86 protein-coding genes, 2 pseudogenes and 1 riboswitch (1 of these 89 only partly in view) are annotated in these 115,343 nt (G+C 45.7%); of the genes and pseudogenes, 44 read left to right on the plus strand and 44 right to left on the minus strand.

Annotation, left to right across the window (positions count from 1 at the left end; translation table 11 throughout):
* Positions 1–847: 847 nt before the first annotated feature.
* Positions 848–1,066 (minus strand): VF530 family DNA-binding protein, encoded by a 219-nt coding sequence (locus R7Q48_RS05120; protein WP_005396617.1) that lies wholly within the window; start codon positions 1,064–1,066, stop codon positions 848–850.
* Between the two features lie 150 nt (positions 1,067–1,216).
* On the opposite strand from R7Q48_RS05120, the gene R7Q48_RS05125 reads away from it, so the two are divergent.
* Positions 1,217–2,140 carry a LysR family transcriptional regulator gene (locus R7Q48_RS05125; protein ID WP_020838235.1) on the plus strand — a complete coding sequence of 308 codons (924 nt, stop codon included), beginning with the start codon at positions 1,217–1,219 and terminating at the stop codon, positions 2,138–2,140.
* On the opposite strand, the gene R7Q48_RS05130 is transcribed toward R7Q48_RS05125, so the two are convergent.
* Together R7Q48_RS05130 and nfsB are read right to left on the minus strand one after the other, a co-directional pair.
* Positions 2,137–2,427: a putative quinol monooxygenase gene (locus R7Q48_RS05130; RefSeq protein ID WP_025504417.1), complete on the minus strand. Its 291-nt coding sequence runs from the start codon at positions 2,425–2,427 to the stop codon at positions 2,137–2,139. The two genes, R7Q48_RS05125 and R7Q48_RS05130, sit on opposite strands and share 4 nt — an antisense overlap.
* Before the next feature lie 69 nt (positions 2,428–2,496).
* Positions 2,497–3,140: pseudogene (gene nfsB, locus R7Q48_RS05135) on the minus strand (oxygen-insensitive NAD(P)H nitroreductase).
* 167 nt (positions 3,141–3,307) lie between these two features.
* On the opposite strand from nfsB, the gene R7Q48_RS05140 reads away from it, so the two are divergent.
* Both R7Q48_RS05140 and R7Q48_RS05145 read left to right on the plus strand, forming a co-directional pair.
* Positions 3,308–4,771: a helix-turn-helix domain-containing protein gene (locus R7Q48_RS05140; protein WP_213873763.1), complete on the plus strand. Its 1,464-nt coding sequence runs from the start codon at positions 3,308–3,310 to the stop codon at positions 4,769–4,771.
* A 129-nt stretch (positions 4,772–4,900) separates the two neighbouring features.
* Positions 4,901–7,558, plus strand: a complete 2,658-nt coding sequence (locus R7Q48_RS05145; protein WP_318132185.1) for an alpha-amylase family glycosyl hydrolase — start codon at positions 4,901–4,903, stop codon at positions 7,556–7,558.
* A gap of 84 nt (positions 7,559–7,642) precedes the next feature.
* Here the strand turns inward: R7Q48_RS05145 and R7Q48_RS05150 are convergent, their stop codons facing one another.
* A complete protein-coding gene (locus R7Q48_RS05150; RefSeq protein ID WP_318132186.1) occupies positions 7,643–8,800 on the minus strand; it encodes a D-alanyl-D-alanine carboxypeptidase family protein in 1,158 nt (385 codons plus the stop codon).
* Between the two features lie 210 nt (positions 8,801–9,010).
* Here R7Q48_RS05150 and R7Q48_RS05155 point away from each other — a divergent pair, with 210 nt between their 5' ends.
* Together R7Q48_RS05155 and R7Q48_RS05160 are read left to right on the plus strand one after the other, a co-directional pair.
* Positions 9,011–10,306 carry an alpha/beta fold hydrolase gene (locus tag R7Q48_RS05155; RefSeq protein WP_318132187.1) on the plus strand — a complete coding sequence of 432 codons (1,296 nt, stop codon included), beginning with the start codon at positions 9,011–9,013 and terminating at the stop codon, positions 10,304–10,306.
* Positions 10,307–10,769: 463 nt separating this feature from the next.
* The gene (locus tag R7Q48_RS05160; protein WP_017634441.1) at positions 10,770–11,750 is read left to right on the plus strand and encodes a rhodanese-related sulfurtransferase; all 981 of its coding nucleotides are present in this window, start codon (positions 10,770–10,772) and stop codon (positions 11,748–11,750) included.
* Between the two features lie 68 nt (positions 11,751–11,818).
* Here the strand turns inward: R7Q48_RS05160 and R7Q48_RS05165 are convergent, their stop codons facing one another.
* Positions 11,819–12,124, minus strand: coding sequence for a DUF6482 family protein (locus R7Q48_RS05165; RefSeq protein WP_005374898.1), 306 nt, complete (start codon positions 12,122–12,124; stop codon positions 11,819–11,821).
* 108 nt (positions 12,125–12,232) lie between these two features.
* On the opposite strand from R7Q48_RS05165, the pseudogene R7Q48_RS05170 reads away from it, so the two are divergent.
* From R7Q48_RS05170 to gbpA, 3 genes and pseudogenes are all read left to right on the plus strand, one after another.
* Positions 12,233–13,713: pseudogene (locus tag R7Q48_RS05170) on the plus strand (deoxyribodipyrimidine photo-lyase/cryptochrome family protein).
* Between the two features lie 80 nt (positions 13,714–13,793).
* Positions 13,794–14,294, plus strand: a complete 501-nt coding sequence (locus R7Q48_RS05175) for a fasciclin domain-containing protein (RefSeq protein WP_318132188.1) — start codon at positions 13,794–13,796, stop codon at positions 14,292–14,294.
* A 272-nt stretch (positions 14,295–14,566) separates the two neighbouring features.
* Positions 14,567–14,667, plus strand: a riboswitch (cyclic di-GMP riboswitch).
* A gap of 98 nt (positions 14,668–14,765) precedes the next feature.
* Positions 14,766–16,229, plus strand: coding sequence for an N-acetylglucosamine-binding protein GbpA (gene gbpA / locus R7Q48_RS05180; protein WP_318132189.1), 1,464 nt, complete (start codon positions 14,766–14,768; stop codon positions 16,227–16,229).
* Between the two features lie 52 nt (positions 16,230–16,281).
* Here gbpA and R7Q48_RS05185 read toward each other — a convergent pair whose 3' ends face one another.
* Entirely contained in the window at positions 16,282–17,154 is an 873-nt protein-coding gene (locus R7Q48_RS05185; RefSeq protein ID WP_017634445.1) for a patatin family protein, read from the minus strand.
* 190 nt (positions 17,155–17,344) lie between these two features.
* The gene (locus tag R7Q48_RS05190; RefSeq protein ID WP_005374889.1) at positions 17,345–17,986 is read right to left on the minus strand and encodes a MarC family protein; all 642 of its coding nucleotides are present in this window, start codon (positions 17,984–17,986) and stop codon (positions 17,345–17,347) included.
* Positions 17,987–18,181: 195 nt separating this feature from the next.
* Here R7Q48_RS05190 and nfsA point away from each other — a divergent pair, with 195 nt between their 5' ends.
* A complete protein-coding gene (gene nfsA, locus R7Q48_RS05195; RefSeq protein WP_005384597.1) occupies positions 18,182–18,904 on the plus strand; it encodes an oxygen-insensitive NADPH nitroreductase in 723 nt (240 codons plus the stop codon).
* Between the two features lie 69 nt (positions 18,905–18,973).
* Here the strand turns inward: nfsA and R7Q48_RS05200 are convergent, their stop codons facing one another.
* Positions 18,974–19,867: a hypothetical protein gene (locus R7Q48_RS05200; RefSeq protein WP_031780904.1), complete on the minus strand. Its 894-nt coding sequence runs from the start codon at positions 19,865–19,867 to the stop codon at positions 18,974–18,976.
* A 458-nt stretch (positions 19,868–20,325) separates the two neighbouring features.
* On the opposite strand from R7Q48_RS05200, the gene R7Q48_RS05205 reads away from it, so the two are divergent.
* From R7Q48_RS05205 to R7Q48_RS05215, 3 genes are all read left to right on the plus strand, one after another.
* On the plus strand, positions 20,326–21,444 hold the full coding sequence (locus tag R7Q48_RS05205; protein ID WP_017820139.1) for a polysaccharide export protein: 1,119 nt from the start codon (positions 20,326–20,328) through the stop codon (positions 21,442–21,444).
* 129 nt (positions 21,445–21,573) lie between these two features.
* Positions 21,574–22,014 carry a phosphotyrosine protein phosphatase gene (locus tag R7Q48_RS05210; RefSeq protein ID WP_017820138.1) on the plus strand — a complete coding sequence of 147 codons (441 nt, stop codon included), beginning with the start codon at positions 21,574–21,576 and terminating at the stop codon, positions 22,012–22,014.
* 51 nt (positions 22,015–22,065) lie between these two features.
* Positions 22,066–24,234: a polysaccharide biosynthesis tyrosine autokinase gene (locus R7Q48_RS05215; RefSeq protein ID WP_005374875.1), complete on the plus strand. Its 2,169-nt coding sequence runs from the start codon at positions 22,066–22,068 to the stop codon at positions 24,232–24,234.
* Between the two features lie 65 nt (positions 24,235–24,299).
* Here the strand turns inward: R7Q48_RS05215 and R7Q48_RS05220 are convergent, their stop codons facing one another.
* Positions 24,300–24,671 carry a hypothetical protein gene (locus R7Q48_RS05220; protein ID WP_017634450.1) on the minus strand — a complete coding sequence of 124 codons (372 nt, stop codon included), beginning with the start codon at positions 24,669–24,671 and terminating at the stop codon, positions 24,300–24,302.
* A 7-nt stretch (positions 24,672–24,678) separates the two neighbouring features.
* The gene (locus R7Q48_RS05225; protein WP_005384613.1) at positions 24,679–24,987 is read right to left on the minus strand and encodes a monooxygenase; all 309 of its coding nucleotides are present in this window, start codon (positions 24,985–24,987) and stop codon (positions 24,679–24,681) included.
* 109 nt (positions 24,988–25,096) lie between these two features.
* On the opposite strand from R7Q48_RS05225, the gene R7Q48_RS05230 reads away from it, so the two are divergent.
* The 3 genes from R7Q48_RS05230 (at position 25,097) to R7Q48_RS05240 (ending at position 29,227) form a co-directional block, all read left to right on the plus strand.
* Positions 25,097–25,987, plus strand: coding sequence for a LysR family transcriptional regulator (locus R7Q48_RS05230; protein ID WP_225495682.1), 891 nt, complete (start codon positions 25,097–25,099; stop codon positions 25,985–25,987).
* A 280-nt stretch (positions 25,988–26,267) separates the two neighbouring features.
* Complete coding sequence (locus R7Q48_RS05235; RefSeq protein ID WP_238843728.1) at positions 26,268–27,533, plus strand: DUF1835 domain-containing protein; 1,266 nt, start codon at positions 26,268–26,270, stop codon at positions 27,531–27,533.
* Between the two features lie 389 nt (positions 27,534–27,922).
* Positions 27,923–29,227: a dicarboxylate/amino acid:cation symporter gene (locus R7Q48_RS05240; RefSeq protein WP_017820133.1), complete on the plus strand. Its 1,305-nt coding sequence runs from the start codon at positions 27,923–27,925 to the stop codon at positions 29,225–29,227.
* Positions 29,228–29,331: 104 nt separating this feature from the next.
* Here R7Q48_RS05240 and R7Q48_RS05245 read toward each other — a convergent pair whose 3' ends face one another.
* The 4 genes from R7Q48_RS05245 to R7Q48_RS05260 all read right to left on the minus strand — a co-directional run bounded on the left by R7Q48_RS05245 (position 29,332) and on the right by R7Q48_RS05260 (position 32,256).
* The gene (locus tag R7Q48_RS05245; protein WP_213912045.1) at positions 29,332–29,706 is read right to left on the minus strand and encodes a YkvA family protein; all 375 of its coding nucleotides are present in this window, start codon (positions 29,704–29,706) and stop codon (positions 29,332–29,334) included.
* A 211-nt stretch (positions 29,707–29,917) separates the two neighbouring features.
* Positions 29,918–31,042 (minus strand): M20 family metallopeptidase, encoded by a 1,125-nt coding sequence (locus tag R7Q48_RS05250; protein ID WP_225495686.1) that lies wholly within the window; start codon positions 31,040–31,042, stop codon positions 29,918–29,920.
* Positions 31,043–31,051: 9 nt separating this feature from the next.
* A complete protein-coding gene (locus R7Q48_RS05255; protein ID WP_053303905.1) occupies positions 31,052–31,519 on the minus strand; it encodes a YjiG family protein in 468 nt (155 codons plus the stop codon).
* Positions 31,519–32,256, minus strand: a complete 738-nt coding sequence (locus R7Q48_RS05260) for a nucleoside recognition domain-containing protein (protein ID WP_005374846.1) — start codon at positions 32,254–32,256, stop codon at positions 31,519–31,521. The genes R7Q48_RS05255 and R7Q48_RS05260 overlap by 1 nt, the downstream gene beginning before the upstream one ends.
* A gap of 448 nt (positions 32,257–32,704) precedes the next feature.
* Between R7Q48_RS05260 and R7Q48_RS05265 the strand changes: the two genes are divergently transcribed.
* A complete protein-coding gene (locus R7Q48_RS05265; RefSeq protein ID WP_081107505.1) occupies positions 32,705–32,992 on the plus strand; it encodes a hypothetical protein in 288 nt (95 codons plus the stop codon).
* Positions 32,993–33,088: 96 nt separating this feature from the next.
* Positions 33,089–33,805, plus strand: a complete 717-nt coding sequence (locus R7Q48_RS05270) for a DsbA family protein (protein WP_318132190.1) — start codon at positions 33,089–33,091, stop codon at positions 33,803–33,805.
* 67 nt (positions 33,806–33,872) lie between these two features.
* Here R7Q48_RS05270 and R7Q48_RS05275 read toward each other — a convergent pair whose 3' ends face one another.
* The 5 genes from R7Q48_RS05275 to R7Q48_RS05295 form a co-directional block, all read right to left on the minus strand.
* Positions 33,873–35,933: an alpha-amylase gene (locus R7Q48_RS05275; RefSeq protein ID WP_318132192.1), complete on the minus strand. Its 2,061-nt coding sequence runs from the start codon at positions 35,931–35,933 to the stop codon at positions 33,873–33,875.
* A gap of 180 nt (positions 35,934–36,113) precedes the next feature.
* Entirely contained in the window at positions 36,114–36,791 is a 678-nt protein-coding gene (gene mtgA, locus R7Q48_RS05280) for a monofunctional biosynthetic peptidoglycan transglycosylase (protein WP_151515271.1), read from the minus strand.
* 151 nt (positions 36,792–36,942) lie between these two features.
* Positions 36,943–39,135 carry a 1,4-alpha-glucan branching protein GlgB gene (gene glgB / locus R7Q48_RS05285; protein WP_411979273.1) on the minus strand — a complete coding sequence of 731 codons (2,193 nt, stop codon included), beginning with the start codon at positions 39,133–39,135 and terminating at the stop codon, positions 36,943–36,945.
* Between the two features lie 283 nt (positions 39,136–39,418).
* Positions 39,419–41,599, minus strand: a complete 2,181-nt coding sequence (malQ, locus tag R7Q48_RS05290; RefSeq protein ID WP_238764896.1) for a 4-alpha-glucanotransferase — start codon at positions 41,597–41,599, stop codon at positions 39,419–39,421.
* Between the two features lie 117 nt (positions 41,600–41,716).
* Positions 41,717–44,170, minus strand: a complete 2,454-nt coding sequence (locus R7Q48_RS05295; RefSeq protein ID WP_005374836.1) for a glycogen/starch/alpha-glucan phosphorylase — start codon at positions 44,168–44,170, stop codon at positions 41,717–41,719.
* A 734-nt stretch (positions 44,171–44,904) separates the two neighbouring features.
* Here R7Q48_RS05295 and malT point away from each other — a divergent pair.
* From malT to sstT, 7 genes are all read left to right on the plus strand, one after another.
* Positions 44,905–47,613: an HTH-type transcriptional regulator MalT gene (gene malT / locus R7Q48_RS05300; protein ID WP_005374834.1), complete on the plus strand. Its 2,709-nt coding sequence runs from the start codon at positions 44,905–44,907 to the stop codon at positions 47,611–47,613.
* Between the two features lie 578 nt (positions 47,614–48,191).
* On the plus strand, positions 48,192–49,109 hold the full coding sequence (locus tag R7Q48_RS05305) for a DUF368 domain-containing protein (protein ID WP_031778872.1): 918 nt from the start codon (positions 48,192–48,194) through the stop codon (positions 49,107–49,109).
* A 243-nt stretch (positions 49,110–49,352) separates the two neighbouring features.
* Positions 49,353–49,778: a hypothetical protein gene (locus R7Q48_RS05310; protein WP_017820123.1), complete on the plus strand. Its 426-nt coding sequence runs from the start codon at positions 49,353–49,355 to the stop codon at positions 49,776–49,778.
* A 9-nt stretch (positions 49,779–49,787) separates the two neighbouring features.
* Positions 49,788–50,402: an SCO family protein gene (locus tag R7Q48_RS05315; RefSeq protein WP_151515269.1), complete on the plus strand. Its 615-nt coding sequence runs from the start codon at positions 49,788–49,790 to the stop codon at positions 50,400–50,402.
* Entirely contained in the window at positions 50,392–50,700 is a 309-nt protein-coding gene (locus tag R7Q48_RS05320) for a PTS transporter subunit EIIB (RefSeq protein WP_017634466.1), read from the plus strand. Before R7Q48_RS05315 ends, R7Q48_RS05320 begins: the two co-directional genes overlap by 11 nt.
* Before the next feature lie 276 nt (positions 50,701–50,976).
* Complete coding sequence (gene rsgA / locus R7Q48_RS05325) at positions 50,977–52,053, plus strand: ribosome small subunit-dependent GTPase A (RefSeq protein WP_017634467.1); 1,077 nt, start codon at positions 50,977–50,979, stop codon at positions 52,051–52,053.
* Positions 52,054–52,409: 356 nt separating this feature from the next.
* Entirely contained in the window at positions 52,410–53,627 is a 1,218-nt protein-coding gene (gene sstT, locus R7Q48_RS05330; RefSeq protein WP_005374821.1) for a serine/threonine transporter SstT, read from the plus strand.
* Positions 53,628–53,692: 65 nt separating this feature from the next.
* On the opposite strand, the gene pdxY is transcribed toward sstT, so the two are convergent.
* From pdxY to R7Q48_RS05360, 6 genes are all read right to left on the minus strand, one after another.
* Positions 53,693–54,562: a pyridoxal kinase PdxY gene (gene pdxY, locus R7Q48_RS05335; RefSeq protein WP_151515267.1), complete on the minus strand. Its 870-nt coding sequence runs from the start codon at positions 54,560–54,562 to the stop codon at positions 53,693–53,695.
* A 101-nt stretch (positions 54,563–54,663) separates the two neighbouring features.
* Positions 54,664–54,852, minus strand: coding sequence for an AbrB/MazE/SpoVT family DNA-binding domain-containing protein (locus tag R7Q48_RS05340; RefSeq protein WP_017634469.1), 189 nt, complete (start codon positions 54,850–54,852; stop codon positions 54,664–54,666).
* Between the two features lie 147 nt (positions 54,853–54,999).
* The gene (potE, locus tag R7Q48_RS05345) at positions 55,000–56,310 is read right to left on the minus strand and encodes a putrescine-ornithine antiporter (protein ID WP_005384657.1); all 1,311 of its coding nucleotides are present in this window, start codon (positions 56,308–56,310) and stop codon (positions 55,000–55,002) included.
* Between the two features lie 61 nt (positions 56,311–56,371).
* Positions 56,372–58,552, minus strand: coding sequence for an ornithine decarboxylase SpeF (speF, locus tag R7Q48_RS05350; protein WP_258458091.1), 2,181 nt, complete (start codon positions 58,550–58,552; stop codon positions 56,372–56,374).
* Between the two features lie 410 nt (positions 58,553–58,962).
* A complete protein-coding gene (locus R7Q48_RS05355) occupies positions 58,963–59,409 on the minus strand; it encodes a helix-turn-helix transcriptional regulator (protein ID WP_025768646.1) in 447 nt (148 codons plus the stop codon).
* 536 nt (positions 59,410–59,945) lie between these two features.
* Positions 59,946–61,142 (minus strand): tetratricopeptide repeat protein, encoded by a 1,197-nt coding sequence (locus R7Q48_RS05360; RefSeq protein ID WP_213873745.1) that lies wholly within the window; start codon positions 61,140–61,142, stop codon positions 59,946–59,948.
* 546 nt (positions 61,143–61,688) lie between these two features.
* On the opposite strand from R7Q48_RS05360, the gene pulA reads away from it, so the two are divergent.
* Positions 61,689–65,678 (plus strand): pullulanase-type alpha-1,6-glucosidase, encoded by a 3,990-nt coding sequence (gene pulA, locus R7Q48_RS05365; protein ID WP_256903062.1) that lies wholly within the window; start codon positions 61,689–61,691, stop codon positions 65,676–65,678.
* A 99-nt stretch (positions 65,679–65,777) separates the two neighbouring features.
* Here the strand turns inward: pulA and R7Q48_RS05370 are convergent, their stop codons facing one another.
* From R7Q48_RS05370 to R7Q48_RS05390, 5 genes are all read right to left on the minus strand, one after another.
* Complete coding sequence (locus R7Q48_RS05370; protein ID WP_256903063.1) at positions 65,778–67,394, minus strand: endonuclease; 1,617 nt, start codon at positions 67,392–67,394, stop codon at positions 65,778–65,780.
* A 331-nt stretch (positions 67,395–67,725) separates the two neighbouring features.
* Positions 67,726–69,339 carry an alpha-amylase family glycosyl hydrolase gene (locus R7Q48_RS05375; RefSeq protein WP_256903064.1) on the minus strand — a complete coding sequence of 538 codons (1,614 nt, stop codon included), beginning with the start codon at positions 69,337–69,339 and terminating at the stop codon, positions 67,726–67,728.
* A 120-nt stretch (positions 69,340–69,459) separates the two neighbouring features.
* Positions 69,460–69,966 carry a hypothetical protein gene (locus R7Q48_RS05380; RefSeq protein ID WP_017634473.1) on the minus strand — a complete coding sequence of 169 codons (507 nt, stop codon included), beginning with the start codon at positions 69,964–69,966 and terminating at the stop codon, positions 69,460–69,462.
* 316 nt (positions 69,967–70,282) lie between these two features.
* Complete coding sequence (locus R7Q48_RS05385; protein ID WP_005374786.1) at positions 70,283–71,092, minus strand: MalM family protein; 810 nt, start codon at positions 71,090–71,092, stop codon at positions 70,283–70,285.
* A gap of 100 nt (positions 71,093–71,192) precedes the next feature.
* Entirely contained in the window at positions 71,193–72,464 is a 1,272-nt protein-coding gene (locus R7Q48_RS05390) for a maltoporin (RefSeq protein WP_005374784.1), read from the minus strand.
* A 446-nt stretch (positions 72,465–72,910) separates the two neighbouring features.
* On the opposite strand from R7Q48_RS05390, the gene glgX reads away from it, so the two are divergent.
* On the plus strand, positions 72,911–74,902 hold the full coding sequence (gene glgX / locus R7Q48_RS05395) for a glycogen debranching protein GlgX (RefSeq protein WP_033906651.1): 1,992 nt from the start codon (positions 72,911–72,913) through the stop codon (positions 74,900–74,902).
* 78 nt (positions 74,903–74,980) lie between these two features.
* Here the strand turns inward: glgX and R7Q48_RS05400 are convergent, their stop codons facing one another.
* Together R7Q48_RS05400 and R7Q48_RS05405 are read right to left on the minus strand one after the other, a co-directional pair.
* On the minus strand, positions 74,981–76,351 hold the full coding sequence (locus R7Q48_RS05400) for an L-serine ammonia-lyase (RefSeq protein ID WP_256903065.1): 1,371 nt from the start codon (positions 76,349–76,351) through the stop codon (positions 74,981–74,983).
* A gap of 11 nt (positions 76,352–76,362) precedes the next feature.
* On the minus strand, positions 76,363–77,904 hold the full coding sequence (locus tag R7Q48_RS05405; protein WP_256903066.1) for a sodium:solute symporter: 1,542 nt from the start codon (positions 77,902–77,904) through the stop codon (positions 76,363–76,365).
* Between the two features lie 338 nt (positions 77,905–78,242).
* Here R7Q48_RS05405 and R7Q48_RS05410 point away from each other — a divergent pair, with 338 nt between their 5' ends.
* From R7Q48_RS05410 to R7Q48_RS05420, 3 genes are all read left to right on the plus strand, one after another.
* Positions 78,243–79,538, plus strand: a complete 1,296-nt coding sequence (locus tag R7Q48_RS05410; RefSeq protein ID WP_256903067.1) for an MFS transporter — start codon at positions 78,243–78,245, stop codon at positions 79,536–79,538.
* 101 nt (positions 79,539–79,639) lie between these two features.
* A complete protein-coding gene (locus R7Q48_RS05415; RefSeq protein WP_005374772.1) occupies positions 79,640–80,656 on the plus strand; it encodes a nuclear transport factor 2 family protein in 1,017 nt (338 codons plus the stop codon).
* Positions 80,657–80,833: 177 nt separating this feature from the next.
* Positions 80,834–81,919, plus strand: coding sequence for a porin (locus R7Q48_RS05420; RefSeq protein ID WP_256903121.1), 1,086 nt, complete (start codon positions 80,834–80,836; stop codon positions 81,917–81,919).
* 63 nt (positions 81,920–81,982) lie between these two features.
* Here R7Q48_RS05420 and R7Q48_RS05425 read toward each other — a convergent pair whose 3' ends face one another.
* The 4 genes from R7Q48_RS05425 to hisD all read right to left on the minus strand — a co-directional run bounded on the left by R7Q48_RS05425 (position 81,983) and on the right by hisD (position 85,820).
* On the minus strand, positions 81,983–82,702 hold the full coding sequence (locus R7Q48_RS05425; RefSeq protein ID WP_256903068.1) for an alpha/beta fold hydrolase: 720 nt from the start codon (positions 82,700–82,702) through the stop codon (positions 81,983–81,985).
* Position 82,703: 1 nt separating this feature from the next.
* Entirely contained in the window at positions 82,704–83,708 is a 1,005-nt protein-coding gene (locus R7Q48_RS05430) for a cupin (protein ID WP_005374765.1), read from the minus strand.
* Between the two features lie 83 nt (positions 83,709–83,791).
* Entirely contained in the window at positions 83,792–84,526 is a 735-nt protein-coding gene (locus R7Q48_RS05435) for an SDR family NAD(P)-dependent oxidoreductase (RefSeq protein WP_025768659.1), read from the minus strand.
* A 1-nt stretch (position 84,527) separates the two neighbouring features.
* Entirely contained in the window at positions 84,528–85,820 is a 1,293-nt protein-coding gene (hisD, locus tag R7Q48_RS05440) for a histidinol dehydrogenase (RefSeq protein WP_256903069.1), read from the minus strand.
* A 289-nt stretch (positions 85,821–86,109) separates the two neighbouring features.
* Between hisD and R7Q48_RS05445 the strand changes: the two genes are divergently transcribed.
* The 12 genes from R7Q48_RS05445 (at position 86,110) to R7Q48_RS05500 (ending at position 99,316) form a co-directional block, all read left to right on the plus strand.
* Positions 86,110–86,859 carry an HpcH/HpaI aldolase family protein gene (locus R7Q48_RS05445; protein WP_005374748.1) on the plus strand — a complete coding sequence of 250 codons (750 nt, stop codon included), beginning with the start codon at positions 86,110–86,112 and terminating at the stop codon, positions 86,857–86,859.
* A gap of 150 nt (positions 86,860–87,009) precedes the next feature.
* Entirely contained in the window at positions 87,010–87,966 is a 957-nt protein-coding gene (locus R7Q48_RS05450; protein ID WP_025768661.1) for a LacI family DNA-binding transcriptional regulator, read from the plus strand.
* Between the two features lie 267 nt (positions 87,967–88,233).
* Complete coding sequence (locus R7Q48_RS05455) at positions 88,234–89,229, plus strand: TRAP transporter substrate-binding protein (RefSeq protein ID WP_256903070.1); 996 nt, start codon at positions 88,234–88,236, stop codon at positions 89,227–89,229.
* Between the two features lie 58 nt (positions 89,230–89,287).
* Positions 89,288–89,851, plus strand: a complete 564-nt coding sequence (locus tag R7Q48_RS05460; RefSeq protein WP_025768663.1) for a TRAP transporter small permease — start codon at positions 89,288–89,290, stop codon at positions 89,849–89,851.
* Complete coding sequence (locus tag R7Q48_RS05465) at positions 89,848–91,128, plus strand: TRAP transporter large permease (RefSeq protein ID WP_256903071.1); 1,281 nt, start codon at positions 89,848–89,850, stop codon at positions 91,126–91,128. The genes R7Q48_RS05460 and R7Q48_RS05465 overlap by 4 nt, the downstream gene beginning before the upstream one ends.
* Positions 91,129–91,652: 524 nt before the next feature.
* A complete protein-coding gene (locus R7Q48_RS05470; protein ID WP_256903072.1) occupies positions 91,653–92,627 on the plus strand; it encodes an ester cyclase in 975 nt (324 codons plus the stop codon).
* A gap of 49 nt (positions 92,628–92,676) precedes the next feature.
* Positions 92,677–93,672, plus strand: a complete 996-nt coding sequence (locus R7Q48_RS05475) for an ester cyclase (RefSeq protein ID WP_256903073.1) — start codon at positions 92,677–92,679, stop codon at positions 93,670–93,672.
* On the plus strand, positions 93,665–95,398 hold the full coding sequence (locus tag R7Q48_RS05480) for a sodium:solute symporter family transporter (RefSeq protein WP_005374733.1): 1,734 nt from the start codon (positions 93,665–93,667) through the stop codon (positions 95,396–95,398). The genes R7Q48_RS05475 and R7Q48_RS05480 overlap by 8 nt, the downstream gene beginning before the upstream one ends.
* A gap of 216 nt (positions 95,399–95,614) precedes the next feature.
* A complete protein-coding gene (locus R7Q48_RS05485) occupies positions 95,615–96,622 on the plus strand; it encodes a LacI family DNA-binding transcriptional regulator (RefSeq protein ID WP_017820101.1) in 1,008 nt (335 codons plus the stop codon).
* Positions 96,623–96,768: 146 nt separating this feature from the next.
* Complete coding sequence (locus tag R7Q48_RS05490) at positions 96,769–97,413, plus strand: recombinase family protein (RefSeq protein ID WP_005374729.1); 645 nt, start codon at positions 96,769–96,771, stop codon at positions 97,411–97,413.
* Positions 97,410–98,594, plus strand: a complete 1,185-nt coding sequence (locus R7Q48_RS05495; RefSeq protein WP_158173280.1) for a multidrug effflux MFS transporter — start codon at positions 97,410–97,412, stop codon at positions 98,592–98,594. The genes R7Q48_RS05490 and R7Q48_RS05495 overlap by 4 nt, the downstream gene beginning before the upstream one ends.
* Positions 98,595–98,671: 77 nt before the next feature.
* Positions 98,672–99,316, plus strand: a complete 645-nt coding sequence (locus R7Q48_RS05500; RefSeq protein ID WP_102970221.1) for an START domain-containing protein — start codon at positions 98,672–98,674, stop codon at positions 99,314–99,316.
* An 80-nt stretch (positions 99,317–99,396) separates the two neighbouring features.
* Here R7Q48_RS05500 and R7Q48_RS05505 read toward each other — a convergent pair whose 3' ends face one another.
* Positions 99,397–101,151 carry a hypothetical protein gene (locus tag R7Q48_RS05505; RefSeq protein ID WP_256903074.1) on the minus strand — a complete coding sequence of 585 codons (1,755 nt, stop codon included), beginning with the start codon at positions 101,149–101,151 and terminating at the stop codon, positions 99,397–99,399.
* Between the two features lie 427 nt (positions 101,152–101,578).
* Here R7Q48_RS05505 and R7Q48_RS05510 point away from each other — a divergent pair, with 427 nt between their 5' ends.
* Both R7Q48_RS05510 and R7Q48_RS05515 read left to right on the plus strand, forming a co-directional pair.
* Entirely contained in the window at positions 101,579–102,532 is a 954-nt protein-coding gene (locus R7Q48_RS05510) for a M23 family metallopeptidase (protein ID WP_005374721.1), read from the plus strand.
* Positions 102,436–102,888 (plus strand): bactofilin family protein, encoded by a 453-nt coding sequence (locus R7Q48_RS05515; RefSeq protein ID WP_080276973.1) that lies wholly within the window; start codon positions 102,436–102,438, stop codon positions 102,886–102,888. The genes R7Q48_RS05510 and R7Q48_RS05515 overlap by 97 nt, the downstream gene beginning before the upstream one ends.
* 87 nt (positions 102,889–102,975) lie before the next feature.
* Here the strand turns inward: R7Q48_RS05515 and R7Q48_RS05520 are convergent, their stop codons facing one another.
* Entirely contained in the window at positions 102,976–105,726 is a 2,751-nt protein-coding gene (locus R7Q48_RS05520) for a M16 family metallopeptidase (RefSeq protein WP_005374719.1), read from the minus strand.
* Between the two features lie 364 nt (positions 105,727–106,090).
* On the opposite strand from R7Q48_RS05520, the gene R7Q48_RS05525 reads away from it, so the two are divergent.
* Complete coding sequence (locus R7Q48_RS05525) at positions 106,091–107,977, plus strand: methyl-accepting chemotaxis protein (protein WP_005383451.1); 1,887 nt, start codon at positions 106,091–106,093, stop codon at positions 107,975–107,977.
* Positions 107,978–108,094: 117 nt separating this feature from the next.
* Here the strand turns inward: R7Q48_RS05525 and fecE are convergent, their stop codons facing one another.
* From fecE to R7Q48_RS05555, 6 genes are all read right to left on the minus strand, one after another.
* Positions 108,095–108,859, minus strand: a complete 765-nt coding sequence (gene fecE / locus R7Q48_RS05530; protein WP_064354988.1) for a Fe(3+) dicitrate ABC transporter ATP-binding protein FecE — start codon at positions 108,857–108,859, stop codon at positions 108,095–108,097.
* A gap of 2 nt (positions 108,860–108,861) precedes the next feature.
* Positions 108,862–109,833, minus strand: a complete 972-nt coding sequence (locus R7Q48_RS05535; RefSeq protein ID WP_213867930.1) for a FecCD family ABC transporter permease — start codon at positions 109,831–109,833, stop codon at positions 108,862–108,864.
* On the minus strand, positions 109,830–110,789 hold the full coding sequence (locus tag R7Q48_RS05540; RefSeq protein ID WP_411979274.1) for a FecCD family ABC transporter permease: 960 nt from the start codon (positions 110,787–110,789) through the stop codon (positions 109,830–109,832). Before R7Q48_RS05540 ends, R7Q48_RS05535 begins: the two co-directional genes overlap by 4 nt.
* 74 nt (positions 110,790–110,863) lie before the next feature.
* Positions 110,864–111,787, minus strand: coding sequence for a Fe(3+) dicitrate ABC transporter substrate-binding protein FecB (locus R7Q48_RS05545; RefSeq protein ID WP_169628466.1), 924 nt, complete (start codon positions 111,785–111,787; stop codon positions 110,864–110,866).
* 101 nt (positions 111,788–111,888) lie between these two features.
* On the minus strand, positions 111,889–114,027 hold the full coding sequence (pvuA, locus tag R7Q48_RS05550) for a TonB-dependent receptor family protein (protein ID WP_206953106.1): 2,139 nt from the start codon (positions 114,025–114,027) through the stop codon (positions 111,889–111,891).
* 120 nt (positions 114,028–114,147) lie between these two features.
* On the minus strand, positions 114,148–115,343 hold the 3' portion of the coding sequence (locus R7Q48_RS05555) for a TonB-dependent receptor (RefSeq protein ID WP_025768678.1). Its footprint extends 841 nt past the window's final position; 1,196 of the gene's 2,037 nt are visible here — the last part of the coding sequence; its start codon lies off the right edge, out of view; the stop codon is at positions 114,148–114,150.

A 115,343-nucleotide genomic window follows, 5' to 3' on the forward strand; every position in this document is an offset into this window, starting at 1 on the left:
GAGCCATAGCGAGACTAAGAATCTACTTACCGCTTGCTGCAGACCATAAAGCCATGAATAAACTCAATACAATCTGAAGGAAGATTCTGATTCACGCTCGTTCCTCGCAGCTCAGAATGACGGTTCGAGTTTGGCTCTGACCTCTACAAAACCATCTAAAAAAGCGATTCCAGATAAACCTATGTGACCATCCGGAATCTCGCTTTAGACGCATCAGCAGCGCGACTCTTCCAGCCTACGCGATAAGAAAAGCTGCGTCATTCTAGCGAGACTAAGAATCTACTTGCCGCTTGCTGCAGACCATAAAGCCATGAATAAACTCACTACAATCTGAGAGTAGATTCTGAATCACGCTCGTTCCTCGCGGTTCAGAATGACGGTTCGAGTTTGACTCTGATCTCTACAAAACCATCCAAAAAAGCGATTCCAGAAGAACCTAAGTGAGTCACTCGGAATCTCGCTTTAGACGTATCAGCAGAGCGACTCTTCCAGCCGACGCGATAAGAAAAGCTGCGTCATTCTAGCGAGCCATAGCGAGACTAAGAATCTACTTACCGCTTGCAGCAGACCATAAAGCCATGAATAAACTCAATACAATCTGAGGGTAGATTCTGAATCACGCTCGTTCCTCGCGGTTCAGAATGACGGTTCGAGTTTGGCTCTGACCTCTACAAAACCATCTAAAAAAGCAATTCCAGAAGAACCTAAGTGAGTCACTCGGAATCTCGCTTTAAACGTATCAGTAGAGCGACTCTTCTAGCCTACGCGATAAGAAAAGCTACGTCATTCTAGCGAGCCATAGCGAGACTAAGAATCTGCTTGCCGCTTGCTGCAGACCATAGAGCGGTTAGCAGAATGTCTCGATGTACAGCGCTTCCACCTTATCTCTGGCCCATTGCGTTTTACGCAAAAACTTCAGAGAAGATTTGATCGACGGATCTTTCTTAAAACAGTTCACTCGAACGCGCTCATACAGGCCATTCCAACCAAAGTGTTCAACTAGTCGGGTGACGATTTTTTCTAAACTCAACCCATGCAGAGGGTTATTCGGCTGTTCGTTGCTCATGTTGTTGATCCAGTAACGATGTAAGTGGCGGGCTAATCTAACTCAAAGTGACCACTTAACCTAATGTTTTCACCTTCAAAGGCGTTTAGCTTGAATTACTTTGCTCATCTCCCCTATAGTAGCTCAAACTTCACAAACATCCTTTTCACGATGAAAGCCCTCAACGACCTCAATATTTTTGTCGAAACCGCGCGCCAAGGCAGCTTTTCAAAAGCCGCTAACAGCATGGACATGACACCTGCCGCCATTAGCGCTTCGATTAAGCGTCTTGAAGGGCAAATCGGTTTCCCGCTGTTTGTGCGTTCCACCCGAAGCCTGCGTTTAACCTCAGAGGGCGAACTGTTTTTAGACAAAACCACGCAAGCATTGGCTACATTGCAAGAGGGGTTGGATCAGATCTCAAGTGCGCGTGGTGAGTTATCTGGTCAACTGCACATTACTGCGCCCTCCGATTTTGGTCGCAATATGTTGCTCGATTGGGTGGATGAGTTCATCGATCTCTACCCAAATGTTTCCATCAAACTAGAGCTGTCCGATAGCTTGACGGATATGTACACCAAGCCTGTCGATATTGCGATTCGCTACGGCGAGCCGGCCGACTCTAATCTGGTCGTGTTGGCATTGTGTGGGGCAAACGAACGGATCTTATGTGCATCGCCAGAGTACGTAGCTACACATCCAGAACTCACCTCTCCTGCCGATTTAACGCAACACAACTGTTTGTGCTATATGGTCGCGGATTCGGTCTACAACAAATGGACGCTCACGCGTGACGGCGAGAAAGAACAAGTCGTGGTCAGCGGTAACTTGATGAGCAACGATAGTGACTTGCCACATCGGTTAGCGATCAAAGGCAAAGGCATTGCGAATAAATCGTTGATGGACATCAGCCGAGACTTAATCGAGGGAAGATTGGTGCGAGTGTTACCAGAGTGGGATTGCGGCCCAGTACCGCTCTACATGGTGTGCGCCGATCGTCGCTTACTGACGCCAACGATTCGGACTTTCCGCGACTTTATCCAACAAAAATGCTGCCAACAACGCGCCAACGTGCTGGCAACCTTCTGTCATTAGGCGATAAATCGAAGAGGACGAATCTGGGTATACTCAACCCAATCGTTCTCTTCCAATGTTTCAAGAAACGCCGCCATGTGCGGGCTTTGCAAATGCTTATCCAAGGCCTCTTGCGATGCCCAAATCTCTTGGAACATAAATAGGCCTTCAACTTTCTCGTCAAGATACAACTCGTATTGGCAACAGCCTTCTTCTTGACGAGTTGGCTCTAGTAAACCAGCAAGCAAATTCACCACCTGATCCTTGCTGTCTGGGTAGGCTTTCACTTCTGCAACTAAGTGGATCATCGTTTTATCACTCTTTTGCGATTTATATATTGATTACAGGGTTCTACGTCACCTGTAAGTAAGCTCGAATTAGATCTCGGTGAATACGGTTTCTGTGTCCCAGCGAGACTTTGGCGTTTTCGCGTTGAAGTCATCTTCCGCGTGGTAGCCCAGCGGCACGATCACAACGCTGGTGTAACCTTTTTCACGCAAGCCAAATTCTTCATCCAGCACTTTGGGATCAAACCCTTCAATTGGCACTGCATCAATTTCTAGCGTCGAAGCTCCCAGCAGCAACGTACCCACGTTGAGGTAAACTTGTTTCTCCATCCAATGGTTCGCATCTTTCAGATCAAAACGGTGCATGTTTACAAAGTAGCTACGACCACCGCGCACAGCCGCTTTCGCTTCTTCAGTTGGGAATCGACCATCTTTTTCTTCTTGCACCATTAGCGCTTCAATGTAGTCGTTATCGATGCCTGTTTTTGCACAAAACACCAATACGTGAGAAGCATCGAGAATCTTCGCCGCGTTAAACGCGTAGTTCTCTTGCGCCGCTTTAGCGATGCGCTGTTTGCCTTCTTCTGTGCTTGCCAGAATGAAATGCCAAGGTTGAGAGTTCACACTCGATGGACTAGCTCTTTAACTGCGTCGATTTTTTCTTGAGGTAGCTTGCGCGTTGGGTCAAACACTTTCGTTGAGTAACGAGATTTTGCAGCTTGTACGATATCCATGAGGTTCTCCAATTAATGAACTTAAGCTGTGTAACAGCATAACCTCATGAGATAAAGGGAAAAACCGATTTCGATTAAAAACATTTTCAAAATAAATTTGAAAATAAAACGATAAGAAAGGCTTTGAGCGTTCTCACTGAACTTCTTCATCTTTTTAGCAATAATGCATGTTTGCTCGCAACCAAACTCAACTCATGCTGCCTCAAGATAACGTTATTACATCCTTTCTGTGCAAAAAGCTCGGTCACAATCACCTTCGAATTGCCGGCGAATATTGGCACATTGAGAAGTTGGTTGCCTTGCAATGCATGATGTTGAAAGAAGCGCCTAACCTCCAAGAAGGGCTGCTTTGGTGGAGTAAAAGTGTTTCATTATTCGACCGCCGTTTGTACGTCACATTGCAACATGGTGATGCCCAAATCCATCTGCAAGTCGAATGCAGAACGGCCGATATGCCAAATTGGGCGGAGTCGGTGTTTGGCTTGCTCAAAATGCAATTGGAAATGCTTGAGCTAAGCGAATCAATACAGGTACAAATTCAAGCCAGCAATCCACTCGCGGCCGATATTTTTCTGGGGGAAACGCGAGATTCTAAAACGAGTTCAAGCGTGTTTGACCTGGTGAAACATGTTTATTTGCTGCTTTCTCACCAGCCAATTGAGCAACCAGAATTACTGAGTGTTTTGAACGCCTTGTTCATCAAAAACAGCAATTACGCGCTCAAGTTAGAGCAAGCGGCAAGGCAACTGGGCGTCTCCAAACGCACCTTGCAACGTCGACTGCAAGAGAAGCAAATGAGCTACTCTCAATGCGTTGATTTCGCGAAAAGAAAGCAAGCACTCACTTTGCTTGCCGACACCCAACTCACAACGCAGCAAATCGCCTATCAACTTGGTTACGAAGAACCATCGAACTTTCACCGCACTTTTCGTCGTTGGTATCCGTTTTCACCCATGCAGTATCGCCAACAATGTTTGGATAACCGAACTCAGCTAAATCAGCAACCGATCCGCTTGTACTACGCCAAAGCCAATACCTTCGACGATAACCACATCGACCAACCTGTCGGCAAAATCTGGATGGAAGTGGACAATATTGCGTTTGAAAAAGTGGTCTCGGTAGAATGCCGTGACCGTGATGGCGCATGGCGGCGCTACCCCGCCTTCTTCGAGCGTTTTTTAAGTCATGGCACCGAACTCTGGGCAACGACCGAACTTCCGGTGGCGCATCCCCTTACCTTTCGCCTGTGTTACGAAGTCGATGGGGAGCGTTACATTGAGAATAACCACCAGCGTGATTATGTAGTTTCTAAGGGGCTTTTAATTGGCGCAACGGAATATATTGTCCCGACTCGGCAACTTATTAACATTGGGGCGCAATATACGCTCTTTATCGAACTGGCATGCCGACTTGAAAACGTTGCGAGGATTGACTGTTACGCCGATGATGACCCCACACCTCACGCAATGCGCTTAACCAAACACTCGCTACATTATGCTTGTTGGGTGCTGCAATTATCGCTCACTCAAACTACAAAGCAGTGCCGTTTCCGCCTTTATGATGAATCCGGCAACGAGCTCGCGAAAGAGCATTACCCGATACAATATCCTATTGTGCAACCGCTCAATTAAAACTGTCGGTCAGATCAAAATCGTCTCTTCGTGACATCATTTCACGTCTTTTTTGGCGTGAAATGACACTCTCAATTTCAAACCTTTGATTTATCGTTTCCGCATTGCTGCACAACGGAGACAAAAACCGTGTTTGAAACCTTACCTAACCCTATGAATAAAATAAAAATACTCCCTATAGCGATCGCCCTAGCTCTTTCTGGCTGTGGTAGCGATGAAACTACGCCAACCGATACAGGAAGCCACGTGGCATCTCCTGATTGGCAAGACCAGATCATTTACTTCTTGATGATCGACCGTTTTAACGACGGCGACAACACGCTTAACGATCAAGGTCAGAATGAATACGATCCTACCTCAGACAAGAAATTCAGTGGTGGAGACCTGGTTGGTGTCAGTGACAAACTGGGCTACATCGAAGACCTAGGCGCTACCTCTATCTGGATTACACCGCCAGTGGCAAACCAATGGTGGGATGCCGAGCAAAACTACGGCGGCTACCATGGCTACTGGGCGCGTGATTTCCAAAAAGTGGATGAGCACTTTGGTGACATGGAAAGCTACCAAGCGTTAGCGCGAGAAGTGCACGCTCGTAATATGTTCTTGATTCAAGACATCGTGACCAACCACGTAGGTAACTTCTTCACTTACGATGACCCATACTATTACGACCCTAGCCTACCTTGCCAAGGTTTCCGTTTGATTGAAAATGCGCTGCCAGCAGGGCAAGAACTGCCTTATCCGCTCAACATGAATGAGTGTAAAGAAGACGGTACTGGCATTTACCACTGGACGCCAAGCATCACCGACCACAACGATCCCGTCCAAGAAAAAACCTGGCAACTGTCGGATCTGGATGATCTAAATACGTCCGATCCTGAAGTACGCGCTTATCTAAAAGAGAGCTACCGAAAATGGATTCGCGAAGTCGGCGTCGACGGATTCCGTATCGATACGGTGAAGTTTGTTGAACACGATTTCTGGAACGATTTCCTACACGCCGACGATGGTGTGATGACGCAAGCGGTTGATACTGGTCGTGACAACTTCCTCACTTTTGGTGAAGTATTCGAAACATCTACGCCCTACCACACCGAAGGCGAAGAGAAGATGCTGACTTACATCGGTGAAAGTGGCTCGCCGAAACAGCTAACCTCGGTACTGAACTTCCCATTGCAAGCGACCATGACGCGCGTATTTGCATCAGGGCAACCGACCGACTATTTACGTTTCCGTCTTGAGAAAATGATGGACATGTTCCCGAATCCATACATCATGCCGAACTTCATTGATAACCACGATATGCCACGTTTTCTATCGCAAGGCAGTGTCAACGATATGAAGCAAGCTCTGATCACAATGATGGCAGTGCCGGGCATCCCTGTGATTTACCAAGGTACAGAGCAAGCGATGTCAGCGGCGCGTGATGCGATGTTCGCCGGAGGGTATCGTGAAGATGGCAACTACGTAGACTCATTCGACCAAAACAGTGAGATGTACTTGTTTATTCAAGAACTTGCCAAGCTACGCACTGAAAACAAAGTCATGACACGCGGCGAAATGAAAGTGATTGGCAGCGATAAAGCGGGCGCGGGCGTGTTCGCCTTTACTCGAACGTTGGATAACGACGAAGTCTTGGTTGTGATGAATACATCCAACTCGCCGATGTTGATGAACCAACTCGATGTAGAACAAGTTGGCGGCACCGTCTTCCAACAACAAATCATGTCGAACTGGGCAGAAGCTCCAGAGCAGTTAGTCGCAGATGAAAATGGTCACGTAACCCTTGAATTGCCAGCCAAGTCAGCAGTGATTTACTCAAAAACAAGCAGCAATCAATCTGTAGATACCCCAGACCTCAATATCCGACTTGCTCAAGATTGGGAAGGACAAACCATCACTGGTGATATTGTTATCGCGGGTAGTGCGAACGCCAACGAGAAGTTGAGCCTCGTCGTCGATGGTAACTTGGAAACGGCGCAAGCCATTACTGTAGGCGATGATGGTCAGTTTAGCGTCACGCTGTCGACTCGTCACTTTGCTATTGGCGAACAACAGCACCGCTTCGCGATTTATTCCACCGAGAAAAAAGCAGGCATCGAGGACGTGAATTTTGTCTCCAACCTAAGCTGGTCAAACACGCCGGACGACACCATTGATGATGCGGGCGATGCACAAGACGGCATGGGCGGTCCTAACGGTAACTACTCGCTACCAACCGATCCAACATTCGACAAAGACAGCAGCCAACTCGCAATCAACAAAGCAGAAGTGTTTACCGTTGGCAGTAACGTACGCTTGACCTTCACTATGGACAAAATCACCGACACTTGGTTGCCACCAAACGGCTTCGACCACGTAGGTTTCACCATCTTTATTGATTTACCGGAAGAAGCCGCAACCAACTTGTCTGAGCTACCGAAGATCAACGCTTCTATGCCAAACGGAACCTGGAATCGCAATGCGGTTGTTTTTGGCTGGCAAAGCTCGATTTACAACACCAAAGGAGCAAATGCGACGACATGGGGAGAAGCCGTAACGCCAGCACCAACAGTGACAGTAGACAAAGCCAACAACACCATTTCAATGGACTTTGCTAGCGATGCACTAGGCCGCCCAGATTCGCTCGATGGTATCCGCTTCTATGTCACGACTTGGGACTTAGACGGCCTTTCGGCAACTTACCGTCCGCTAGAACAAGACAAAGGCCCTTGGAACTTCTCCGGTGGCGCATCGGATGAAAGTAAGATTTGGGACGATTTACCAATCATCACCTTGTCGGAATAAACCGTTAAATAAAACACCGCCCAGCGTTTAGCTGGGCGGCCATCAACAAAAAAATGCAGAAAGACACTTCTGCTCGTTTTTATTCTAGTTAAAGAACGATTTCACCCACAGCACCAGACTGTCCCAAAGCTGAGCGAACCACGAGCCCTCTTCTACCGCTTGGCTGCTGACCAAGGGATAACTCGCCACGGTACTGTCATCGCTTTTCCAAACGACCTTACCAATCTCATCTCCTTGCGCGATCGGCGCAATCAACGGTTCATTTAACACCACACTCTTATCAAGCCCAGTCGTCATTGAACGAGGCAGAGTGAGATAGGCATCTTTAGCGAAGATCGCTTCAACTTGATTGGCATTTCCCTTCCAAACGCGAACTTTAGACTCAACTTCCCCCTGTTTAGCAACTTGCTTGGTGTCATAAAAGCGAAAACCATAGCTGAGTAGATTCTTCGATTGGCTGATCCTAGCCTGTTTACTTGGCGTACCCATCACCACCGAGATAAGGCGCATTCTTCCTTCTTTGGCCGAGCTCACCAAGCTGTATCCGGCATTGCTGGTGTAGCCGGTTTTGCCCCCATCGACATCAATGGAATTGTCCCATAACAACTTATTGCGGTTGTACTGCGTAATGTCGTTCCACTTGAAGACTTTCTCACTGTATAGCGCGTACACATCAGGAACATCGCTGATGATCGACTGCATGAGTTTTGCCATATCGGTTGGTGAGGTTTGGATGCCATCACTATCAAGACCATGGGAGTTCACAAAATAGGTGTCTTGCAGTCCTAATTTCTCCGCCCAACCATTCATCAAGGCGACAAAGCCGCGTTCACTGCCTGCAACATGCTCAGCCAGTGCAACGCACGCGTCATTTCCTGATTGGATGATCACGCCGCGCATTAAGTTCGCAACACTAATTTCATCTTTCGGTTTGATGAACATTTTAGAAGAACCGGGAAACTTGGCCGACCACGCGTTTTCACTCACGGTGACAACATCATCCCATTTCAAACGCCCCGCTTTGATTTCTTGTCCAACTACATAAGCGGTCATCAACTTGGTTAAACTCGCCGGAGCAAGGCCTGCTCGTCCGTTATGCTCGGCAATAATGGCACCGGATTGAAAGTCCATTAATACGTAGCCTTTTGCCTGTAACTGAGGTGGGTTGGGCGTAACAACGGCAAAAGTAGGTACGCTTATTAAACAAGTCACAATTGTCCATCGAGCCAGTGACACTTTCATCCGACTTCCTCCATGCTCTTACTTTGTCGCAACTCTATTGAGCATAGCTCACTCAACCAGTTGCACCAGTCGCTAATCGTTTCATTTTCTTGAACTTACATTGATTTGACCAAGGTATGGAACTGAAGAGGCAATTGGGAAATAGCATTGGTTCTTCGCGCCATTCGCAGTAAAGTAGAGCTACCCCTCAATAAGGAAATAAAGATAACAATGAACGCTCAATCATTTATCGACGCAGGATTGCATTACACTCCCCACAGTTTTACCGTTCCTCTGGATTACCAAGACGCGAGCAAAGGCACCATTGAAGTCTTCGCCCGTGCGGTTTGCCTAGTTGGCGATGAAGAATCGACCAAACCTTGGTTGGTTTACTTTCAGGGCGGACCTGGCTTTCCCTCTCCGCGTCAAAACGGCAATAACGGCTGGGTAAAACGCGCCCTGCAAGAGTACCGAGTTTTGCTTCTCGACCAGCGCGGTACGGGCAACAGCAGCGTAATTAATCACCAGACGCTTGCTCACCTCACGCCAGAGCAACAAGCAGACTACTTGAGCCACTTCCGAGCGGATAACATCGTGCGCGACGCGGAATACATTCGTGAGCAATTTGGCGTCGAAAAATGGGCGATCTTAGGTCAAAGCTTTGGTGGTTTTTGCTCCCTCACCTATTTGTCTTTGTTCCCAGACAGCTTGCTACAAAGCTACATCACAGGTGGCGTGCCATCAGTCTCACGTCATGCCGACGATGTGTATGAAGCCACTTTCAAACGCACCATGGAGAAAAACCAAGCGTTCTTCCAACAATTTCCCAATGCACAGCAACTTTGCCAAAACATTGCGAATCACTTGCTGGAAAACGAAGAGTACCTACCAAATGGTCAACGCTTCACGGTGGAGCAATTTCAACAAATCGGCATCAACTTTGGTGTGAGTGATACTTTCTTGCCAACTTACTATTGGCTAGAAAGCGCGTTGATTGAAGTGAACGGCAAACCACAACTTCGCTATGAGTTCTTGAACGATATGTTGGCGCAGCAAAACTTCCAAACCAACCCGATCTACGCCATTTTGCATGAATCGATTTACTGCCAAAGCTTCGCGTCGAATTGGAGTGCGCACCGCGTTCGCCAAACCCGATTAGAGTTTAATTATGAATCTGGTAAGCCATTTTACTTTACGGGGGAAATGGTCTTCCCATGGATGTTCGACCAATACGTTAACCTCAAGCCACTAAAAGACGCCGCAGAAATATTGGCAGCGAAAGAAGATTGGACTGCGCTGTACGATCAAACACAACTGGCTCAGAACAAAGTGCCTGTCAGTTGCGCCGTTTACGCCGATGATATGTTTGTTGAAATGGATATCAGCCGAGAGACGCTCGCGTTAATCCCAAATTCAAAAGCGTGGATCACCAATGAGTACGAGCACAACGGTTTACGTGCCGACGGTGAACGTATTCTCGATAGGCTCATAGCCATGGGCAAACAGACCGCAGCTACGTTGAAATAAGCACGGCAGACGTTAGAAAAACGCCTTTTCAGTATGTGGTGAAAAGGCGTTTATAGCGGTTTATGAACAATGGCGATCAGTCATTCACTCTTTGTCCCTAAACCTTTATCCCTCACCACCTCATGTATAAAACTGCGACATGTCCTTTCCTTGTCAATGACTCCGGTGATTATTTGGTGCTTCTTGCGCCTAACTTTTTTGAAGGGCCTAAAACAGAATAACAACATAAATTTAAACCAAAAGTATCGGCCCCAACCTACCTGACTCACTATAATTAATGCTTATAATTTGAACACATAGCGGCTTCACCTGCGGACATGCACCCCCTATCAAAGACCGCCAGGCCCCGCCTACTCATAATATCCGTATAATTTGTCCGTATTTCCGACTAGTTTAGTCAGGTATACTTCTTGCCGCTAAAATTTTAAGGTCGTTGACCACCTGTATTTTTAAAGGAAACCTCATGAGTCAGTATGTAGTTTGTGCGCTGTACAAGTTTGTTGAGCTGAATAACTATCAAGAGCTACGCGAGCCATTACTTGCGTTGATGGAAAAACACCATATTCGCGGAACATTACTACTGGCAAGTGAAGGTATCAACGGTACTGTTGCATCTGATCGTGCAGGTATTGATACGCTACTGGAGTGGCTAAACAACGAACCTCGTTTGACTGGCACCGTATACAAAGAGTCGTATTCTGAGACCCAGCCATTCAATCGCACCAAAGTGAAATTGAAAAAAGAGATCGTAACATTAGGTGTTGAAGGTATAGACCCTCGCCACGTAGTGGGGACTTACGTGAAACCTCAAGAGTGGAACGATCTTATTGCTGATCCTGAAGTGTTTGTTGTCGATACACGTAATGATTACGAAATCGAGATCGGGACATTCAAAGGCGCTGTAAACCCAAATACTGAAACCTTTCGTGAATTCCCAGACTATGTAAAAGAAAACATGGACCCGGCAAAACACAAGAAAGTTGCGATGTTCTGTACCGGTGGTATCCGCTGCGAAAAATCAACGGCTTACATGAAAGAACAGGGCTTTGATGAGGTCTACCACCTAGAAGGCGGCATTCTTAAATATCTTGAAGAAGTTCCTCAAGAAGAGAGCATGTGGGAAGGCGATTGTTACGTATTTGACGGTCGTGTTGCCGTGAACCACCAGCTAGAAAAAGCAGATTACGATTTATGTAACGCTTGTCGTCTACCGATCACTGAAGAAGACAAACAGTCAGAATTGTTCGAGCAAGGCGTGAGCTGTCCAAAATGTCACGGCACACACTCAGAAGAACAAATTGCTCGATTCCGCGAGCGTGAAAAACAAATTGTTCTTGCAGAGCAGCGAGGCGAGCAGCATGTTGGTGGTGAAAGTGCCAAGCAAAGAGAAGCCCGACGTGCCGCTAAGTACGCGCAAAAAGAAGCGCAGCGTAAACAAGACTAAGCCCAACTCTCCTTATATTTAGCGAGCTGCCGTATGGTGGCTCGCTTTTACTACGCACCAATACTCTTTCAATACAATTTTGTATCCCTCACCAATACCTCTAGTTGATTGTCTCTTTTGCCTTCGGGTAGCCCCACCATTTCATCATAAGCACTTTGATGCACTAGAACCTGCTTATTTGCTTTGATATTCCTGCACTTCTTTTGCATCTCGATCAGGGAATGAGCCCTCAAAAAGATACCGTTGTCATCAGTGATAAATTGCGCTTCTCCATCAATCACGACAGATGCCTGGTACAATGCGAGATCAAGCGAATGAATGACCAATTTGTCTACATAGAAGTATTTTTGTAACTTACTCAATGGTATTGCCATGTGTCACCTCCCTGAAAGTTACCTCTACGTTTTGTAGAATAAAACCGATCATTGGATGAGATTTCTTCGGTTTACTTGCGTACAACATCGGAAACAAAGAGGATTCCGATGCAAACAATCAATGTCGTGTGGTTAAAGCGAGATTTGAGGCTGACTGACCATCAACCACTAACTCAAGCATTATCAACAAAGCACCCACTGTGCTTTTGTATATTGTTGAACCATTGCTATTGAACAACCCACACTATTCTGAGCGCCACTGGCGATTTGTTTGGCAATCACTGCAAGACATGGATGAAACGCTCAAAGCGTATGGGCATCGAATCACGGTGCTGTTTGACGATGCCTTAGCATGTTTCCAATCAATTCAAGCGCAATATCAAATCAACGCTGTTTTTTCTCACCAAGAAATAGGACTCAACTGCACCTTTGAACGAGACCGACAAGTTGCCGCTTGGCTGTATGAGCAGAACATCGACTGGTTTGAGTTCGAACACGGTGCTGTTATCAGAGGTGCAAAAAACCGGCAAGGTTGGGACAAACATTGGGACTCTGTCATGAGAGCCTCAATAAGCCCTATTGAGATCCAAACCGACTTATTGCATTCATTGGATGCAGAAGCTCTCGGCTGTTCGTTTTCGCCACCATCATCCTGGCTATCAAAATGCAAAGGAATGCAAACGGGAGGAAGCCGGCTCGCTTGGAAAACACTAGAGGACTTTTTTCATCGTCGAGGTCGTGATTACTATCGAAGCATTTCTAGTCCCACAGCCTCACGCACAGCCTGTACTCGACTTTCTCCATACCTCGCTTGGGGTAACATATCCTTGCGTGAAGTTTATCAATACCTTTTGAAACACTGGCAAGTCGCTGGATTTCGTCGCAGCTTAATTGCATTGTCTTCACGGCTTCATTGGCACTGTCACTTCATCCAAAAATTCGAATCGGAATACGACATGGAGTTTTACTGCGTTAATCGGGCTTACGAACCATTGATTAGACAAAGTAGTACTTTCGATGAAGAAAAGTTAGCAGCATGGAAATCCGGGCATACTGGCGTACCTTTGATTGATGCCTGCATGCGCTGTTTGCACCACACTGGTTACATTAACTTTCGCATGCGTGCCATGCTGGTTAGCTTTCTTACTCACCACATGAACATGGATTGGCGAGTAGGTGTAACGCATTTAGCGCAACTATTTCTCGACTTTGAGCCTGGAATTCATTACCCACAATTCCAAATGCAAGCAGGAGTAACCGGGACTAACACAATCCGTATTTATAATCCGATCAAGCAAGCCCAAGAACATGATCCTAACGGTACGTTCATCTACAAGTGGGTGCCTGAGTTACAAATGGTTCCTCCCCCTCTTTTATTCGAGCCCTGGACAATGACCCAGATGGAAGCTGTCATGTATCAATTGCAGCCAGATAGCCGTTACCTTGCACCTATTATCGCACCAGACAACGCAGCTAAGGCAGCAAGAGAGCGCTTATGGACGTGGCGGAAACGAGCTGATGTGAAACAAGAAGGCAGACGAATTCTTGCGCGACATGTTAGACCCTCAAAAGAAAGTAGGACGCGATGATCATCTTTCAATCACGATGCGTACAAATGCAAACACACTCCAGGGAATCCGTTGTACCCTCAACTAGTAAGGAACACATTATGTTCAAACGTATCTTAGTTATCGCGGCGACACTGATGGCGACATTATCTTTTATGCTTCCCGTCAAGGCTCATGAGCATGGCATGATGAAAGCCGATATTGTCGACGTTGCCGCTGAAAATGGCTCTTTCAATACGCTTGTTGCTGCGGTGAAAGCAGCGGGCCTGGTTGACAATCTCAAAGGGGAAGGCCCATTTACTGTTTTTGCACCAACGGATGACGCTTTTGCAAAACTGCCAGACGGCACAGTCGACATGCTCTTAATGCCGGAAAACAAAGACAAGTTAGTATCTGTTTTGACTTATCACGTCGTCCCAGGGAAAGTGATGGCTGCCGATGTTGTTAAGCTAGACAAAGCGACTACGGTTCAGGGGCAAGATGTGATGATTAAAACCATGGGCGATAAAGTCATGGTTAACGATGCAAATGTCATTGCAACCGATGTGAAAGCTAAAAACGGTGTCATTCACGTGATTGATACTGTCATCATGCCGAAATAACACCATTCAAAGGGCGGTACACTCCGCCCTTTAGACAGAACTTTTTCCACCCTTAGCACGATTCCTCTCCACTTATCCCCAACAAACCTCCACCCATTCACCATGACTATAAAAAAGATAAAAACAAAATTAAAATCAATACCTTGCAAGACGACACTGCACAATATTGACGAGGTTAAGATATCGTTATCTTTCAATTTGAGAACAGGATTCCATGTCAGTGACGTTTACTTTTCCACATGTAAATTCTTAAGCTAAATTTTGGCTGCTCAATCACATTTCGGCAAACCATTCGAAAGGGTGGGACGCAAAGCTTCCGGTCTGTCTGCATTTAAAAATCTAAAAGAATGCTCATGATAGCGGGGTTACCATGACGCAGTGTTACAGAAGTCCAATTTCTGTAGCGTTGCTTTATGCTCAGCATGCGCCGGGGTGTGACACTAGTTTGTCAGCCATAACAGAGGACATGTGATGAAATCATTTCCAACCAAATCCGTACTCGCGTTAGCACTTGCAAGCATTAGCTCAGGTGCTGCGGCTCACGGTTATGTATCAGAAACCAATGGTGGTGTCGCTGCAAGTCGCTCGGCACTATGTAAGTATCCAACGCCAGATACTAACGAAAAAAATAATAACTGCGGTGCGATTCAATATGAACCGCAAAGCGTTGAAGGCCCTGATGGCTTTCCCGAAACAGGGCCTCGCGATGGTAAAATAGCGAGTGCCGAAACCGCTTTAGCAGCTGCCCTTGATGAGCAAACTGCCGACCGTTGGGTAAAACGCACTATTCAAGCAGGTACACAAACTTTTGAATGGACATTTACCGCTAACCACGTGACGCGCGACTGGAAATATTACATCACCAAGCCTGATTGGAACCCAAACGCTTCACTATCACGAGACTCTTTTGATCTAACTCCTTTCTGTGTCGTCAACGGCAATATGGTTCAACCCCCGAAACAGGTAAGCCATCAATGTAATGTGCCTACTCGCGAGGGATACCATGTCATCCTGGCAGTATGGGATGTTGGCGACACTGCAGCCTCATTTTATAACGTGATCGATGTGAAATTTGATGGTGACAGTCCCGTTATTCCAGATTGGAAGCAAGGCGGTCAAATTATTCCTACAATGGATTTAAATATTGGGGATTCGGTTTATACGCGCGTATTTGATCAAGCAGGTGAAAACATAGCGTATAGAACTGAACTAGAAATTACCGATGCAGCAATGGGCCAAGCGAAAAACTGGTCTTACGCACTCGCGACTAAGCTAAACCAAGAACAAGCAAAACTGCAAGCCGGGCAGTATGCAGAGGATAAATTCACTCCTGTTTATGGTACTAATCCGGTGTATCTGCAAGCAAATAGCGGCCTTGAGCGAGTAGAGATCGGCTATAACATTGAAACTCCTGTTCCAGAATACTCACTCACAGTAGATGGCTTAGCAGACGAATATATCATTGAGTCAACACCGACAACGTTGGATCTGACACTAACTGCTGAAGGCGATTTAAATGCAGAACTCACCGTTTACAATCACCATCGCGAACCACTTGCAAGTTGGGCAAACGAAATGAAAGACGGCTCGGTAGAAGCGATATCGCTCGCTTTAAGTAAATCGGAGCCGGGTCACCATATGCTCGTAACACGTATTAAGGATAAAGATGGCAACTTGGTGGATCAGCAAACGCTCGACTTTCACTTAAAAGAAGATCCAGTAACGCCACCACCATCTGGTGAGTACGATTTTGTCTTCCCTGAAGGACTATCTAGCTACATGGCGGGCACAAAAGTGCTTGCCAGCGACGGGGGCATTTATCAATGTAAACCTTTCCCATACTCTGGTTACTGTATGCAGTGGAAAGAAAGCGCAAACCATTACGAGCCTGGAATAGGTTCACACTGGGAGATGGCTTGGGATAAAGTCAACTAAATCACCCTTTGAACGTTACGCAAAAGAGCCTCACTATGAGGCTCTTTTATAATCAAACGCAAAAATGACAATTTTCCCGGTCTAAACCATGAACACCAGATAAACTAGTGAGATGCGCTCGCCCCTCAATCAGCCCCATTTCATACCCTTCTAGTAAAACGGATTGTCGCATTGATAAGCGCTGAACATGAAAATTATCTGGTGGGGCAATTACCCTAACATGTGTTCCTGGTGGAGGGTTACGAATAAACTCTAATGATTGATTATAGTTATCTGCACGTCTTAACATCGCATCCGCCATTTTGGGGTGCTCCGCAAACAGTTTCTTCATCAGCCATGTGGTCTTAACTGGCTTTTTGGCATAATTCAGCGGGTGAGAGAGTACTACGGTTATGTCGCGAGCCCCTCGACGATAAGCCTCACGCACTGGTATAGAGTCAGCGACCCCACCATCGGTATAACAACCGCCAGAAAAACAAGGGGTATGCTTGTAGGCAATCGGCAATGCTGTTGTCGCTTCAATCGCATGGTGAAAATTATCACGTGTCACGCGATAGTAATCTGCTTGCCCTGTATCTACATTTGTTGTCGCTGCGAGAAAAGGAACGCCATTAAACAGTTTATTTTCATCGACGGGATACAAGCGATTAGATTCTTCAAACAGCCACTTCACATCAATGAGGTCCCCACCTTTAACGAAGCGAGTTGGGTCAAAAAAGCGTTTGCTTGTGGCCAGCTTAGTAATGACGTTAATACTGCGATGCGGGTAGTCGGTCAAATACCCAATCAAATTTGATGCACCAGCAGATACACCGATTGCAAAATCAAACGGTTTATAACTCTGCTCTAAAAACGCATCTAACACTCCGCTTGCGAAGACGCCTCGCATCGCGCCGCCTTCTACTACAATTGCTTTTGTTGCCATATTTCCCCCATTCTCCTTGCCAAAAGAGTAATGAAATTCGTGCAATCACAACAATTGAATATTCTTATTATTGAAATAGGTGAAGTCTATTTATTTCTCTCTTAGAAAATGAAAACTAAAGTTCAAAAAATCCGTACCCGTTAGAAATGTAATTGCGGGCTTAACCAAGGTGGCAAGGTCTAAGAGAAATCTAGGAGAAAACCGTTTTATAGGCTTCGCCCGCGCCATCAATGAACATTTGAGTACCAATAACCGCTAGAATTAAGCCCATCATTTTAGTCACAACATTTAGAGCACTTGGTCCAACCGCTTTGACCAATTTGTCTCCAAATAAAAACAGTACATAGGTGATCACACAGAGGACAGCGAAAGAAACGATAGTAATAATGGTTTGATCGAAACCACCCGCTGTCGCAAAGTTCATCGCGGTAGCAATCGTTCCAGGCCCAGCTAATATTGGCATCGCCAGTGGAGACACTGCAATACTCAATGCCGCCCGTTGCTGAGCTGGTGAATACGCCTTCTCTTTGGTTTTCTGATGCGTCGAATCACCTTGAAGCATGTTAAAACCTATCAAAAACACCAAAATGCCGCCTGTTATTCGCAATGCATAAAGCGTGATACCAAACAAATCAAAAATTAACTTACCGGCAATAGAAAATATCGCGATGATAATAAATGCAATAAAAACCGAGCGGAGCGCAATGGAACGGATGGTTTCTTTATCTTCATCAGCAGTTAAACTCAAAAAGATGGGAATATTGGCGATAGGGTTCATGATGGCAAAGAAGCCCATAAACACCGTAACTGTATGAACAATGAGTTCTTTCATATTTTCCACTGCATTTAAATTATTGATTCTAAAAACAGTATATACGCTCTCAAACAGAACGAGTGGTGTATTCTCGATTCGTCTTCACACTTATGCACCAAGCATTGTTTTTCTTTTGAGATAGTTTACCGACTCATCAAATGTCGCTAAGGTGAGTCTTCAGCCTTTACACGTAACAGGGGATGTTAAGTCACCATGAACAGCACGATTCAAACAATTCTCAATCACCGCTCAATTCGAAAATTCACCTCACAACCGATTGAGAGCGAACAATTAGATGCCATTCTTCAAGCCGGCCTTGCGGCGTCCTCATCAAGCATGTTGCAAGTCGTTTCAATTATCCGCGTGACCGACAAAGAAAAACGTACACTATTAGCTCAATATGCCGGAAATCAAGGGTACGTTGAAAGCGCGGCTGAGTTTTTGGTGTTTTGCATTGATTACCAACGCCACGCCAGTATCAACCCAGATGTTCAAGCTGACTTTACCGAGTTAACTCTAATAGGCGCTGTAGACTCGGGCATCATGGCACAAAATTGCTTGCTAGCGGCGGAGTCGATGGGACTAGGAGGTGTGTATATTGGTGGTTTACGAAACAATGCCCAAAAAGTAGACGAATTATTAGGTTTACCTAAAAATACCGCCATTTTATTTGGTATGTGTCTTGGTCATCCAGATCAAGCCCCTGAAGTAAAACCTCGCCTACCTAAGCATGTCGTGGTGCATGAAAATCAGTATCAAGACCTAAACTTGGATGATATTCAGACGTATGACCAAACTATGCAAAACTACTATGCAAACCGTTCGAGCAATCAAAAACAGAGTACTTGGTCGCAAGAAGTCACCAGTAAACTGGCTGGCGAATCACGTCCGCACATCCTGCCTTACTTAAACAGAAAAGGGCTCACTAAAAGGTGATGACCACAATACGATAGTATCAAAAAAGGCCTCTGAAGAGGCCTTTAGAATTTGTCAGCAAAAACTTGCTTAGTTACCGCCTGTCGCGCCAGTGCCTGGACCCGGTGGATCTTCAGGTTCAATTGGCTCACCGACTTCCGCATCTGGAATTTGTGGTACGTCAGGTTCGATATCTTCTAATGGAATGTCGTTATCGATAGCCTCTTGTACATCAGCAACAACTTTCTGAGTATCTTCAGCTGGAATCGTTACGTAGATAACGTCACCTGAATCATTCTCAGGATAATTTGGGTTCGCCGCGATTACATCTTCTGTTATTGCTTTTGCAGCAACAGCTACAGCTTCAGGCGAAGCTGTTGGGTTCGCTTTGATGATGTCTGATACAACGTTTGCTGTTGCAACTAGCTGAGTAGCAAGTGCGCTGTTACCACCCTCACTGCCAAGTCCTGCTACTACAGATTCTGTATCACGAAGGATTTCGTCAACTGTTTTACCACTTGCATTGATATCGATACCCAAATTCTCGAATACTTTTTCAGCGATATCAGAAGAGTATACTTCACCATCTTTTAAAGAGTTAGCAACCAAAGTCGTAAATGGAGAGCCTGTTACCAATGAATCCGCCTGGGCTAGGCCTTGAGGGATTTTGTAGTCAGATGTAATAGGTTTGCCATTTGACGCGTCTTTACTATCTTCTGTGTGCGTTAATACGAAAGCACAATCACCTGGCGCATTTACAACGTTGATATTTTCAAAACGCGCTTTACCAACCATACCTTCATAGTTTGTTGTATTTTCAATCGCGTCGTATGTCTCACCACCACATACTGCTTGAACTTTCATGCCGATAACAGCTGGGTCATAAGCCTGAACTGAGTATCTTTTTACCTCAGGGTCGCTGTCACTACCACAACCTGCTAGTAGGACTGCTGCCACACTTGCCGTTAAAAGTTTGATTTTCAAAATTAGCTCCAATATTTGTTGTTATATCCGACCGCAACAGGAAGCATAACGGCAGTTGCATATAGTGTAAATAGGATGCATACAACTTTGGCATGAGTTTTTTCACATTCTTGCCTGTTTGCTTGTGCAAAATCATGCATTCATCTCAATAACGTTAAATAGACACAATTTTGTCATGTATTCGTCAGTATTTTTTCAAGTAACTTGTTGCCTTTATTGCAACCAGATGGATAATAGTTGACTATTTTTTGTGGGTCGGATTTTCACACCTTCATTAATGAAACTAAGAGCTCTAAGTCGCTAGCAGCCATTTGGAGTGTTTATTACACAAATAATTCTGAATGGACTCGCTTTCTAAAGGCTTAAAACTGCAGTAAATCATCAATATTGATGAAATGCAGTTCAATTAGAATGAATCAATTTCAGTCGGCAAACTTTCTTTCGGTAGTTATAAACCAATGAACACATTTAATAAATTTTTGGGGATATCAGTACTTCCTATCCTTCTTACAGGGTGTACTTTGCCTGGTAGCCACCTTTCGGTCAGTGACAAAACAGTCATGAGCACTGAATCGAGTGATATAGAGTCTCAGGTTACCGTTTATCCCTTAACTTTGGAGCGCGTAACGTCTTTAAATTCAGTGGACCCTTTTTCAAAACCAAACCCAGAGTTAGATATTGAAATCGCAAAATATGAATACGAAGTAGGACCTGGCGATATCCTAAATATCACTATTTGGGATCACCCAGAGCTAACGATCCCAGCGGGCTCATACCGAAGCTCAGCCGAAGCGGGTAACTGGGTGCATTCGGATGGCACGATCTTCTACCCTTACATAGGTGTCGTACATGTTGAAGGCAAAAACGTACGTCAGATTCGTGCAGACATTGCAAGCCGCCTTGCAAAATACATTGAGAGCCCACAGGTCGATGTAAGCGTTGCGGCATTTCGCTCTAAAAAGACTTATGTAACTGGCGAAGTTAACAAGCCAGGACAACAACCAATTACAAACATCCCCCTTACACTTCTAGATGCTGTGAATAGAGCTGGCGGACTGGCTGCCGAGGCTGATTGGCGTAATGCGACACTGACACGCAATGGCGTTGTTGAAAACGTCTCTTTGTATGCTCTGATGCAACAAGGCGATTTAACTCAAAACCGCCTTCTAAAGCCTGGCGATATTGTTCATATTCCTCGAAACGATGCGCAAAAAGTATTTGTTATGGGCGAGGTTAACGATCCGAAATTACTCAAAATTGATCGTAGCGGCATGAGCCTTACTGAGGCTCTTAGCAGCGTTGGTGGTATCAGTGAAATCTCCGCAGATGCTACCGGTGTGTTTGTCATCAGACGTTCAAAAGAAGAAGCTAAAATGGCGGACATTTATCAGCTAGATGTTTCTGACGCTTCTGCTTTGGTGATTGGTACTGAGTTTGATCTCAACCCTTACGACATAGTCTATGTGACGGCTGCACCTGTTAGTCGTTGGAATCGTGTGATTGCTCAGCTCGTTCCAACCATTTCCGGCTTTAATGAACTAACTGAAGGTGTACTACGAGTACGCACTTGGCCGTAAAACAACGTGCCGCAAGAAAATTATCTCTTGCGGCACGTAATCGATAGCTACTCAGCTCAATTGCGCAATATAAAGAAGCCAGCAATTCAGTTGAGATCATAAGCATACAATTTAAAGTAGGGTAAGCATTTGTTTTCTAATATTCTTGTCGTCTGTGTCGGTAATATTTGCCGCTCTCCAACAGGAGAGCGGCTTTTGCAGTCTTTACTACCAAACAAACATGTCGCATCAGCAGGAATCGCAGTAGATAAGAGCCATCTAACAGGAAAAGCTGCTGACGAGATGGCAACCACTATCGCGAACGAACATGGCGTAAGCTTAGATGGACACGAAGCACGACAATTAACACCTGAGCTTTGCGCTCAATACGATCTGATATTGGTTATGGAAAAAGGTCATTTAGAAGCCTTAACCAAAATCGCTCCTGAGGCACGAGGTAAAACGATGCTGTTTGGACAGTGGATAAATGAACAAAACATCCCTGATCCATACAGACAAAGTAGAGAAGCTTTCGAACATGCATATACGCTTATAGAAAAAGCAGCAAAAGCGTGGTCTCAAAAACTATAAGCCGCAAGGCTAAATAAACGCCAATGGCAAGGTATTTAAGAAGTTAAAGTAATGACAACACAAACTATTAAGCAATCACGTCAAGCCGACGATGAGATCGATTTGGGAAAGTTATTTGGGATCATTCTCGATGCCAAATGGCTCATTCTATGTACCGTAGTCCTATTTTCAATTATAGGCGTCGGCGTTGCCATTCTATCAACACCTATCTATAAAGCTGACGCTCTTATCCAAATCGAAAGTAAGAGTTCAGGTGGTATTTCAGCGATGGTTGGTGATATGGGAGAGCTGTTTTCAGCAGAATCATCAGCGACAACAGAAATAGAGATCATCAAATCTCGTATGATCTTGGGCGGTACTGTTGATAAGTTCAACTTAACGACTGTCGTTTCTCCAAACTACATGCCAATTATTGGTAAAGGCCTAGCTCGACTACAAGGTGAGCAAATCAGTCTGAGCGTTTCACGATTTAATGCTCCTTCTTACGCAGTTGGCGTTCCTTTAACTCTTGAAGTTATTGATTCTGAAAAACAGACGTTCAGGCTCTTAGAAGATGACAATAACGTCATTTTAGAAGGTAAAGTAGGTGAACTGCTTGAGAAGAATGGATACCAATTTTTGGCGACTGAACTTGTGGCTCAAACTGGTGACTCATTCACGGTCAGCAAAATCAGTAAATTAGATGCAATTAATAAACTTCAAGAAAACTTATCGATTAGCGAACGTGGTAAGCAAACCGGGATTATATCTTTAAGCTTCTCTGGTGAAGACCGCGCTAAGATTCAAGATATCTTGAACGACATTAGCCAAAACTACTTCTTACAAAACGTTCAAAGAAATTCTGCAGAGGCAGAGCAAAGCCTCGAGTTCTTGAAAGGTCACCTCCCAGACATCAAAACAAAACTGACCGCTTCTGAAGACGTTTTAAATCGGTTCCGTCAAGAAAATGAATCTATCGACTTAGGCCTTGAAGCTCAGTCAACGCTGAAAGTAATGGTTGAGTTAGAAGCACAGCTAAATGAGCTTACATTCAAAGAAAGTGAGATCAGCCAACGCTTCACACAGGATCACCCAGCTTATAAGTCGCTACTTGATAAACGTGAAACACTATTAAAAGAGAAAGAACGTCTTAATAAACAAGTTCAAAAGTTACCGAAAACACAGCGTGAAGTTCTACGTATGACACGCGATGTAGAAGTAAACCAACAAATCTACATCCAACTATTGAACAAGGTTCAAGAGCTCAACATTATTAAAGCCGGAACAGTTGGCAACGTTCGAATCTTAGATAACGCTCAATCTTTCTCTAAGCCAATTAAGCCGAAAAAAGCGCTTATCGTTGTGCTAGCAACACTGCTTGGCGGTATGGCAGGCGTTGCTTTCGTATTAATTCGTGCTGCATTCCACCGTGGTGTGGAAACACCAGATCAAATTGAACAGATTGGCATGCCAGTTTACGCAAGCGTTCCAAAATCTATTCAACAACTGGAATTTGCAAACAAGCTTAAGCGCAACAAAGGCAGCAACAATGAGCTAGTCCTTCTAGCGGAAGCTAACCCAGCCGATCTTTCCATTGAGGCTCTACGTAGTCTTCGCACTAGCTTGCACTTTGCAATGATGGAAGCGAAGAATAACGTTCTTATGATTTCAGGTCCTGCACCATCTATCGGCAAAACATTTGTATCGACCAACTTTGCGGCCGTCGCTGCGAAAACCGGTCAGAAAGTGCTGCTTATTGATGCGGATATGCGTAAAGGTTATTTGCAGCAATGCTTCGGTCTACGTTGGGACAACGGTCTTTCTGATTACTTGAGCGGTAAGACATCCCTTAGCAACATCATTAAATCTACATCCATTGATAATTTAGATGTTGTGACTCGCGGCCAAGTACCACCAAATCCGTCAGAACTTCTTATGCACCCTCGCTTCAAGAGCTTTGTTGACGAGATGTCTGCACAATACGATCTAGTCATCATCGATACACCGCCTGTACTCGCAGTTACCGACCCAAGCATTGTTGGCGCGCTTGCAGGAACAACTCTGATGGTCGCTCGTTTTGATCAAACGACTTTGAAGGAGATTGAAGTCGCGCAAGGTCGCTTCGAGCAATCAGGCGTTGAAGTTAAAGGTGTGATTCTCAATGCAGTTGAGAAAAAGGCATCTAACTCATACGGCTATGGATACGGCTACTATAACTACGCGTACAAAAGCGAATCATAAGTTGAATTTAGATCGCTAATTAAACCAAATATGACAAAGCCCTGCTAGAAACAGCAGGGCTTTTTCTATTGCACTCTTAATTGCTTGTACGTAATCAAACTAAGCAAGACAAAGAATATTGGGTCACTCCAACCAAAACCGACAAACACTCCGATAATGCCGGCATAGGTAGTAATCACTGCCCCTAAGCCATTAGTAATCAATAATGCTTTAAACAGCTGTTTCGCAGTATGCCCTGATTCCACATTACGTAACATCAAACTCACCGCAGCGATTCCACCTAAAAAGATCGAAGTATGCTGCGATAAAAACAGCGCGTACTGGTCGTTAATTTGTACTCCATACATCGGCCACATTATGGTTGGTACAAAAAACAACGCGAAAGCGAATACCGTATATACGACACCATGAACGGTTAGAAAAGTGCGGTTGGTCATCATCTCCTTATCCTCTAATAGGCCCTTGATTGAGCGTCGTTAACGGCACATTGATATCGAAAATTTGACCTCGTACTTCGACTACGCCCATTTTTCGTAAGCGTGCGGCATGCATTTCGAGATACGCTTGCGCCGTGGCTTCATCTTCAAAAAGATAGATACCACCACCGAGTTTGTCTTTTTCGCTTTCCGTCCAGATTTTCCAAATCATGCCCGACTCTTGGTTAATCGACTTAGCTAAGTCGACCAAAGCATTCGACATCTCTTCACCAAACGGACCATGAAATTCAAAATCAACTTGTAATAATTTCGCCATCTTGAGTCTCCTCTTCTTATTGACTCGTTTTCGATGACAAGATTATTACCTTTATAAAACTGACAAAAAAGTTCATAATTTTGCCATTAACTGTCTAAAAAATTGACTCATGAGACTAAAAACGACCTTAGAACAATGGCAAACGCTACAAGCGATTGCTCAAGAAGGCAGTATTCAATCCGCAGCTTTACTGCTCAACAAGAGCCATACCACATTGATCTACTCGGTGAGGAAGTTAGAAGACCAACTTGGTATTCAACTTATCGAAGTACGAGGGCGCAAAGCGGGTTTGACAGAGCACGGTAAAACCATACTGCGTCGTGCACAATCCATGCTTGAACAAGCGCGGGAACTAGAAGTCATCAGCAAGCAGTTAAAAAGTGGGGTGGAATCTCAAATCACGGTCGCAGTAGATCATCTTTGTGACCCTTGTTGGCTTTATGCACCACTCAGTCAATTTTTGGAGAACAACAACACGACCTCCGTTCAAGTGGTTGAAACGTCACTGAGCAAAACAACCGAAATGGTCGTAAATGAGCTCGCTGACATCGCAATCATCAACTTACCGATAACCAACTACCCTGCCGAAGCATTTGGCGTAACAACCATGCTGCCTGTAATCGCAGCACACCATCCACTCGCTAAAAAGCCGCATGTTTCCATCGACGATTTTGCAACCACCAGCCAAATTGTCATCCGTGACTTAGGTGATTCAGACAAAACGAAAAGAGATGTGGGTTGGTTACGCGCACGTCAGCGTATTACCGTCGATAACTTCGACCACGCTTTTCACGCCGTAGAGCAAGGCGTTGGGTTTTGTCGGCTACCAGCGCACTTAGTCTCAGCCCGAAAGAGCGATAAAATTAACGTATTGGAGCTCGAACACTCCCATCAATATCAAGTTGCGCTGCACCTCACTTTACCCAAAGGAGCCAAAAGTGGTCCTGCGACTCAAGCGCTTTATCGTATTTTACTCAAAAGTGTAGAAACTCGAGTCTAGCAACAGTGTTATTGAGTTGAATCGCTAGTGTTATCGCCTATTGATTCTCCCTAAACATAGAGAAACGGCCATTTTGTGACGCTACACTCTCACAAAAGGTTGCACGAAGGACAGCGACCACCTACTATCACTCTGCTCATGCCTAAAGCACCCAACACTCGCGGAAAGAACTCGGTTCACGGCAATATCCTCACCTGCTTGGTTTAGCAGGCACAATCTGTTTTTACCTTCTTTTTAGCTTCTATTTAGGCGAGTGTGGAAGAAGTAAGAAAGGTGAAATATGAACTCTACAAATAGCTTCTCGATCAATATCAATCAGCAAAAATCCATTGCTAAAAAAAGGCTCAAAGCTATCCACCTATACGATGACGCTACGTTGGAGTTAGTTAAGCGATTTCACTCCAAGCCAGAATCTTTGGCTCCCAATACAATTCAATTGGCTGACGTTCAATATGCACTCGCAAGAGAACTTGGCTTATCCAGTTGGAGTAAACTAAAAGCTCATGTCGAAGAGCTAGAAGCGCACAAACTAGCCATCAAACAACAAAAACCGCCCCTAGATGCGAAAGTAAAAACGCTACACGTTCGTTGCGGTCACGATATACAACAACAGCTTAAAACCAGTGGATTTGAAGGGACATTTTTAGCCCTGATCGATCCGCTTTGTATTGGCCCCATACCAGCAACACCGCAGAACTTCCTTGCCATTCGTGCCCAATATGTCGTAGAGACTCTGCTGCCCGTGATGAAGCGTGAAGACTCGGTTCAAGATATAGTCACATTGGAACAATCAAACCTCGATCTGTTGCAAAGTGATGTATTTGAACGAATCGTCTTTTGGGTCGAACATGACAGTTATGATCAATTGATGCTAATTCGTGCTCTAACACAGTTAGAGAATGTAGAGAATAAAGTGATAGAGATCATTGAGTTGAACCAGTTCCCGGGCACTGAACGATTCATCGGCTTTGGGCAGTTGCCTGAAGAAGCTATTCGTTCTTGTTGGCGATACCGTAAACCTGTGACAGCAAAATTATTCAGTCAGGCTAAACGGTGTTGGCACGCTATTACATCACCGACACCTATTTCCATAGTTAATTTGATTCAGCAGCATAACCTGGATTGCTTGCCCAATATATTCAACGTGCTTAAACGCCATTTGCAAGAGTTACCTAATTCACAAACTGGATTGAGCTTGACACAACACCTCGCACTAAAGGTCTTGAGCTCGCAAAATCGTTCAATTCCCATCAAAGATTGGTTTGAGCAATATCAACAACTAGAACCTCTTCCTTACCTAGGAGACGTGATGTTTTACGCGTTACTCCTCCCTCTAGCACAGTGTCAAACACCTTTGATCACGATTGAGTCACGTGAAAGGCACTGGTGGGAACAAAGCGTCCGTATCACTGAGGCTGGCAAGCAGTGTTTGGAAGGCTTAATACGAGCGAAACAATGCTATTGGGTTGGAGGGATTAAAAATACCAGTCAAAGTTATTGGAGCTGGGATCACCTCCAACTAACTACACTTGCCAACCATCATTGAGTTGACAAATATGAAAGCATAAAGGGTTCGTTGGCTCTGATGAACACTCAATACTAAATTATCCCTAAAGAAGCGACCGCTAGCCTGAATATAACTTAAATAGTTATGCAGAAATGCATCCACTCAAAGAGAGTATGCACTCTATCTCTTATTAAAATTTATTGTAAATCCTCTTTGTTATCGGTTGTATATTCGATAAAAGTGTTAAAATACAAACTTTTCATCCGGCCAATTCGTTAATATTTGGTTAAAATCCCATTTTTATTAGTGATAAAGTTCACATCTATTAACCATTTAGAGGATTATTCTTTCGTATTTTCTCACTCCGCTGCTAATCTGCTCGCCGCTTTGAAGTGAACTCAAGGTGCATAACTATAAGGAGTGTTCTCATGAATACCAAGAAACCGATGTCGCTTACCAGCCGCGTAATTTTAGGTATGGTTGCGGGTATCTTGACAGGATTTGCAATTCGCACACTTTTTGCCGACAACGGATTTGTCGACGCATACATTGTTAATGGATTATTCGAAGTTGGTGGACAGATCTTCGTTGCCAGCTTAAAAATGCTTGTTGTACCGCTAGTATTTGTTTCGTTAGTTTGTGGTACTAGCTCTCTCAAAGACCTCTCTACACTGGGTCGCATGGGCGGTAAAACCCTCGCTTTCTACGTTACGACAACGGCTATCGCGATTACGCTTGCTCTAACTATGGGTACTCTATTCCAACCAGGGGCAGGGGCAGATCTAACGGCAGCAAGTTCATTCAAATCAGCCGAAGCGCCATCTTTAGGTCAAGTGATCATCGATATGTTCCCGACCAACCCAATCAGCGCAATGGCAGAAGGTAAAACTCTGCAAGTTATCGTGTTCGCCGTGCTATTCGGTATCGCGATCAGTGCAGCGGGTAAACCAGGCGAACGCATCGCAGCATTCTTCTCTGATCTGAATGAAGTGATCATGAAACTGGTCGCGATTTTGATGAACTTGGCGCCTTATGGGGTGTTCTTCTTAATGGCGAAGCTATTTACTGGTCTTGGTCTGGGCGCGATCGTCAATCTGGCAGAGTACTTCTTAGTACTGGCTGGTACGCTTGTCCTACACGGTCTAGTTACTTACAGCTTAATGTTAAAAGGTTTCACAGGTCTAAACCCAATTACGTTCCTACGTAAGATGGAAGACGCGATCATGTTTGCTTTTTCTACAGCATCATCGAACGCGACGATTCCAGTGACAATGGAAACAGCAAAGCACCGCATGGGTGTTGAGAACCGTGTATCATCGTTCACAGTACCACTTGGTGCAACCGTGAACATGGACGGTACGGCGATCATGCAAGGCGTAGCAACTGCGTTTATTGCTCAAGCTTTCAATATTGATTTAACTATGGGCGATTACCTAATGGTTATCATGACGGCAACTCTGGCGTCTATCGGCACCGCAGGTGTTCCTGGTGTGGGTCTTGTAATGCTTGCTATGGTATTGAACCAAGTTGGTCTGCCGCTTGAAGGTATCGCGCTCATCATGGGTGTTGACCGTCTTCTTGATATGATTCGTACCGCGGTAAATATCACTGGTGACAGTGCTGTAACCGTCATCGTTGCAAAATCAGAGGGTGCATTGGATGAAGCTCGCTTCAACGACCCAATGGCAGGCGTAGCCGAAGAAGAAGTGCATCTTAAACGCGCTGACGCCTAAATCGTTCTACGATTACCATCCTGAAATTATATAGTCCTGTCTAAAAGAAAGCCCCGATGGAAATATCGGGGCTTTTGTTTTCTCCGCGTCTAGAAATGCTCTTTCTAATCCACCATCGAACTCAGCTTTTCTCTCGCTCGTTCTTCATGCTCGTCGGTGATGGCATTGCCGACCGAGTTCGCCGCTAGCGTCAGTGCTGCCATATCATCGGTAAAACCGACGCCAGCTAGTAAGTCTGGCACCATATCGGTTGGTAATACGAAGTAAGCCAATGCTCCACCTAAAATCGCCTTATGGCGAACAGAGGTGTTAGAATCTGTCATCGCGAGCCATGATTTTATGCCCATTACGGCAATTTCTTCACCCGCTTTCTTAACCGACCCTTTCATTTTTCGCCAGAATGTTTTCTCATCTGGCGCTTGCATCGTTTGATCTTTGGCGTCTTTCGGCGCCGATTTTACAGACATTGTTGTGGTCATCGTTGCCTCCGAAATTTATGACTATGTCCAACATATTAATAAATCGAACCTGAACGCAAGATTAATAACAAGAAATGATAGTAAAGTGAAACACAGATAGAAAAATCCCCAAACCGAAGTCCGGGGATTATTGCCTTGGAAACAAAAAGTCTTGCAAACCAAAAGGTTGAAGCCAAAAGCTTTGGGAACCAAGCTTTAAAAGCAGAATGCCTTATTGAACAATCTTCTCCAGTACACGTATCAACATTTTGATACGTGGTTCAATAGACTCAAGCAACAAGTACTCTTGATCGCTGTGGAAGCCCGCACCGATAGGTCCTAGACCATCCAAAGTTGGAACGCCAAGAATTGCCGTATTGTTTGCATCAGAGCCGCCACCCACTTCTTTCCAGTTGATGTCAATAGACAGTTCACTTGCTGCTTCTTCAACTAATGCCATCAAGCTTTCAGTTTGCGTGCTTGGCACCATAGAGGGTTTGTAAGCTTCACGAACCAACTCGATGCTAACGCCATCAACGAATGGTGTTTCCAGCATGCCGTTTAGCTTGCTATCGACATCATCGTATTCTTCATTACTCCAGAAACGCACATCCACGATCGCTTCAGCGTGCTCAGGGACGATGTTTGCGCCGTTACCGCCAGACACAATACCCACGTTTAATGTGGTGCCAGATTCGAAGTTCGTCATGGCATTGATTGCGAGAATCCAGTTCGCCATCTCGGTAATTGCACTGCGGCCATTTTCTGGCTCGTTGCCAGCGTGGGCTGCAATGCCATTAAACGTGATTTTGTAACGCGCCATGCCTTTGCGCGCTTTGACTAAACCTCCGTCTGCGCGTGCTGCTTCTGCCACCAATACGTTTTTCGCGTTTTTTGCAACAGATTGAATCCAGTCGACCGAATCTAACGATCCAGTTTCTTCGTCTGGGTTCATGCAGATACAAATCGACAGTTTATCCAACACCGCTTGGTCGAGGTTACGCATCGCGTACACAATATTCAGCAAGCCAGATTTCATGTCCGAGACGCCCGGACCGTAGGCTTTCTCTGCATCTTGAGACATTGGACGAAGCTCAGCAGTACCCACAGGGAACACGGTATCCATGTGACCAATCAGCATTACGTCGATTTGCTCAGCTTCCGGCTTGTTTCGAACTTCAAGACCGATGCCCGCTCTGCCACAGTCGATGCGTTTTACGCTCCAACCTGACATCGCTTGGTACTTCTCTTCAAATTGAGAAGCGATAAACTCGATACCATCAGTCGTGTAAGTGCCACAATCCACATTAATCAGCGGACGTAGCTCTTCTAGATATTCATTTAGAGAGAATTGCATGACTCACTCCTAGACAAACAGATTCATCACCAGCATTGCGCCAAACGCGTTCAATACTGAGATTGCAATCATAATTGGGATGTAACGACCTTCAGTACCGATTGGGCCCATGATACGACCCATGTACTGAACTTGAGAGCCCATAAGGTAGATGGCAGGCGCTAGAATCGCAATGTGCGTACCGTTCAGGATACCTTGGTCAAATAGCGTAATAACTACGCCCACCGCGCCACCCATCGACATCCAAGCACCGATCAATACCGCTGCCGCTTCACCCGGAAGACCAAACACCGCCATGATTGGAGAGAACACCGTGCCCATCAGATCCAGCGCGCCCGTGATTTGCAGCGCTTTGATGATAACAAACGCCATCAATACGTTAGGAACCGTAGAGGTAGTCGCAATTACCCAGCCTTTCTTAGCACCTTCGACGAAGATATCCGTCACCATCGGTTTTTTCGCTTTAACGTCACCCATTATGCCGTCTCCTCTTTTAGGTTCTCTGATTTGTTTTGGTCTTGTTTGTCTTCTTTACCTTCCGTCATGTTTAGGTAGATACGGAACAGGTTCGCACCGATGATCTTGAATGCGAACATCACCACAACCGCTAAACCAATAGAAGACGTTACCGCTAGAGAGCCGTCAGCCATCGTCAATGTGAACAGCACAGCACCCGATGAGAAGAAGTTCACGATGGTTGCACCTGCAGTGAACTGGAACATGGTAAATACGTCCGTTTCACGCTTAGTTAGGTGACCTTCATCTTTTAACTGACGCGTCATTGCCGCACCTGCATCGGTACTTTGTAGAGAAGCAATTAAAGCCAGACCAGAGTTACCAGGGATGCCCATTAGAGGACGTAGAAGAGGAGTAAGAAGCTTACGAGCGGCTTCAAGTGCACCGTAGTGCTCAAGTACGTTGATCATACCTAAGGCGAACATAACAGTTGGAATCAAAGTAAGTGCGAAAATGAAACCGTCACGAGCACCGCTACCACCAGTACCGCGAAGCGACGTTGTTGCAACTTGCACACCGTCAGCCGTTTCGGTGACACCATACGCCACCTTGCCGAAAGAGCCATTGAGCGTTGTAAAATCGAATACACCGTACCATTCGCTAGATTGCATCAGGCCAGAAAAGAACACAACCGCAAACGCCAGAGCAACGTAGCACCCCAGTGTAACTTTACGCTCAGTTTGAACAGGAATTTTCATAACATTACCTACACATGTGGAACTTAACACATATGTTCACCTGAATAATGTGCTAGAGAGATGATCAAAATCAATCCGCCTGCCGAACATTATCGCGACTCAGTTATGAAGTTTTGTTTTATGATTCCAATCACAATTGAAAGATAATAAAAATTTGTGCTAACAATTAGGTATATTAATCTATGTCGATAGCTCACGACTTCTTCATCAACTCAACAAATGATTCTGACGAATATTGCTTTCTACAACATTCATGACGTACTTCATACTTTGGCATTGAGGCAATATCGATTAACTCGAAAGTAACATTCAGCCACGAAATTTAGGTTAGGATGGCCCGGTCATATGTAAGCGGCATAAACCAGAATTAACAGGACTATACGACCCATTGTTACGCTCACAATATAAAATAGCCAAATGGACACTCGCCCTCGTGCTTTGGGTGGTGATGATATGCTTAAGCCAAAATTCTGGTTTCTCGAAAAGCTGCCCGAAGGCTCACCAAATACAGAGTCAGCAAGATGAGAGTGTGAATTTATCACCATCTTGCGACCTTTCAGAAAAGCTGGTTCAAGCGTACCAACATCAGTTTGATCATATTCTTATTCCATTTTTTCTGTTTGCTTTGGTTGTGGCGCTGCCGATGACAACCACAGCAATTCGTTATCTGGAATACACAGAACCGATACCGGAAAAGTATCGGGTTCACCTAAAACTTTGCGTGTTTAGAGAATAAAGCCAGCAAGGCGAGAGACCTTTCTGCCTGACTTTTGTACATATTTTATTCACTTCACATAACAAACAACGAAATTTAAAAGTTTTAGGAAATATTATGACATTCACTCGTACACTTTTGGCGTTAACGATGGCTATCGTATCTGCCGTATCTTTCGCATCAGAAAAGACCGCAGAACAAAAGCTAGAGGAAGTTAGTCAGATACTAAAAGATAACCCTCAAATTCTTGATTCATTGCACCAAAACCTTCAAGAGTACATTGCGTATCAACAGTCATTTGGCGACACCTTGAAGGAGGTTCGTCAATATCTAAGTGATGGCAAACATTCCTCTTTTGGTGCTGAAAACCCTGAGTTAACCATTATTAACGTAACAGACTACAGCTGCCCTTTTTGTAAACGTTTAGAAGGAGAGCTGGTCAAAGTTGGTAAGGAATATCCGCAGGTAAAAGTGCTTAACCTCAATGTCTCTTTTAAAGAACAATACGAGAAAAACGGCTACAACTCGGCAAGTTACGCATTAAATGTTTGGCAAAACCAGCGAGATAAGTACGAACAAGTGCATGAGTTATTGGTGAAAAAACCGGGCGCACATGACGCACGTTCCTTAAATCAAATCGCGAAAAAAACGGGGACAGAAGCACAGCTTGTCGACGACAAAGAGACCAAGGCGTTGCTTGATAAAAACTATCAGTATTTCACGCAACTTGGTTTACGCGGCACGCCCGCGTTGATCATTAATGATCAAGTCATTCCTGGCTATGTGCCGTTTGACGAGCTAGAAAAAGTCATCGACCAAGAACTGGCGAACTAAAACAACAAAGCCCTTCCCTGATAACTCAAGGAAGGGCTTTTTATTTATCGACATAAAGAGCGTTTAGTTACTTATCACGTCCTACAAACGCCACAACGACTTTGTCATTGCCAAGCGAGCGAGAGAACACGTACGCGCCTTCTTGTTCAATTACTTGATGCTGACCCGCACCAATCGCTGGGTGCGCTTTACGGAACTGACCAAGAGTTTGCCAGTGTTTGAGCAGCGCTCGCTTCTCATCAGATAGCTTCCACACCATGTCAGAACGAGTGCCTTGGTGGAAATCGTCCGCGTAAGGACCAATGTTACGACCAACTTCATCACCATAGTAAACCTGAACAGCACCAGGGCTCAGAAGCAGTGCATTCGCGGCGTTACGCTGCATGCCGTAATCTTTGAAGCGAGAGAAGAACAGCTCGGTATCGTGAGAAGACATGTAGCTCACTGGGTTGAAGTCTTTTTCATTGGCGATAGTATCTGCGTAACTTTGGTAGGTGTCTGCCATTTGGCTGAAACACGCCGCGCCTTTGTCTAACTTCTTCTGCATGTCGAAGTTAATCAACGCATCAAAGCCATCTTCAAAGTAAGGACTGCGATATGCGGTATGTCCCCATACTTCACCCATCATCCAGAATGGCTGACCTGACTTACCATTCTCTTTGCGCCACTGCTCAAGACTGCTTGAAGCCTCTTCTTTCAAGCGTTTCCACACATCGCCTTCAACGTGCTTCACCGTATCGACACGGTAACCATCAATGCCAAAGCGTTTCACCCAATCAGTTTGCCACTCAATTAGGTAGTCCGAGACGGTGTAATTGTCGCGCGCCTCTACGCGAGTACCAGGGTTATCCAATAGCCACTGCGCGGGCTTCACGGCTTTGTCTGATTCGGTGATAAAGTCAGGTAAACCCGCCAATGACATAGTGATATCACTGCTGCCCGGAGCTGGGTATCCCGGTAGACCTGTTCTTACCCAGTCACCGCCCCACCATTTCGACCAGTTTGGACTCTGGTAATCAATATTCTGGTGATAGCTATGCCAATTTTCACCCGCTTTTGGTTGCCAGTCACCCCACTTATTCGGTAAATCAGCGTTTGGTTTTAACACCTCAATACCGTCAAATTGCAAATCGGCTAACGTTGAGTAACCGGTGTGGTTGATTACTGCGTCCATCAAGACTTTAAGGCCACGTTTGTGTGCCTCTTCCACCAGCTTTTTCAGATCAGCTTCGTTACCGAAGTTCTCATCAATCTTGGTAAAGTCACGCGTCCAGTAACCGTGGTAAGCGTAGAATGGGAATGAGCCGCTATCGCCGCCGCCAACAAAGCCGTACACTTGTTCAACGATTGGCGACAACCAAATCGCATCTGTACCTAGGCTCTTGATGTAATCTAGCTTTTCGATCACGCCTTTTAGATCACCGCCGTGGAAGGTGCCGATCTCTTCTTTGCCGTCTTTCTTGCGTCCATAGCTGTTGTCATTGCTCGTATCAGCATTCTTGAAACGGTCGACCATCACGAAGTAAATGTTGGCATTACGGTAATCAAACGGTACTGCTTCTTTGGTTTTCTTCACTGGCTCTAGTAGCACCAACCCGCCTGAATCTTTGCTTGGCGTCAGCGATACTTGCTGATCTTTTACTTCGACCATTTGCCCAGAGTAAGCATCACGCAACTTGGTGCCATCGGGGAAACTGTCACCCAGCGCAATGGTGACTTCGCCGCCTTGATAAACCTCACATTGCACTTGTGGGATTGGGCGTTTGAATTCTGTCTTCGCGGCTTTCTTAGGTTCACGCTTGAAGCGCAGTGTTTTGGCTTCCGCATCAAAAGCAAAAGAGTAATCGCCAGTAAAGCGGATTTTTAACGGCAGTTCCGTTGGCTTTCCGCAGTTCAGCGCGATAGGTTTATTGAATTTGACCTTCTGGCCATCAGGCGCGACACAGTCGCCTTCAACACCCGTAATTTTGAGCGTGTATCCATCTTTGGTTAAGGGCACAACCAAAGGCTGCTCTGCACTTAACGGAAAGTCACGGCTGTTGGTCGTGGTAGAAATGGTGATGTTTGGCTCGGCGATGGCACTTGCCGATGCAAGCAATAAGGTAGTCGTAATCAGATTCAGTTTCATCGTTCAGTCCATTGGTTTCGCATAGGCGCAGTATTCGTGTTGTATTTTTATTCACGCTAATAGTAAATGGATGAAAAACTGAGCACATCATTCTGAAAGGCTACGCCCTAAAGCTTGTGACGCTTCACATTTTATTGATATAGGGGCGTAGTTCTATTTAAGTGCAATAGATTGAGGGAGTTAAAGTTGCACGCTGCCAAGATTGCTCATTTGATTCATCGCCCATCTTGTGCGGCGAGCAGTGTACTCACTTTGTGGGTAGACTTTGATTCGATATGGGTTTGGCAACACCACGGCTAAACGCGCTGCTTGCCACTTCGAGAGTTGCTTTGCACTGACACCAAAATAATTCTGCGCCGCCGCTTCGGCTCCGTAAATACCGGGACCAAATTCAACCACATTTAGATACACTTCTAGAATACGCTCTTTACTCCACATCAGCTCCATCAGTAAGGCAAAGTAAAGCTCGTAAGCCTTGCGAACGTAGGAGTGAGAAGGAAACAAAAACACATTTTTCGCAGCCTGTTGGGTAATAGTGCTCGCGCCTCTCGACGGACCATTATCACCAGCCTCGGAAATCACGTCGAATAGCGATTCGAAATCGACACCATAATGATGAGGGAATTTTTGATCTTCGGTCGCAATCACCGCTAACTGCATATTTTTTGAAATGCGCGACAAGGATACCCATTCGTGTTGACTATTGTCTGGATAGTTCTTTGGTGGCGCAACAATGCGGCTTAACTTCCATCCCCATATTGGTGGATCGACATATTTCACCAAACCAACCAAAACGACTGGGGCGATCAGCAATATCAACACCATTTTAAATAGAAATGACTTAAGCCTTTTCAACATGTGTAGTTCCCCAATGCATTAGCGATTGATGATAAACAAACCCGTGAGCTTGCCTGATTCAATCAAGAACAACAAGTTTTAGAGGTAAAAAATAGGTCAAAAAAAGCCCGATTTACAATGTAAAACGGGCTTAGAATTTGATTAGACTAAATTATTTGTGCAGCTTGTAGAACACGGTTGAAAGTGGAGGCAAACGAAGCTCAAGTGATTGAGGCAGTGATTCACTTTCAACTTTTTCCGTTTTCACACTGGTCAGCACTTTAAAATCGCTGCCGCCGTATTTGCTATCGTCTGTATTCAGTAGCAGTTCGTATTGACCTGCATTTAGAACGCCTAAACGAAAGCGCTCGTGTGGTACGGGCGTAAAGTTGGTGATGATCAGAATACGCTCACCTTCTTTACTAATACGCTCGTGCGCTAGGATGCTCGCATCCGCTTCGTCTTGTAGACGCCACTCAAAACCAGCAGGAACACAATCTTGATCGTGCATCGCCGCTTCATTTCGGTACAAGTGGTTCAAATCTCGCATCAGCTTTTGAACGCCTTGATGACGCTCATATTCCAGTAAGAACCATTGCAACTGATCATCGTGGTTCCACTCCGCCGTTTGGCCAATTTCCGCGCCCATAAAGTTCAGCTTTTTGCCCGGTTGACCATACATATAACCGTAGTATGCTCGTAGGTTTGCGGTTTGCTGCCATTCATCACCTGGCATCTTGTTATGGATAGAGCCTTTTCCGTACACCACCTCATCGTGAGAGAGAGACAAGACGTAGTTTTCGCTGTGCGCATAAACCAGCGGGAAGGTGATGGTATTGTGGTGGTATTTGCGGTGAACAGGATCTTCTTTGATGTATGAAAGACTGTCGTGCATCCACCCCATATTCCACTTGAAGCCAAAACCTAAACCACCCATAAAGGTTGGCGCAGACACCCCCGGAAACGCCGTTGACTCTTCCGCAATCGTCATCGCATTCGGGAAGTGCTTGTACACTTCTTCGTTCATCCATTTTAAGGTTGCGATTGCGTCGTAGTTTTCGTTGCCACCATCGACGTTTGGTACCCACTGGTCGTGGCTACGTGAGTAGTCGAGGTAAAGCATCGACGCGACGGCGTCCACGCGAATGCCATCAATATGGAATTGTTCAAACCAGTACAGCGCATTCGATACAAGGAAGCGACGCACATGTTCACGGCCTAAATCATAGATGTATGAGTTCCAATCTTGGTGCCAACCGCGACGTGGGTCCGGGTCGTGGAACAGCGGTGTGCCGTCAAAGTTTGCTAAACCGTGGTCATCCGATGGGAAATGCGCCGGAACCCAATCCAGCACCACACCGATACCAGCTTGGTGACACGCATCCACGAAGAATTTGAAATCATCCGGAGAGCCGTAACGGCTAGTTGGCGCAAATAAGCCAACGGGTTGATAGCCCCATGAACCATAGAATGGATGCTCAGACACAGGCATCAGCTCAACGTGGGTGTAGCCCATATCCACAAGGTATGGCACCAACTGCTCCGCGAGTTCGCGGTAGTTGAGGAAATCACCGTTCTCGTCGCGCTTCCATGATCCAGCATGCAGCTCATAAAACGATAACGCTTCATCACGCTTTTGTGTCACTGCGCGGTTTTGCCATTTCGCATCTTGCCATTGGTAACGCTTGTGATCGTAGGTGATGGATGCGAACGATGGGTATTGCTCAGAGTAGAAACCCCAAGGGTCTTGTTTGTGTGGCAGCCCTTCCCCATTTGGCCCTTTTAGCTCAAATTTGTACTGAACGCCTTCTTCTAAGCCAGGAATAAATAGGCCCCAGATACCGTAGTCTAGGCGTTGCATTGGATGACGACGGCCATCCCATTGGTTGAAGCAACCCACAAGGCTAACAGCAGATGCATGTGGTGCATAAACAAGGAAACGCACACCAGAGATGTTTTCACCGCCACGTTCTAGCGTGACAAAGTGTGCGCCCATGTAGTGATACATGTCTTTTGGCGTATGCAGATGCTCGTACTCTTGGTAGATATTGTGGTACTGGTACGGGTCATCAATAATTTGTTCAACACCATTCCAATCGACCGCTAAACGGTAGTGAGTCAGGTGTAAATCGCGTTGCTCTTTTAAGATGAAACCGCTGTCGCCATCACGCTCAAGCGCCACGCGAGGTTCACCATTAACAAGCAGTTCAACCTTGTTTGCGCCCGGCATCCAAACTCTCAGCGAAGCTTCGTCGTCAATGAAAGGACCCAGCGCCGCAAATGGATCTGAGTAAGCCGCCTCAGCAAGCAGTTCGTATGCGCGTTCGTGTTGTTTCTTTATTTTCTTGGTTTTGGTGGTTTTCAAATCTTTCTCCCTAGAGCCAACATCCTTTTCAAGACCAGAGATCTGAATCAAACATCGGTTTCTCCACAGCCAACGTTGTGAACTCACAAAAAGACTCCGCTTCTCACATTCGTTGCGTAAACGGCGTCAAAATACAAAAATGCCCGCTATTGTCGCGGGCATAATAACGGTACTTCATCCTAACGGATTGTGTTTTAGGAATGAGTGACCTAGACGGAACTTTCGTACCTCTGAGCTAACAAAATTGGTAATCAGCTCGTCCATCTACGCCACTCTAGGCATCTTACTTACTCGCCTGTGCACGAACTTCAGTAAGGCGTTTAGAAATACGATTCACATCTTCACGGCTGAAGATTTCATCTAGGTTCATCGACAATTTACGACGCCAGTTTGGATACTCATCCACCGTGCCAGGAATGTTGACCGGTTGATCCATTTCTAGCCAGTCTTCAAGCTGAACGCTAAGCAGTGCAGAATCACCCGCGGCTACGTGCAGTTGCAGCGCTTCGCTTAGGTATGAATCCATTGGCACGTACTGAGCATCATGACCAATGCCTTCTGGCAGATAGCCATGCCAGCGAACGCTGTCTAGAATGCCTTGTTTGCACTTCAAGCGGTCAGCGAATAGGCCTTCCAACTGCTGTTCATCAGGGTACAGGCCAATCTCACGCCCCATCTTCAAGTCATCACAGTGCCAGAAACCGCGTAATGTTGGCATATCGTGCGTACACAGTGCAGCCATAGACTGCTCAGCGTAGTGCTTCGGAGAAATAAAGCCACCGTCGTCTTTTGATGTTTCGAAGAAGAAGACTTTGTACGAATGCACACCCGCATCACGAAGGATATCAACGATTTCATCAGGTACAGTACCCAAGTCTTCACCGATTACAGAACACTGATGACGGTGAGATTCCAACGCTAGGATTGCTAGCATGTCTTCAACTGGGTAGTACAGGTATGCGCCTTCTGTCGCTTTCTCGCCTTTTGGAATCCACCAAAGGCGAAGCAGGCCAAGTACGTGGTCGATACGCAATGCACCACAATGCTTCATGTTAGCACGTAGCAATTTGATGTAAGCGTCGTAGCCAGTCGCTTCTAAAACCTGAGGGTTAAGCGGAGGCAGACCCCAGTTTTGGCCTAGTGGACCAAGTACATCTGGTGGTGCACCGATGCTTGCATCCAATACTAGCGCGCCTTCATCAGCCCATGTTTCACTACCAGAATCAGCAACACCAACCGCAAGGTCACGGTACAAACCCACAGCCATGCCTTTTTCTTCGGCTAGCGCTTGCGCTTCTTTAATTTGATCGTCTGCGATCCATTGCAGGTACATGTACAAGTGAACACGATCTTGGTTGTCCTTAATGTACTTCTGAGTACCAGCTGCGTCGAATGTGCGGTATTTCTCAGGGAATACTGGCCAGCCCCACATGTTTGCATCTTCTGCATGTAAATCAGCATGAAGTGCATCGAATGAAGCTTGGTGTAGCAAGCTGTCGCCGCCTTTTTCAACAAAGTCCAAGAAGGCACGAGCGCGATCGGTGTTTTTGTCTAAATGGCGAGCTTTAAACTCACTGAATAGCAGCGGAAGAACGCTCATTTTTAGTTGCGAAACTTCGGTGTAATTCACCCAATGAGAGTCTCGCGCTTTTTGTAAACGTTGTTGGAACTCTGCACTACCGACACGTTGTTGTGCTTCTGCACTTAGCGCGAACTCAGGTACAGAGCTTACGTCGATGTACATGATGTTCAACCAACGACGAGAAGACGGGCTGTATGGGCTTGCCCCTTCTGGATTCGCAGGGAACAGCGAGTGAATAGGGTTCAAGCCAATGAAGTCACCGCCACGAGAGGCAATATCACTCACCAGTTGTTTTAGGTCGCCAAAATCACCGATGCCCCAGTTATGCTGAGTACGCAGTGTGTAAAGCTGGATACTAGGACCCCATAGCTTTTTGTGTTGGTTTAGATCGTCTTGTTTGAAACACGCTTTCGGCGTAATGATCAATGACATCTCGTAAGGTGTTTTACGACGCTTACGACTGATGATCAGTTTGTGATAACCCCAAGCCAAGTTCTTTGGCAATGCAAACACTAGAGGGCCACCCTCAGCACGCTCATCACGAACAATTTGGGACTGAAGATAGCCTTCAAGTACCTCTCCTTGTTCTGTTTCTAAACGCCAGCTGAATTCACTCTCACGAGCACTCGTACCTAGGTTTAGTTCCACTTCGACTGGTTCGCCGTCGCGTAAAACAAGAACAGGGGCTAGTACGTCTTTTTTATGTTTCTTTTCAGCAGAAGCCAGTAGTTTTTCATCACTGCTAGTATCGTAGCCAAGCGAAGCGAGCAAGCGGCGTAGCGTCTCCTCAGACACTTTCGCCTCATCTCCCCAAGCACTGACATAGCTATCAGCCAATCTCGCCATTTCCGCGACTTTCTTTAATGCTGTTTGTTCTTTCATCGCTTTCTCCGAAGGTAATACCAACACCTTCCATGTAGGGTTTTATTGTTATCAATAACTTCTTTTGGAAAATGACCAAAGGTAGCGCTTGGCTACCTTGGTCTTAACTAGGTTCTATTAGCGTTTCACCGCTTCAAGTTTCCAGATATTGTTCACGTAGTCGCGGATTGAGCGGTCTGACGTGAACTTGCCAACAAGGGCGGTATTAAGAATGGCCTTCTTCGCCCAGCCAGCTTGATCTTTATATTGTTCGCTCATGTCTTCGTGTGCTTTCACGTAAGAGGCGAAATCCGCGAGACATAAGTATGGGTCACCACCGTCTAGCAGGCTGTCGTATGTGGCACGCAGTAAGCCTGGTTGGCCTGGTGTGAACTCTTCACCCAATAGCAAGTCCATTGACGCTTTGAGTAAGTGATCCGCATTGTAGTAATCAAATGGGTTGTAACCTTGAGCTTTCAGCGCTTTCACACCTTCAACATCTAGACCGAAGATATAGATGTTCTCATCGCCTACTTCCTCACGAATCTCAACGTTTGCACCATCCATTGTACCGATAGTTAGCGCACCGTTTAGCGCCATCTTCATGTTACCTGTACCTGATGCTTCTTTACCCGCTAGCGAGATTTGTTGAGAAACGTCAGCCGCAGGGATAATGATTTCAGCCATGCTCACGCGGTAGTCAGGGATGAATACCACTTTCAGCTTGTTACCGATGCGAGGATCGTTGTTCACCTTGTCTGCAATCTTGTTAATTGCGAAGATGATTTCTTTCGCTAGGTGGTAACCCGGTGCTGCTTTTGCTGCGAAGAACACAACGCGTGGCGTACACTCAAAACCTGGTTCATTAAGAATACGGTGGTACAGAGACAGTACGTGTAGCAAGTCTAGATGCTGACGTTTGTACTCGTGCAGACGCTTGATTTGAACATCGAAGATTGCATTAGTATCGAGCTCGATACCCATGTTCTCTTTCACCCAAGTTGCTAGGCGTTCTTTGTTCTCTTTCTTCACTGCCATGAATTCTTTTTGGAATGTCGCGTCAGTAGCGTACTTCGCAATACCTTCAAGTTGCTCTAGTTTCGCTGGCCATTCTGGGCCGACTTTCTCAGTGATAAGCTGAGACAGACCTGGGTTACAGAACTTCAACCAGCGACGTGGCGTAATACCGTTCGTTACGTTGTGTAGACGTGTCGGGTACATTTCGTGGAACTCTGGGAATAGGTCTTTCTTAACCAATTCAGAGTGAAGTGCTGCTACACCGTTTACTGCGTAAGAGCCGATTACACATAGGTTTGCCATGCGAACCATGCGGTGGAAACCTTCTTCGATGATAGAAAGCTTCTGTTGCTTCGCGACATCACCCGGCCACATTGCACGTACGTCTTGTAGGAAGCGGTGGTTGATCTCGTAAATGATCTCCATGTGACGTGGTAGCAGGTGCTGGATTAGCGACTCTGGCCATGTCTCTAGTGCTTCTGGAAGTAGCGTGTGGTTGGTGTACGCAAATGTCTTAGAGCTGATTTCCCAAGCCGCTTCCCAAGCTAAACCTTTTTCATCCATCAGGATGCGCATTAGTTCAGGAATCGCAATCGTTGGGTGCGTATCGTTAAGCTGGATAGTCTCTTGCTTAGGTAGATCCGCTAGCGAGTAGCCCGCAGCTTCGTGGCGACGTAGGATGTCACGTACAGACGCTGCTGAGTGGAAGTACTGCTGCATTAGACGCAGTGTTTTACCTTTCTCGTGGTTGTCGTTCGGGTAAAGCACTTTAGTGATGTTACCTGCGTCGATCAGTGCGTGCTGAGCTTCGAAGTAATCACCATTGTTAAAGCTTGCTAGTGAGAATGGTGCAATCGCCTGACATTCCCAAAGACGTAGCGGGTAAACCGTGTCTGATTCGTAACCCACAATTGGAAGATCCCAAGGCATTGCTCTTACTGTCATACCTGGTACCCATTTGCGAACTTCTTTACCGTTCTCGTTAATCACTTCAACGTGACCGTAGAAACCGATCTCTTGCGCAAGTTCTGGACGCGCAATTTCCCAAGGGTAGCCTTCTACACCGCGCCATGCGTCAGGTGCTTCTTGCTGACGACCATCTTTGAATGACTGTTTAAATAGACCGTATTCGTAATGTAAACCATAGCCGACAGTTGGGAATTCTTGTGCCGCACATGAATCCATGAAACACGCAGCCAGACGACCAAGGCCACCATTACCCAATGATGGGTCGCGCTCTTCTTCTAGCAGATCAGTTAGGTTGTAACCTAGTTCAGCCATTGCTTCTGTTACTTGTTCGTACAGACCCATGCTGATTAGGTTGTTACCAGTCAAACGACCGATAAGGAATTCTAGCGAAAGGTAGTTAACGCTCTTCGCACTTTTAATGCGTGGATCTTCTTCTGTCGCAAGCAAATCTAGAGTAGTAAATTCAGCCAGAGCATGCCCCATTGCTAGGTACCATGCGCGGCTGTCTGCGTTTTCAATCGTATGAGCGTAAGTTACAGATAGGTGTTTCTTTACGCTTTCTTGGAACGACTTCTTGTCAAATTGTTTTTGTTGAGTAGGTTTCATTACGAAATTCTCACGTCTTTTGGTAATTCATCTGCCATACATCGTGCATTTACCTCTGTGAATAAACATCCTCCTAATTCTCATCCTTTGAAGGAGGAGGGCTGAGGGCGTAGAGGGGGTACCATTGCTAGGTTAGTGATCCAAATCTCAACAAAGTGAACTTTGCACCAGTTCTTAGTGATTTTGATCACAATGGAATGTGAGAAAGGTTAAAACCCGTTCATGACGCTTTTTATAGTCCACTCATCTGATGATGTGAAAATTGTAATATCGGTCACATTAACTCGGTCAGCGTAGAAGAACTTTTCGTAATCTATGTGCAACGCGATCTTAACGCTAACGAAACAAACGATATTTAAGTGACGACAATCACAAATAAAGGGCGTAGTTGATGGTAAATCCATCAACCCTTGAGAATTAGGAAGTGGATCAAAGTAACGAACATTTCTGATGTCGTAACATCCCACTCAGCTCACAGGATTGTACGCTTTTTATACAAACTAGAATTAGGCGATGTGAGTTATTTCTAGTTTTCGCTAGCTTTTATATCTAAGTGACCGTATGGAATGGTTTTTCAGACGGACGCAAGCCCCAACAGTAGCGACATTATCTGGCATTCAAACAGTGTTTTTGATGCTGATGACATCATTCAGTAAGACGGCTTTCAAGGGGGCTTTACTAGAATGATCACGTTGCAGTCATTTGGGTATACACAAATAAGGACATAACTACTAATGTGGATTCCATCTAAGCTTACTCGACCAGGACGCCTGCACAATGCCATCGTGCGCCCACGAGTGTTGGACTTACTACAGCAAGCGCCTTACTACAAATTGGTTTTATTCCGATCCCCAGCAGGTTACGGAAAAACAACAATGGCAGCGCAGTGGCTATCCGATAAGCCAAACGTCGGTTGGTACAGCATTGATGACAGCGATAACGACGGCTTTCGCTTTGTAAACTATCTGCTTCAAGCATTAAACAAAGCCACTAACTTCAGTTGCGCTAACGCACAAAAACTGGCGGAAAAACGTCAGATCTCGTCTTTACGCTCCCTATTTAGCGAAGTATTCGCTGAAATGGCTGACTTTCATCAAGAGTGCTACGTGGTGCTTGATGACTACCATTTAATCACGAATGATGAAATCCATGAATCCATGCGTTTCTTCTTAAAGCACATGCCAGACAACCTCACCGTTGTGGTAACCAGTCGTGCAGCGCCGCCTCTGGGCACTGCAAACTTACGTGTTCGTGATTTAATGATCGAAATCGGCAACGAGATGTTGGCGTTTGATACCGAAGAAACCACTCGCTTCTTTAACCAGCGTATCGCCGATGGTATTGATGAAGACATGGCGAACAGCCTAAGAACCTATGTTGAAGGTTGGCCATCGGCGATGCAGTTGATCGCATTACAAGCCCAACATCAAAACCGCACATTGGCACAAACTGTAGAGTCGGTATCGCAGTTCAATCACGCGCACTTGTGGGATTACTTGGTCGAAGAAGTGTTTGACTTACTCGATCACGAAACTCGTCACTTTTTAATGCAAGTATCCGTGCTTGACCACTTCAATGATGAGTTAGTGTTTGCCCTTACCCAACGCGAAGACGCACTGGGAATGATTGAATCGCTTAACCGTTACGGCTTATTCATTTACCCGCTCGAAGGGGAACAGAACTGGTTCCGGTTCCATAACTTATTTGGCGAGTTTTTATCTCATGAGCGCCAAGCTCGTATTCCTCAGCAAGAAAAAGATCTCCACCGCAATGCTGCTATCGCTTGGTTACAACAAAAAGCACCGCACCAAGCGATTCATCATGCACAAAAATCAAATGATAAGGACTTAGTGGTAGAGATCCTAAACGAATTCGGCTGGAAGATGTTTAACCAAGGCGAACTCAGCACACTGGAAAGCTCAATTAACAAGTTGGACGATGATCTGTTGTTCAGCCACCCAAAACTTACGATGCTCCGAGCATGGTTGGCTCAAAGTCAGCATCGTTATAACCAAGTGGGCCACCTGCTTGAAGAAGCGGAAGAGGAACACAAAAAGCGTAACATTGCGTTAGATATTCATTATCAAGGTCAAGCAAACGCGTTGCTTGCTCAAGTGGCTATCAACAGTAACCAACCAGAAAAAGCTCTCGAATTAGCGGAGCTAGCGCTTAGCCAACTTGATAACACTATTTACCGTAGCCGAATTGTGGCGACTTCGGTTGTTGGTGAAGTTAACCACGTGCTAGGTAAACTAGACCGTGCTTTGCCGATGATGCAACAAACTGAAAAGCTAGCTCGTCAGTATCAGGTATATCACCAAGCGTTATGGGCAATATTGCAGCAAAGCGAGATTTTGATTGCACAAGGTTACGTGCAAGCTGCCTTTGAACTACAAGATTCCGCATTTCGTCTGATTGAAGATCAGCAGCTTCAGCATGTTCCTCTTCATGAATTTTTGCTGCGTATTCGCGCGCAAGTACTTTGGTGCTGGAACCGACTTGATGAAGCGGAAGAATGCGCGTACAAAGGTCTGCAAATTCTCGAAAACCATTCACCAAGCAAGCACTTACATAGCTATTCGATGTTGGCGCGTATTGCGATTGGACGCGGTGAATTAGACAAAGCCGGTAAATTCATTGAGCATATACAGCACTTGATGAAACAGTCGACTTATCACGTAGATTGGACTGCAAACGCTTCACTATCGTTGATTCTATTTTGGCAAGCGCGCGGGAATACCGATGCAATGCAAGAATGGCTCAACACTGCGGTTCGTCCTGAATCGGCATGCAACCACTTTTCTCAATTGCAATGGCGTAACATTGCTCGCGCCCACATTAACTTAGGCCAATATACCGACGCTCGTGCTGCGTTAGATTTTCTCCAAGGTGAAGCTCGTCGCACTAACCTAATCACAGATACTAATCGCAACTTAGTGGTTGAAGCAGTCCTTTCTGCTCGCCAAAAAGATGAGGAGCAAGCCAAGGCTCTGTTAAAAGAAGCATTAGTAATGACGAACCAAACTGGCATGGTCGGAAACTTCCTGATTGATGGTGCAACCATTGGCGGTCTGCTGGAGAAGTTGAGCCTCCGCCATGAACTGGGCGATCTTGAGCGTCACCGTGCTCAACAGTTAATGAAGGACATTTCATCGAATCAACGTAGCCGGTCGATTCACTTTGATGAAGACTTTATTGAAAAGTTGGTGAATCACCCTAATGTGCCAGAGCTAGTACGTACTAGCCCATTAACACAACGCGAATGGCAGGTTCTGGGGCTGATTTATTCAGGCTTTAGTAACGAGCAAATCGCACAAGAGCTGGATGTGGCAGGTACGACAATTAAAACCCACATTCGCAACCTGTACCAAAAGCTTAATATTGCTAATCGTAAAGAAGCCATTGTGACAGCTGAAAATTTGCTACAGTTAATGGGATACTGAACTGCTAGATAAACGGGTTAAAACGTAAAGTAAAACACAAGGGTTGACGTAACACGTCAGCCCTTTTTTATGACTGACAGAAAGAGAAGTGCAATTTGCAAAGCACGTAAGTAACGTTGTTCATATAAAAAAATAGCCAACCGCAATAATCGCGATTGGCTTATATTTAGTGTGAACAAATTGTATTCACTAACAACGTCAGTTGGCTAGGTGACCCTCGGCTTAAGAAGGGTCGAGCAGTATTATGCATTAATCATGCCAAAATGCAAAGGCTTATTTTTGGGCACAAGATCTCATATAAGCTGGATTTATTCACGCGCAAATTATCAAAATGCAATTTTATAATGCAAATTGCAATTGCATAATGCAACCAAGATTGATAATTGATAGTAGAGTTAATCATCTCAAAAATGTAAACCAAGCATTAAAAGCTCGTTACGGCGGCATTGTCTCTTGACGGGTAATAAAGATAGGCAATAGATTGGATATAAGACCAAGTAGTTACAGCACTATTTCATACTTTTTTCATCGCAATGTTTGTATACTCTCTGCCATCGAAACGACTTAGCATTAGAGCAATGAACTACTTAATTACTTTCTTCAAGGGAATCGCCATGGGTGCAGCAGATGTTGTACCTGGTGTATCTGGCGGCACCATCGCGTTTATCACTGGTATTTACGATACGCTGCTTGAAAGCATTCGACGCATTAACCCCTCACTTTTCTCTATCTGGCGAAAAGAAGGGGTTAAAGCCGCGTTTAATCACATCAACGGATTCTTCCTTATCGCTCTGTTTGCCGGCATTTTCACCAGTATTGCAACGCTAGCAAAGTTGATTACTTGGCTTCTTGACACACACCCGATCCCACTTTGGTCATTTTTCTTTGGTCTGATTTTGGTCTCTGTGTATCACATTATTCGTCAGGTTGAGCAACGCGATCTTGTCCGCTTTGTCATTCTGCTCGTTGGTGTCGGGTTTGCTTATAGTATTACTGTGCTCAAACCTTTACACATGGAACCAACGGCCATTAACACCTTATTCGCTGGAGCTATCGCGATTTGTGCGATGATCTTGCCGGGTATCTCTGGCAGTTTTATTTTGCTGCTGATTGGCATGTATGCTCCTGTATTAGCCGCAGTGAAAGGTTTTCAAGTCGATACATTAGCGCTATTTTTGTCTGGCTGCGTGATCGGTTTACTGTCCTTCTCTCACTTATTGTCGTGGTTACTACGCAAGTTCCGTGATTTCACCCTGATGTTTTTGACTGGATTAATGATTGGTACGTTGCCAAAGATTTGGCCATGGAAAGAAACCATCACTTGGCGCACCAATTCGAAGGGCGAACAAGTGCCATTGCTACAGCACAACCTATCACCATTTGAATTTGAACACGTGACATCACAACCTTCTCAGTTAGTACTTGCTGTCGTGATGATGCTTGCAGCCATTGCTCTGGTTTTAGGTCTAGAGAAATTCGCAGACTCAGATAAATAACTTTGGTATCAAACACATACTGAACCAAATAAAAACGGAGCCAATTGGCTCCGTTTTTATCTATTGGCTAAGGGCAAAACATCTCAATTGAAAACTCTGCTGTATTTGATGCAATAAAGTCCGTCGCGTTACTAGGAAGCTGGTCACCGAGGTATAACGCACAATTTACCGAGGTCACGAGTTGGCGAGCGGCGCATCTGTGCTACGATGCTCGTAATGTTAAGTGATAAATGCTGAACCTTCATGAAAGTGTTACAAATCGCCGCTGTTTCAGCCGCATTAGTTGCGGGATTTTATGCCCCGACTCTAATAAAAAGCTTTTCTTCTTCCACTCAAAGCAAGTCAATAGATGAATACTGCTTTCTCTCTACAACCTCTTGCGTCCAAGAAAATGTTACGATGACACTAAACTCAGAAACTGCTCAACCCTTGGTTCCTACCACTCTAAATGTTGAGTGGCATACAAGCGATGCTAAGCAACTCATCCTAAGTCTTTCAGGAAGAGAAATGGAGATGGGTGAGCCTAAGTTTTTGCTGAAGCAAATCGCTCCTGGCCAATATCAAGGTGACATCATTCTCCCGGTTTGCACGGAGGATGCGATGACTTGGGTTGGTGAACTCAGTGATGGAGAGAATACCGTTTACCCTGCTATAAAAATGCAAAGATAAGGAATCGTTATGAGCCGCAATTGGTCCCTATTTCTCGTAGCTGCTTTCGCACTCGGGTTTGGCGTAAAGAGCTATTTAGATAATCAGAACACGAAGCCAGAGCTAGTGGACAGTTCCACCTCTCAACAAACGGTATTGTTTGGGGAAAATAACCAAGCCGTCAATATCTTCGATGTGAATGACCCTCGCATCCGAGTTGTCTATTTTGGCTTTACTCGCTGCCCAGACGTTTGCCCAACTTCTCTTGCAATGCTGGCAGGGGCACTGAATCAAATTGACGACGCGCAAAAAGCACAACTACGCCCGATGTTCATTTCTTTGGACCCAGAGCGTGATGAGGCCGATGCATCAGCAAAATATGCCCATTACTTCCATCCAATGATTGAAGGCCTATCGGCACCACTTGATGTAACGACACCTTTGGCACACAACTATGGTGTCATTTTCCGCAAGACAGAATTGGAAGGCTCGGAACTAAAGTACACGCTGGATCATAGCTCTTACTTCTACTTTTTGAAGCCGGATGGCACGTTAATCACTAAAGTACCGCATACGCTCTCGCCGGCACCGATTGTTGAAGCCATTTCAAAACTAACGACCGAAGGCTCTCCAAATGACGGTTAAGTCCGCGCTGAAGCAATTTTTCAATTTCCTAACTCATACCAACCCCAATGTCGAACAAGACGTCGATACGATCATTGACGCCATTGGGGGCATAGAGAACCTGCTAGAAACTGGTGCATGTGCGACTCGGCTGCGTCTTACCCTCAGAGCGACGTCCGTCATCGATAAGAACGCACTCAAAAATCATGGCGCGCATGGAGTCGTGATATTGGATGATCGTCATGTCCAAATCATATACGGCTTAAAAGCCAACACGTATTCGCAGATTATGGAAGAGCGTATCACAAAACAAAGTTAATATTTTTGCAGTATAGCTACCCTCTTTAAAAAAGGGCGGCTATACTCTTTTGGCTTAATTAACTCACTTATTTATTAACCAACGAAGAGGACACAAGATGATTGTATTGAATAACACTAACTGGGCATCGCAAGGGTAACCCTAACAGCACCAACTCTGTGGCATAACCACAACTTCCCCTTCTCTGCCCGGTCTTCACCGGGGTCAACTCTATCCGAATTAGACCCTAATGCGATTTGTATTAAGGCGCTTTGTTGCGTCTGGGATAATTCAATAATGAATCAAACACATACTTTTTGTGACACATTAGTTTCAACTTCAAACCCTCTAAAACAATTGGGTTGGAAACCATTTTTTCAGCAACAACTGACACTAGACGATTACGACAACACTATCTTTGCTCGTGTGATTGCGCACCACCGAAGTGGTTACTTATTGGCGACAGAAACTGGGCAAGTTCATCTTAATGCCCACCATTCTTTACCCAATATGACCGTCGGAGACTGGGTAATCTTAAATGAAGATCAGCAATTTGTTCGCTTACTGGATCGCTTGAGCCTCTTTAGCCGCAAAGCCGCTGGCAGCAAAGTGGCAGAGCAACTCATCGCAGCCAATGTGGATACAGTGTTTATCGTGTGTTCCCTTAACGAAGACTTCAATTTAAGTCGTATTGAACGTTATCTTGCCTTGGCTCATGAAGCCGAAGTCGAACCCGTCATCGTGCTTTCCAAAGCCGATTTGTGTGACAATACTGATGAACTAAAAAGCCAAGTACAGAAGCTCGACCCTCTATTAGCTATAGAGACAGTCAACGGCTTAGAAATAGAGAGTGCTTCTAAACTCATGACCTGGTGCAAAGAAGGACAAACCCTCGCTTTTATCGGTTCTTCAGGCGTTGGCAAATCAACTCTTGTTAATGCATTACTCGGGCAACAAGAACAGGCAACTGGGCATATTCGTGAAGACGATAGCAAAGGGCGACATACAACTACATCGCGCTCTATCCATCTATTACCTGATGGCGGCATCTTGATTGATACTCCGGGAATGCGCGAGCTTCAACTAGCAGATTGTGAATCGGGGGTCAGTGAGGCATTTTCTGACATTGAGGCTCTCGCTCAGCGTTGTCGCTTTGGTGATTGCCAGCATCAAACTGAGCCGGGTTGCGCAGTTCAAACTGCGATTGAAAATGGCAAACTGGAAGTTCGTCGTTTCAATAACTATCAAAAACTATTGCGAGAACAAGCCTTTAACGGTGCGACTTTGGCAGAGCAACGAGCTCAAAGTCGACAGTTCGGGAAACTCACTCGAAATGCCATGAGTGATAAGCGCAGGCGCCAACAAAGTTATTAATTTGTTGCGTTTGAGTTGTCAATAAAATCAAAGGAGACGAAAGTCTCCTTTTTAACAACTTTATTAAAAACCATTACTCATAACTAATGATAATTTTCAACATAAAAATCTTATTTAAATAACATTGAGCAAACATTTAATCCAAAAACAAACTAAAACTAGACACAAAATATTACCAAGCTAAGATATGTGATATTCAGCAAGAAAATGGCTGAATTTATAAAAACAGGATAATTGATAATCATGTGTCTTAGTGACCAGAAGCAATGCTCACCCCTTGCAATACAAGGGCATTATCGCCGTGTAATGATGGACTATTGCCCTGCCACTCTGGCATAAAATTGCAGGAATGATGTATGCAACACAACAGCCTCGTTGCCCGATATGCTCGTGGTAACCTCGTCGTCCAGATCCTTGTCGGTATCGTCTTTGGTATTTTGCTCGCGACAATTTCTCCAAGCCATGCCGAAAGCGCGGGATTAATTGGTAGCCTTTTTGTCGGTGCGCTTAAAGCGATCGCGCCAATCCTTGTGTTTATTTTGGTTGCCGCTTCAATTGCAAACCAAAAGAAAAACCAACACACTTACATGCGCCCAATCGTTGTACTGTACCTGATGGGTACATTCTTCGCGGCGCTATCAGCAGTGGTTCTAAGCTTCCTTTTCCCGACCAATTTAACGCTTGTCACCGGCGCTGAAGGTGCAACGCCTCCTCAAGGTATTGCTGAAATTCTACGCACACTGTTGTTTAAACTGGTCGATAACCCAGTAAATGCACTAGTAGAAGCAAACTACATCGGTATTCTTGCTTGGGGTGTGGGTCTGGGTCTTGCACTACACCACGCATCGGCAACAACGAAGGCCGTATTTGAAGATCTAAGCCACAGCGTGTCTCACATTGTGCGCTTTATCATTCGTCTTGCACCATTTGGTATCTTTGGCTTGGTTGCTTCAACGTTTGCGACAACGGGCTTTAGCGCACTAGCAAGCTACGCACACCTTCTGGCGGTTCTTCTTGGCGCAATGATGATCATCGCACTCGTTGTAAACCCAGCGATCGTGTTCGTTAAAACCAAACAAAACCCTTACCCACTTGTATTCCGTTGTCTACGTGAAAGTGGTGTAACTGCGTTCTTCACTCGTTCAAGTGCGGCGAATATTCCAGTAAACATGGCACTATGTGAGAAACTAAAACTGGACGAGGATACATACTCAGTATCTATCCCTCTAGGTGCGACCATCAACATGGCTGGTGCTGCAATCACTATCACAACACTAACGCTTGCAGCTGTGCACACTATGGGTATCGAAGTTGATCTACTGACTGCGCTACTTCTAAGTATTGTAGCTGCGGTTTCTGCATGCGGCGCATCAGGTGTTGCAGGTGGCTCTCTACTACTTATCCCTCTAGCGTGTGGTCTGTTTGGTATCTCAAACGACGTAGCCATGCAGGTTGTAGCCGTTGGCTTCATTATCGGTGTGATTCAAGACTCTGCTGAAACTGCGCTAAACAGCTCAACAGACGTTGTCTTTACGGCAGCAGTTTGTAAATCAGAGCAGCAAAAAGCTCAGTAAGACTGACAGAACAAATAGAAAGGGGAGCCGATGATGGCTCCCCTTTTTTGTTTAATTGCGCTCAATTATGCGGTGACCAGAGCCACTTCTTCAATCGGGAAATGCTTACTTGGCTCAACAAACTCTTGCTGCGCAGCAATAGTTTGCAGCTCCCATTCGCCTGCATGGTACGTTGCACTTAACACCCCGTAGCATGCGTCATGACAATGTTGGAAAGCTTGCTTGGGAGACCAGCCTTTTAAGAGTCCCGCGGTAAAGATAGCTGAAATAAGATCGCCCACGCCGACAGGTTGTTTAGCAAACTCAAATTGAGGACGCTTCGCAAGGTAAATGCCTTCTTGCGTAGCCAATAGCATGTTAAAACTGCCATTTTCTAGGCAGTAAAGGTGCTTAACTAGCACCACTTTTGGACCTTTCTCTAGCGCACGTTGGCATGCGGTGATCGCATCGTCTAATGAGTGGATTTCCATCTCAGCAAATTGACTTAGCTCGAATTGGTTCGGAACGATCACATCCGCCATTGGCATCAAACGCGTTAGAAGATTTTCAGCAATGCCCGGAGCCACAATGCAGCCTTTGTCTGGCGCGCCCATCACAGGATCGCAAACATAAAGTGCGTGCGGGTTCGCTTGCTTCACTTTCGTCACGGTATCTTCAACAGCAAGGCACTGCTCTGCGCTACCTTGGTAGCCCGTCAATACCGCTTGGCACTTTTCCAGTGCGCTGATGTTACCAAGGCCACGAACTAACTCGCTGATGTCTTCAGCCGCAAACGCTCGCCCAGTCCAGCCTTCTTGATACTGCGTGTGGTTAGAAAATTGAACGGTATGAATCGGCCATACTTCGAAGCCCATGCGTTGCATTGGGAAAACGGCACTGCTGTTACCAGCATGACCAAAAGAAACATGAGATTGTATAGAGAGGATACCTTGCATAGTACCTTACCTCTTATTGTAGTTATCGATAGTTCAAAGACAGCGGCAAGCGCCAGTTTTGCGAAACCAGTAGTGTATCCGACAAACCAAGATTCTCTAACTCAATTCTCCTCAATATCTTCAGAGTAAGTTGGCGCGCTGGTTTTCAACACCATCTTCTTAATTTCCATTTTGTCTTTATTCAGTGCGATTTCTAGGGTATCTCCTTCCCTTATCCCGAGCTGAGCTAGGATTACGCTTGGAATGACTACGGCGGTGTCGTCACCGATTTTAACAGGTTGACTTATCATCTTTCGTCCTCCAAATGTCGAAAATGAGTTTTCACGCCATTGGATGTCTAGCCTCAAATGCATTGAGCTGACTTGGGTTTGGCGTAAATGCCTAAAAACAAAGAGCCTTCCACACCGCGTTTGGGAAGGCTCTTTCTGTATTATTTTTTAATTTGCTAAAGGCTCATGCTTCGCAGCAATCAGACCGTAAGCACTCCAGCCTAGGAAGGTTACGATAGAGCCCCACATCATCGCTTCGTAGCCGGAGCCGTAAAGCGCATAGAAGCTGTACAGAGAGCCAATCAGAGCGATAACGTTGGTGGTTTTCATCTCGCGCTCTGGCACGTGTGCTACTTGCTGCATAATAAATATTGCGCCCATACATAAAATGTAAGGAATAACGTTTGTTACTACCGCTAGGTTAACCAATGCTTCGAACTGCTCGTTCAGCGTTGGAGAAATCGTCATTAGAGACAATACTGATTGGATGATAGTAATCGCGATCATACCTTTGATCGGTGTGCCGCGTTTGTCCACTTGAGAGAACAATTTAGGGAAGAAGCCCGCATCAGAAGACGATTTGAACACTGACGCGATAGTGAATTGCCAACCCAATAGAGAGCCCGCACAAGCCAATACCGCCATACCAGCAACCGCTTTACCTGCTGCTGAGCCAAGCATCACAGACCATACGGTTGAGAATGGTGCGGTAGAAGCGGCAAGCTCAGAGTTTGCAACGATACCAGAACAGATGTTTGTCGATACAATGTAAACCACAGCAGCAATCAACGTACCGCCCAATACTGCGATTGGTACATTCTTCTCTGGGTTTTCTACCGCTTCTGAGTTCGCACAGGCCGATTCAAGACCAAGAAACGCCCATAGTGTCATGGCAATAGAAGCACTCACAGCTTCACCAAATGGTAGGTGGTGTGGGTTCCAAGCTTCGATGTACATGGTTGGGTTAAACCAGAACCAACCAACAATACCTAGCGAACATACCGGTAGGATCACACCCCATACCGTGAAGGTACCGATTTGACCTGTGATTTTCGCACCACCGAAGTTAGCGAAAGTACAAATCCAAAGAATGGCGATGGTGTACAAACAGGTTTCGACCGGAGATAGGGTCACTTCAAAGAATGCGGAGCCGTAACCCACACAGGTAATCGCGATCGCAATATTCGCAATAAGGAGCGACAAACCGTAAGTCCAGCCCGCCATAAACGCACCCGATTTACCGAATGCGTAAGACGCGTAACCGTTCATACCGCCGTCTCGTTTACTAAAGCGACCACATTTTGCAAACACATAAGCCAACGCCAAAGAGCCCGCAGCCGTGATCAGCCAAGACAACACTGAAATGGTACCCACTTGCGCCAGTTTACTTGGCAGCATGATAATACCGGAGCCAGCCATATTGATGAACGTCAGAATGGTTAACTGCACCACCGACATTTTTTTAGTTTCAGTACTCATAAATTATTCTCCACGAATAAGCGGTTCGCACCGACGCCGGAGCGTGGTGCGAACGGGTAGATTAATCTTTTAGGACATAACAATGTGCGGTAGTGCGACCGTTAACATCTTCAAGGTACACACCTTGAATTTCTGGCGCGAAGCCTGGGAAGCGGTTAATGCCTTCTTCTAGAGATAGGAAGTAATCCACCACCTGTTGAGTCCAGACTTCACCAGTGATCACACAGATAATGCCTGGAGGGTAAGGAAGTGCACCTTCAGCGGCTACGCGGCCCACGGCCTCTTTAAGTGGTAGGTAATTGCATTCACCACGGAAGTATTTGCGTGTTGCTACGTCAGGTTTGTGAACCATTTGTGGGAAGTACTCGCTGCGGAACATCGCTTTTTGTAACTGTTTCACGTTCAGCTCTTTGTACATGTCATGCATTTCCTGACATAGCTGACGGATGGTGTAGCCACGGTAGCGTTCTTTATTCGCTTCGTAGACGCTTGGAAGTACGATACTTAAAGGGGCATCATCACGGATGAATTTTTCGAATCGGTTAATTTGAGCCACAAGGTGACGGATCTTACCCATATCTTCCGCAGGAGTGAGTAGGAACAAGATAGAGTTCAAGTCGCACTTTTCAGGGATGATGCCATTTTCACGAAGGAAGTTCGCTAAAAGCGTTGCAGGAATACCGAAATCTGCGTAGCTGCCATCTTCTGCAATACCTGCTGTGGTTAGTAGCAATTTACATGGGTCAACGAAGTATTGACCTTCACCGTACCCCTCGAATTTGTGCCAGCTTGCGTTTGGCTCAAACATGAAGAATTTCTTGTTCGTTGCTATCACGTCAGTGTCGTAGCTGCCCCAAGGTTGACCTTCGACTTCATCTGGAATGAACGGACGAATCAATTCACAACTCTTAAGGATTTCTTTACGCGCTTCGATACCTGTCTTAACCGCATCGCGCCATAAACGCAGACCTGCTTCGCCGTCGTGGATCTTCGCGTTCACATCAAGCGCAGAGAACAGTGCGTAGAATGGTGAAGTCGATGCATGCATCATAAACGCGTTGTTAAAACGTTTGTGGTTACAGTAACGAGATTGACCTTTGATATGGCGGTCTTTCTTGTGGATTTGCGATGTTTGAGAGAAGCCAGCTTGTTGTTTGTGAACAGACTGAGTCACGATCACACCTGCGTCTTCTGGTTTCAAATCCAGCAGCAGTGGTGAACAGTCTTTCATCATAGGGATGAACTGCTCGTAACCAACCCACGCAGAGTCAAACAGGATGTAGTCACAAAGGTGACCTATCTTATCCATCACGTAACGAGCGTTGTAGATAGTACCGTCGTAAGTACCAAGCTGGATAATAGCAAGACGGAAAGGACGTTCATCGCGTGCACGTTCTGGGTCCACTTTCGCGATTTGAGCACGAATGTATTCTTCATCGAAACAGTGTTCATCCATACCACCGATAAAGCCCCAAGGGTTACGCGCCGTTTCTAAGTAAACTGGCATACCACCCGCTTGGATTAACGCACCGTGGTGGTTCGATTTGTGGTTGTTACGGTCGAACAGTACCAAATCACCTTCAGTTACCAGCGCGTTACACACTACTTTGTTTGAAGCAGAAGTGCCGTTAAGTACGAAGTAAGTTTTGTCCGCGTTAAATACTTTTGCAGCGTGCGCTTGCGCTTGGTGTGCAGAACCTTCGTGGATCAGCAAGTCACCTAAATCCACGTCCGCGTTACACAAGTCACTACGGAACAGGTTTTCGCCAAAGAAATCGTAGAACTGTTTACCAGCTGGGTGTTTTTTGAAGAACTGACCACCTTGGTGTCCCGGACAGTCAAACGCTGAGTTACCCATCTCAACATAGTGCGTTAATTGCTTGAAGAAAGGAGGAAGAAGACGACATTCGTACTTGGTTACTGCCTCATTGATTTGACGACAGTAGTACTCAATAGATTGTCTTTCTAAATCGATAACGCCAGTTAGCCAAACGTAATCTTCTGCCGAAACTGGGTTTTCATCCGTTACTAAGAAAACTGGAATACCGTAACCCGTTTCAGAAATCATTTTATGCAGACCTGCTTTAATGTCTGCTGAAGTAATAATAGCCGCACCAACGTCGGTTAATTCAACTTGCTCTAAAGGTTGTAAATGACGATTAAATTGTTCATCTAAAGATTCAGCTAATAAACTGAAGTCTTCTGGCATGTAATTACTAACACCTATAATTAAACGTTTCATTTGGAATATCTCTTTTTTGTTCTTCAAAATTGACAGGTACAGATATTACAAACGAAAAAGATATTTAAAATTCAAAAAACAAATTTCGTGATTAAATTTTCATATTTAAAAGTCTTATTTTCTCGAATTAAAATTTCGCGATCTTCATCAATTTCCAATTGATAGCCCAATGATATTGAAACCAGGCTTAAAAGGAAAAATAATTAAAAATTGTGTGACCACAGCCATTGTTGTTAGAAATAAAATATCAAGAAAATAATTTTTTGAGATTTACATCACTATATAATTATTAGGACTATATTATTAGGAATGATAAATATTTTAATTTTAACTAAATTTAAACACATAATAAAAAAGCCATCAACACATGTATTGATGGCTTTTTACTTTAGGTGCAAAGGAAACACAATTCAATTAAATAAATGACTATCTAGTTTGACTCCATCATTCGACCATTGCTGATAACGTTTTACAGACATGCCTGACGAGTACATAGTGTGTTTACAATCCATGCACTCGACAAAATACAAGCCACTCATGCCAGCCATAACGTGCAGTCTACGGCTATCGCAACGCTTACAGGACAAGCGTTTTACTTTGGTATTGACGTCAATACGACGAGCAAAGTTTAACGTTTCATGAGAACATAAAGCCTCAACAGCACTATCTTTAAATGGATGTTCACTCAACAAGTAATTAATGGCGTAATCATACACCGGGGGGATTGAAGATTTTCCACTTTCAATATTACTTATTTTAGCGACGGAAACACCTAATAAAGAAGCGAACTCAGCCTTACTGTACTCTAAGATAAACCTTGAAGAGATAAATTTATCTGCACTAATGATTCTCAACATACACAAATCTCTAATATAAATAAAAACAGAGATAAAAATTATCTCTATTTATTATGAAACATGTAATGAAAAAGTTACTTCCTAGTGTAATTCTGCATATTAACTATGCTATTTTATTTTTACGTTATCTTGCGCCTAATTAATCATAAAATCAATAATCGACACCTAAATATAAAAGAACAATTTAAGATTTATAATACATTTTTTAATTTACATTATTAGATAAAGTAATGAGTACTATTCACCTATAAATCGGGGCATCAAGTATTGCTCTTCAATCATTATTACTACCAATTGAAAAGGCTTGATCTAAGCCCAATAGCGGAAGTAAATAAAGAGGGAAAAACCTCTTTTTTAAGGTAAACAGATCCCATCTTAGTTAAGTACTAAAAATATGTTGAAAAATCGCATAAATAGTATGCACATCAGTAAAATGACTGCTTAAGTAAGTTTACATTCTGTTGTCGTGACTGATAGAGATACTGGCAAAAGAGCAAAAGAAAAGCCTCACTCTTGAGGCTTCTGGATAAGATAGGTTATGGTTGAAGGAAGTTTTGAGTGAAATCGAGCGCATCTTTAGAGAGTTTTTTTTCGTTGGGCGATGTGCTTGCCTGGTCTTCTGCTGTTACCGTTGTCATGTTAGGCTGAAAATCTAGTGTTGATGTCTCCTCCCAAGCTTCGGAGGCGTCTTTATTCTCATCATTCAACACCGCATTGAGCTCCTCTTCCGCAGGAAAATACGCTTCGCGTTTGTACACTTTGTTAAGGGCTCGAATAATAGAGTGCTTTCTCACCATTCCTGAGGCCAGCTTTCTTTGCAACGGCTTCGCTATGGACTGCAATCCAACGACAACATCAACACCAATATTGGTTGCCACTTCATCACGTAACGTACGTGCAGGTTGGTAGCCCATATTAGCAGCAAGAAACAGCCAAACGTAAGCAATTGCATTACCCGTTTTACCTTTATCCTTCCACGCTTCGCCAGCATGATACATCGCTTTAGCACTGCCACCTTCCGCGGCCCGTTCCAGCCAGTAGCAACCTTTAACCATGCTTTTTTCTGTACCAATGCCATTTAGGTAACATAAGCCGACTTGGATCTTGCCATCTGCACTGTCTTTTTCCGCCGCTTTCATAAACCAGTAAAGCGCATCTGCACTGCGTCCTGCACTATTATCTGGTGAAAGCTGCCATTCCCCCATATAAATCATGGCATCAATGCAGCCTTCTTCGGCGGCAGTTTCAATCAGTTGGTTACCTTTTGGGATATTTTTTTCAGTTCCTCGACCAAAGACCAAGGCCTTGCCCGTCGAAAATTTCGCTTCGGTATCCCCTTCCATTCCCGCAATTGCGGTACGCCAGAAGTTTGCCTGCTCTTTTAAAATCACATCTTCGCGCATGCGTTCACTTAAGCGAACAATGCCGTACATCCCCGTCACATTGTCCAGTTTAGCGGCTTTATCATACCAATACAGCGCTTGACGAATGTTGTCCTTTTCGGCTTCTTTCGCTAGAAATAAAATGGTGGGGATATGCCCGGTTTCTGCTTTGAACTCTCGCTCTTTACGCTCTTGCTCTCGCGCTTTATGCATCGCCTTTCGATAAGCGGCTTCGCGAGCTTTCCTCTCTGCCTCGAGTCTCTGTTTCCGCATCGACAACGAGATCATCCACACAAATATCAGGACGAGTGAAAGGCCAGTTGCCGCAATGGCAATGCCCATACTACTCATAAATAGCCTCTTTTGGTTTCAGGGCCCAATTCAACTCCCTTTCAGGGAAATCTTATGATTACGCGCCGACGTAACGCCGACTACCTTCATTATATAACGACCACTTAGCGAAAATCTGAAGCTTGCGAAGACTTAATGGCGGTATTTTATTCAACATCACTGCAACTTATTTTTATAAGAAAAATATAGCCCTCATTTTTATAGAACTTAATCACGGTTTTGGGGCTGAGACATTCTCATCCCCTATCATCCCCCCTTACTCATCCCATAAAAATTTACATTTTAATGATGTGCAGAATCTCTCACTATGCGCCTGTTTTATTATTTAATTTGTGAACAAAATCGACTGTGACAGAAAATTTGCACCTGTAAAAAACTTAACAGCCTGCTCTCACATTTTGCTGATGATTCAGTGTATTAGCATCTAATTGAACATTTCCTTTTTTGGCATCTGCCTTTCTAGCGTGTGCAAAACCTTCTTGATGATTGAGTCAGCGAAGGCAGCGCGCAGCTCAATATCAATTCAATAACAATGGATTTGTAAACGTGGACAATAAGACATTTAAATTATCAACAATTGCCAAAACCGTACTGCCTTTGATTTCCGTCGCGGTAATCAGCGGTTGTGGTAGTGATAGCACGAACGAAGATACGACGAACCCTGGCTCAGGCTTGTACCCTGCGGGAGAGAACGAAGTCGTCATTTATTACAAACGCGATGTGGCGTCCGCTTCAACAGCAAGCGACTACGAAGGTTGGGGCTTGCACCTATGGAACGGTGAGGGCTGTACCAGCACAGATTTAGACGCAATGGGCATTCCGGGAACAGGAACGGATTGGTCTGCGCCACACCCATTCGATGGCATCAACGACACCTACGGTGCTTACTACGTACTGAAAATAAACCCTGATGCCTCTGACCCACACGAATGCATGAACTTCATTCTGCACAAAGGTGATGAGAAAGCATTCGGCAGTGCAAACTCAAAAGTGGAGCTGACGAAAATCGGCGAATCGAAAGGTTTGTTTGGCTTCCACGGCAGCAGTGAACTTTACTACGAGCCAATAGAAGAGCGCCCTGTTGATATTGATGGTCAAAAAGCGCATTGGCTAGATGCCAACACCATCGCGTGGGAAGCGGCGGCCAATGCGGATTCCATGAAGCTGTTCTACAGCCTCAGCAACGACATTAAAATGGATGAAGATAAGCAAATCTCTGGCGGTACAGCGGTTGAGCTGACAAAAGCTGGTGAGTTGTCTGATGGTCTGAAATCACGCTTCCGTCACCTTGCTAGCCTTCAAGCTGCGGGTATCGATGTCGATGACGCGACCTTGCGTACGATCCTGAAGTCACAAATCGTTATGGTGGCTTACAACGCAAATGGTGACGTCATTTCTGCAACTGAAGTGCAAAAACCGGGCGTTTTGGATGCGGTGTTTGCCGATTCCAAGGCAGGTAACGCGATCGGTCAAGAACTCGGTGCGATTGTGGAAGGCGGTGCCGCAACCTTCAAACTATGGGCACCAACTGCCCAAGATGTTGATCTGATAATCTACGATGAAAACTTAGCAGAAGAAGCGACCGTTGCCATGACGGAAGACCCAGCAACAGGTATCTGGGTTTCTGAGGCACAAAGCAACGTTGTCAACAAATACTATCGCTACCAAGTTAAGGTATACCACCCAACAACTGGCGTCGTTGAAACGCGTTTGGTAACAGACCCATATTCAATGAGCTTGTCTAAGAACTCACGATACTCGCAAGTGGTTGATTTAGATGATCCAAGCTTAATGCCTCAAGATTGGAAAAACTACGCACGCCCAACAGTTAAAAAAGACGAAGACCACGTCCTTTACGAGTCACACATTCGTGATTTCAGCTTTAACGACAGCAAAGGCACACCAAGTCTTGATGGCAAATATCTGGCGCTTACAGAACCTGAGCGTGAGTCTGTATCTCACTTACAAGCTTTAAAAGATGCTGGCCTAACAACGCTCCATATCTTGCCAGCATTTGATATTGCAACCGTGGATGAAGACGCTGACAAGCGAGTCGATATCACCGACACCGTGGGTAAACTTTGTGGCATCAAGCCAGAAGCCTCCATTTGTGAGACCGAAGATGACGGCAAAGTAATTGAAGAGGTATTAAATAGCTACGACCCAACAACGGGCAAAGCACAAGCGTTGATGAACGATCTTCGCATGCTAGACAGCTTCAACTGGGGTTACGACCCTTACCACTACACCGTGCCGGAAGGCAGTTATGCGACCGATCCTAACGGGTCTAAGCGTATTCTTGAGTTCCGCGAAATGGTTCAAGCGACGCATAAAATGGATCTGAAACTGGTCATGGACGTCGTGTACAACCACACAAATGCATCTGGTGTGAACGAAAAATCAGTACTGGATAAGATTGTCCCTGGGTACTACCACCGTCTAAACGTCAACACTGGCGGAGTCGAAAACTCAACCTGTTGTGATAACACCGCAACCGAGAACTTGATGATGGGTAAACTAATGGTTGACTCATTGATGGTATGGGCGGATGACTATAAAGTCGATGGTTTCCGTTTTGACCTTATGGGCCACCAGCCGAAAGATGTGATGGTTTACGCACTTGAAAAAGTCCGTGAAATTGACCCGAATACCTTGTTCTACGGCGAAGGTTGGGACTTTGGTGAAGTCGCGCAAAACGCTCGCTTCGATCAGGCGACACAAGTCAACATGGCGGGGACAGAAATCGGTACTTTCTCTGATCGTCTGCGTGACGCAGTTCGTGGCGGAAGCCCGTTTGATGGCGGTGTAGATTCTGAAGGTAAGCACCCACTTCGCTTTAACCAAGGCTTTGGTAACGCCGCTTATCCTAACGAAGAAACCAAAACTGACGCAGAGTCGGTGAATGGTCGTTTACACAACCAAGATCTGGTTCGTCTAGGTATGGCTGGTAACTTGGCTGATTACATCCTTCTTGATTACAAAGGCGAAACCAAACTGGGTAAGAACGTTGATTACAATGGTGCGCCTGCAGGCTACACAAAAGTGCCATCAGAGAACATCTCTTACGTGTCTAAGCACGACAACCAAACATTGTGGGATAACAACGCCTACAAGATTGCGACAGGCACTTCATCTGCCGAGCGTGCACGTATGCAGTCTGTGTCCCTATCAACGGTGATGCTTGGTCAAGGCATTCCATTCATCCACATGGGTTCTGAGCTATTGCGCTCTAAATCCATGCAGCGCGACTCGTACGATTCTGGTGACTGGTTCAACCGTGTATTCTTCGACGGAAGCGACAATAACTGGAACGTTGGTCTACCACGTGAAGACAAAGACGGTGCAAACTGGGAGCTGATCAAAACCATCGTTGGTGACAGCACGGCGAAACCAGATTCAACCGACATCGAGCTGACTAAGCAACAATTCCTAGAGCTACTAAAAATCCGTAGCACAAGCGAACTGTTCCGCCTAGATACCGCGCAAGAAGTGATGAACCGTGTGGACTTCCGCAACGTAGGGAAAGACCAAGTGGAAGGCTTGATTGTGATGTCTATCGACGATGGTACATCAGCAGGTGCCGATTTAGATTCGAACTACGATGCTGTTGTGGCCGTTGTGAACTCAACATCAACTGAGAAGTCTTTCAAAGTTGCTGGCGCAACTGGTTTCGAGTTACATGAAGTTCAACAAAACTCTGCGGATGACATCGTGAAAGGTGCAAGCTTCACCAATGAAACGTTCACAGTACCAGCACTGACAACAGCGGTATTCGTGCAGCCACAAGACGGCGCACAAGGTGCTGGCCTACCAGTAAACACGGATAACAAAGACGTATCGAGCATTCCTCCTTACGGAGAAACCGTTGTTTACGTGAAAGGCACGATGAACGAGTGGTCTGATAGCAGTGATTGGGCGATGACCTTTATTGGCAACGGCATGTACTCTGTAACTGGCGTTCTTGAAGCAGGTGAGCACGAGTTCAAATTCGCGGACTCTGGTTGGGCAAATCCAAACATCGGTTGTGATGCTGCGAATATAGCTTCTGGTTCACTAGACTTAGGTTCAGAAGGTAACTGTAAGCTGTCTGTTGCTGAAACAGGTAAGTACAACTTCACTCTGAACGCGCTGCATGTTCAAGATGAAAGCGTAGAAAAACCGGTCGTGTCAGTGACCAAGTCAGCAGATGCACCAACATTCGGTGAAACAGCACTTTACTTACGTGGCACTATCACTACATGGGATGCTCCAGCACAAGACTCAACAGCGAAGTTCAGCTATGTTGCAAATGACGTTTATTCGCTAGACATTACCCTAGCGGCGGGCAACTACGAGATGAAAGTTGCGAGCGCAGACTGGGCAGCAGACACCAACTTCGGTGGTGAAGGCAGTGTTGAGCTTGGTAAAGCGCTGACGATGGAAGCCGGTGGCGGTAGCGCAAACCTAAAAATTGCGATTGCAGAAGCAGGAAACTACAACTTCCACTTCAATGCGGCTGACAAGTCGGCGCCAATCGTGACGGTAACGAAAAACTAGTTTCATTTAAAAACATCCGTAATGAAAAAGGGGAAGCATCACGCTTCCCCTTTGTTTTGTTGGCGTCACTAAATGGTGGATACCAAAATCAAAAAGGTGTTAGTTTCCCCAAATCTGTTCAACAAACTCAGGATGATCAATGAATGGATTACGATTGCCCTGAAAATCAAACACTTGTTGATTGCGGTTTCGTTCTTTTTCACTAACAGGATCATTTTTGTGCCAACGCTTAAGCATGTTTAACACCCAAGGTTCAAAAACCGTTGAACTTGAACCATCAAGGACAGCATCCGCATTGCTTGAGTTACCTTCCCAATTACCTACAACATTTTCATAACGGGTCGCCATGTAGAAATAAGCACGGGCGAAGTCGCCCTTAAACTCATCAATCGGCTCAAACACCGTACCGGAGTAGCCCAGACTAGTGCTTGCTTGGCCAAGTTTAGAGCCATTACTAGACACGTAGGTCGCGGTGCCCACTTCACCAAATGGCCAATTACTGCGCTTCGCGTTTACATAACCATCAGTCGCAAACAAGTGATGACCGTCTGAGTTCATCGGCTCAACCTTACCGCCAAACCAGCTTTTCGGAAAAGAGTGCTCACGGTTGTAGCAATCCCCTTCCGTTTTGTATTGGCCACATTGGTCTGTGACTTTGGTAAAGCTTACAGTATCGCTACCAGATGGCTTTTCAGAATACATATCGAGAATAGAGCCATCATTTTCGTAATAACGATCAATATCGGCATCTTTTACCAAGGTCCACACCGCAGAATAGCCTCGGCTGGAGTGATTATTGATAATGTTAAACAACGCTGTTTTTAGAGCGTATCCCGTCTTACCAGATGCCACTTTATAGTAACCATCAACCACTGGTGGGGTCGTCGTTGTGTCACCTAAGTTAAAATCGGTGGTTTCACTTTTAGAGAATTCAGCGCCAGAAGCAAGAGTCTTATCTCCCTCAGTCAGCGTGTACGACCCCGCGCCGCTGCCACAACAAATACCGTCACCATACTCGTCTTGAATCGTGAATTGGTAGTTACCGTCAGCTAAGCACATGCTCTTTTCAATGGTGGTTGCTGACTCATATCCCTGACCAGAAAACAGTACTTCGGCTTGGTTGTTTTTTAACGTCCAGCTGGTTTCTGAACCATAATTATCTGTTGTGAGAGTCAAGACCACTTGGTGATCACTACAACTTTCTACAGGAGGTTGTGTACTCGTCTCAGTCGGTTGAAAATTATCGACGTAGACAACTTCTGAGCCATCAAAACTGGCTTCATCGTAAAAACGCAAACCGACGTTGATGGTCTTGTTCGAGCTCGCTGTGTAATTGTGCGCGAGCTCTTGCCACTGGTTTATCTGTTGTGGGTTCGAGTAATTGTGATAACCATCAACCACCAGACGTGCTTTTACATTTCCTTCGGTATGATAAACCGAGACAGAAAACGGATAGGTTTTCCCTTGCTCCACATTAATGGTTTGCAAAAAGTCGGTGTTGCTTTGGGTACCTGTATTCACGACGACCTGGGCAGCCAGACCACCCGATTTGATTTGCTCGCTGCTTGGCGACACTGTAATGCCAGCGTCAATCTCTGACCACTGCGTAGGTACATTGCCATTCCACTGTTCAAAGTCACCGTTGATAATTTGGCTATATGCAAACGGCGAGCTAACAGCAGCAAGGAGACAGAGGGAGTTCGTTATGGATTTCATTATACTTTTCCATTAGTTATATAAATCCCAAACACGATAAACATATTAGTGGGGCATAAGTAATCCTTCAGTCACATTTTTACGTTGCACAAGTGTTAATTTACTTTTTAATGTGCAGCTTATCTCACAAATATCCATCTGCTGAAAACAAACGCCAATACAAAAAGCGAAGCAACTTGTTGGCTACATCGTCGCAAAACCATTAAGGGAAAAGTAAAACAGACAGAAAAAAGCCAAGTGTGCGCCTATGGGGGTCAGCAACAACACTTGGCTTGTTTATAAGAAAGCTTGTGGTCAGCTCAACTGGTGAGCATCAATTCTGAATAATTCCTTAAGGTTTTACCGCAAAGAATCGTCCTTGTAGTGGCGACATCAGAATCTGATATTGACCATTACTCGGAGTAATTTTTTCATTCGTGAGCAAATCCACCAACTCACCAGTACCAACACTCTCCTGAGTAAGAGTGACGCTTCTAGCGCTCTCTAAGGTATTTAGCGCAAACAAGACTTTGTCCGAACCAGATTGTTTCAAATCCACATAACTGCCGTTACTCGCAACTAAATTCGTGCGTGACCCCTGATAAAGTGCAGGATGCGCATCGCGCATTGTCATCAGCGATGTCACATAAGATTTGAGATCGGCTTGGTTTGCATCAAGCGTCGCCGTCACGCCTTCAATTTTCGCACTGCTGCGCGCAACGTGATCATCGCACAAACCTTGAATGGCGCAGGTGCTGTTGTCTTCTTTTACGGCAAAACCATCCACTTGATCCCCGATTTCATCACCGTAGTACAACGTGATTGGCCCTGTGTACGCCGCTTGGAAAGCAAACGCGGCTTTATGGCGTAACCAATATTCTGCATCATTCACATCCGCCAAGTTTCCACGCTGTAACAAGTCACCAAAGCGCACTAAATCATGGTTGCCGATCATCAAATTCGGCTGCGCATGTGTTGGATATTGATTGTGTGTGCTGTAGCCGTTGTCTAACCAATCCGCACCGCGACCACCCACGCCGCTCTCATTCACGGCTAAAGTTTCAACGATGCGATATCGCATAGGGAAGTCAAACGCAGAGCACAATGCTGGATCGCTGTTCGATCCATACGCCTCATTCGCGATTTCAGACTCCCCTTTCCAAATCTCTGCCACCATGTAACCCAACGGATTCACTTGTTCGCCTTTGCTATTGGTGTACGTCACACTTTGTGAGGCTTCATCGACGGCTTTACGAATTTGTGTCCAAGCGTCTGTCGGAACTTGATAGGCTTGATCTAAACGCCAGCCGTCAATCTTCAGTTCTTTGATCCAATACGTTGCCACTTCTTTGTAGAAATCGAGACTGGCCGGGTAATCAACGGAATTGCTTGAGCCTGAAGGCAACAAGCCGGAAGGCGAGGGTTTGATCAAACCATTCTTATGGTGGCCAAATACGCCATCAAAAAATACGTACAGACCGCGTTTGTGTGCTTCTTCGACTAAAGTTTTCGCGGTCGCTAAGTCACCAAATTTGGGGTCGATTTTAAAGTAATCTGTCGCAAAATAGCCGGTGGCGTCCAAACGATCCGCCCAATGATCTTGTCCTGCTAACGCTTCTGACTCAAAAACTGGCGTCAACCAAATCGCATTCATCCCTAAGTCTTGGATGTAATCGAGTGAATCAATCACTCCTTGCAAATCGCCGTTATGATGGCTGGTGCCATAACCTGTACCGTGACCAATGCTCGCATCACCATCCACAAAACTCTCTACCATGATTTGATAAGTACGAAGCTGGTTACTTTGCGCCATGACATTGGCTTGGCAAGCATAACTGGTATCCGGTAGCGGAGTGCTGCTATTAGTGTCGCCACCACCAGAAGAATTACACGCAGATAAAGCACCAATCACACTTAACGCAAGCAACGATCGAGACAGGCGATGGTTACGTAGGGTATTACGCATTTTACTCTCCCTAACTTACTCAAATAAACTAATGACATTTGAGTAATAAAATTAACCCCGACATTTGTTTCATGCAGGGGTTAATAAATAAAAATAGATTTTAAATAACTGAATGGAATATTATTGGCACTTATTTACCATGACATGAACAGGTTTGCCTTTTCCTTCAAACTGAAGACTCCATACATATTTACCATCTTCTTTAATATCAACCGAAGTATCCGTACCGTAACCACCAAATGTTAATGGTGTTAATTCACCAACGTTCATTCGATTGCCTTTTGCGGTAAATTGTGGGAACCATAATTCGGTCGCATACTGCATTTTGTAGGAGCCTACTTTTTCTTGAACCACGGCTTGGTAGAAATTATTCCCTTTGTAGGTGTATTGACGCTGAGGCACGTGTTTCCAATCGGAATCCGCAAAAGTACCCACCACAAATAGTGGTTTAGAAATAGGCCCTTTCGCCGTGCTGTCTGGGTTGTCACACGCTTTCATGAAAGCAACCACTTCGTCTTGAGACATATTAACAACTGGCTCTGTGGCCGCTTCAGGTTCTGCCGTCGATTGACAACCTACTAAGGCAACAAGTAGGGCAGCAGCAAGAGAGGTCTTCATCATGTTCATTTCACGTAATTCCTTTTTAGTATATCCAAAGCAAAATAAACTCAACGGTTAAAAGAAATATTAATCGTTATTAAAATGGAAATATCAAACGCCAAATAAATATCGTCAGATTGCGAATTTAAATCACTTCGAGAAGTTTGTTTATTTCCTAAGTACAAAAAATAAGTTAGGAACTGCCATTAATTATTGATCCAACCTATATAAAAAACAAAGTAATAAAAATAATTATGTGAATAAGGTAACTCTATGTAGGGGTATTTTTATTGGTTTATTTTCTATGAAAAAGGTCAGCATTTCGCTGACCTTTTTTATCTGATTATTTTCTATTTACGGCTTTCACAAACACTTGTTGTGCACCTTCGATACCCAGCTCTTTTGCTTCATCAAGCAAAGTGAGCGCTTTCGGAATATCATTCGCTGCGACTGCTGCTTCAATGGAGCTGTAGTAGTAGCTAGTAAGGTCCGTACCTTGGGGAATGTTATCGTTTTTCGCAACAATCTTAGTATTCACGATATCATTCGCGGATACCGAAAAGCGGAACTGACCAAGTGGGCTATGTTTCGCTAGAGGGTCTGCAATATCTGGCGGCTGAGTGTGGCGCGCCATGGCGAAGGCTTTTGCAGGGTGTAAAACTTGTGTACTTCCTTTTAGATCGGCGGAAGTCGTGTAAACCAACACATGCAGATCGTTACCTGTCATGTCTGGAATCACATTGAGATCAAGTACGAATTTATCGTTGTCCAACAGTTTTGCTGGTTCATACTTAAACTTTGAAAAATCTGCTTGGTAAATGGTTTCTCCTGCCGAGTTCATCACTGCGACATTAGGAGCATAAAATTGAAGTTCTTTACTTACGAATGTCTCTAATTTGATATCGAGACTGCCACGGTTACCTGGAAGAGCAAACGCTGCAATAGCGCCAGCACTGTTACCATCCAACAACATTTGGCTTTTATCAGTCAAAGCGAATTCAGTAACCACAGGCACGTTAAGCGGTACCCATTGAATATCACCCGATTGCGTGATCACTTGTTGCTGACCTTTTGGACTCATCTCTACTTGTTCTACAGACGCACAACCAGTAGCCAACATGCCCAGCAGTACGGGAGCAAGCCATTTTTTCATTACTGTCTACCTCGACTCTTTATTGTTTTTTAAATAAATACAGCCAGATAAGTTCTGGCTGTATCATTCTAGGACAATTTAGGACTTAGTGGTTAGATGATTACCACCAAGCTTCAGCTTGTACACCGAACTGGAACGTATCGTCTGAACGACCGTTGTCAAATGTGTTTGAGTTGTCTTCTTTGTCAGCCGTTAGGTAAGAAGCGTAAACACGGATTTCAGGACGAGCCCAGAAGCTAGAGCCAGCAGACCATGCTTGAGCAACAGTTAGCTTACCGTATTTGTTTTCTTCGCCGTCGTTATCGTCGATAGCGTAACCAGCTTCGAAAATAGTTTTGTGGTTGTCATCCCATTTGTACATTGGACGAACAACAACAGACATTGTTTCCCACTTGTCTTGGCCAGCCCACATGTCTTCACCAACACCGTACACTAACTGGTGACCCATTTCCCAGCTGTCGCCCATGCCGATTACACCCCAGTTGATTAGGCGGTAACCAGATGCACCGTTGTCAGCTTCTGCGCCGTACCAGCTACCGTCGCCGTAGAATGCCATTGTTTTAGAGTAACCTTCAGTACCGTACTGAAGCACTGTTTTGTTGAAACCAGCGTCTAGACCTTGAGTCAATTCTGCTGTGAACATTACGCCGTTTTTCGCATCTTTAGTGCCGTTTGGCGCAGCGTCAGTTTCGTTAAGAATTGCGTAGTTCAAGCCCATTTCTAGAGAGCCGTTGTCCCATAGAGGAAGACCTGCGTAACGTACGTCTAGAGTGTTTACGTTTGTTGCGCCACCATCGTTGCCTGGGTCTGCGATATCGCCGCGGTCGTTACGAACCCAAGCGAAAGAAACTTTACCAGGACCAGCTTCGATACCTTCAACACCAGCGCCCGCGCCAGAGATGTTCCAGTAGTAGAAGTCAGAGATATGAATGTCGTGACGTTGGTAGTAGCGTTTACCTGCCCAAAGCGTTGCTTCAGGAGCAAAGTTTAGTAGGCCTTTAGCTTGAACGTTGAACTGACGTAGTGCGAATTGTGCATCGTCTACACATTTCACTTCGCCGTTATCCAAACCACAGTTAGCAGAAGTGCTTTCCCAGTCGTTTGAACCATTAGAAGTCATTGCAACCATAGAGTCTACGTAGAACGTTTTGCCGTTGTTGTTGTAAACTTCTTTACCTAGTTGAATCTCGCCGTAGATATCGCTTTCATTACCTAGACGACCGATCTTGTTCTTTTCGAATGTTAATTGTTGACCACCGTCAGCGTTCACGCCAACGCCAGCACGCATGTAACCGTGGAAATCCACTGCGAATGCAGAACCAGCAGCTAAAGTTGCAGCTACAGCAGCAGCAATTGCACTTACTTTTTTCATTCTTAACTCCATTAAGGGTATTTATAATTCTGTCTTCCCTGCTCACTCTTTTAGGTGAATATAGGCAGTAAAAACACACCTAAAGAAAGAGAGGTAAGATGGGAACGAATCCCCGTTTGTTTCAACAGTTGTGAGATTACCCGAGGCGTACAAGGATGACTTCCTCCGCCCTAAACTAATTTAAGGGGGATGAGAAGGGAGTAGAAAATTTACCGAATGGTGTTTTTTCGAGTCAGATCACCAATCTAGGGAGGAATTAGTAAGTTTGTTCGGTTTTGAGCCGCTACAAAGTGATAGCCATTTCATATTTTTGACTCTAAGCCGTCACATAAAGTAATTAAATTACACGAATATTTTTATATTTAGGGTGGTTGACCTTAGTAAGACAAAGTTTTTAACTTATAGTTTCCTAAAGGTAGCAATAAATATTAAATAAAGTATCTCCGATGACACGACTTCTCTCTCGCCCCTACCCCCTGGGCGCAACATTGAATAAAGAAGGCTGTAACTTCTCTATTCATGCTCCGGGCGTAAAAGACATTCAACTGGCATTGTTTGCAGACGATGGCAGCTACGAGCTTCACGGTTTACCGAATGAATACGCTGGCATACGTCATACTTTTATTCCAGATATTAAGCCAGGGCAAAAATACGGTTATCTTGTCTCCCACAAGGACGAGCCACTGTTAATTTCTGATCCGTACGCAAAATCAATAGATAAAGCCCTCCACTATCATCCTCCCTACTCTCCAGCCAAAAGTTTCGATATGCCGAAGTGCGTCGTTATCGAAGATGATTTTGACTGGCAAAACACGGATCACCCGCGTATACCCAGAGAAGAGATGGTGTTGTTTGAGACGCACGTCAAAGGGCTTACCCAACGCCACCCTGAGGTTGAGGACAAGCTGAAGGGGCGCTATTTAGGTCTTGCATCACCTGAAATGCTGGCCTTTTACAAACAGCAAAACATCAACACGCTGCAATTGCTACCTGTCGCAGCATGCATGCATGAGCCTCACCTACTAGAGATGGAAAAGGTCAATTATTGGGGATACAACCCTTATCTCTTTATGGTGCCCGATCCGCGCTACGCAGAACAAGACGCCGTTACGGAATTAAAAACAACGATTCGCGAATTGCATAAAAACGGCATCGAAGTGATTCTCGACGTGGTTTACAACCACACTGCTGAAGGTGGTGAAGGCCCTACAATCTTCAACCTGAAGGCCCTCGATTCCTGTTTTTACATCAAACATGGCAACCACTTCGCCAATTACACTGGCTGCGGAAATACAGTGGATCTCACCTACCAACCAGCCTTAAACCTTGTGATGGATACATTGCGCTACTGGGTTAGCGAATTTAAAGTCGATGGCTTCCGTTTTGACTTGGCTGCAACGTTAGGTCGACAGGGCGATGATTACAACCCAGAAGCAGCTTTCTTTAAAGCCGTTGCGCAAGACCCAATTTTGCGTGAAACCAAATTGATTGCCGAACCTTGGGATATTGGTCCAAATGGCTACCAAGTGGGTAACTTTCCATTTGGTTGGAACGAATGTAATGACAAACTGCGTGATATTTCCCGCAGTTTTTGGCGCGGTGATCAAGGCTATTTAAAAGAGTTTGCCACTCGATTAATGGGCTCTCGTGACATTTATAGTGCAGCGAACTGGCCATACAAACTCACCGTAAATTACATCACGTATCACGATGGCTTCACACTGCAAGATTTAGTGTCTTACAAGCACAAACATAACGAAGCCAATGGCGAAGAAAATCGCGACGGTCACGGCGACAATCGTTCAGAAAACTACGGTGTTGAAGGCGAGACCGAAAATCTGATGATCATCGCCACGCGTGAGAAGCAAAAACGCAACCTTATTGCTAGCTTGCTGTTTGCCTTCGGTATCCCACACATTCTCACTGCTGATGTTCTGTCTCACACCCAAGGCGGTAACAATAATGCCTATTGCCAAGATAACGAAACCAGTTGGCTGAACTGGGAAGAGACAGAACGTAAGCAACATTTCAAAGCATGGATGTCACAAATGGTCGCCAACCGAAATCAATACATGGTGCCATTTATCCGAGCTTTCAGTGGCGAAAACCGCAATAACAACCGTATTTTCTGGCGCCGTACAGACGGTCGCTTAATGGAGCACGATGATTGGAACCGTTTAAGCTCTGTCGCACTTCACCTTGGTATCGGTAAAGAAGGACAAGAACTGGTCTACCTCATCAACCAAACTAACGCCACAGCGCGCTTTAAACTCCCCAATGAGCGAAAGCAAGAGTGGGTGACGATCTGTGATACAAACGTACGTAACCTCAACCCAGGACATGCTGAAGGCGAAGTCTTGCTGTCACCCACCTCAATGGTGATTTTGCACTATCAACCAAACCAAAGCACACCAAAAGGTGAGCAAACGCATAGCTAAGTTATAAACGATCCAAAAAAGGAAAGCCGATGCATCTCAGTGCTTCGGCTTTTTTGTTGGTTAGATGTGCCTAACTCATTATTCGCAAGGCGGCGCTAGGTGAATCAAAGCTAACCCACCCAGTGACGTCTCGCGGTATTTCTTGTTCATGTCCTTGCCCGTTTGATACATGGTTTCAATCACCTTATCCAACGAGATCAAACATTTACTATTACGTTTTAGTGCCATGCGAGATGCATTGATCGCTTTCATTGCACCCATCGCATTACGCTCAATACACGGAACTTGCACTAAGCCCCCAATTGGGTCACAAGTCATGCCTAGTGAGTGCTCCATGGCAATCTCGGCCGCAATACAAATTTGCTCATTGCTGCCACCACGCAGCGCGGTCAAGCCAGCTGCCGCCATGGAAGAAGACACGCCAACTTCGCCCTGACAACCCACTTCGGCACCCGAGATAGACGCATTAGTTTTGTACAAAATGCCAATCGCACCGGATACAGCAAGGAAGTCTTTAAGCTGTTTAGTATCGAGCTCTTTGATGAAGCGATGGTAGTACATCAATACCGCTGGAATCACACCCGCCGCACCATTAGTTGGCGACGTTACGACTTGTCCACCAGCCGCGTTTTCTTCACTCACAGCAAAAGCAAACAGGTTAATCCAATCCATGATTTCCATCGGATCGTTTTCGATTGCTTCATTTGCTTCAAGCTTCTTCAGCAAGTTAGGCGCACGGCGGGTCACGTTCAAGCCGCCATCCAAGATACCTTCTGTCTCGAAACCGCGCTCCATGCAACGCGTCATCACACGCCAGATCTGTTCTGCGCGTTGATTAATGGCTTCCATATCCTGAAATGCTTGTTCGTTTTTCAGAATCATGCCGCCGAGGCTCATGCCATTCTTCTCAGCCTGTGCCAACATTTCGTCTGCACTGGAGAATGGGAACTCTACTTCTACGGGTGCAGTCGCACTGCCATTTTGCAGTTCATCCGCCGTTGCGATGAAACCACCACCGATAGAGTAGTAAGTTTCAAACCCAACCTGATTGCCGTGCGCATCTAAGGCAGTAATCGTCATGCCATTCTCATGCAGAGGAAGGTTCTCTTCATGGAACAACATGTCCGTTTTGTAGTTGAATTCGATTTCATGACGGCCATCGACAGACATCATGCCCTCTTCAATCGCCTTGCGCATCGCTTTGTTCGCAGAAGCGATTTTGATGGTATCTGGTTTGTTACCCAACAGACCCAAAATCGTTGCACGGTCAGTATGGTGACCAATCCCCGTTAACGAGAGTGAACCGTATAAATCGACTTGAATACGAACCACTTTTGCCAAGTTCGATTCAATCAAACGAGTGAAGTGGTAACCCGCGATCATTGGACCATTGGTGTGAGAGCTAGAAGGACCCACACCAACCTTGTAAATATCAAAGATGGACAGCATAAACTTACCTATTACGACAATGCAGCATAAAGCCAATCAGGGAGAACCATACAAGCAGCGATGGTCGCCACAGCGAACACCAATAGCCCGTAATGGCTTGCGGTTGGCTTTGCAAAAAGATGTTTTTGATTATTGATAAAAATTTGTTGCTCGGCAGTCACAACGCCCCAACGACGGCTTACTAACACACCAAACAAAAGGAAGACGAACGTACCAATTGGCGCGAACCACGGCCAAGCCACGTCGAGATACATCGCAGTAAACACCGCAATCACACTCATGATACTGCCAACGATCACGCCTTTCTCATTGGCTTTCGCCCAGAATAAACCAAGCACGAATGACCCCAAGCGGATACCAACGAAGATGGAAGTCAGGCTAGCGATGGTTTTGAGTACCGATTCATTCGATACCGCTAGAAGAGCTGGCACTACCACCATGGCCGCCGCAAGCAAACTCATCTTTCTTGCGACTTTTTCGTAGTGCACATCATCGGCACTCTTGCGAACGAAACGCTTGTAGATATCGAACGTCGCGACGGTCGCCATCGAGTTGTAGGTCGAGTCCAGCGTCGACATTGCGGCCGCCGCCAATGCGGAAATGATCAAACCAACCACAATTGGGTTAGTGTGGTTGAAAACGAAATCCAAAATCACTTCGTTGCTGTTTTCAAACGATTGATCTTGATAGAAAACACTCAAAAGAACACCGAGTACCGCGAAGAACAAGTACACGAAAAACGCACCGTAACCACACAACAGCATCGACTTCTGCGCCGTCTTTTCACATCTCGTCGCTAACGTGCGTTGGATGATCAATTGGTTGGTGCCGTACACACTCAAATGCAAAAAGCTCACAGCAACCACGCCAGCCCAGAGTGTGGTATCTACGCCCAAATCAAAATCTAAGTTGATGATATTCAGGTGATCACGAGAAAGGTAATCTGCCGCATTAATCTCTGTCATTAGAATGGCAAAGATAGCGATGCTGCCCGCCACCAATACTGCAGATTGCAACATATCGGTCCAGATAACCGTGGAAATCCCACCCGCATAGGTATAGCAAGCGGTGAAAATACTAATGTAGATAATGGCTTCAGAAATACTGATAGGCAGAACTTGCACTAAGATCAGCGCCACGGCATACAAAATCACACCCGCAGAGATACATTGAACCACAATAAACACAATCGAGTTGATGGTTCTTGCATACACCCCAAAGCGGTGCTCAAGGTATTCATAAATCGAAGTCAGGCCCAGCTTATAGAAGACAGGCACAAAGAAAATGACGGTGAAAAAGATAACGATGGGATAGTTAAGGTGAATACTCATCGCTTCCATGCCAGAGCTATAAACCCAACCAGGCATCCCTACAAACGTCATCGCACTAATGTAAGTCGCAAGTATCGAAACACCTGCCGTAAACCAGCCAAATTGCTTTCCACCCGTGGAAAAGTCGCCACCATTGCTGTAGCGCTTATTCACTAAATAGCTGATTAGTATGGTAATTGCTACATATAACGCAATCACCACAAAACTTGAGTACGTAACCATTTTAAGGTTTTCCTAATTCTGGGTAGCTAATTATTATGCCCAGATATTACTGTAAAAAGGCATTTTTAAACGACAATCCCACTGTAAGTGTGATTATTATCACCAATATAGGCGAAAATGTATTCAAAATCGCCAAAAACGCCGATTAGTGAGATCCTTGTCACTAAAACCCACAAAATGGGTACGCATTCATTTTAAAATTGATTTTGATCACGGATCTAATAACCTTAAAAAAACTATGATTCACCCCGACACGAAATCGAAGATGATCCAAATAAGATCGTGTTCATTAAGTTTGAATAGCAACAAATCCTAAGTGAAATAGAGGTTTATCGGTCATGAATGCCAAAAGACACATGAGCGAAGTTCCTATGATTCAAAGGGTAGCTGCCTATCTAGCGATACTGGTTGGTTACTTTTTCTATTGTTATAACTTTGTAATTATTGACTACGTACGCCCATACATCGTTGAAGCGTATGATGGTATTAGCCTGTCAGACACTGCCCAGTTCTATACATGGCAGTCGGTTGGTGCACTTATCGGTGCATTGAGCTGTGCTTGGTTCGCAACAAAATTTGGTAAGAAGTCCACTCTTATTACCATCACAGCCCTAAACGGTGGCGCTACGATCATCAATATGATGTTCACCGACTACACAACATGGGCAGCAATGCGTTTCATCATTGGTTTGTCACTGGGTGGTTACTTCACCGTGGCAGTAAGCTTGATGATCGGCCTATTTACGCCAACGGTACGTGGTAAGTTGACGGCATTCGCGTCTTCTATGTTCTCTGTAGCACTGATGGTAATGGGTGCGTATGCAGCATTTATTGCAAGCATCGATGCACCATGGGAAAGCCTAATGCTTGTTGGTGGTATCCCACCATTGGCAGCCGCTGTGGTCATGATCTTTGTACTACCTAGCGACAGCAAAGTGATCGCTTACGGTGAAGAAGAGCAAGCAAAAGCAGAAGAATCAGATGCACCAGCGAAAAAAGGCTCTTGGGGCGAAATGCTAAGCAAGCCTTACCGTAAGATCACATTAACGTGTCTATTACTGGCTGGCCTTAACTTCTACGGTTTCCAATTCTTTGGTGGCTTCGTAACCACTTACCTACGTGATGTACGTATGTTCGACGGTGCAACCATCGGTCTCATCTTCTCTATCTCTGCATTTGGTTCACTGTTTGGTGCGTGGTTCTGGGGTTGGGTAGCTGACAAATTCGGTCGTAAGGTGAACGCATTTGGCTTCATCCTAGCGGGCATCATGGTTTCAATCTTCTTTGTTGCACCTGGCGACATGGTGATTGGCGGCCTAAACATGCTGGCTCTACTTGGTCTGATTTACAACTTCGGTCTGTCTTCTTCAGCGGTATGGGGTGGTTACTTCTCAGAACTGTTCCCAGCACACCTACGTAGCTACGGCGCGGCGCTATTCCACGGCGGTCGTATCCTCGGTATGTGGGCACCAATGGTACTTATCTTCATCCAAGAACGTACCGACCTACAAACCGCAATGTGGGGTTCACCAATCGTATGGATCCTTGCTGGTCTTCTATGGCTATCACTGCCAGAGACACTAAAAGGCGGCGTGTTCAATAAGAGCAAAAAAGCCAAAGCAGCAAAAGCGTAACTGAATTTCAAAAACTCCGGCTGGCTCCCCGGCCGGATGAAAAAACTTAATTTCGAGTCCTGTTCCCAAAGCCGACTCGACAGCAAATAAGAGAGTTTATTATGTCTAAATATCAAGAAGCGAAACGCGTTGTACGTGAATACTTCAGCGCAATGGAAAACGCAACTCACGAGAACGTGGCAGAAGTACTAAAGGCACACACTTCAGAAGATTACCTATGGCGTGGTGTTTACCCATTCCGTGAGCAACAAGGCGCTCAAGCAGCGGCTGACGTTTTCTGGGCTCCTTTGATGAAATCAATGACTCGCATGCAGCGTCGTCAAGACATCTTCATCGGTGGTGAGAACGAAGTAACATCAGGTGAAATCTGGGTAATGAGCATGGGTCACTTCATGGGTCTATTCGACGCTGAATACCTAGGCATGCGCCCAACTGGCAAAATCATGAACATCCGTTACGCAGAATTTAACTGTGTTGAAAACGGCAAGATCACTAAGACTGGCCTATTCCTAGACCTTCTAGGTGCAATGGACCAAGCGGGTTGTTACCCACTACCACCATCAACAGGTAAGCACTTCGTATACCCTGGTCCTCGTAACCACGACGGTCTACTGTTCGAAGACGCAGCACCAGAAGAAGGCGTAGCAACACTAGCACTAGTGAACAAGATGGTTGATGACCTATCTGCACTAAACGACAGCGGCGCTATGGGTTGCCCACCAGAAGTTCTTGAGAAGAGCTGGTCTAAAGACATGATCTGGTACGGTCCATGTGGTATCGGTGCGTCTTACACAATTCCTCGTTACCAACAGCAGCACCAATTGCCGTTCCGTAACAACCTGAAAGACAAGAAGTTTAACGGCCACGTATGTCGTTTCGCAGAAGGTAACTTCTCTTGTTTCTTCGGCTGGCCAAACCTATCTAACACGCCTATCGGTGGTTTCCTAGGTATGACAGGCGGTGAAGTACGTGCAGACATGCAAGTGGTTGACGTTTACTACCGTGACGGCGACAAGCTATCTGAGAACTGGGTACTGATCGACCTTCCTTACTGGCTAAAACAGCAAGGTCTAGACGTGTTCGAGCGTACTCAACAGATCCTAAACCCTTCTCTATAAGAAGTCCTAGGGGCGGATTGTCAACCCGCCTTTATGTTGCCTGAATCCCCTCTCGGTTCAGGTGACATGCTCCCAACTCGTGCCTCAAGGATGGGGCACAACCTCAAGATAGAACCCTTATTCAAAACGGGCATGAACGCACGGTGGCTTTCTGCGCCCTGAATAATGAGATTGATGATGAAAAAGTCGACCCTTTCTGCAGTGATTTTAGCAGCGCTTACTTCTAGCTCAGCCTTTGCTGCACACACTTTTGTTAATGACGCTGGCGACAGCCTAACCATCGATGGCCGTTTCGACCTTCGCTACCAAGACCGTGGCGGTGATGACAACGGCGAATGGAACAGCGGCAGCTCACGTTTCGGTTTGAAAGGCCAAATGGGTCTGGATAACGGCTGGACTGGTTTCGGTCACGCGGAATGGGGCTACAACTCTGGCGCGAACGGCGACAACATTTACGACCGCTTGCTATACGCAGGTGTTGATCACGAAAAATACGGCAAAATTGCTGCGGGTACTAAGCAGTGGTCTACCTTCTACGACGTAGCATGGTACACCGATTTAGGTCGTGTATTCGGTACTCGTGGCTCAGGTGTTTACAACCTAGCTGACTGGGGTATCGCATCCGGTGCAGGTCGTGCGGAAAACTCAATTACGTACCGTAATTCAATCAATGAAAAAGTGAGCTACGGCTTTACTTACCAAACCACGCGTGAAGATGTTGCTCTAGCAAACAATGCGACAGCCTCACTGAAAAACGGCATGGGTGCGTCGATCACTTACAAACCGGTTGATGGCGTAACACTTGGTGCGGCTTACCATCAAAATGAAGTTGCTGATTTAGACGCAAGCGTGGTTGGCGTAGAAAACGGCGACAACATGCGCATCATGCTATTGGGCGCAAACTACAGCAACGGTGGCTTCTACGCGGGTGCGACTTTCCACGTTGGCGAAAACTGGGAAGCAGTGAGCCAAGGCGGTACGGACGTAATGTTCGATACCCTAGGTGGCGAAATCTACACTTACTACCACTTCGACAACGGCCTACGCCCAACGTTGAACTACAACTACATGGAAGATCGCGGTGACGAGACACAAGGTTACGAGCGTAACTTGCTGATTCCTGGTGTTGAATACCACTTCCAGAAGAACAAATTCCTAGTTTGGACTGAATACCAGTTCGACCTAGGTAAAGATCAGTACGATGGCAGCAAATTCGAAAATCGTGATGATCAATTCGCGGCAGGTATTCGCTACTACTTCTGATAATACTCATCGCTCACCACCTATACCCAAGTAGCCTTAAGGTGGTGAGTGATGAAGTTCTTATCAACACAAAGCAAAGTTATCTTGAAGCCAAGTAGTCATCACTTCACTAACAATTAAAGGCTGCTCCAGCGTAGATAGATGCCCACACTCCGGGATAACATGAAGCGTCACGTTTGGGATGCATCTCTCCATGAGCAGATGATTGTCTAGCGGACAAAGCTTATCTTCTTTACCTGTTATCACCAACGTAGGAGCTTGAATGTCCGCCAATAAAGGTCGAGCATCCGGGCGAGTTGCTAACGCTTTAGCATGTGCTTCAAATGCCTCCAAACCTACATTGACCGCCATGCCTTCTATACGCTCAGTTAACGCTTTGTCTTGCAAACGGCTTGGATGAATCAGCACAGGCATCAGAGTGTCAGGCGTAATGCTTTCAAATTCACCACTTAACGCACGGCTAACCAGTGCATCACGCTTTTGTGTCACATCTGGCTTTTCATCTGCTGCATTGGTATCCATGAGGATCAAGCCTTTGACTCTGTTTGGCGCTTGACGGTACACCTCAAAGGCAAGAATCCCACCCATTGATAAGCCACCCAAGACAAACTCCTGCGGTGCGTCTTGCAACACTCTCTGCGCCAGCTGTTCCATTGACGGCAATGAAGCCAGCGTCGGGCATGAAGGCTCAACCCAACTTGGCAACGCTCGGTTGACTTCCTCAAACAATGTGCCATCACAAAGTAGTCCGGGTAGCCAAACTAACGAGGTGGGTTGTGTCATTTTATTCTCCTGCAAGCGGCTTTGGTTGATCAGACCCAAGAATGCAATACGTCAAACTATTACCACGCAAGTTCGTCAGTGAATAAGACGCACCTTCTGGAACATTCAGCACATCACCGCGCGTTAAAACAACACTCGCTTGTTCGCCTTGATGCGTGAGGACCACTTCAGTATCGCCATCAAAGTTGATAAGCACTTGTTTTTCTTCTCGGCAGTGTTGAGGAATCGAGCCACCTTCAGAAAGCTCATAAGCCATGATGCTCACTTCATCTTCACTCTTTACTTGGAAGTCATAACTCGCCAAAGGATGACCCGTTAAGGCGTATTGTTTCACGTTGCTTCCGCCGAAATCGCCTTTGATTTCACGATAATCTTTTTGCAGAGCGACAAATGGCATCATCTCTTCTGCGGTGTAGGTATCGAAGGTCGCGAGCTCTTCTTCGGTAAGCAGCGGCATCAATTCTGATTCTTGTGGCACCGGGTCGCCATTAATGGTGTCCACGAGTGTGCCATCGGCTTTGAGGTATAAACCATAACCTTGACTGTCTTTAATAACGTTTGGATGCCAAATAACGCCGCCACCTGAATCGTCGCCGCCAAGTACCGAGAACATAAAGCCGTAATCGCGGCCAACCACTTCAAATCCACGGAAGAGATTGGTTGGAATCGAGATGACGTCACCGTGAGACAACACCGCCTCATGCTCTCCATCGTTCCCCCAATAAAAACGGAACTGACCTTTGAACACCAAGAAAAGCTCGGCGGTACGATGAGAGTGCAACGAATTTTTGATGCCCGGCGGTTGGCCTGCGGCACCAATGTTAAAGCCCGCCGTATCGCGAATATGAACATGCTGACGACTGCTTTCTGCCACCCCAGCACCGATAATGCAGAAGTTATCTTTCAGATCACTGCCTGGCGTGCGCGCATCAATAAACGCACTCGTACCCGGAATCAGTTCCATGTAGCGGACCAGATTATTATTCATTTTAGATTGTAGAGTCATTGTAAATCCTTGTTGTCCTTGTTTGGACCTAGCCTTTGAATTGTTAGTTACAAACCTAAAGTTAGTTACAAACCGAAAGTGTGTTACAGACCTAAAGGTCGCCCACCATCAACCGCGATGGTATTGCCTGTCGAGAAGGTCAGAAGATCTGCCGCGGCGTACACGGCTTGAGCGACTTCTTCATCATTGGCTAAACGCTTAAGCGGTGTGGATTGTTCTTGTTGATTACGCCATGCGTCATCCAAGCCTTTGACAAACTCAGTGTCGACAAGCCCTGGAGCAACAGCCAGAACTCGAACCTCGGGAGACAGAGCGCGAGCTAAAGAACGGGTCATGTTCTCCGCGGCAGATTTACTTGCACAGTAAGCAATGTTGCTCCCCATCGCAGTCTGTGCCGCGATAGAAGTAATGTTCACCACACAACCATTGGCTTGCTTAAGCCAAGGCTCAAACGCTCGAACCATGGCAAAAGGCGCACGGACGTTCACTTGGAAAATTTGGTCAAACAGTTGATCATCTAAGCTTTGCAAATCAGAGTGCGCAACGAATTTCGTCATCCCCGCACAGTTGACCAACAGATCCAGCTTGTCGCTTATTTCACTGACTTGATGTTTAAGCTGTTCAATCGCACTAGAATCTGCCACGTTCAATTTGAATGCTAGATGCTCGTTACGTGGCAGCGAGGAAAGCACATCCTCGGCCGCTTTCTGATTACTGTTGTAAGTCAGAATTACGCGATATCCCGATTCAGCTAGCTTGCGACAAATGGCGGCACCCAGTCCGCCACTGCCGCCTGTGACTAAGGCAAGTTTCGACATATTACGCCTCTTCCACTTTGCCTTTGTAACGGCGTACACGAATATCCGCTTGCTCTTTGTGACCGGCAAAACCTTCTAGTGCACACAAGCGAGAGCAGTATTCACCGACTTTTAAGGATGCCGCTTCCGTTACACGCTGGTAAGTACAAGTCTTGATGAACTTACCTACCCAAAGGCCACCGGTGTATCGCGCCGCTTTCTTCGTTGGCAGTGTATGGTTGGTACCAATACATTTGTCGCCGTAAGAGACGTTGGTTTCACGACCTAGGAACAAGGCACCGTAGTTGGTCATGTTATCTAGGAAGTACTTAGGATCTTCCGTCATCACTTGTACGTGTTCAGAAGCGATATCGTCTGCCACTTCCACCATTTCTTCGTAGCTATCGCATACGATCACTTGTCCGTAATCTGCCCACGCTTTACCCGCAACTTCCGCCGTTGGGAGAATGGTTAACTGACGTTCGATCTCTTTGATGGTTTCTTGCGCAAATGTTTCGCTGTTGGTCAACAATACAGCGGGAGAGTTGTAACCGTGCTCAGCCTGACCAAGCAAGTCTGCCGCTGCCAATTCCGGGTCACAGCCTTTCTCATCAGCAATGACCAAGGTTTCCGTTGGCCCTGCAAACAAATCGATACCAACGCGACCAAACAACTGACGTTTTGCCTCTGCCACAAATGCGTTACCCGGCCCTACAATCATATCGACTGGCGCAATAGTCTCTGTACCAAGAGCCATTGCACCTACCGCCTGAACACCACCGAAGCAGTAGATTTCATCCGCACCCGCCATTGCCATCGCAGCCACAATCGCGACGTTCGGCTGGCCGTTAAACGGAGGCGCACAAGCAATAACACGTTTTACGCCCGCGACTTTCGCCGTCAGTACACTCATGTGAGCGGATGCAACCAATGGGTATTTTCCACCAGGGATGTAACAACCCACGCTGTTGACTGGAATATTTTTATGCCCCAGTACCACACCAGGCATGGTTTCTACTTCGACGTCTTTCATTGAGTCACGTTGAATTTGAGCAAAGTTTCGAACTTGTTGCTGAGCGAACTCGATATCATGACGAGTCGATTCATCAAGCGCATCCACACAGGCTTGGATTTGCTCTTCTGACAGGCGGAATTGCTCCGGCGACCAGTTATCAAACTTTTCAGACAACTCACGTACAGCGCTATCACCTTTCGATTCAATATCAGCAAGAATGTTTTCAACAATCAGACGCACTTTTGCGTCGTTTGATGCTGATGCTTCTTCAGTGATTCCGTTTTTTAAAATGCGTGCCATTGGGTTTCTCCTTGAACATTGAGGCTGACGAACGGTTATTTTTATGCTTTTGGATACGAATGCAAAATAAGATTAAACACTTAATTAACATTTGACAAGTTAAGTCAACAAACAACGAAAACCACCTTTAAGCCTTTGTATTAACTAATTTAAAAAGGAAAAATAAAGTAATTTCGACTTTGGTGGAGTTTACTTTTTAATCAAAAATGAGTTTTAGATCACATCATTTTTACTCATCATTTACATTTCTACATGTTAACTTTTGCATACCTTTGCAAAGGAGAGAATCATGAGCAATTTTAAACAACGTCTGACTAAAGAAACGCTATTAGGTACATTTGTTAAAACCCCTCATCCTCACATTATCGAGGTATTGGCACTGGCAGAGTTGCCTTTTGTGGTACTGGATGCAGAGCACGCACCTTTCGATCGTTCCTCGCTTGATCTGTGCATCATGGCGGCCAGAGCGAATGACCTCGCGTGCGTGGTACGAGTACAAGACAGCGCTCCTTCAACCATTTTGAACGCGCTTGACTGTGGCGCGGCGGGTGTACAAATTCCCCATGTTTGTACTGCTGAGCAAGCGACGCAACTGGCGAAAATCTGCCATTACGGAGAAGGTGGCCGAGGGTATGCTGGTTCCAGTCGAGCAGCGCAATACGCCACTAAGCCCATGGTTGAACACTTAAAAGACAGCCGTGCGAATACGATTGTCATTGCACAAATTGAAGACCCTCAAGGGGTTGAAAATGTTGAAGCGATTGCCAATGTTGAAGGAATTGATGCGCTCTTCATTGGCCAAGTTGATCTCACTGTCGCTTATGGTGCTGATAGCGTTCATGATGAGAAAGTCGCACAAGCAAGTATGCGAGTAATCGAAGCGGCCAGAGCCGCCAATAAACCTGTTGGCATGTTTGTCGCGACGGCTCAACAAGCTCGGGAATGGCGTGAACTCGGCGTTAGCTTCTTTTGTGTTGGCTCTGAACACAAAATGATCATTGATGGCTTCAAGCAAGAGAGAAATGTGATGAATTCTTGAGTTTTCTCTGATATTTACGCCTTATCAATGTAATGCTCTAGACACAGAAATCCCCTAGCCCATACACTCAGCACGTATGAGAAGGTTCAATGGCCTTAAATAAGGAGTATCACCATTAAAGCGAAAGTAACTTCGATCGACGTCGCGAAGATGCTCGGCGTCTCTCAATCGACGGTATCTAGAGCATTCAGCCCGACTGCGAGTATTAGCGAGAAGAAACGCAAAATGGTGATGGATGCCGCAGCTAAGCTCGGATACACACCGAATGCCATCGCCCGAGGTCTGATTTCGAATCGTTCAGGCTTAGTGGCGATTGCGTTAGATAGCGAATCAAACCCAATGTACGACATGCAATCTCGTGCTTTGGCTGTCGAAATTCAAAAGCGAGGCGGACAAGTTGTGCTTTGCCCTATCGACAAGGACGACCTCGATCTCGCCATTTCACGCGCCATTGAATACCAAGTGGACGGACTCGTTATCGCCACCAGCCGTTTAACCTCACGCGCGTTTGCCCAATGCGAAAAGTTTGGCGTTCACTTAAGCTTGATCAACCGCTACGCCGAAGGCATTAATGCCAACAGCTCTGGTATTGATAACCGCTTGGCGGGCCAACAAGCTGCGGAGTATTTAACGCAGAAAGGCGCAAAACAGTGTGCTTATATCAGTGGCGATGCTGGCTCCATGACCAGTGAAGAGCGTTGGCTGGGTTTCTCTTCAAAATTGCAAGAACTCGGCTCCCCATCACCAACGTTTATCCAAGCCAAGTACAGCTTTGAAGCAGGCTTAGAAGCAGCGAAAGCGATCTTGTCACATACCAGTAAACCCGATGCAATTTTTTGTGCAAACGACATCCTCGCCATGGGTGTGATGGATGGTTTGCGACAAGCCGGAGCAAAGATCCCCCAAGACTTCTCTGTGATGGGTGTAGATAACATTCCGATGTCTGCATGGCCGAGCTATGATTTGACCACCATTGCTCAACCAGTCGACAAAATTGTTAAACGAGCGGTTGAAGATTTGATGAATCGAATCAACGGCAACCTGGATGCAACTGGCGAATACCTTTTCGAGCAAGGCACCTTGATCGAACGTAGTAGCACCATTTAATAAATCCATTTTTATTCATTCTTCATAAACAAAATGTCTTGCTTTCGAGTAAGGCATTTTCTGTGATCACGATTAAATTTTCACCAATCGTTATTTAATTCCTCATCAATTCATCAATTTTGTTATTGACTTGTTACTTTAATGTTTTATTTTGGATTCGTATGCAAAGTGGATATGAATTGCTCAACTAATTTATAAAAACATAAAAAGTTGTGTGACTTGCCGACGAATGCCAATGGCAGGTCATACCAGAAACAAGGAAGAACGATGAAGAAAGTAATCCTTACTTCACTTACCGCACTGGGGCTTGCATTTAGCAGTATGAATACGTTTGCAACCAGTGTTATTCGTCTTGCTCATGACAGTCAAGAAACCTCTCCCGTACACAAAGCAATGCTCTATTTCGAACAAGAAGTGGAAGCTCGCTCAAACGGTGAGATAGAAGTTGAAATCTATCCGGCGAGACAACTAGGCGATGTGCGTGAGACGACTGAACTCGTACAGCAAGGCAACTTACAAATGACGTTTGGTGCGTCAGTTTTACTCTCTCCCTACGTCCCAGAGTTTAACGTGCTCGACGTGTTCTACCTTTTTGATAGCGAAGAGCAAGCACACAAAGCGCTCGACAGTGAGAAGATCGGACAACCATTGTTGAATGCTATGGAATCAAAAGGCTTTCATGGACTTGGCTTTATGGAGGTCGGCTTTCGTAGCGTGACCAACAACAAACAGCCAATTGATAGTATTGAGGACCTGAAAGGGCTAAAGATTCGCTCGGCATCTAACCCCACTCAAATAAGCGCGTGGAAATCTATTGGTACTGCGCCAACACCTCTGTCTTGGGGAGAAATATTTACCTCGCTCCAACAAGGTCTGATAAACGCTCAAGAAAGCGGCATCTATTCGATTTATGCCGAACGCTTTTATGAAGCGCAGAAATACCTCTCTTTGACTAACCACATTTACACCAACTACGTGCTGTTCATGAACAAATCGTTTTGGGATTCGCTGCCGGCCGCACAACAAGCGCTGATCAGTGAAGTAAGCAAAGAAACCATCGCAAAACAGCGTGAGCTCGCCGCTAAGCAAAACCAAGAAGTAATCAAAGAGCTCGAAGCAAAAGGCATGACGGTTAACATCGTCCCAGACGAGGTACGCAGCATCATGAAAGAGAAAATGAATGCGGCCGTGTACCAGGACTTGCGCAGTAAAACGGGTAAAGACTTGTTTGACAACGTGATTGCCGAGATAGAACGCCTATAACTCCCACTCTTTTGCACGATCTGGCAACAGGTCGTGCTTTCTCGTTTTGGAGGTGAACATGAAGTGGTTTCGCTTACTAGACAAATACCTAGAACCTACCCTTATCGTTATCGCGATCTCGACGATGACAACTTTACTGTGCTTGCAAATCGCACTACGCCTGTTCGATGCAACGATCGCGTGGGCTGAAGAGCTGGCACGTTATTTATTCGTATGGGCGATGTACCTGAGCATCAGCTATTGTATCCGAGATGATCGACACATCCGCATTCGTGTGTTCATCGATAAACTTCCGGGCAATTGGACGCAATTCAGTTTGATTGTTTCTGATCTTATCTACCTTGCCTTTAGTGCCACTGTCGCCTGGTTTGGATTTAAGGTGATCAATCGCAGCCTGCAACTCGGTCAGATTGCACCCGCAATGGAAATTCCTATTGCGTGTTTGTATGCCTCTGTTTTAGTTTGCGCACTATTAAGCTGCGCGCGCCTAGTGACAAGCATTTATCAACGTGTGAACGCGTGCTCCACCAGCAATGAACGAGTTCGCTTTTCTCGCCAACGCTATCGCCATATCAAAGCAAAGTATCGTACTTCTAACCGACTATTGGAGTTTAACGCATGACGTCTGCACTTTTGTTTGGCAGCTTTGGTCTGCTTCTGCTCATTGGCGTTCCGGTCGGTATTGCTCTGGCGGCAGCCAGTATGGTCGCGATACTCAGTCTGCCGTTTCTTAACATCGAGTTTTTAGTCCAAGGAATGGTAACAGGGCTCGACTCTTTCCCTCTCCTCGCCGTCGTTCTATTTACCTTGGCAGGTAACCTTATGAGCCAAGGAGGGATCTCAAAACGATTATTACACGTGGCGGAGGTCTTCTTTGGCCACTTTACTGGTGGGCTTGGCATCGTCGCCATTGTGGCGTGCATGTTCTTCGCTTCCATCTCTGGTACGGGGTCTGCCACTGTTGCCGCTATCGGCCTGACGATGATTCCATCTATGGTGAAGAAAGGCTACGACCGCAGCTTTGCCGGTGCCTTGATAGCCTCTTCCGGCGGAATTGGGGTCATTATTCCACCCTCTGTGGTGATGATCGTCTACGCGATCACAGCTGAAGTCTCGGTAACTAAAATGTTCATGGCAGGCATCATTCCTGGCTTGGTCGTCGGTATGGTATTGATCGGCTATTGTCTAATTGTCTCAAAAATGCGGGGCTACACAGGTAACGAACGCAAAGCCACTTGGTCAGAGCGTCTTGATGCACTAAAAGAAGCCAGTTGGGCAATGCTACTACCCGTAATCATTCTCGGCGGTATCTATTCCGGTATCTTCACGCCTACCGAATCCGCAGCGATTGGCGTGCTCTATGGCTTATTCTTTGGCATGTTTGTTTATAAAGAACTCAAACCAGCGCAAGTGGTGAAAATCATTCTAGAGTCGTCACTGTTAGTTGGCGCTGTGCTCGTCATTGTGGGTTCGTCCGTGACGTTTGGCCGCATATTGACCCTAGAACGTCTACCGACCGAGATTGCTCAGTTCATTCTATCGATTACTGAAAACAAACTTCTGATACTGCTTTGCATCAATGTCCTGTTGTTGCTTGTCGGTACCTTTATGGAAACGCTGGCAGCCATTGTTATTCTCACACCAATTCTGTTACCCATTACGTCAGCACTCGGCATGGATCCCGTTCATTTTGGTATCGTGATGATCGTGAACTTGGCCATTGGCTTTGTTACGCCTCCTCTGGGAGCCAACCTGTTTATGGCAAGTCAGGTAGGCAAAGTACCGATAGAGTCGCTCTCTAAAGCCATCATGGGTTGGATTGGTGCAATGATAGTGGCGTTGATGTTGATTACCTTCATCCCTGCCATCTCGCTATCGTTACCTGCGCTTTTATCCTGATCGTTGCACTCATAGAGCGCTTATGACTGTTATAGCCACTAGATAAACACCTTTCTAGTGGCTTATTCGTTATCTACTTCCGATTTAATAAAAAAGACTTAAAGCATTCGTATGCAAAAGGAAAATTTGAAAGATATAAGGATAATTGACACCAAAATAGCTGAATATTAGCGATAAAGTCTATTTGGGTGCCTTGATCTGCATGATTATCAGTTTTGGCTTAATCATTTGTTTCCATTCAAACAGATCAAAATAAATTAAGCGATTAAAAAACAATAAGATATTAGGAAATTCATACAAAAAACTTTGACCTCCTTTCTTATTAACACGTCTCGATAAGAGATAGCTTCCATCTCGCCTGTACTTTTTTAGTTTGTTTTCTGCTCAATTGTTAAAAACCTGATCATCAGCACGCTATTTAAACAATCGAAAAACAATCCGTTGACAAAATGGCAACATGATATATTTTGAATACGTAATCAAAACATAATTCAAACATAATTATTCAATTACGGAGGTGATTTATGGCCATGGTTGGCTTCGATGAAAAGTGGCGTGATTTTCCCGACTACATTCTTGGTATCACAAAAGAGATTTGGGAAGACCGAGGTTTAAACACCTTAGAACACTACTACTCTCCCGACATTGTTGTGCGTACTCCACTCTCTATCGTTCAAGGAAACGAAGGGGTGATCAGTGCAACAATGGCGACACTGGCCGAGTTTCCCGATCGCACGCTATATGGCGAAGACGTCATTTGGTCAGGCACCCCGGAACAAGGCATGCTTTCTTCTCATCGAATCATCTCTACTGCAACACACAGTGGCAACGGCTTCTACGGGCAAGCCTCGAACCGCAAACTTCGTTTCCGTATTATCGCAGATTGCCACGCTATCAATAACCAAATCAATGACGAATGGTTGGTTCGCGATCAAGCCGATATCGCGAAACAACTGGGTATGACGTCAGAAGAGTTTGCACGCCAACAAATCGAATTTGAAGGTGGCGTGGAATCAAGCCCATTTCCGTTCACACCTGAAATCGACATTCCTGGACCTTATTTGGGCGTAGGCAACGACAACGAATATGGTCAGCGATACGAAGCAATTCTCAGAAGCCTTATGAATGCCGAGTTCTCTATAGTACCGAAAGAGTACGACCGCGCTTGTATCGGCGAATACACTGGCGGTCAAACTGCCCTATCACACTCGGAAGTCGATCATTTTTGGATGGCACTTCGTGCGTCTTTCCCAAATGCTCAATTTACCGTTCACCATCGTATTGGCCGAGATGACGACATGATGTCACCACGCGCTGCAATTCGATGGTCTTTGCACGGTAAGCATGAGGGATATGGGATGTTTGGTAAGCCTTCAGGAAAAGAGGTTTACATCATGGGGATCAGCCACGCTGAGTTTGGCCCTTGGGGTCTTCGTCGCGAATTCACTTTGTTTGACGAGGCCGCAATCTGGAAGCAAATCCTGCTTCAGCAAGGCTAACGGCTGACTAAACACTATTTATTAAAATCACAGACAGTAAGGAAGCAACATGTCACTCAACATCATCGAACAGTTCTACCAGAACTACTTCAAAGCCGCAGACATCGAGCAAAAACAGGCCGCTCTGCAAACTTTGAACCCTGACGTAAAATGGTGCGTGGCGCACCCTGTGAACGATCTTAATGGCCCAGATGCAACCCACAAATCTTTCCTCTCACCACTTGTTAATGCTTTGCCTGACGCCGAGCGCCGACCAATAATTGTGATGCACGGCGAATACGAAGGCCGCACTTGGTACAACTCTACCGGCTACTTTATCGGTACATTTGAACAACCACTGTTTGGCATCCCAGCAACAGGGAAAACACTCTACTTGCGTTACACCGAAATGGTGTGTGTGGAGAACGACCAAATCACCGAATCTTACATGATCCCAGACTTCATCGACGCGATGAATCAAGCAGGCTGCAACCCTCTTCGTAAAAGCTTAGGTCACGATGGCTTGGTTCCTTCTCCTGCAACTTCTAACGGTATTCAACAATCTGTTGTGTCTTTGAAAGAAAGTGAAAAGAGCGCCCAGCTGGTTGAAGATATGCTGTCTTGCTTGGGTCGTTTTGATGGCAAAGATCTTTTCTCGATGGATTTAGAAAACTACTGGCACAATGACTTCATGTGGTACGGCCCTGCTGGTATTGGTACTACGCGCGGTATCAAAGGTTTCCGTAACCACCATCAAGCGCCATTTGTGTTTGCCTTCCCTGACCGAAGTGTCGATATTGAGGTCAATTTTTTGGCCAAAAATGACTACGTATCCACAGGTGGTTGGCCACATATGCATGGTACTCACACTGGTCACAGTGGCTGGCTCGGTCTTGCCCCAACCGGAAAACACATCGAACTTCGCGTTATGGACATTTGGCGACGCGAAGGCGATTTACTGAAGGAAAACTGGGTGGCGATCGACATCGTTCATATCCTGCTGCAACTTGGCTATGACGTGTTTGCACAAATGAAAGAACAGTTAGAAGGACCTAATTATGCATGAGTTTGGCGCACTTAACTGGAGCATCCTTGGTGGATACATAGCCCTAACGCTAGTATTGGGTGCGGTGATTGGTAAGCGAGTAACTTCAGCTAGCCAATTCGCTTTGGGTGATAAGAGCATCCCTTGGTGGGCGATCGGTATTTCTGTCGTTTGTACTTACGTGAGTGCCATGTCGTTCCTTGGCGGGCCAGCTTGGTCTTACAAAGAAGGCCTGTCGGTTATCGCGATTCACCTCAATTATCCGCTGGTGATCTTCTTCATCGTGGCTGTGTTTATGCCGTTTTTCTACAACAACGGTTTAACCTCTATCTACGAGTATCAAGAACGACGCTTCGGTAAGGCTTCACGACTGACTTTGTCGTTTATCTTCCTTATCAAACAAGCATTGAGCTCGGCAGCCGTACTCTATGCGACAGCAATGATTTTAGAGTTCATTACTGGTATCGACGTGATGTACTGCATCATGATCGTCACTGCAATTGCCCTTATCTACACCGTAATGGGCGGTATCGCGGCTGTCATTTGGACCGATGTGATTCAAGCAGTAATCTTATTTATTGGCGCATTCATCATCATTGAAGCCGTTTGGAATGGCATGCCTGCTCCAATGACGGAGGTCATGGCAGAACTCAAAGCGAAAGGAATGACCGATGCCCTACAGACAAGTTTTGACCTAAGCCAAGTAACGACGGTATGGGCTGGTGTTATCGCAATGACGATGTTCCACACCACCGTGTATGGCGGTAACCAGATGATGGTACAACGATGTATGGCCGCGAAAAACATGGGCGATGCGAAAAAGGCAATGCTGATGATGGGCTACGTGGCCTTCTTTATTTACTTTGTCTTTATCTTGCTTGGCGTCCTGTTCAACGCTTATTACGACGGTAAAGAGTTCGAAAACGGCAACACCATCATTCTTCATTATGCGAGTGAATATGGAATGCCAGGCTTGATGGGCATCATTGCCGCTGCGATTCTGGCGGCAAGTATGTCGAGTCTCGATTCCGCATTTAACTCAATGGCGACCGTTTCTGTGGCTGACTTTTACAAACGCTTCTACAAGCAAAACGAGTCGGAAGAGCATTACTTGAAGGTATCGCGTTTCTTCACGGTAGCGTGGGCGATTTTGGTCATCATTCCAGCGATCATGTTTGCCACCAGCACAGGCTCGGTACTGGAAGTGCTGAGTAAGGCAGGCTCTTACTTTGTCGGTGCAAGCTTCTGTATGTTTGTCCTTGGGTTCTACTCAAAACACATTACGGAAAAAGGCTTGTTGATTGGCGTTGCTGCTAGCTTCTTGGTGATTTGGTATGTAGCCGTTGCGACCGATATTGCGTGGCCTTGGTATTGCGTGATTGGCGTCCTTGTGAATGCCGTTGTCGCTTACATTGCTAGCCTTCTCCTGACGGGTAAACAAGATGAAATGCATCTTTACACAGTGAAAGGCCAGCAAGCGGAATATGCTCGTCTAAATAAACCAATCAAGGAAGATGGTTGGTATGTCGTTCCCGGCAAAATCGATGCTCCATGTTATGGCTTACTAGTGATGTTTGTATTCTCGATCGTGATGCTTTGGGGGATCAACGCGTTTACCGACAACGCTCCTATGCTGATTAACTTTATGCGTGGCTGCTCTATTCTTGTCGCTACCGCTTGCATCGGATACATGGGGTATTCACTCCTCTCCCCGAAACGTAAAGTTGCAGTCAAACAAGCAAATTAATGTTCTTTACGTAGATACTGTACGTCCAACAAACGGACAGTATCTACGCTCTAGATCTAGTGCTAGCTCAAATCAAATCGAATGGGTTAACCCACATTTTGCTTTTTAACACTCCAAAGCCATTATTCTACTTAGGATACCCGTTAGAACATTTATGAATACGTACCTATTTATGCTAGTCTTATGACCTCAATTACTGGCAACTAAGTTTTATTCATGAAATCAATTAAACACGTAGTCACATCAAAAGATGTGGCAAAGATGGCAGGCGTCTCTCAATCTACTGTATCGCGCGTGTTTGTTCCGGGTAGCTCAGTATCCGAAAAGACCAAGCAAAAAGTCTTTGAAGCGGCTAAAGCCCTTAACTACCGCCCTAACGCCTTTGCACGTAGCCTGACCACAAACGAATCGAAATTGATAGGTTTGGTGTTTCCTGATGCGGATTACCCTATCCATATGAAAACACTGCAATTAATTTCCAGTGAGTTACAGAAAAAAGGTTATTCTGCCGTATTGATTCCATGGCAAGTGGATGAAGAAGAGGGCCACTCAATCCCAAATATCTTCCAGTATCGCGTCGATGGTGTCATTGCTGCTTCCGCAACCTTCAATAAGTCCCTTTATGAAGAATGTGAAGAGTTTAATATCCCAATTGTTCAATACGCACGAGTTGTTGAAGGTACTAGGAGTAGCTACGTTATCAGTGACAACTACGAAGCAGGCCAACAAGCCGCGCAACTTCTGCACAAAAGTGGCGTGAAGAACGCGGTTTATTTGACGGGAGAAGTGCCAACCTTTACGAATGACGAACGCCAAAGCGGCTTCTGCTCTGAATTTGAAGACCTAACCGGCAAGACGCCACGCATCATTGAAGCCAGCTATGACTACGCGAGCTCACTTGATAAAGTCCGTGCCATACTGGCAGACAAAAATCGGCCTGAAGCAGTGTTCTGTGCAACCGATAACCTTGCGATGGCGGTCATGGATATCGCCCGTATAGAATGCGGGTTGAGGATTCCTCAGGACTTACAAGTCATTGGCTTTGATAATATTCCTCAGACTGAATGGTTGAGCTATCAACTAACCACATTCCGCCAGGATTTCCGTCGCCTCGCTCGCGAGTGCGTGAAGATCATTGTTGATCAAATTAATACGAAAAACGGCAGCCTAGTAAAAATGATGGTGCCAGTGAAGTTAATCGAGCGACAGACAACAAAAGCTTAAATAGCTATAGCCAGCCATTCGGTTGGCTTTTTTATTTGCCTCTGACTCCCAAACGGCTCATTTAGTGTTGTAAGCATTAATGAACCCATGTATATTTATGAGCTATTACACTATATGAACCAAACAAAAAAAGGCTCATAATCCTTATGACCACGTATCTTTACACTCGTTATTCGCCAAAAAATCGAGCTTACCAAGAGCACCTTAATACTCTAAAAGCTTTTGCGCCCGAAGCTCAGCATTTTGAGGATAAGGTTCGTGGTTGCATGCCTCCAACCGAGAGAGAGGCATTCTTACGACTGCTCGATTCCGTCAGAGCTGGGGATACGATTGTGCTCTGGTGGCTGACCGCATTTGGTCGCGACTTTAGTCAAGCATTGAACACGATAAAAATGCTACTCGATAAAGGTGTAACATTGAAAACCGTATGTGAATCACTAACTTTTGAGCCAGGTTCTGTTCAAACTCAAACACTACTCACAGTGTTATCTGGATATGGGAAAGTGCAGACTGAACATCGCCTGTTTGCCGCAGAGCAAGGGCGACAGGCCATTAAAGAGCAGCCAGAATTATGGAAACAGAAGTTTCGCGGCCGCCCCGCAAACAAAACCAAACACCAACAGATCGCAACGTTACTGCTAGAAGGCTACACATTGCAAAACGTGGCAGAGCAATGCGAAGTCAGTCTATCGACTGTGAAGCGGGTCAAAGCAAAGCTAAATGAAGTGGATGACGAAGGCGGCTTAAGATCACGACGCCAAAAAGGTTGTTTGAATGGAGACCAGTCATGAGTCGCCCAATCAACTTTCATACTATACTACTCGCCTGTCTTATTATTAGCGTTGGCCAGTTGAGCATGGGGCTAGTCATGCCCTCTTTGCCATGGATAGCAAAAGACTTTTCCATCTCCCTCGACCAAGCTCAACTACTTGTGAGTATTTATTTGCTCGGCTTTGGCCCCTCTCAATTTATCTACGGGCCAGTGTCAGATGCTTTAGGACGAAAAAGAGTATTACTTACCGGTTTACTCATCGCGATGTCTGGTCTGCTGATGATTATTTTCTTCAGTGACACATTTACAGGGATGGTGATGGGGCGCTTTTTACAAGGGTTAGGTACAGGATGCTGCGCGGTACTCGCGAGGGCGTCGACTCGAGATAGATTTAGCGGGGATGAACTCCCAGTGGCAATGTCTTACATCGCCATGGCGGCTTCAATCACGCCACTTATTGCACCTGTAATTGGCGGCTTTATCAACTTCCACTTCGGTTGGAGTATGGTGTTTATTTCTCTATTGGGCTATGTCTCGCTGGCCTGGGTAATCATCGCCTTTAAGTTCACAGAAACCATCACAAAACGTTCTGTCATTCCATCACCCCGAAAAATGTTACTACAATACAAGAGCTTACTTACGTCTCGTTACTTTATGAGTTTCGCCAGTATCAGTTGGTTAAACTTCAGCTTAATGATTACGACAGTCTCTGTGATGCCATTTATCATGCAAGATCAAATTGGCATGACCTCCGCTCAATACGCAATGTGGGCACTCATTCCCGCTTTGGGTATGTTATGTGGTACCACGATTTGTAACCGAGTAAGGCCAATTATTGGCAATAAGAAAATGCTGCTCTGCACCCCATTTCTTCACCTCGCTGCCGCAATATGGCTATTTTTCTGTCCTGTTGAGCCTCTATTTCTGATGCTAGGACAGCTATTAATGATCTTGGGTAATGGTATTGCCCTACCTTGTGCACAAGCGATGGTAATGCAACCTTATAAAAAGCAAGCAGGTGCCGCAGCGGCAATGTCTGGTGGTGGACAAATGGTCGTCTCCTCATTGGTCAGCTTAACTCTGGTGCAGCTTGGATTGAGTCAAGCATGGCATCTAGCGATCGTTATCGTAATATTTGCATCGCTTACCTTCACCAACATTCAACGTGGCTTCAGTGCAGAGCAACCTTCAGAACGATAACAAAAAACATACTATTGTCCTTATAGTTACGACAAATCGTATAAACTTAAATTTAGGAAAAGTTGGCGGATACTAACATGATGTTGCATTTAAGAATGGGCGCCTTAACACTCGCCACATTGATATCCGCTGGCACTGATGCGAGCGCCAACGAGAACTGGCAGTTCGAGAGTGACAAGGATGGAATCACAATTTACTCCCGAGAACATAGTGACGGTTTAGTTGAGATCCGTGCCCGGATGTTCACACCCACCAGCTATGGTGCATTTTTAACGCTACTGGAAGACAGTGACAATATCCCGAACTGGATTGACAATGCCAGTCATAGCCGGGTTTTAAATCAGATATCGGCCACCGAGAACATCGTTTACACCCAGTTTAAAGCACCATGGCCTGCCAAAAATCGGGATATGGTCACCTACTCAAAGTACTGGGTCGATGAGCTGGGATTCACCATAGAAATCAAAAGCGCACCTGACTCATATCTTGCTGAACAAAATGGTTATGTTCGAATTCGCTCGGTTGATGCGACTTGGGAGTTACAAAAACTCACAAACGATACAACACTCGTGGAATACAAGGCGTTTGCTGACCCCGGAGGTCTATTGCCAAACTGGCTGATCAACAAACTCTCAAAAGAAAGTGCATGGGCGACATTTAGTAATTTAAGAAAAGAGTTACCTGAATATCAGCAATACTCTCATCCTCAAATAGATGAGTAAGCGTCGCTCTTCCCACTCGCTTTTTAATACGGTACATAATAACAAAAGGCGGCATATGCCGCCTTTTTCTACTCAATGTGTTACTGTTGTGCAACCGTTACAGGTTTAGTTGCACCACGGTAATCAAACTCAAAACCAATACCTTGGTCTGTCACGTCCATCGTCATACCACCAACAAGCTCGCCTTGTAAGCTTTTGACAACATCATCCGGAACCGGCTCCCCAGTGATTGACGACGCACTCTCTAGCACTTCCAAAATACGCTCTGAATCAAAATCAAAGCTGAACAAGCCATTTGGAGAAAGTGATTGCGCCATCACTTCTTTGCTTGCTTCCGCAGCACTATCACCACTGTAAAGGGTGAAATGGTTTTCGTTTAGACGAGCAAACACGTCCACCTTCATGCCAGTATGCATTTCTAATAGCTCACTGACATTAACAGGTTGGTTATCCGGTTGAATTTGCAATTGAGCAAGTTCAGGAACGAACATTTGCGCAGTTTGAATAAGCATCATTGGATCATTGGCAGAAAGAGACAACATACCATCTAGCTGGCTAAATACTTCACCATGCTGAGCATTAGTATCTACTTTGATATCAAACATTTGCAGGCTTAACCCTTTCAGGCCGTTAACCATGCCTGACCCCATGCTTACAGCGGCTGCTGGATTCTGGCCGCCTATCTCTTGCTGCATTTGTGTCAATAAAGAGCATTGGTATTGAGGCTGAGTCAAGTCAGCCCAAATCTGACCAATCGATGGCGCTAGCGTATTAATGTCTAAGCCAAGCGCCATACTAAAGAAACTCTTATCACTTTTAGACTCTGCCAATACACCACGAATCGACTTGAGCGCATCTAGAATCACTTTATTGTTGGACTCAACAACAAAAGAACCTTTAATGAACGCCTGATCGCCTTTCATCTTGTATTCTGCAAACGCGACGGACTGAGGCCAGTTTTCTGCAACTTGAGTAAGCTCAGTATGGCAGGCTGGTGAACGCATTTCCTCAATAGTTGGTTCAGGATCTATTGCATCCAACGTGCTGATTTGACGAGCAAACATATTGCCATCTTTCGTCGTCAAACCTTTAATCACTTCGCGATGATCAAAGTAACCAAAAGAGTTGTTGTTTTCACCGTATTTGGCTTGCAACGCCTCAAGGCGTCCACTGTCAGCAATATTTTGACTTGGTGCTTCAAGCCCTAATGCCATTTTAATCGGGTTTTGAACGCCCAGTTGCGGAACATCAACCGTTAACGTAAGCACGTTATCAACCACGGCTACAACCAAGCCAATACCGTCCTGCGGGTCAATTGAATCAGTCATCTCGTAACGACGATACTCGACTTCACCAAGCTTAACCAACTCATGCTTAGCGCCGCTCATCTGCTCTTCATGATCCAGTGTTTTCCATAACGCGGCAGGGTCTTCAATATCCACTTTGTACACCGGTACCATACCAATTGTGTACAACACAGGATTAATGTTTTCCCCGGTGCCCAAATAAGCTTTTAATGTTTCTGGCGACGCAGCACTCTCTAGGTATCCATCGAATAAGTTAACTGCAAACTGCTGTTGTGGAGACAGTGGTTCATCGGCAAAAAGTTCTGCAATCGAGCCTTGATTCGCCGTACCGAATGCGTTCATGTATTTATAATGGTTAAAAGGTTCAGTCTGATACGTCACCATAAGTGAATCTGCAGGAACTTGCGTTAACAGTGAGCCTGCATCACTCGCGGTAGTATTGTTTTGGTACAGGTAGCCAGCGCCCCCTGCTGCTGCGACCACTGCTGTAGCCAATAGTAGTTTTTTCACGACCAACTCCGTTGTCATAGTTATGTGTTCCTAAACGAAATGTAACGCTTAGGTTTAAAGCCAATGAATAGTGCTTTATATCAACCGCTATCATAAACAAGTTATCGATGTAATGAATGTCGGTTTGATAAATTATCCAACATTTATAAGGCAAACCGTGAAGTAAGTTGAATTGCGTGCGGATGCTATTGGCAATATTCACAATCCAATTTCTCGGATAACCGCCTTAAAAATCATAATATTCAGTTAAATGAAGCGATTTGGAGTAATTACGACCAAAATCAGCAGAATATTAAATCTTTATTGAGTCTTTTATCTAATATCTGAAAACGCCTCACGACCTGACACTTCTTTCCAATTTGCCTCTGGCAGTCCCTACTCGTTTTCCTTACATTCCTACTAACTCAGTGACGAGACGTATACCAAATACGAGCAATAGAAGACGATGAAAGACCAGTTGACGATCTCTATATCAACTATCAATGGCTCAAGACATTGGTACTTCAGTAAAAGGATGCAACGCAACATAAAAACGTTTTTCGTTTTTTTTGTTGTTGCTCTGGCCGCGACCGTAATCTTAATTCATCACTTGTACACTCGCGTTGATAATGCAGCGTTAAAACAAGCTGAATTGACAGAGCATTCACGCACCATGGGTGAAGAGCTCAGCACACTGAAAACACTTAAATCAGAGCTAGAAAATGACCTTTCAGAACGGGAAGAACGGGTACAACTTGTTTCGGAACGTTTGGGTGAATTAGAGAAAGTGCTTGGGGTTGGAGAACATACCTCGACAAATAACTTGGATGCTAGGCTCGATGCAGCGGCGATAACCTCAAACGTTCGCATGGTGTTATTAAACCAAATACCAAGTGGCTCTCCAGTCGGCAACGTACGGCTATCTTCCGGATTCGGTAAGCGTATCCATCCGGTGACAAAAGTTGCCAAAATGCATCGTGGGCTCGATTTTGCCGTAAATATCGGTACCAAAATTTATGCCCCTGCCGATGGGGTAGTGGAAGTTACCCGCCGCAGTAATAAAGGCTCTGGTAACTTCCTCAGGCTACAACATTCTTTCGGTTTTTCGAGTTCTTATTCGCACTTGAAAGCGTTCAAAGTAAAAAGTGGTCAGTTCGTCAAAAAAGGGCAGCTGATTGCAATTTCCGGCAACAGTGGGCTCTCTTCTGGCCCTCACCTGCATTACGAGGTGCGATTTGTTGGGCGAGCACTGAATCCGAAACCATTTGTCGATTGGAGCCTTAATGATTTCGAAGACATTTTTACTAAGGAGCGAAGAATACGATGGGAATCTTTAATCAAAACAGTGGAACAACGAGTAGCTCAGCAGCTTCAACTCTCATCGCCAAAGGCTGTTCTCTTAGCGGAGAACTCAAAGTAGAAAACGATGTCCAGATTGATGGCATCGTCGATGGTCAAATTAACGTGGAAGGCACTCTCGTTGTCGCAGAAAGCGGGCGAGTAAACGGTGAAATCTACGCTAAACAGCTGATCATTAATGGCATGATGGACGGAAACTGTCACGCAGAACACATTCAAGTGCTTGCCAAGGGACGCGTAAGCGGTAGGATCTGGAGCAATAACCTCAGCATTGAACCTGGTGGCAAATTCTTTGGTGAAGCAGCCGAATTACCTGAAAAGGAAGTGGTAACGTTAAAGGGTAAGGCTCAAGACAGTGCGATCACAAAAGAAAATAACACCAACAATGAAAAGCGACTTTCGCGTAAATCAGCATAAAAGCTTTGATTAAAGTGCTTAAAAAAGACGGCTTTCACGCCGTCTTTTTTATTACTATTGCCACGATTTTCGTCAGAAACTACGTGATTATTCGGCCGGATTTAAAACCATTACCGAGCGTTTTGCTTGTGGACCAAAAGCTGATTTTGCATGCGCTTTCACTTCATCTAACGTCACACTCTTAGCCACTTTCTCAACGTCAAGCAACACATCGACGCCGTAATCATGCACCAAATAACGAGTATATGCCCATGATCTCTGTGCTGGGTTGTCATCCAATCCTTGCATCGCGACTGCCAGTTGTTTCGCGGCCGTATCCACTTCTTTTTGGGTAATATTTGACGCTAAACCATCAAACACTTTGCCCAGTTTACTCTCTAAAAGTGCCACGTCTTCGGGCTCAACTTGAGACTCCAAGAGCCAATCAGAGATGGGTTCGCGATCTTGTGTCATGGTGTAAATGCTCGGGCTGTAATCAAGGCTAGACTCTTCTCGCACAATATCCAAAACACGTGCATTACTAATACGTTGCAAAATATCTTCGATAACCGTGTCTCTTGCCGTACGTTGGTAATCGCTCGTATTAGTCAAACGCATTACATACAACGATGAAGGTTCATGCCCATCCGCAACCACAGTTCGCTCCGGCACTTCCGGGTTAAACGCAACGTGATAATCAATCGAACGACTCGGTTTCATTTCGATAGAGGCCACATACTTACGCAAAAGTGGTGTAATTTCTTCCGGCTCTACGTTTGCAACAATAACCATCTTAAAACCATCATTGGTTTTGAAAAGTTGCTCATGCACCGCTAGTATCTGCTCGGAAGTCACTTGTTCAACATCATCACTGGACACTATACGATGACGACTACCCGGCAAATAAGAATTGCCGTTTGCTTTTTGAATCAGTTTTCCCATCGGTGATTCAAAAAAAGCGCCGCTCTGCTGTTTAAACTCTTGCTTCGCTGCCGCCATCTGGCGCTCGTCGACTTTAATCTCCGTCGCTAGGTTGTATAGTCCATTCAAAGCATCAGTTAGGTGCGTATTTGGCGCCGTAATTTGCGCTCCGTGACTGGTCGCATCAAGCATCGCGCCAAGCGCAATGTTGTTTTTGCGTAAGTAGCTATCTAGCTCTGAACCAGAAAATGCCCCTAACCCACTGCGTATTGCCGTTGTTGCTGCGATTTCATAAGCGGCATACAACGTCGGATCAACAGCGGCTTTACCACCTTGGCTCGCATAGTAAATATACGCTCGACCACCCGCTTTAGTATCTTTTTGGAACCACACTTCGACACCGTTTGATAGCGTATAGACTTGAAAACCACCCGCTTCCTGACGCATGCTCGTGATGCTGCCTTCCTGGGTAGGCTTTAAGAATCCATCCACTTTGTCATACATCTCTAGCGGTTTTTCGCCAGTTTGAAGATAGGCACTGTTTAGAGCGGCAAATACACCGTTGAACTGCTCTGACGTTTCGCTTTTCCCCAAACCAATAAAAAAGCTTGGCTGCTGAGATAATAAAGCCGTCAATTGTGTGTTAATGCTCTCTAAATTCTCGTTGTTGATGAATTCTGCCAAACTCTGGGCATAATTCTCTTTTGATTGGCTGACACTGTCTTGTCCAATTTGAAAAACACGTGCTTCTGCGTAACTGTTTGGCTTACGCTGACTCCAATCTGAATCAATATTTGCAAGTTCACCTTGCCAATTTGACATAACGCTATCTAACTCGGATTGAGTCGCACCATAATCTCTCAACGACGCTAAGGTACGAATGAAAGTCTGGTGCATTTGTTCGCGGCGATCTGGTGCAAACGAAATCCCTGCCGACATCATACGCTGATAGTTAGAGTAATAGGGCTCTGCATAAGCGTATTGAAAAGGTTCAGCGGCATCACTGAGTACACGGATCAAACGCTGTTGAATGAGTTGTGTTGCGACTTCATCACGCCACACTTCATGTTGTTGCTCAATCGTCGTGCCGCCACTTAGACCACGCTCAATCACTAAATGAAGACTTGGTGATTCCATCGTGTTACTTGGCAAGATTCTGTTTTCGTTGTTCACTCGAATATCACGGCGCTTCTCTATTACCGTATCCGAGGTACTTTCCCAGTTCGAGAACTTGCTTTTGATAATCTTGGACAGTGAATCTACGTCGATATTACCAGTCACAATCAACTCGGCATTTTGTGGCTGGTACCATTTGTCGTAAAACGCCTTTAACTTACTTGAGGAAGCATTTTGAATCGCTTCGCGAGTACCAATTGGGTCATGCTCACCATATATAGTGCCTTCAATCGAGGCTTGGTAAGCATGCATAGAAAAGGACTTATCATCCGGATTAGCACGTCGCCATTCACCGAGAATCACCCCTTTTTCTTTCTCTACTTGCTCAGGAGCAAACTCAAGCCCGTTACCGATATCTCTCATCCACTTCAGGGCATCTTCTAGCTTCGTATTATTCGCAAGGTCAAGTTGGTAAGACGTTTGCTGATAACTGGTAAAAGCGTTGATATCAGCGCCAAAGCTACCACCAGATTGCTCGAAAAGTTTGACAACGTCGTTACCGGTAAAATGCTCACTACCATTAAACGCCATATGCTCAACAAAGTGAGCGTAACCCTTTTGAGAGGATGTTTCTTGGAATGAGCCGATATTCATCACCAAACGGACCGAGACTTCTTGGTCTTCTGTTGGATAAAGATGGTATTTCATACCGTTCGATAACTGGTCCACGTGCCAGTTGGCGTCAGGTTGAATCGGCGTCGACTGTTGTATCAGAGCACACCCTGACACTAATAACGCTGGGACTAACAATATACTGCGCATAACGATTGCCCATAACAATGATTAAGCTAATCAATATATATCCGGTGCTATAACCTTCACATTTTTAATGGATTATCAAATACGCAAATGTGATAAAGATCACCATTTATTGAAATGAATTCTCATTTACAAAAATCGACAAATCCTTACTTTACAAATACATAAATAATATCGTCCCAAATCCTTTTGCTTATTTGATGTAAAACTCAAATTCGCGACATGGAGTCAGTATTTATTTTGAGCAATAAAATATAATTATTGAACAGATTCGAATCTGACTTTCTGCTGCATATTCAACAGCGCAGAGAGCACTGATGAGAATAAAAACACAACAACTATTATTCAAAGATCTATTATTCGCTTTATGTTCAAAAATCTATCATTAAAAAACAAACTGGCAATCTCTGCCAGTGCCGCCATCATTCTAGGGGGAGTGCTGGTAGAGGGGCTGTCTTTTCGAGATTCATTAAATAGGCTCGATGTCGAAGTCGCACAGCGACTAGAAAGCACTAGCGCATCTTACAATCAATACGTAAAGGACTGGCTACTCTCTAAAGAGCGCGCACTGACTTCACTCTCTTCTGATTCAGAGAAACGTTCTCTGGTTACACATTTGAAACAAGTCCGAGACTCTGGCGCGTTCGATAACGTTTTCCTCGCTTACCCGGACGGGTCACAAGACAACGCTAATGGGGTGGTTTTGCCACCAGGTAATAACGATCCTCGCAAGTGGGGCTGGTACACCAACGCCATTGCCAATCCATCGAAAGTCTTTATGGATAATCCGACCGTTGCTGCTGCAACTGGTGCGAATGTGGTGTCGCTCGGTAAAGCCCTGCAATTGCATGGTCAAACCGTCGTTCTGGGTGCTGACGTAGAGATCGGTGATATCCTGAACAGCCTCAACCAAGTGATCCTACCGGGTGAAGGTTATATGTTTATTGCCAATGAACAGGGCAATATTTTCACTCATAACAACGGTAAACTGCTGAATCAACCGGTTAGCAAGCTAGGCCTCAACAACAACGACATTACGTCAGCCGCACGTTCAGGTACAGAACGTCGCGTCTCTATTAACGGCATCGAATATGTGATTTACGCGCGCCACATAGAGGGTACCAAACTCACAACGGTCACAGTGTTAGATCAAAACTCGTTGGTTGCCCCACTTTACGATGCAGTTTGGGATCAAATCATCGCAACCACTATCGTCGTCGTTATCTGTGTGGCTTTGTTTAACCTGCTATGTAACATCTTGTTCCGTCCGCTCTACAATGTTTCGAATGCGCTTGCGCAAATCGCCAACGGTAGCGGCGATCTGACTCAACGCATCAAAGTAGAAAACCGTGACGAAGTTGGTGAACTGGCTGAAAACTTCAACCAGTTTGTTGAAAGTTTACAGCAGCTTATTGGTCATATTCGTCACCAAGCGGAAGAACTAAGCCAGCAATCAGAACTGAGCACGACTCGCGCGAATCAGTCGGTTTCTGATCTGAACCATCAGCAACAAGAAATCACTATGGTGGCGACCGCTGTGACCGAAATGGCATCGGCAACGCAAGAGATTGCCGCACATGCAGAGCAGACGGCTAAAGCCGCTCAAGACTCTTCAGCAAGCACACAAAATGGTCATGAGTTGGTGATCAACTCCAAATCGTCCATCAATAATTTGTCTTCTGAAGTCAACCAAGCGAGCGTTGTCATCGGTGAGCTCAACCAGCACGCGCAAGACATCTCAACCGTGCTATCAACGATTCGAGACATCGCAGAGCAAACCAACTTACTGGCTCTGAATGCGGCGATTGAAGCGGCGCGTGCAGGAGAGCAAGGTCGCGGTTTTGCCGTTGTTGCAGACGAGGTTCGCGTGCTATCACAACGCACACACACCTCAACCGAAGAGATTCGCTCGACGATCGAGACCTTGCAGCAAACCACACAACGCGCAGTGACCATCATGGATACAAGCTCTCAGCTCGCGCAAGGTTCGGTGGAAGATGCAGATCGCGCAGCACTGGCTCTGGATGAAATCAACGCGGCCGTTGCGCTGATCAGCGATATGGCAACGCAAATCGCGACCGCCGCCGAAGAGCAAACGCACGTAACCAATGAAATCACGCAAAATGTCACGTCCATTAAAGATGTGACCGATCACTTGGTAGTTGGTGCCGAAGAATCGATGAATCAATCTGCTGAGCTGAAATCGCAAGCTGAGGATCTCAACTCGAAAGTGGCGACGTTTAAACTGGCTTAAACGCCACATTAAGGACGCTCTTAAAAACAACAAACCCCGCTAGCAACTTTGTTACTAGCGGGGTTTGTTTTTATGGATCGACGTTTTTATTGCAGATAGCTTTCCAAAGACGTAAACCTACACCGCCACACACATCGGCGTGCCTGAGATTGGGTCATTAAATACTCTCGCTTGTAAATCAAACACCGATGACAACATGCCTTCTGTCATTACCTCTTGCGGTGTTCCCTGCGTGACTAACTGACCTTTTTCCAACACCACCAAATGATCGCAGTAACGGCACGCTTGGTTTAGATCGTGCAGCACTACGACCACTGTTTTGCCTTTGTCGTTCATCTGCCTCATGAGTTTCATCAGCTCAACTTGGTGAGAGAGATCCAAGTAAGTGGTTGGCTCATCAAGCATCACTACGTCGGTATCTTGCGCCATTACCATCGCAATCCACGCTCTTTGCCTTTGACCGCCAGACAACGATTCAACTGGCTTGTCAGCAAACTCAATCACGCCAGTATCTTGCATTGCTTGCTCGACCAAGGCTTTGTCTTGTTGACTTAACCTGCCCCAATGAGAGAGATAAGGCGAGCGGCCATATTCGACCAGTTTTCTGACGGTAATACCTTCAGGACTGACAAGAATCTGCGGCAGCAAAGACAACGAACGCGCCAAGCGTTTATCACCGTAGCTGCTTAGTGGTTTGTCGTTATACAACACTTGGCCAGAAGCAGGTTTATTGATGCGTACCAAGGTTTTTAATAGTGTCGATTTACCGCAACCATTTGGACCAACTAGTGCGGTAATTTTACCTTGAGGAATCGACAAAGAGAGATCTGGAATGATGGTCTGTTTGCCGTACGCGACGGATAAGTTCTGCGTTCGTAACATGCTTACCAACCTCTGTAACGATACAAAAGAAAAATGAAATATGGTGCGCCAATAACAGATGTTAGCACTCCCGCTGGTAGCTCAATTGGCGGCTGTAAGCCTCTCGCTAAACCATCGGCGCAAATCACCAACAAAGCGCCAAGGGTTGCAGCGGCTGGAATCAACAACTTGTGGTTGTGGCCAAACAGCAAACGCGCAAGATGCGGCGCAAGCAGGCCAACAAAGCTGATCGTGCCTGCCACAGACACACTGATGCTCGCCAATAGCACGGCAGCAATCAGCGCAAGAATTTGGATCTGTCTTGGTTTCGTGCCAAGTGTAGTGGCGCTTTCTTCTCCCAGCCCCATCACATCTAACCGCCAAGCCAGCCAAAACGCCAATGGCAGTAGCAGCAATAAAGCACTCCAAATAAACGGCACTTGTTGCCAGTTTCGTCCCCACAAACTGCCGGTTAGCCATACCATCGCCGTGTTGATTTCGATAGGGTGCACAATCAGAAGAAAATCGATACCGCTGGCTAAAAATGCGCTGACAGCAACACCAATCAGCGCCAAACGTGCTGGTGTTGGTTTCGACCAGTAAGCCAGCACAGCAATAAAGCCAGCAGCAAGCAAGCCTCCCGCCATGGCGACCATCGGCAACATTGCCACTGGCGCATTCGGATACAGCACCAAACAAGCGGTAGCCGCCAGTCCTGCTCCGGCGCTTATCCCCATTAAATCTGGTGAGGCAAGTGGATTACGGATGACGCCTTGAACTAAAACGCCTGACAGCCCCAACCCAGCGCCCACGCCAATGGCGAGCAACATTCTCGGTAATCGATATTGGTGAATCACAAAGTCCGAGTCAGAGAAAGAAAACAGCAATGCAAAAACCTGTTGAGCCGACATGTTCGCCGCGCCAACAAACAGCGTGAGAGAAGACACAATCAGCAACAATCCAACTAATGCAAACAGTTTGGTTTGATTCATCATGATGATTTCCTCATTGCAATCGCGATAAAGCAAGGTGTGCCCAACAGCGCGGTAATCACGCCCACTGGCGTTTCAGCCGGAAAAGCAATCGCTCGTGATAAAGCATCTGACCACGTCACTAATGCCGCGCCACACAAGGCGGAAACCGGAATGAGAATGTGATAGTTGTGACCAACAATCGGGCGTACCAAGTGCGGCACTAACAACCCGACAAAGCCAATTGGTCCAGCAATCGCTACGCTAGTTCCTGCCAACAGCACAACCGATAAACCACTGATAAATCGCGTAAGGCGAATGTTACCACCTAGCCCAACAGCAACTTCGTCCCCCAACGCGAGTAAATTTAAGTTTCGCGCTAAGCCCATGGCGAGCACCAAACCTAAAGTCGCAAAAGGCCACAGTTGCTGCCACTGCTCAGAATTTACCGCGGAGAGTGAACCCGTTAACCAATGCAACACGCTGTAAGCCATGTCATCCGCCAAAATTACCGACGCACGAGTTAACCCTATCAGCAGTGCACTGATGGCAATGCCCGCTAGCACTAAACGCAATGGGTGAGAACGCGCGGAGAAAAAACCGCCCAACAACATGACCGCACCACCACTTAGTAGCGCGCCGAGTACTGCGTTGATGATTGGGTTCAATTGACTAAAGAATGGTACGCCGATAGACGCCAAGGCCATAAAACAAGCCGCACCAGCATTAATGCCGAGAATGGATGGCGACGCCAAAGGGTTACGAGTTAATCCTTGCATCAGCACTCCAGATACCGCAAGCGAAGCGCCAATTAGTAACCCAGCATAGGTACGAGGCGCACGCAGCGTCTCGAGGATTTGATGCAGCATATTACCCTCATCAAACGCAAACCAATAGCTTGTCAGATCATTAACGCTCAAAGAAAAGTTGGACCAGCCAATCATTGAGGCTGCATAGCCTGAGAGCGTACACAACGCCATAGCACAGACAAACAAGCTCGCTTTCCAATGCGATTTGCTAACCGAAGACGCGCTTTCCGAGCTTATCGCCGCACTCATGAGCGCTCCAATAACGCTTCAAGATTGCGGGCAATTTCTTCCGCAGCCAACATGCCGCGATTTAACGACCACAGTTCAGGAGAGACCTCAACAAGTTGCTGTTTTTTCGCAGCTGTTAGCAGCTTAAATAATGGGTTTTTGCGCCACTCATCCACAATATTTGGTTGAGAGTAAAGTCCAACTAACAACCAATCAGGGTTGGTTTTTAGTAAAAGTTCGAAACTGGTTGGGATATACGCTTTTTGCTCAGATGGAGCCAGCGGGCTTTGGATGCCCAGCGTACTCAAAACGCCCCCAGCGTAAGAAACCGGGCTATGCAGCCACATCCCTTTGTCAGAAACCACACCAAACTGAATGGTTTCTTGTGTTGCAAAATGCTGTTTGAACTCCGCCATTGTCTGTTTGTGCTGCTCAATTCGTTGTGTCATTTTCGCTTGTTTGCCAATTGCCACGCCGATTTTGTGTGCGGATTCGAGATTTTCTTGATATGTCTCACCACGGCTTTTTAACAGCAAAGTTGGCGCAATTCGCTGCAAATCCTGATAAATCGCGCGATGACGTTCTGCATCAGCAATGATCAAATCAGGCTTGAGCACCGCAATCGCCTCTAAACTCGGTTGTGAACGCATGCCGACCGATCGCCAAGGTTCAATCTTAGCGCGAACAGCAGGGATAACTCGTGTGGCATCGTTGTCATCGGCGACGCCTACCGGTGAGACATCGACTGCCGCTAATGCATCGACAAACGAAAACTCTAAAACCACAATACGTTGAGGTATCGCTTCTAGCTCAAACGTGCCTTGCTCATCTTGCACGCTGCGCGCCTGAGAAAATGCGCTAAATGACATCAAAGCTGAGCTCAGTAGCATCAGCAAAACGGTTGAAAAGTGTTTGATCGTAAATTGTTTTTTATTTTTCATCTTGCTTTTTTCCAGTGCTAAGAGTTTTCCATTACCTAAGATCGGCAAAGTCGCCAAGGTAAATTGGCGACTTTTCTTTTCAAACTCGGTGAACGAAACGCTTAAAACTGATAGTTCAGATCCAGTGTGTAAGAGCGTCCCGGAGCTGGGTACCGACCAACTGGGCTTGTATCAATCCCGCGGAAGTAATACTCCTCGTCAAACAAGTTGTTCACCGCAACATTCATGCGTAACTTGCCTTTGTCGTCTTTGTATAAATCCGTCCCCAAGTTGAAATTCCACACCATGTAAGATGGTACTTTACCCGTTGCGCCAGTTGCATCTTCGGCACTGGTGTTGGCGTTATCGGTATACGAATCACTAAAGTAGAAGCCCGATAGCGTGGTGTCCATGCCGTAAAATGCGTAGGTTGCATCCCAACCAAGCTGATGCTTAGAGGTGTAAGGCAGTTGATTACCTTTATTCGTGCCTTCTTCTTCAAGCGTAGCGTCTAGATAGTTGTAGCTTGCGCCTAAACTCAGTGCAGGTAGTGCTTCAGGCACGTAACGAGCAGAAAGCTCTATGCCTTGGTGAAGTGTTTTTCCGATGTTATCGAAGGTCTGCGTTGAGCTTTGCCATTGCAATTGATCTTCAAAGTCGATGCGATAAAGTGCAGCGTTAAAGCTGGTCGCATCTTGGGTGTAACGCGCGCCGACTTCGTAGTTCCAAGCCAGTTCGCTACCTTCTTCACCCAAACCTCGGATGTAGGCAATTTGTGGCGCACGAAGTGATTTTTGCGCGTTCGCATACGTCACCCACTGTTCAGTTAAGTTGTATGCCACCGTCAAACCTGGCAACCATTCCGTCACGGTGTTGTCTGCCGTTTGTTTTTTACCACGATCGGTAAATGTCATTCGAACCGACTCAACACGCAACCCAGGCGTTACCTTCAATGTATCATTGAACAAACCAATTTCGTTGCTAACGTATCCAGCAAACGCGTCCGTATCTAAATGCCAATCACGCGGAACGCTGGTTGCACCACCAGCGATTGGAGTCTGAGTGAGTTTGTAGTCAATGTCTTCGTTAACATAACGGGTACCCACGATCCAGTTTTGAGTAACGGATTTACCTTCGCCAAAGTACATCGCCATTTTTGGCTCTATACCATACACGGTAAATTCACGTGGAGAGGTACGAACGTCCGTCGCTGGCAGAGCCGGATCCGCCCAATGGCCACCCGCGCTGTTAAAGCCCCACTTGAAAAGACGCTCTGACTTATGGCCAAACGTTAGCACTTCTAGCTCAGCACTGTCGGCAAATGGCAAATCGTGGATGTACTTAACACTCCAGCGTGTCGACTTACCTTCATAATCATCGTAAGGACGTTTCGATTGGTGACGATCTTGCTCGTAATCTTGTGGCGAAAGTGCACCAGGCATTTGCGTTTCAGCATCGTAACGTTGCAGGAATGCTTGAATCTCTTGAGTGTCACTCAATAGCCACTGTGCTTTAGCTTGAAAGTTCTTCACGTCCGTATCGGAATGTTCACGGAAGCTTTCACCTTTTAGGAAGTTACCTTCCAACTGCAGTGCAAATGTGTCGCTTAACCAGCCGCCCGTGCGTAGGTAAAAATCATTCAACGGCGCATCACCGCCATCAAACACGGTAAGGCGGTTACTGATTTCAGTTTGCCACGTGTGTGGAATCGGTTTGGTCACTAAGTTGATCACACCACCGACGTTGTTTGGGCCGTACTGTACTGCGGCACCACCGCGTACAATGTCAATACGATCAAGCATCGACAGTGTTGCTGGGAAGATAGACTGACCAGTGTGACCATATGGCGCAAGTGTTAGCGGTACACCATCCATCAAAAACTGAGCATGACCACTACGGCTTGCTTTCAAACCACGTACGGAAATGTTAGGCAATACGCCCGTTCCGCTTTCATCCTGAACTTTAATACCCGGCACGCGCTGCAGCGCGTTATCAATCGAACCTGCGGCGGTTTTCTCAATTTGATCACGGGTAATGACGGTACGAGCACCAGGGTACTCTTTGACGTCTTCAATTTCAGATTTACCAATCACGCTACCAGTGACAACGACAGTTTCCATCGCGGTAGTTTGTTCTTTTTTAGCAGGAGCGGCAACCGCGCTCATGGATGTGGCAGAAGCGATTGCAATCGCAAGCACACTGTAAGTGGTAGACAAACCAGCACGTACACGCACTTTACCATCCAAATTCTGGTAAGACATTAAGATCTCCTTTGCGAGAAATTGAGCCTCGGGCAGAATACATCCCGTAGGCTCTCGGGGCTAAACATCCTCAATATGAGGTAAAAATTGGCTAACAGGCGCTAACTACGCACAAAAAGCCTAGAACTGATATCCGTAGCTGAGCATGAACTCGGCTGGTGCGCCGTAGCCAATCTGGTTTAAGCCAGACGTGCCGTTTGTTGCGCCAAGAATGTATTTCTCATCCAAAATGTTGTAAGCGTTCGCTTGGATTTTGTGACGACCAGTGGTGTACGCCGCCATCAAATCCACCGTTGTGTAATCGCCAAGTGCGACGGCTTCGTCGTTACCTGCGTAACGGTCGCCCACGTACTTCACACCACCGCCTAAACGCCAGTTGTCATCCAATTGGTAAGTGCTCCAAAGAGAGAACAAGTGGTCTGATACATCGTTCGGCTTTTTGCCTGTGGCTTTGTCTTCCGCGTCCAAGTAGCTGTAACCCACAGAGATGTCCCACTGTTTAGTGATTTGACCGCGAGCCTCTAATTCAATACCTTGGTGACGCACTTCAATTTTATCGATCACATCGCCGTCCACGTTAGTTTGTGGTTGCTCTTGATCAATCTGGAACAGTGCCGCATTCAACATTAATGCGTTATCCAAAAGGTACGCTTTCGCACCCACCTCTTTTAAGTCGGTGTGGAAGAATTCCGCCAATTTTGGATTGATGTAGATACCAGCGTACGGTAACTGCCAAGAGCGCGCTAAACTGGCGTATACGGATGTGTCGGAATTGATGCGGTATACCAAACCAGCACGGTAGCTGACTTTGTCATCATCCAATTTTTCCTTATCTGAGCCCGCTTTTTGTTGTTCGAGTTCCATCGAGTCGTAACGCACGTTACCGATCAAAGAAAGGTCACCCCACGTATAGACATCTTGCACATACAAACCTGTCGTGGTGGTGGTATTGTCACGAAATGGCTTAAAGCCCGGATCAGGCGTTGGACCAACGACTGGGTCGTAGATATTTTGCGGAGGAAGCGTTTTGTCACTTGCCAACGTTAGGTCGATATCGATCTGGTTGAAATCTGCACCCACCATCAATTGATTGTCCCTGGTTTCCCAAACCAACTCAGATTGTAAAGTGGTCGTAGTACGTGGATCGTAACCAAAGTTGTTGACGGTTTGAGACACTTCATTACCCGTCACTTTGCCCTGACGCGTGCCTTTTTGCTCAAGTTCGATATGGTTGAATGCCGCTCGGTTGTTCCATACCCATTGATCATTCAGACGCCATTCGTAATCCACCGCAATACGGAGACTGTCTGACTCCT

The organism is Vibrio sp. 378 (genome assembly GCF_033339435.1).

Coding starts and splice junctions, on each gene's coding strand:
- R7Q48_RS05120 (WP_005396617.1), bottom strand. CDS start 1,066: ATGAGCAACGAACAGCCGAATAACCCTCTGCATGGGTTGAGTTTAGAA.
- R7Q48_RS05125 (WP_020838235.1), top strand. CDS start 1,217: ATGAAAGCCCTCAACGACCTCAATATTTTTGTCGAAACCGCGCGCCAA.
- R7Q48_RS05130 (WP_025504417.1), bottom strand. CDS start 2,427: ATGATCCACTTAGTTGCAGAAGTGAAAGCCTACCCAGACAGCAAGGAT.
- R7Q48_RS05140 (WP_213873763.1), top strand. CDS start 3,308: ATGTTTGCTCGCAACCAAACTCAACTCATGCTGCCTCAAGATAACGTT.
- R7Q48_RS05150 (WP_318132186.1), bottom strand. CDS start 8,800: ATGAAAGTGTCACTGGCTCGATGGACAATTGTGACTTGTTTAATAAGC.
- R7Q48_RS05155 (WP_318132187.1), top strand. CDS start 9,011: ATGAACGCTCAATCATTTATCGACGCAGGATTGCATTACACTCCCCAC.
- R7Q48_RS05160 (WP_017634441.1), top strand. CDS start 10,770: ATGAGTCAGTATGTAGTTTGTGCGCTGTACAAGTTTGTTGAGCTGAAT.
- R7Q48_RS05165 (WP_005374898.1), bottom strand. CDS start 12,124: ATGGCAATACCATTGAGTAAGTTACAAAAATACTTCTATGTAGACAAA.
- R7Q48_RS05175 (WP_318132188.1), top strand. CDS start 13,794: ATGTTCAAACGTATCTTAGTTATCGCGGCGACACTGATGGCGACATTA.
- gbpA (WP_318132189.1), top strand. CDS start 14,766: ATGAAATCATTTCCAACCAAATCCGTACTCGCGTTAGCACTTGCAAGC.
- R7Q48_RS05185 (WP_017634445.1), bottom strand. CDS start 17,154: ATGGCAACAAAAGCAATTGTAGTAGAAGGCGGCGCGATGCGAGGCGTC.
- R7Q48_RS05190 (WP_005374889.1), bottom strand. CDS start 17,986: ATGAAAGAACTCATTGTTCATACAGTTACGGTGTTTATGGGCTTCTTT.
- nfsA (WP_005384597.1), top strand. CDS start 18,182: ATGAACAGCACGATTCAAACAATTCTCAATCACCGCTCAATTCGAAAA.
- R7Q48_RS05205 (WP_017820139.1), top strand. CDS start 20,326: ATGAACACATTTAATAAATTTTTGGGGATATCAGTACTTCCTATCCTT.
- R7Q48_RS05215 (WP_005374875.1), top strand. CDS start 22,066: ATGACAACACAAACTATTAAGCAATCACGTCAAGCCGACGATGAGATC.
- R7Q48_RS05220 (WP_017634450.1), bottom strand. CDS start 24,671: ATGACCAACCGCACTTTTCTAACCGTTCATGGTGTCGTATATACGGTA.
- R7Q48_RS05225 (WP_005384613.1), bottom strand. CDS start 24,987: ATGGCGAAATTATTACAAGTTGATTTTGAATTTCATGGTCCGTTTGGT.
- R7Q48_RS05230 (WP_225495682.1), top strand. CDS start 25,097: ATGAGACTAAAAACGACCTTAGAACAATGGCAAACGCTACAAGCGATT.
- R7Q48_RS05235 (WP_238843728.1), top strand. CDS start 26,268: ATGAACTCTACAAATAGCTTCTCGATCAATATCAATCAGCAAAAATCC.
- R7Q48_RS05240 (WP_017820133.1), top strand. CDS start 27,923: ATGAATACCAAGAAACCGATGTCGCTTACCAGCCGCGTAATTTTAGGT.
- R7Q48_RS05245 (WP_213912045.1), bottom strand. CDS start 29,706: ATGACCACAACAATGTCTGTAAAATCGGCGCCGAAAGACGCCAAAGAT.
- R7Q48_RS05250 (WP_225495686.1), bottom strand. CDS start 31,042: ATGCAATTCTCTCTAAATGAATATCTAGAAGAGCTACGTCCGCTGATT.
- R7Q48_RS05255 (WP_053303905.1), bottom strand. CDS start 31,519: ATGGGTGACGTTAAAGCGAAAAAACCGATGGTGACGGATATCTTCGTC.
- R7Q48_RS05260 (WP_005374846.1), bottom strand. CDS start 32,256: ATGAAAATTCCTGTTCAAACTGAGCGTAAAGTTACACTGGGGTGCTAC.
- R7Q48_RS05265 (WP_081107505.1), top strand. CDS start 32,705: ATGATATGCTTAAGCCAAAATTCTGGTTTCTCGAAAAGCTGCCCGAAG.
- R7Q48_RS05270 (WP_318132190.1), top strand. CDS start 33,089: ATGACATTCACTCGTACACTTTTGGCGTTAACGATGGCTATCGTATCT.
- R7Q48_RS05275 (WP_318132192.1), bottom strand. CDS start 35,933: ATGAAACTGAATCTGATTACGACTACCTTATTGCTTGCATCGGCAAGT.
- mtgA (WP_151515271.1), bottom strand. CDS start 36,791: ATGTTGAAAAGGCTTAAGTCATTTCTATTTAAAATGGTGTTGATATTG.
- malQ (WP_238764896.1), bottom strand. CDS start 41,599: ATGAAAGAACAAACAGCATTAAAGAAAGTCGCGGAAATGGCGAGATTG.
- R7Q48_RS05295 (WP_005374836.1), bottom strand. CDS start 44,170: ATGAAACCTACTCAACAAAAACAATTTGACAAGAAGTCGTTCCAAGAA.
- malT (WP_005374834.1), top strand. CDS start 44,905: ATGTGGATTCCATCTAAGCTTACTCGACCAGGACGCCTGCACAATGCC.
- R7Q48_RS05305 (WP_031778872.1), top strand. CDS start 48,192: ATGAACTACTTAATTACTTTCTTCAAGGGAATCGCCATGGGTGCAGCA.
- R7Q48_RS05310 (WP_017820123.1), top strand. CDS start 49,353: ATGAAAGTGTTACAAATCGCCGCTGTTTCAGCCGCATTAGTTGCGGGA.
- R7Q48_RS05315 (WP_151515269.1), top strand. CDS start 49,788: ATGAGCCGCAATTGGTCCCTATTTCTCGTAGCTGCTTTCGCACTCGGG.
- R7Q48_RS05320 (WP_017634466.1), top strand. CDS start 50,392: ATGACGGTTAAGTCCGCGCTGAAGCAATTTTTCAATTTCCTAACTCAT.
- rsgA (WP_017634467.1), top strand. CDS start 50,977: ATGAATCAAACACATACTTTTTGTGACACATTAGTTTCAACTTCAAAC.
- sstT (WP_005374821.1), top strand. CDS start 52,410: ATGCAACACAACAGCCTCGTTGCCCGATATGCTCGTGGTAACCTCGTC.
- pdxY (WP_151515267.1), bottom strand. CDS start 54,562: ATGCAAGGTATCCTCTCTATACAATCTCATGTTTCTTTTGGTCATGCT.
- R7Q48_RS05340 (WP_017634469.1), bottom strand. CDS start 54,852: ATGATAAGTCAACCTGTTAAAATCGGTGACGACACCGCCGTAGTCATT.
- potE (WP_005384657.1), bottom strand. CDS start 56,310: ATGAGTACTGAAACTAAAAAAATGTCGGTGGTGCAGTTAACCATTCTG.
- speF (WP_258458091.1), bottom strand. CDS start 58,552: ATGAAACGTTTAATTATAGGTGTTAGTAATTACATGCCAGAAGACTTC.
- R7Q48_RS05355 (WP_025768646.1), bottom strand. CDS start 59,409: ATGTTGAGAATCATTAGTGCAGATAAATTTATCTCTTCAAGGTTTATC.
- R7Q48_RS05360 (WP_213873745.1), bottom strand. CDS start 61,142: ATGAGTAGTATGGGCATTGCCATTGCGGCAACTGGCCTTTCACTCGTC.
- R7Q48_RS05370 (WP_256903063.1), bottom strand. CDS start 67,394: ATGAAATCCATAACGAACTCCCTCTGTCTCCTTGCTGCTGTTAGCTCG.
- R7Q48_RS05375 (WP_256903064.1), bottom strand. CDS start 69,339: ATGCGTAATACCCTACGTAACCATCGCCTGTCTCGATCGTTGCTTGCG.
- R7Q48_RS05380 (WP_017634473.1), bottom strand. CDS start 69,966: ATGAACATGATGAAGACCTCTCTTGCTGCTGCCCTACTTGTTGCCTTA.
- R7Q48_RS05385 (WP_005374786.1), bottom strand. CDS start 71,092: ATGAAAAAATGGCTTGCTCCCGTACTGCTGGGCATGTTGGCTACTGGT.
- R7Q48_RS05390 (WP_005374784.1), bottom strand. CDS start 72,464: ATGAAAAAAGTAAGTGCAATTGCTGCTGCTGTAGCTGCAACTTTAGCT.
- glgX (WP_033906651.1), top strand. CDS start 72,911: ATGACACGACTTCTCTCTCGCCCCTACCCCCTGGGCGCAACATTGAAT.
- R7Q48_RS05400 (WP_256903065.1), bottom strand. CDS start 76,351: ATGCTGTCCATCTTTGATATTTACAAGGTTGGTGTGGGTCCTTCTAGC.
- R7Q48_RS05405 (WP_256903066.1), bottom strand. CDS start 77,904: ATGGTTACGTACTCAAGTTTTGTGGTGATTGCGTTATATGTAGCAATT.
- R7Q48_RS05410 (WP_256903067.1), top strand. CDS start 78,243: ATGAATGCCAAAAGACACATGAGCGAAGTTCCTATGATTCAAAGGGTA.
- R7Q48_RS05415 (WP_005374772.1), top strand. CDS start 79,640: ATGTCTAAATATCAAGAAGCGAAACGCGTTGTACGTGAATACTTCAGC.
- R7Q48_RS05420 (WP_256903121.1), top strand. CDS start 80,834: ATGAAAAAGTCGACCCTTTCTGCAGTGATTTTAGCAGCGCTTACTTCT.
- R7Q48_RS05425 (WP_256903068.1), bottom strand. CDS start 82,702: ATGACACAACCCACCTCGTTAGTTTGGCTACCCGGACTACTTTGTGAT.
- R7Q48_RS05430 (WP_005374765.1), bottom strand. CDS start 83,708: ATGACTCTACAATCTAAAATGAATAATAATCTGGTCCGCTACATGGAA.
- R7Q48_RS05435 (WP_025768659.1), bottom strand. CDS start 84,526: ATGTCGAAACTTGCCTTAGTCACAGGCGGCAGTGGCGGACTGGGTGCC.
- hisD (WP_256903069.1), bottom strand. CDS start 85,820: ATGGCACGCATTTTAAAAAACGGAATCACTGAAGAAGCATCAGCATCA.
- R7Q48_RS05445 (WP_005374748.1), top strand. CDS start 86,110: ATGAGCAATTTTAAACAACGTCTGACTAAAGAAACGCTATTAGGTACA.
- R7Q48_RS05450 (WP_025768661.1), top strand. CDS start 87,010: ATGCTCGGCGTCTCTCAATCGACGGTATCTAGAGCATTCAGCCCGACT.
- R7Q48_RS05455 (WP_256903070.1), top strand. CDS start 88,234: ATGAAGAAAGTAATCCTTACTTCACTTACCGCACTGGGGCTTGCATTT.
- R7Q48_RS05460 (WP_025768663.1), top strand. CDS start 89,288: ATGAAGTGGTTTCGCTTACTAGACAAATACCTAGAACCTACCCTTATC.
- R7Q48_RS05465 (WP_256903071.1), top strand. CDS start 89,848: ATGACGTCTGCACTTTTGTTTGGCAGCTTTGGTCTGCTTCTGCTCATT.
- R7Q48_RS05470 (WP_256903072.1), top strand. CDS start 91,653: ATGGCCATGGTTGGCTTCGATGAAAAGTGGCGTGATTTTCCCGACTAC.
- R7Q48_RS05475 (WP_256903073.1), top strand. CDS start 92,677: ATGTCACTCAACATCATCGAACAGTTCTACCAGAACTACTTCAAAGCC.
- R7Q48_RS05480 (WP_005374733.1), top strand. CDS start 93,665: ATGCATGAGTTTGGCGCACTTAACTGGAGCATCCTTGGTGGATACATA.
- R7Q48_RS05485 (WP_017820101.1), top strand. CDS start 95,615: ATGAAATCAATTAAACACGTAGTCACATCAAAAGATGTGGCAAAGATG.
- R7Q48_RS05490 (WP_005374729.1), top strand. CDS start 96,769: ATGACCACGTATCTTTACACTCGTTATTCGCCAAAAAATCGAGCTTAC.
- R7Q48_RS05495 (WP_158173280.1), top strand. CDS start 97,410: ATGAGTCGCCCAATCAACTTTCATACTATACTACTCGCCTGTCTTATT.
- R7Q48_RS05500 (WP_102970221.1), top strand. CDS start 98,672: ATGATGTTGCATTTAAGAATGGGCGCCTTAACACTCGCCACATTGATA.
- R7Q48_RS05505 (WP_256903074.1), bottom strand. CDS start 101,151: ATGACAACGGAGTTGGTCGTGAAAAAACTACTATTGGCTACAGCAGTG.
- R7Q48_RS05510 (WP_005374721.1), top strand. CDS start 101,579: ATGAAAGACCAGTTGACGATCTCTATATCAACTATCAATGGCTCAAGA.
- R7Q48_RS05515 (WP_080276973.1), top strand. CDS start 102,436: ATGGGAATCTTTAATCAAAACAGTGGAACAACGAGTAGCTCAGCAGCT.
- R7Q48_RS05520 (WP_005374719.1), bottom strand. CDS start 105,726: ATGCGCAGTATATTGTTAGTCCCAGCGTTATTAGTGTCAGGGTGTGCT.
- R7Q48_RS05525 (WP_005383451.1), top strand. CDS start 106,091: ATGTTCAAAAATCTATCATTAAAAAACAAACTGGCAATCTCTGCCAGT.
- fecE (WP_064354988.1), bottom strand. CDS start 108,859: ATGTTACGAACGCAGAACTTATCCGTCGCGTACGGCAAACAGACCATC.
- R7Q48_RS05535 (WP_213867930.1), bottom strand. CDS start 109,833: ATGATGAATCAAACCAAACTGTTTGCATTAGTTGGATTGTTGCTGATT.
- R7Q48_RS05540 (WP_411979274.1), bottom strand. CDS start 110,789: ATGGCGTTGTGTACGCTCTCAGGCTATGCAGCCTCAATGATTGGCTGG.
- R7Q48_RS05545 (WP_169628466.1), bottom strand. CDS start 111,787: ATGAAAAATAAAAAACAATTTACGATCAAACACTTTTCAACCGTTTTG.
- pvuA (WP_206953106.1), bottom strand. CDS start 114,027: ATGTCTTACCAGAATTTGGATGGTAAAGTGCGTGTACGTGCTGGTTTG.